Origin of the sequence: Sulfitobacter sp. CW3 (assembly GCF_019392245.1) — a bacterium.
Lineage (GTDB): Bacteria > Pseudomonadota > Alphaproteobacteria > Rhodobacterales > Rhodobacteraceae > Sulfitobacter.
On sequence record NZ_JAHXRL010000011.1, the window covers coordinates 1 to 115343 of the forward strand.

A 115343-nucleotide genomic window follows, 5' to 3' on the forward strand; every position below is an offset into this window, starting at 1 on the left:
ATTGCTGCGATCGGATCATCCACCCGCGGTACCGGCAATGCGGCCAGCGTTGCCACATCCTATGACGGCACCCGCGCAAGACTGAAGATGGGTGCGAACTACACCATGGAAAACGGGGCCCGACTGAGCGTGGATACGTTTTATGATGGCATCGGTGTCGCTGACTATGAAAGCTACAGCCTGCAGCTCGGCTTTAACTGGTCGTTTTGATCGGGGCTTGCTATGTTTAACGGGCAGCTCAGCGGGGGCTGAATGGTACCTGTGGAAAACAGGCATTCGATGGCTGGCGCCCGGAAGCGCGGTGCGTGATTTGCATGTGCTGCGACCGCGAGGGTTCCGAGTTTTGTAAAAGCTGCTGCTTGCGGACCTTAGAGCAGCCTGCGGCGAATGACCGGTTTGAGCCCAAAGCAGAAGTGTCAAATCTTCGCTGCATGCGCGCGCAGCAAGTTTAATACTGCAACTGCCAAAATTTCGGTATCGCAACGCGGCGAGAAAACCAGCCATTCGTACATCTTGCGGCGAGTAAGCAGTAGCCAAGGATCAAGTTGCCGGACAAAACGGACTCGCGAAGCTGCAGCTGTTGCTGACGCAGAAACCTTCGCATATGCATCGGACCATATCCACCGTGTTGGGATCAAACCGGATAGCAAATAAGCAGTTAGTATCAATTCTATTCAGGTTTTGTCTTCAAGCACTGGCCTTGAACTTGAACCGTCAATACCCTGCTAAGCCTTCGATATTTTCCAGACATTTGGGGCGGCATGTTTCAGATAAAAGGCGAGACGCTGTGATCTACTAGAGGCAGGCGGTAGATTGCATCAGCAATGCCTCGCCTCACGATTTGGCCCTGATCGGCTGGCAAAAGAACGCATGCATTTTTGACGCCCAAATCTTCCAACTGGAATGGCGTCCCATGACGATATTCCAGATGGCCTCGCCCGATAATGCCGACAACTATTGGAGCATTCGGTTTAAGTGCCACGTCTGCGATCCGGCACGCAAATGCGCGGTCCCATGTCTGTTGCGCGCGCACAAAGCGGTCAAAGTTCGGATCCGCAGCCGACTTGGCTTTGCGATCATCCCGTGCCCCGCCCGTAATTCCGAAAAGGTATTCGCGGTAGGCAGGTGTGGCGGGCAAGGCAGGGGTTAGCCCTTCGCGTTTGTCGACAGGAACACCTTCCCACGTATCCGCGCCGACCTCGCTGACAAGAGGGCGGCGGCAATTCAAGCCGATCATCGTGATCCGGTTTTCTCTGCAGAATCTGAACAGCGGCATGTAGAGTTCTGCCTCGAATCTCCAAACGGAGTTCCACTCCGATTTTTCCAGAAATTCAGTTTCGGTGAGTTCACCTGCCGTCCATTCCGCAAGAACGGGATCAAGGCGGGCCGGAAACATCTCGAAGCCCATCACCATGTCGCGGCGTAGGGCGAAGATTTGTTTGGCTACATGGAGCTGCCACAGGTGGTTGTCAGCTCTGTCGTGCTGTTCACCGAGCAACACCGCAGGCGCTGCGGCGGCATTCGAAATCACCGGCTCCGCATCCAGAAAACCGGTTGTGACGGGATCGATCCATCCGCTTTGGTCTATGTTTTCGTCTTTCATGCGGTTAACACTTTCAGTGTCCGGCTCAGGCGCGCCGACGTTAATGATGCGATAGGGGTGCAATGCGACAGGGGCGTTGTGAGCTACACAGATAATGCCGGCATTTGGCAGTTCTGACCTGATGATCGCCCAAAGTGCTGCTTCTGCGTCTGTGTCCAACGCACTGGTCGCTTCATCTAGCACAATCCAGTCGGGGCGCAGGATCAAAATGCGTGCCAGCGCCAGCCGTTGGCGTTCTCCAATGGAAAGGCCCTCGGTGCCTTCGGTGCCAAGTTTATCAAGCCCGTGCAAACGATGCTCAAGGCCAAGACGTGTCAACACTTTGCGCAGCTCTGCGGGGGCAAAGGCGCTTGGATCGGCAGGATAGCAGGCGGCAGCGGCCATGCCTTCGGCAAATACACGTGGCGTTTGCGGCAGGAAAAGCATGTTGGTTGAAGGCGTCGCGATCTGCCCCTCGCCGTAGGGCCAGAGACCCGAGAGCGCGGAAAGCAGCGTTGTTTTCCCCTGACCAGAGGGACCGGATATCCAGATGCGTTCACCGGGATTGATCGTTGCATCAGGAATGGCGTGTAATCTGCGCCCGTCAGGTGCGCAAAGCTGTAATGCATGCCATTCGATCTGACCCTCTTGTGATGTTGCACGCTCGATCTCGCGAGGGGCATCGGGCATCGGTTCCGGCGCTTCTGTAGCTTTGAACAATCCGTCAAGTCGTTCTGTTACTGCAACAAATTCAGCCAGCTTGGGATAGGAAAAGATGAACCAGCTAAGGGTTTGTGTGACGCGCCCGAATGCCGACCCAAGCTGCATCATACCGCCCAAGGTTACGGCACCAGCGAAGTAAGCGGGCAGTGCGAAGAAGGTTGGAATACGCAGCACAGTTTGAAAATAGGGGCGGGTGAAAAGGCCCAAGATGAACTGACGGCCCAGAAGCCGTTGCCAATTCACCTGTATCGCGGAAAACCTGTCGTCGAGCCTGCGCCGCTCTGCTGCCTCACCACGCGACTGCGCGACTTCGGTTGCCGTTTCGCGCAGTTGGATCAAGGCGTGGCGAAAATCAGCCTCACGGCGCTCTTGTGCGAACACGATGGATTTGAGCGGCTTGCCCAGCATATGCGTGGCAACGCTGGAAATACCTACATAGATAAACGCCAGCCAGAACATGTAATGGGGAATTGAAATATCGCGCCCCATAAAGGTGAACTCCAACGCAAAGCTGGAAAGGGACCATAGGATCGCACAATAGGATATGAGCGCCACACTGCTGGAGATTAGATCAAGTGTTTCCTCAAGCAGATGGTCGACAAATTTGCGACAATCATCCGCCACGCGTTGATCAGGGTTATCAACCGCGTTGGGTGAAAGACCGGGACGCAAGTGCCAATAGGCACCGTTTTTCATCCACGCGTCCAATGCACAGTCGGTCAAGCGGCTGCGCCAGTGCATCATCAACTGTTGGCGCAACCAACGCATAACGAGGTAAGTTCCGGCCGAAAGCGCGGTCAGACCCCCAAAGACGCCGATCTGGACCAAAGCAACGTCAGCCTGCATGTTTTCAATGGCATCATAGAAATCCTTGGACCATGCGATGAAACGTACCGAGATCCATACGCCGACGAATTGCAGAGATAGAACTATAAGATAAAGAACAATACCCTTCCATGCGCCGGGTCCACTTATGGCTCGCCATGCGAGGCCGGTTATTTGATTTAGGACCCGACGCATGGCGACTTAAAACTCCATCTGGTAGGAGACTTGAATGCTCCGACCTGTGCCAGTCTGAAGTTCTATGGGGTTTCCAGCGGCCACGTTATTAGCCACCGTGGCTTCGTAGCCGGCGGCTGATGCATTGAAATAGCGGCGATCAAATACGTTCTGGATACCGACAGTGAACTTGCCAACTCTTGTTGGCGTCCAAGTCGCATATAGGTCTAACACGCCATAACCCGCGGGTTTGAATGCTGTTGGGCTTGCCGTATCTTTGATCCCGGCGGCGAATGTCCCGATGGCCTCAAGCTGCAAGTCGTATTGAGGCATGTCATATGAAAGCCCAACCGTTGCCGTCAGTGGGGAAACATTGTGCGGTGTCTCACCACTTGTTTCGTTAACCTCTTGGGTTCCCTTTTGATACGACGCAGAAATTGTGCCGTTCAACGCATCACTAAGTGCCCACGAACCGGAAGCCTCTATGCCCCAAACCTCAACAGTCGAAATGTTGCGGTATGTGTAAGAAATAGTGCCGGGAGGATTATAGAACGATTCAATAAAGTTGCTGTAGTCAGCCTTGAACGCGTTGACCGAGAAGAACCCGCGATCATATTCGCCACGGAACCCCAGTTCGATGTTTTTGACTTCTTCCGGTTTCAAACCGGGTGCGGGGATCAACTCAAAAAACGACCCGGGTAAGGAGGTGTACAGTTGTTGTGCGGTGGGCATCTTGAAGCCCTCGCCGTATTTTGCCCATACAGAATAAGTATCGTTAAACCGGTATGTCGCGCCAAGGCTTTTCAAAAGCTTTTCGTCTTTGCGCGTAATAGGTTCGCTTCCTAAAACGGCTTGATAATCCGCGTTCGGACGTGGGTCGATTTTGTAAGTGGCAAAGCGCAGGCCCGGTGTCAGTTCAAATTGACCACCACCGAAGGTAATTTTGTCCTGCAAATAAATGTCAGTACGTCGCGTCGTTGCATTGGCGAAGTTGAACCCGCCTGCGCGCCGTTCTGTGTTATCGCCAGTCGTTATATTATGAGTCCGGTCGATCCGCTCGTAATCGCTGTCCGTCACATCAGCGTCAATCCCAACAACAAACTCATGCAGTGCGCTACCGGTCCGGAAGCTGCCATTCGCTTGAATGTCGAATTCCAGAAACTTCTCTGTATAATCCAGGCTATCATATGTAACGATCTCATCCCCTGCCGCTGAGGTGGAATATTCAGTGCCTGTTCGGCTGTAGGAGTTTGGCGTGTAGGCCAAAGTAGTCTTGACGCTATCGAAAATACTGCCGCCGGGGGTCCACTCATGCTCGACCGCATAGCGCTTGCGGCTAAGTTCCAACTCGCGATCATAGCCGCGAATAATCTCGCCCGTGGGCAATCCAGTAAAGCCGGAAACCACAGGGCCTAGCGTTACGCGGTGGTCGACAGTCGTTTCACGATCCAGAATATCCGCCGAGAATTCAAATCGGTGGCTGTCAGTTGGCGTCCAGACAAGTTTGGCCAGACCCCGGGTTGATGTTGTGTCGGTAGGGTCGAGCTCTCCACAGGTGGTCGCACCCCAATCGACATTGCGCGGACATCCCCACGCGCCGCCATCATCGCGGGCATTCGAAAGCTCGGTTTCGTTCGAGGTTTCGCGCGAAAGTCCAATAAGAAGCTCTAAGTTTGGTGTGAACTTTTGACCAAAAGTCAGCTCAACATCCGTGCCGTTATTCACACTATCGTATGACGTGCGAATAGAGCCGCCGCGATCGCGTCCTTGAAGCACGTCTTCAGGGTCCAGCGTTTGAAGTGCTACGACCCCGCCGAGGGCATCAGAGCCCCATAGAACAGAGGCCGGGCCTCTTACGATTTCGACCTGTTTGGTAAAGCTGAAATCAAGATAGTCGCGGGTGCCGTCAATGATCCGTTCCGGTACGCGCGAGCCATCCACCTGCATCTGCACACGGTTGCCGCCAACACCGCGAATTGTGAAGCCGCCGAAGGTGTTGAACGGGTCCGTCGAACTGGTTTGACGTTGTACCGTGATGCCGGGGGTGTAGCGGGTAAGTTCATGCATGTCCGTAATATTGCGGGCTTCGATTTCGCCCTCATCAATAACCGAAACATTGGCAGGGATGTCTCGAACCTGCGCACCTTGTCGGTCGGTGCTCAGAACGATCGTGCCAAGGTGACCTTCTTCAGGCGCGTCGTCTTGTGCCAAAGCGGTTAGGGGGAGCAAGGCGGGGACCGCAACAGTGCTCAATAGGACCGCAGTGCGGCATAGGAAATTCATAGTATACGCTCCCAGCAAGGCCAAAGCGGCCTTTTGGTTGTTTATGGATTTGCTGGCAGGGTGCTGGCAGTTTTCGGGCGATTCCCGAAAGACTCGCGTGTTGTTAGAAATGGCGACTATTTTTGTCAAGTATTCGCGCGCAGATTGTTTAGCGTGGCTTTTGGGCCCTGATTGGTTCTTGACTCCCAGCTGAAGACATCCGCATTTAGGGCCAGTGGAGACCTGTAAGAGACCCGCCAGAAGCCAGCTTGTAGCGAGCCATTCCCATTGAAAACCGGTTGAGGCAACCAGAGACATGCTCTGGAGCAATGCTATTGCGCCTCGATCCATCGAAAGGATTGTCACATGGCTGAACAACAACGCGACGTTATTGAGATTGATGAAATTACAGGGGTGGATGTCGCGACAGTTCTAAAAACGCTACCCGATATGGGGAAGGTAATGGTCATTGCCCGGACAGAACGGGGGGTGACACATGAACGGATCGGTCCAGTTGAAACGGTCGTGGAAGCTGCTGGCGGGATCCGCCTGTCAGGGGTTTGTCACGATAGTGTCGTTGATCCCTGCGCGATTGTAAAAATGCATATTGATCGCAGCTCGGTGATGCGGGACAAAGTTTTCCCGTCGTTGAAATTCTCTGACGCTGCTGGCGAAGTGATGTTCTCAATCGTTGGAATGGAAGGCACCGAGCCGATGGATCAGGCGCTTTCGGGTTTCACGAGCAGGCCGCAGGAGGAAGTCAAAGTCAACCGCGTGGGCCCTGTTATTGACCGTGGAACGGCACCCGAGATCCCCGATACGGACGCGGCGATGGTCCTCTTTAATCAACTGGCCACGCTTGGCGATGAGGCGACGATCACGGCACAAACTCCTAGCTTAACGCAGGTTTGGCGTGGCCAGATTGAATCCGTAAAACCTGCAATGGGCTTTGTTAACGTGATGACCGCTGACTTTCACCTGCATCTAAAAGCGGGCGGCATCGCATCGTGGAAAGAGGAGCCGGGGCAACGAATCGCGCTTGATGCAGAGGGTTTGCCGTGCGGCTTAACCGTGCAAGCGCCAGGGCTTTCCTGATTTTTGCACTGTCGTGCGGGCGCAATAGCTTCACAGCGCGCGATCTTAAAGTGAGGTGAAAGGGCTATTGTGCTCCCACCCCATCGGCATTGTGGCTTGGTTTGAAAATGGGACTCCGCCCGAGGTGAATACTGGACTTATTATAAGCAAGAATTGCAAATCATGCATAGTGCCCCTGTTTGTCTTGGTTGCTGGCACGGCTCCGGCCCTTGGTCACAGACGCGCCGAGCATCAGGTGTTTGATCTCGGAAAGCTCAACGACGTCTTGATCGCAGACATGCACGTCACCGTTTTAGACGCAGTACAAGAAGACTCCGCAACGATATGAGTGGTTGGCCCGTATCAGACTCCTACGCCTTTGATACCGAATACTCCACCTACGAACACGGTCCTGGTGTCTTGATAGAAAAAAGCAGCAATCGCGAAATCGACATTCAATATGGCTATACTTACCAAGGAAACGAAAATGGCGCATCATCAAAGCAATGCAATGCTCGAAGTCCCTTTCATTATTGCAGTTCGGAAGATCAAAAGCTTCGCTGTATCGGCGGGCCTGAATATTGAACGCGAAGAAGGCGGGGTACTTGTGCGTCTGGGCTCTGGTTCGCTCAAGGTTGCCGGAGATCGTAAAACAACCAGTCTGGAGCTGACCGCACAATCGCCTGCAATGTTACAGCAACTGCGGGATGCGGTTGCTCTGCGCATGGAGAAGCTGGAGACTGCTGTGACATGGGAGGCCGTCGTCGCAAGCAGTCGCCATCCCGCTAATCTGAGTATAGCTACAGTTGCGAGTTTGGAGCGTATAAGCCCTTCCTATACGCGTATCGTAATTGACGGTCCCGACCTCGCACGTTTTACGGAAGGATCGTTACACTTCCGTTTGCTGCTGGGGCCAGATGGAGCAGGGTGGCCTGAGATCGATGCGGGTGGTGTCACGACGTGGCCCGGTGGAGGCATGTCCGCTTGGCACCGTCCCGTTTACACCACCCGATCATTCGAGCTTGGCGCCGATGGTGCGGCCCGTTTGGCTTTTGATGTGTTTTTACATGATGGTGGTCGGGTGACAGAATGGACGCGTGATCTTGCTGTTGGCACCGAGATCGCCATCACAGGCGCAGGTGGCGGTGGTCGTGCTACAAACGAAACAAAGTGGCATTGCCTAATTGGTGATGAAACAGCAATGCCTGTCATTGCCAGAATGCTGGAAAGGCTGCCTTTGGACGCTGAAGGCCTTGCAATGGTCATCATTCCAGACGCCAAGGATGCCCAAGACCTGATACACCCTGACGGCGTTTCTTTGAATTGGGTTCTACGAGGTGAAAACACAAACCCTACGAATATCCTTAGCCAAATTGAGTTGCCTGATCAGGATCGTTTTGTCTACGTTGCAGCCGAACGCGATGAGGTTGCTGAAGCACGTAGATATTTGAAAGAACATGGGCTTGCCAAAAACGAAGCTTCGTGCTTCTCGTACTGGAGTGCATCATCCGCTGAGGACGGATTGCAAAAAGTATCAAATCAGTAGCCGGCTAAACCTATTGAAAAAGGGACTTTTTTCCATCGCCCCACTTTGATTTCAAGACGCCAAACCAAATATTTGGGGAATGAAAGAGATATCGCCTCGGCCTTCTGGTTGTCGTGTTCGGAGTGCTTGTTTTTGATTTCTCGGATAGCCTTAATGCCTTGCAAGGTTGCCGCGCTGTTCTAAAGCAGCCATTGGCGCAAACGCTGTGAATAGCAGTTTGTCCCGCGACCATTAGTTGGACCCTCGCGCAGCAAAATGGCGGTGTGGGAATACCCAATTTTGACCCTCTCAATGGCCGCTTTGGTGACGTTCGCTGCACTGCAAAATATGAGTCGTTTCACTTGCGAAGAAATGCTGCGTCAGCAAAAGGCGGCTTTGTCCCGCATCTTTCCAGTTCTTGCTCGACGCAGCGAACGGCGGCTAAACTTTATGTTCCGTTATTGTTCTTCAAGACGCCCAGATATGCAGCTTCGGTCCAGTTGGGCCTGATACGAGAGAGAAAACAACACCTTTGACCAAGGCTTCGGTTTTGAATGGCATTTTCGGATCGCCGCCGTGCAGGGGCAAAGCGGAAATTGGACTATCTTTTCGTCAGCGCCTGTTCAACTGCCGCTTGACAGTGAAGTTCGGTAGTAGAAAATGCGGGCAATGGTGACTGGTCGGGGCTGATGAGCAACGGAATTTCGGTGCAGGCCAATGCCACGCAATCTGCACCTCTCAAACCCAAAGCCCTGATAACATCCTGATATCCGGCACGTGTGATGTCCCGAAAATCATTTTTGACCAGTTCATTGTAGATGCTGTCGTGAATAAACATCCGTTCTGTACCGTCTGGTATCACAGCCTGAATACCGTATTCTTCGAGTATCTTGGAATAGAAGTCGCCCTCCATGGTCTTGCGCACCCCGAGGATCGCTACACTTTTCAAACCCTTTTCCGTGATGGCATTAGCGGTAACCGACGCGATGTGCAGAAACGGAATTTTGAGCATCGGCTCGATCTCGGGAACGAAACGATGAACATCGTTGCAGGTTATCACGATGAAGTCTGCGCCCGCAGCCTCCAAAGCCCGCGCGGAATCCGCGATCTGCTGGCAGGCCGCACCTTCGTCTTCTCTGTCGATGACGGCAGAAACGTAATCTTGTCGATTGACGCTTTCCAGCACGATACGAGCAGATGACACACCGCCTGCAAGAACCTGTGTGATTTCATTCAGTCGCTTGTAGTATTCTGCTGTCGAAACCCAACTCAAACCACCGATTAATCCAATCTTTTGCACTCTAAATCTCCACAGCAACAATTCTTCCACCGAGGTTGTAGTGAGAGGATTCCTGTAACACAAACAGGCCTGAACAGACCTTCAATAGGTTCGCTCCAAAAAGAACCGTTTGTTGAACGGTTCTCAGAACCTGACATTGGCGCAGCCGCAGCGAACTCACACTTTGTCCCACTGAGCCGACGTTGGTTCCGGACGTAGCCAATGACGACTTTCGGCCCATTCTGGCGGAGCTTTGGAAACAGATCGGAAGCGTGGCCGCCTGACGTCCGCACCTACCACGCGTTGCGGCCTTGTCGTCTCGTGACGGGGAAACCAAGATCAGAGAGCCGCATCACCCACCGTAGAGCGCCCAGCCTTCCGGCGGGCTGTGATCAGGACGGCGGCCACCCGTAGCGCGAAAATTTACCAATTGATGGCGCGGGCTTCGGCAACGCGTATGACCTGATGTGCCGTATCGCCGAATTGGCCGACAAGCTCGGGGAACAGATACCCCAGTTCTGCGCGCACCGCTGTTTCAAGACCGCGCAAACCGACGTCGCCGGGGTGGAAACTCTCGGTCGGGCATCCGTTGGAAAAGACGATCTGATGGGCATCGAACATAATGTGGTAATAGGTCACCGGTTGCCCGGATGTATCCTGACGCACTGTCGTCCCGTTCACCATCGATTTTGCAGGAACCAGCACACTATCGGTGCCGAAATTCAACTGCGCGCGCCAGCCTTCCACCAGAATGCGGTGCTGTGGCGAAACAGAAAGAGCACGGCTGTTGCCGATGGAACCAGCCTCAAACCGGATTGGCGCAAGTTCAGGCATGCCCTGCAGTTCCGCGCGCGACAGGTTGCGATGGCCGATCCAGCGCAGCGGCTGCCAGCCGTTATCTCGTGTCCGCAAACGATCGCCTGCCACCAAATCCTCGATCGCGCGCAGGCCATTCTTTGTCTCGATCAAGGTGCCCTGCACGAAACAGGCCAAGTCCGTCCAAGCGTCGTTCTGCCCGTCCGTTGTACCGGTGATACGATATGTCGTGCCCATCTGGGGCAGGGTCACGCCACCAATCCCGACGTTCACATTGTTGATCCGGATATAGTCAAAGGTCAAACCCGAATCGGTCGACACCTTAAACTCAAGCTCGATCGTTGACCCGGCGGGATAAGTTACGCCATTTAAGACCACGCTCGATACCAGTGTCTGGCTACGCGCTCCGCCAGTATAGTCTACATAGCCGTCTTCAAAGTTCGGGTCGTTATCGTTCACAGTGATCGAGACTGGAACAGCTGTGTTTCTAACAACAAAAGAGCCCGATGCACCGTTCGTAGATCCTGTTGTCAGCGGCGAGCCGGACACGGCTCTCAGATCCGCAAACTCGTATATGGCAAACGTATAGTCGGGCATTCCGGGCACTTCCATTTTCTATCGCGTGAAACCCGGCAAAGCCCGGATGTCGCCGTTAACTGGAATCGAACCAAATCCCACAAGGATGAGTTAGCATAGAGCGGGTGACGAATACACAGTGCGTTTTGCATGCACGCATCACGAATATTGAAGAACCCTTGGTTTCCGGGTCGCGCATTGAAGCTTGGGCAAAATTCGGCCTTTCGTCAGTGACCGCTGCGTGGATAGATGCTGGCCCGGAACACGACAAACACGTCGCCCTGAAGCCTTGATCTTGCGATCAGCCCGGGTGTCTATCTGGCGCGGCCAGATATCGGAGGCTGGCGGCCCAAGCATATCCATGTGTCCGTCAGCCGCGGATCATCGCGGCTGATCACCCAGATGTATTTCCCGGACGAGCCGAACAACGCCAGTGATCCGATGGCAATACTGATGGGCGACGCGTTTGAGCGTAACGTCGGCAAACCGCGTGACCCGCAGACGGCGGATGTGAAAGAGGCCTATGACTTTGATATCGTCGTCGGCGGTCGGAATGCGACGTTCTTTGAGTAGGGGGCGGGGTGGGTCGAGGGACGGCTAGCCTGAATCTGTCGTTCGTCGAGTATGTCACTGCTGTGTTAGCTTCGAGGAAAGCAGCCGTTGAGCTAATATGCAGCACCTCTTATATAAAGCCGCGGTTCATCGTACGAAACGGTACTTCGGCTACCATCTTCAAGAGATGCTTGGAAAAAAGCTACATGCTATTTTTCAGAAGAATGGACATAATGCGTTTTTTAATGTAGTAATAACTAAAAACGAGTAGAGTTTTGATCTACTTTCCGCAATTTTTTTATATTTTTTCGATTGTACACTCAATTCATTCAGCTCAAATTTGAAGGTATAAACTGGGGGAACTTTAAAATGATTTTGTATAAGAGTTTTTTATTAGGTATTGGGACCGCAGTACTTGCAAGTTTTTTAGTGACCACGTCTACTTCTGCTCAGCATGTAACGACTGTGATTTCAGACGGTTGTATTGCGACAGCCGGTTACCCGATAGCAAAAGACAAGATGTTTGAGCTCGAAGTAGGAGAGTTGAAAAAGGACAAGCCGGCCAACAGGGAAAATGCGATAGCAAGTGTGTTGGCTACATCTTTGGCGACGACTGTGATTGAAAACCTTTTTGAAAAGGGATCGAACTACATCAAGGCAAAAGCAACGGATTCGACATTCGACTACGATAGCGTATTTCCTTCGTCATTGTATGTAGCCAAACTTAGTAGCGATACCGATGAGGAGCTTAGGTTTGGCATCAAACTCAATCCCCATCTCCGATGCTTTACTGTCGTGTTGAACAGTTCAGCCGTGCCCACCTCAGGACACGAGGTGCAATCGCAAGAAATTTTGAAAGTGTCGAAATGGCAAGCCCTAAATTGGCCAAACTGGGGGCCGACAAAGATCGAGCTTTTAAAGCGGCTAAAGTCCGCAGGTTTGGCAGCTACCGGCCCGAACAATACCATAAATGAACCCATGTTGGTGTTTGAAGCTGTAATGCAATTTTCTGCTGACGGAAAAGCTGTCCAGTTCGTTCCGCGTTATTTTCGCGTTTTTCGATTTGTCGACAAAGGGACGGCTATAAAGAAAAGAAGTGTGGGGATAAACCTTACGATCGACATACCGGGACAAACTGCCGGAACTAACTCATCCCAGCTGATCCAACACAGTTTCAACTTTGTCGATGTTGAAGCAGCCCGATCCAAGGACATGCAGACTGTAGGGGGGATAAAAACAGAATATGGTTTTGGCCCTTTGCTTGTTGGCGCAATTATCAATCAGCAAGAATGGATAAAATTCACGACCCAAACCTATGAGGTGCCGGATTACGTAGCGAAACAGTTTTTGGCTAAAAACTTTGATGAGAAATCCAGGCTACAACTAGAACCACTGAATATTCGATCGACAGTTGAAATAGCGGAGAAGGCCAGCCAAGTAGCCGTATTTTTGGCAAAGTTTGTTGAGGAACATTCTGTTACAACAACGCTTTCAAGCGCTCTTATTCAAGAGCTTGGGTTGATAACTGATGAAGAGAAAAAAACTCAGTTGATAGCCAAAATCACAGCTGAAAAAAATAAATATGAGTACTGGCGAGATCAATATATAGAAAAACTTCCTAACGCGGCGGATCACACTGAAGTCGTGGCTCTTTACAACGAAAAAATTGATGCCCTGACAACAGAGCTTAACAAGCTAGAAAACGGTTGCGACCCTTTGAATAAAGTTCCTGGAGCTTCATGTAACTGAGGAGCTGTCTGACGCCAGCGCTTACCGGCGATCGTGAGATAGCTCCTAGTTTTGACATATCTGGATGTAATCTGAAGGGCCGCAAACTGTATGCCAATGCTCATCGTACTTTGACCATACCGTCAATCAAGTTGCTGGAATTGCCGACCTCAAATGTTGGCTATATTTGGCAATAAGCCAGCCACGGTGCCGCAATTAATGTCCTCTTCCAGAACGATTGATCGCAGCTTTGCATGTGCAGCGAATGTCCTTTATTTGCCCGTGGTGTCTATGCAAAGACATAACAAAACCTCACCCATCCCCCCTATTGTCGTCCCTCCAATTTCCCCCTATCTACACATATTGCCAGCCGTACAGCACATGGGTTTCGTAAGTGTCTGAAAAGAATAAGTATATCCTCAGCCGAAATGCACGCCTCTCCGTGGCACCCATGATGGACTGGACGGATCGCCATTGCCGCTATCTGCACCGGCTGATGTCAAAGCACACGTTGCTTTATACTGAAATGGTGACGTCGCCTGCGTTGGTGCGCGGCGGCGCGTTGCATTTGTTGGATCATAACGCACAAGAGCATCCGGTGGCGCTTCAACTGGGCGGGTCGGACCCGGCAGAGCTGGCCGAGGCCGCGCGGTTGGGCGCGCAGGCGGGGTATGATGAGATTAACCTGAATGTCGGCTGCCCGTCAGACCGCGTGCAATCGGGCTGCTTTGGTGCGGTGTTGATGGAGCAGCCGGCCTTGGTTGCGAAATGCGTGGCGGCGATGCGCAGGGCTGTTGATGTCGATGTGACCGTGAAATGCCGCATCGGGGTGGACGATCAGGACCCTGAGACTGTGCTGCCGGAATTTCTGGCGCATATCGTGGGGGCGGGTTGCGAACGTGTGACCATTCACGCCCGCAAGGCATGGCTCAAGGGGTTAAGCCCCAAGGAAAACCGCGATATTCCGCCCTTGGACTATGATATCGTGCACCGGATGAAGGGGCTGTTCTCGAACCTGCATATCTCGGTGAACGGGGGGATCACATCGCTTGACCAGGCCGAGACGTTTCTGGACGGTGGCTTGGACGGCGTGATGATCGGGCGCAGTGCCTATCACGGCCCGGCAGATATTTTGTGTCAGGCGGACCGGCGTATTTATGGCCAGGGCGAGGATACCACCGCCGAAGCGGCGGTTGCGCAAATGCTGCCCTATATTGATGCGCATATCGCGGGCGGTGGTCGGCTGAACCAGATCACCCGCCATATGATGGGGCTTTTTGCGGGGCGGCCCGGTGCGCGGATCTGGCGGCGCATGCTGTCTGAAAACGCATCCGGTCCGCAGGCGGATCGTCAGGTTCTGATTGATGCGCTGGATGCCATGCAAACGCTGGCAGAGGCGCAAAAAGCCGTGTAGCACCAAGGGCGACCCTAAACGGAGCCCTACGCCATGACTGATACGTCACTTTTAATTCAAATGATTGTCCTAATCCTGTTTATCGGTGCCTTTGCAGGAGTTCTGGCAGGGCTTTTGGGTGTGGGCGGCGGTATCGTCTTGGTGCCGGCGTTTTTCTATGCGTTCCAAACGCTTGGCTATGACGGGCCACAGTTGATGCAGATGTGTCTGGCCACCTCGCTTGCCACGATTATTGTGACGTCGCTGCGGTCGGTGCACAGCCACAATAAAAAGGGCGCAGTTGATTGGGACATCCTGAAAACATGGGCACCGGGCATTGTGATCGGGGCGATCATTGGCATGCTGACCGTGGCCCAACTGCGCACATCGGTGTTGCAGGGGATTTTTGGCGGGCTGGCGTTGGTTGTCGGGCTATATATGGCGTTTGGCCGGTCGGAGTGGCGTTTGGGGCAGGCGATGCCCACAGGCATGCGGCGCGCAGCGCTGTCGCCATCGGTCGGTTTTTTATCGGTGCTGATGGGGATCGGCGGGGGCAGCTTTGGCGTGCCGCTGATGAGCCTGTTTAACGTGCCGATCCACCGCGCCGTTGCCACTGCTGCCGGCTTTGGTGTTCTGATTGCGGTGCCGTCGGTGATCGGCTTTTTGCTGGTCGCGTCCCCCGAAAACAGCCCGCCCTGGACCATTGGCGCGGTAAATCTGCCCACCTTTGCGATTGTGATTGCGATGACCCTCATTACTGCGCCGCTGGGGGTAAAGCTGGCACATGCCATGGACCCGAAACCGCTTAAGCGGGTGTTCGCGGTGTTCCTGATCCTTGTGGCACTGAACATGTTACGCAAATCGCTGGGTTTGTGATCGGTCGTATTTCGGCACGATCATTCATGGTCACGGTGCTCAATTCGAAACAATAACGCTGAATTGGTTCGCAGTTACGTGTAAATACCTCTGTATTGCCGCAATCTTGCCTTAACTCGGCGGTTAGTTAATCAAATCGGAAGGAGAAATTCCGAGACTAACACCACGCGACAGAATCAGCGTGGCATCGAATTGAGAGACAGTGCAATGACAGCGAAAGTTCAAAACCAAGACGCAAATGTGATCGCGTTCAGGCCCAAAACGCCGGCGTGTGGCCATTGGGCAGCGGCGCAACACTTTCATGCGGTAGGGCACACCATGCCTGTAAATGACAACTATGGCCCCTCGGCCTGTGAAGGCGCGCAAACCAGCGATCTGTTGTTGGATTTTCTGTACCGCGTCGCCCGGTAAGGAACTTAATCCTGTTGCCTGGCCAATTTAGCGGCCCGACCGCCGCGCCGTTTTGAATGCGCGCCTGCACGCGACGGCAACTCTGCCATGATCTGACGCCGTGTTTCTGGCGTCATGCGGGACCATGCACCGATCTCGTCAATGGACCTAAGGCACCCTGTACAGAGCCGCGTTTCGGGATGCACAACGCACAGCTTGACGCAGGGGCTTTCGACCTCGTCCCGCTTCCAGACCTCGTCTGTCATGCTGCGCCCCCTTGCATGCGCAACACGCGCAAACGATCCAACACACCTTGCAAGATATACCCTGCCGCCACGTGATCAATGACCTCGGCACGACGTTTACGAGACGTATCCGCCTCGAGAAGGGCGCGTTCGGCGGCAACGGTGCTAAGCCGTTCATCCCAATACCCGATAGGAATATCACCCAGCCTGTCGAAATTGCGCGCAAAGGCGCGGGTCGATTGGCAGCGCGCGCCTTCTGATCCGTCCATATTGCGCGGCAAGCCAAGGATCAGCCCGCCAATGCGCCGGTCAGCGATGATCTCGCTCAGCCGCGCGGCATCAACCCCGAATTTCTTGCGCCGCACGGTTTCCAGCGGGGTCGCAATCGACAGAAAGCTATCGCTGACCGCAACGCCAATGGTTTTTTCACCCAGGTCCAACCCGATCAGCGCCTGCATCGGGGGCAGGGCGGCGGCGAACTCAGTGATATCCTCATAGATCATTTCGCCAAATTCGCCTTTTCGCCTGCACGCGCAATGATATCGGTCGCCGCAGGGTCATCGGCAAAGACTTCAACCGCGTTGTCATAAATCGCTTGGGCACGGTCAGTCTGACCCAATACGCCAAGGCTGGATATCAGACGCGCCCAATCCTCGACCGGGCCACCTTGGGTCGCCAGACGGTCCGACAGCCCTTCGACCATAGACCCGATCATCTCCATCCGCTCGGCGGGCGTCATGTCTTGAGCCGCCTCAATGTCATCCTTCGAGGGGCCGGGCAGGGCACCTTGGCCAATGCCGGGGCCAATGTCAGGAATGGTGTATTCGACCCCCGCCAGATCGGCGACGGGTTCGATTTGCCCCAATATCGGTTCAATCCATGGCGCATCGGCAGGCCCACGGCGCAGCAACCCATCCCAAATCCGAAAGCCCTGATCGGGCCGTCCGGTCTGTATCAGCATCAAGCCCCAGTAATAGCTGGCGGTCCCGTTCTCGGCATCACGGGTCAAAACGGCGCGCAAGACTGCCTCGGCCTCGGGCGAGACATATCCACCTGCCGCCATAATCAGCAGCTCGGCGTAATTCACGACCTCTTCGGTCGATGCGTCGGCCTCTTTCAGCCGCACCACCGCAGATTGCGCATCGGCGGCGGCGGCAAAATTGCCAACCCGCGCCTCGTTCTGCGCCAGCAAGGTCTGGCCTTGTACATCGTCGGGCCGTGTCGCAACCGTTTCGCGCAACCGCGTCAGCAATGCCTCATATTCGGCGCTCAGCTCCACGCCCACCGTTGTCTCTGGCAGGCCGGCAACAGCATCGGCCTGAGTGGGGCGGGTTTCGCGCAGGTTTTTGGCAAAGGCGATACGGTCTTTTAACGACAGATCGCCGTAGCCCGGTGCGCCCAGCGACGCATACATAAACAAGCTGCCGCCGATCAGCGCCACGGCGATCACGGCCATCAGCGGTTTCGACGGCGCGCGTCCGGCCTGCATATCCGCCGTGCGGCTCTTGTCGGCGGCCAGAATACGGCGCGAGATTTCGGTCTTGGCGCGGGCGGCATCCTCGGCTGACAAAACGCCCCGCGCGACCTCGCGTTCGACCTCGGCCAGTTGGTCGCGGTAAACTTGCAGGTCTTGTTCAACTCGTGACGGGGTCTCTGCCGAGGCCCCGCGCCATAAGGCGCGGATCAGCAAAACGGTCACAAGGGTGGCAGCAGCGGCGGCGATGATCCAGAAATTCATGTGGGTCGGGTCCATTCATTCAGTCGGACGCACATCTAAACCGTGTTGCGCCGTGACAAAAGGGGCCATATTGCAGCACCCCGATCTGCGATTTGTGCGATTGCAGGCGATGTCGTAAAACTGATACGGAATGCCGCGCAGGGTATCCTCTTTTTTGCCTGCTCACCCAGAAAGAACCAAAGCACACAGCTGCGTGCGAATCCATGCCGGGGACCGTCCTTTATGAAAAAGTATTCCGCCTTTGCCATCGCCCGTGAAGCACTGCGCCATCATACCGGATGGACACGGGCATGGCGCGACGCGCAGCCCAAGAAACGCTATGACGCGATCATCATCGGGGCAGGCGGGCACGGTCTGGCAACGGCCTATTATCTGGGCAAGAACTTTGGCATCACCAACGTGGCGATCCTTGAAAAGGGCTGGCTTGGCGGCGGTAACACGGGCCGCAACACCACGATCATCCGGTCGAACTACCTGCAAGACCCCTCCGCCGCGATCTATGAAAAGGCCCGCAGCCTCTACGAGACGATGAGCCAGGATTTGAACTATAACGTCATGTTCTCGCCCCGTGGCGTGATCATGCTGGCGCAAACCCATCACGAGGTACGCGGCTATCAACGGACGGCCCACGCCAACGCGCTGCAAGGGGTGAAAACCGAATTCATAAGCCCCGCACGGGTCAAGGAACTGGTCCCGATCATCAACCTTGACGGCCCCCGTTATCCCGTTTTGGGCGGGTTGTGGCAGGCGCGCGGCGGCACGGCGCGCCACGATGCGGTGGCATGGGGCTATGCGCGGGCCTGTTCCGACATGGGCATGGACGTGATCCAGAAATGCGAAGTCACCGGCATCCGCTCCGAGGGCGGCAAGGTCGTAGGCGTGTCCACCAACCGTGGCGATATTGATTGCGACAAGCTGGGAATGGTGGTCGCGGGTCACTCCGGTCATCTGGCCGACATGGCGGGCTTCCGGCTGCCCATCGAATCCGTCTCGCTGCAGGCGCTGGTGTCCGAGCCGATCAAACCCTGTATGGATGTGGTCGTGATGGCCAACACCGTTCACGGCTATATGTCGCAGTCGGACAAAGGCGAAATGGTCATCGGCGGCGGCACTGACGGCTATAACAACTACACCCAACGCGGTTCTTTCCACCATATCGAGGAAACCGTCCGCGCGCTGATCGAAACCTTCCCGATGGTGTCACGCCTCAAGATGCTGCGCCAATGGGGCGGCATTGTGGACGTGACGGGCGACCGCTCTCCGATCCTCAGCAAAACCCCGGTCGATGGCGTATTCATCAACTGCGGCTGGGGCACTGGTGGCTTCAAGGCGATCCCGGGATCGGGCTGGGCCATGGCCGAACTGATGGCCAAAGGACGGTCACCGCTTACGGACGCCTTCGGGCTGAACCGCTTTCAAGAGGGCCGGTTCATTGACGAAAGCGTGGCTGCAGGGGTCGCGCATTGATGTCACCCCGCATTTCGACAAACCCTCACAAAACCCGGAACCATTCCGGCGTTCACGGTGTTGTGTCCTCATACAGAGTTTATGAAGGACGAGTACAATGGCCACTCCAGACTACAACCAAACACCCAACCCCCAAACACCACACACCACGGTTAACAAAACCAGCAACACCGGTACTGGTATCGTCATCGGCGTTCTCGTCGTGCTGGTTCTGGGCTTCGGCTTCTACTACTTCTCGGGCGGCGATCCGATGGATACGTCCAACGACATCAACGTTACCGTTGAAGGTGCGGGCGACGCTGTCAAAGGTGCTGCAGAATCTGTCGAAGACGCGGCTGAATCCGCTACCGGCAACTAAGCCTAAACTACACCATTCTTTCGCGACCAAAGCCGATCCCGCACGCGGGGTCGGCTTTTTTGCGTTTCACGCAACCTGCCAAAGGAGCGTCCCATGCTGATCCTGACCTGTCCCAACTGCGGCATTACCGCCGAAGAAACCGAATTCCACGCAGGAGGAGAGGCGCATCTGACCCGGCATGGCCCCGGTGCCTCGGATGATGACTTTGAGAAATACCTGTTCATGCGTGAAAATCCCAAAGGCGTGCACTTCGAACGCTGGCGGCATGTCTACGGCTGCGGCAAATGGTTTCACGCCGCCCGCGATACCATGACGCTGGAAATCTTTGGCACCTACACCGCCCAAACCAGCACGATCCCCCAAGATATCATCGACAAAATATCCGACCGCCGCCCCGATTGGCAGCCCCCCGAGACCGCATAGATGCCGCTGTTTCATTTTGCCCAAAAAACTCCCGCCGGAGGCATCCGCGCTTTCCGCAAACACCAAGGTTAGACCCATGAGCACCAGAATTGCCACAGGCGGCCGCCTGCTCAACAAATCCAACGCTGTCAGTTTTTCGTTTAACGGCAAACAGTTGCGCGGCTATGAGGGCGACACGTTGGCCTCGGCGCTGTTGGCCAATGACCAGATGCTTGTCGGTCGCTCGTTCAAATATCACCGCCCACGTGGCATTGTCGCCGCGGGCCCCGAAGAACCCAACGCGCTGATGAACCTTGGCCGTGGCGGGCAGTTTGAACCCAACCAGCGCGCCACCACGACCGAACTGTTCGACGGGCTCCAAGCTGCCAGCCAGAACCACTGGCCCAGCCTCGAATTTGACGTGGGGGCGATCAACAAACACCTTAGCCGCTTCCTGCCTGCGGGTTTCTATTACAAGATGTTCATCCATCCGCGTCCGTTCTGGAAACACGTTTATGAGCCGATCATCCGCCATTCCGCCGGACTGGGCAAAGCGCCGAAAGAAAAAGACGCGGACAGCTACGAACATTTCCACGCCTTTTGCGATGTGTTGGTAATTGGTGGCGGCGTCGCGGGGCTCGAGGCCGCGCGCACTGCAGCGCGTGCCGGTGCCAAGGTGATCTTGTTGGAACAGACGGCCCATTGGGGCGGGCGTGCCCCCGTCGATGGTGGCATGGTCGAAGGCGCTTCGGTTGCTTCCCACATTGACGGGCTGGTCCGTGAGCTGTCGGCGATGGAAAACGTCCAGATGCGGACCCGCGTGATGGGGGCAGGGGTCTACGACCACGGCTATGTGCTGGGTTACGAACACCTGACCGATCACGCCCCTGCGGCCCAAGGGCCCCGCCACCGTTTGTGGCGTATCCGCGCTGGCCATATCATCACCGCAACCGGCGCGATTGAACGGCCATTGTCCTTTGCGGGCAATGACATACCGGGCGTAATGTTGGCGGCTGCGGCGCGTGATTATCTGGTTAACTTTGGTGTCTCTGTTGGCGATCGCACCGTTGTGGTCACCAATAACGACGATGCTTATCGCACGGCGATCGCCTTGGTCGAGGCAGGGCTTAACGTGCCCGCGATCCTTGATGCCCGCGTGCTGCCCGAGGATTCGGTTCTGATGGCGCGTGCCAAAGAACTGGGCATTCGCGTCTTGATGGGCCACGCCGTGTCATCGGTCAAAGGCGGCAAACGTGTGACGGCCGTCAATGTGTGCAGCCAAGCCGGCGAAGGCGCGGTTTTGGAGACCATCGAATGTGATGCCGTTGCTATGTCCGGCGGCTGGTCGCCCGTGGTACATCTGTGGTCCCATTGCGGCGGCAAACTGGTGTGGGACGCGGCGCTTGCCACCTTCCGTCCTGATGTAAACCACCCGCCGATTGGTGCCGATGGGCATGGCTTTGTCACAGCCGCTGGCGCTGCGGCGGGGTTCTTTGGGCTGGATGATATCTTGCATGATGCCCACGCAGCGGCGGATGGCGTGGTCACCACCTTGGGCTTCAAGCTGCCAGTCGATGTCGTTTCCCCCAACGCCGCGCGTCAAGAGGAAACACCCTTGGCCCCGGTCTGGATGATGCCCCACGGGGCCAGCGTAAAGCTGCGCGAAAAGACCTGGCTGGACTATCAGAACGACGTCAAGGTGTCCGATGTCCGTCTGGCCGCCCAAGAAGGCTTTGTCAGCGTCGAACATACCAAACGCTATACCACCCTTGGTATGGCCACGGATCAGGGAAAGCTGAGCAATATCAACGGCCTTGCGACCCTTGCGGGCGCGTTGGATGCTGACATTCCGACCGTGGGCACCACAACCTTCCGCCCGCCGTATCACCCGATTTCCATGGGCGCGATTGGCGGCGAGGCACGCGGTGATGTGTTCCAACCGCTGCGTCGCACGCCCATGCATGAGTGGCACGCGGCGAATGGGGCCGAATGGGAACCTGTCGGCCATTGGCGCAGACCCTATTCCTATAACCGCCCCGGCGAGACGACCCATGACGCCGTCATGCGCGAAGTCACCAATACCCGCACCAATATGGGCCTGCTGGATGCGTCGACCTTGGGCAAGATCATTGTCAAAGGGCCGGATGCGGGCAAGTTCCTTGATATGCTCTACACCAATATGATGAGCAGCCTGAAGCCGGGCAAATGCCGTTATGGCCTGATGTGTTCGGAAAACGGGTTCCTGATCGATGATGGCGTGGTTGCGCGCGTCGATGACGACACATTCCTGTGCCATACCACGACAGGCGGCGCAGACCGTATCCACCAGCATATGGAGGAATGGCTGCAAACCGAATGGTGGGATTGGAACGTCTATGTCGCCAATGTCACCGAACAATATGCGCAGATCGCCGTGGTCGGTCCCAATGCCCGCAAGTGCCTTGAAAAACTGGGCGGGATGGATGTCAGCAAAGACGCGCTTGGCTTTATGGAATGGGTCGATGGCGAATTGGGCGGCTTCAAATGCCGTATCTACCGGATCTCGTTCTCGGGCGAGCTGAGCTATGAAATCGCAGTTGATGCAGGCGTGGGTCAGGCATTCTGGGATGCGCTGATGGTCGCGGGCAATGATCTGGGCGTGATGCCTTATGGCACGGAATGTCTGCACATTTTGCGTGCCGAAAAGGGTTTCATCATGATCGGGGACGAAACCGACGGCACCGTGATCCCGCAGGATCTGGGGCTGAACTGGGCGATCTCGAAAAAGAAAGAAGACTACCTTGGCAAGCGCGCCCAAGAGCGCAGCCATATGGTCGATCCGACCCGCTGGAAACTGGTGGGGCTTGAAACGACCGACGGCAGCACCTTGCCTGATGGCGCTTATGCCGTGGGCGAAGGCGTGAACGAGAACAACCAGCGCAACATGATCGGGCGCGTCACGTCGACCTATCATTCGCCAACGCTGGGCAAAGGCATCGCCATGGGGTTGGTGCTGAATGGCCCCGACCGCATGAACGAGGTGCTGGAATTCCCCGGTACCGACGGCAAAACCTATCACGCGAAAATCGTCGATCCGGTGTTTTACGATAAAGAAGGGGAGAAGCAGAATGTCTGAGCCCATCAGCGCCCTGAACGGGGCCGTCTACAATCAAGGCATCGCAGAAGTTACCGCCCTTGACCCGATTGGCATGATCTCGATCCGGGGTGATCTGGCTGCGGGATACCTGAAAAAGCCGCTCAAGAAGATCACTGGCGTTGCCATGCCCGACATGCGCGGCATCAATCTGGACGGCGGCACAGGCGTTGCATGGATGTCACCCGATGAGCTGCTGTTGATCTGCCCCTATGCGGATGTCGCCACCAACCTCGAGACGTTGCACAAGGCCATCGGCACCAATCACGCGCTGGCGGTTAACGTATCCGACGCGCGCGCCGTTTTCCGCGTGACCGGTAAACACACCCGCGAGGTTCTGGCCAAGCTGGCCCCCGTCGATACCAGCCCCGAGGCATTTACCCCCGGCACGATCCGTCGCACGCGGCTTGCTCAGGTGCCAGCGGCGTTCTGGATGGTTGATACCGATACGGCAGAACTGGTCTGTTTCAGGTCCGTCGCGCAATATGTCTTTGATCTGCTGAAAACTGCGGCACAGCCCGGATCACAGGTGAATTACCACCGCGGTTGACCCCTTGTGGCTTAGGCACCCCATAAAACCCGTTGCGATAACGGAACTTAAGGCGCTTTTGATCTGTTGAGGTACCAAGACGTCAGGTGAAACCGCCAGCATGGGCGGGTCTTGGGGGGACGTTCTTTTGCGTCCTGCCCCTTGACCTTAGGCCTTGAGGGGCTTCATGTGACCAAGATGAAATTTATCAACGGAGGCCCATAAAATGGCTTTTTCACTTCCCGATCTTCCCTATGCCCACGACGCCCTTGCTGCGAAAGGCATGTCTGCTGAAACGCTGGAATATCACCACGACAAGCACCACAATGCATATGTTGTGAACGGAAACAAAGCGATTGAAGGCACTGAATGGGCTGGCAAATCCCTCGAAGAGATCATCAAGGGCACCTATGATCCTAAAGCCGTCGCGCAAAACGGTATCTTCAACAACATCAGCCAGCTGTGGAACCACAACCAGTTCTGGGAAATGATGGGGCCAAACGGCAACGCGATGCCCGGCGATCTGGAAAAAGCCATCACCGAAAGCTTTGGTTCCGTTGACAAGTTCAAGGATGATTTCAAAGCGGCTGGCGCAGGCCAGTTCGGTTCCGGGTGGGCATGGCTGGTCAAAGACACAGACGGCGGCCTGAAGGTAACGAAAACCGAAAACGGCGTGAACCCGATCTGTTTCGGCCAGACTGCATTGCTGGGCTGTGATGTGTGGGAACACTCCTATTACATCGATTTCCGCAACGCGCGCCCTGACTATCTGACCAACTTCCTCGACAACTTGGTCGATTGGGAAAACGTCGCTTCGCGCATGTAAGCTGTCAAAGCGTTAAAATATTAAGCCCCGTGAACAATGTTTGCGGGGCTTTTTGTTTGGAACTAGGATGATCCTGAACTGTTTTCTATATGACGCAACTCACAGGACAGGAGCAGACAAATGGCAAAGCTTGAAAACGGAACTTGGGTGTTGATCGCCGATGGTGAAAAAGCACTGTTCATGGTGAACGGGACGGACGCAGAAGACCCGTTCTTGCAGGTGTTCCGCGAGGAAGAGCAGGACAACCCGCCAAACCGCGATCAGGCCGCAAACCGCCAGGGGCGCTTTAACGATGGCCCGTCGGTGCACCGCTCGGCTGTGGATGACACTGACTGGCATCAGCTGTCAAAAGACCGCTTTGCCCACGAGCTGTCGGAAATCTTGTACAAGCAGGTCCACAAAGGGAAATTCGAAAAGATCGTGATCGTTGCACCACCGAAAACCTTGGGCGAATTGCGGGATGAAATGCATCAAGAGGTCGCCGCTAAGGTCGTTGGTGAAATCCCGAAAACGCTGACCAACCACCCCATGGACGAGATCGAGAAAATTGTTAAGGCTGAGCTTGAGAAGGCGTAGGCCCGCATAAAAACTGGTCAGCCGTCGATCAACGCGAGACAATTTTGCAACATCAAAACACCCGGCGGGGCAGGGTCGCCGCGCCGGGGTGAGGTGCCTCTGACAACCGAAAACACCATTTGCGCATGACCCGGTTTTTCGGTTGTCGGACTGTAATCAAGATCGCCCGATAGGGCGCTGAGATGTTTGCCAAAGCTTCTGCAAGCAGGCGCTTCCATCACCCCAGCTTCCCGTCACGCGGGTGGCAGATGCCAACGCATCAGGCCGTTCCGGCCCAGTGGCATATTAGGTCAGCGAAGTGGTCAGCGCCTCAAGCGCGGATGCGGCATCGGGGACGGACACGAAATAGTCCAGCAATGTCTTATCAGCAAACCCACTTGCCACGACGTGATTCAGAAGTTGGATTAAAGGGTCCCAGTAACCGTTTGTATTCAATAGGATTACCGGCTTTTCATGCAGGCCCAACTGCCGCCATGTCAGCACCTCGAACAGCTCGTCCAGTGACCCGGCACCGCCGGGCAGTACCACCACGGCATCGCAATTCATGAACATGACCTTTTTGCGCTCGTGCATTGTCTCGGTCACGATGTATTGGGTCAGATCGGTTTTGCCGACCTCCCATTTGACCAGATGTTCGGGGATCACACCAAAGGTCACGGCACCCGCATCCTGCGCCGCCCGTGCAACCGCGCCCATCAATCCAACATCGCCCGCCCCATAGACCAGCCGCCAATTTTTGTCTGCCAACCCGCGGCCCATGGCCTGTGCGGCCAACATATATTCAGGGTCCGCACCGGGGCGTGATCCGCAATAAACGCAGATGGATTTTTGAAACATGACGGGGGTCCTTGTCAGCAAATGTGAAACTGCGGTGCAGCTCTATTTTGACCCTTGTTAACCTGCTTGCTACAAGTGCTCAATGTGGTGCGTACTAGGGGATGATGGTTATGTCGGTGTTCCAATCGCGAAATGCTCAGGTTTTGGGCGGTGTCATCGTTGGTGTGATTGTCGTTGTGGCGGGGTATTTCCTGTTTGATCCCGGCACGAAGGTTACGCAGACCGCACTGCCTGCACCCCAAACCGCCGTGACCCCCGAAACACCCAACGCGCAAGCGCCCGAACCGGAAACGCCCACCAAAGCGGAAACAATCGTACAAAGTAGTGAACCAAGCCCGCAAAAGCCCAGCTTTGACGAGGTGCGCCGAGATGCCGACGGGGTGACCGTGATTGCCGGCCGCGCCGCGCCGGGTAGTGAGATCAAGGTGGTCAGCAATGGCGCTGAGATCGCGACAACCACCGCCGACAGTGCAGGGAAATTCGCGACCCTTGCCATTCTGCCGCCCGACGGAAAAGGGCAGGTGTTAAGCCTTGAGGCTGCGGTCAAGGATACCGAAGTACAATCGGATGAGGAGGTCATTCTGGCCCCTATGACCCCCGCAAAGGTGGCCGCCAACCCGGACATTCAGGACGCGCCAGAAGCTGTTGAAAACGAACCTGAAACATCAGGTGCTGAACCTCAGATTGCACAGTCTGATCCCGTAGGAGACGCCCCGCAAGCCACTGTGCCTGAAGAAACCCCGCAGCAAATGGCGCTGTTGAAATCGACCGAGGACGGCGTGGAGCTGTTAACCGATGCAGACCGTGACGCGACGCAAAGCATCGCATTGGATACCATCACATATTCCGAGCAGGGAGAGGTGCATCTGGCAGGGCGTGCGCAATCGAAAGGGGCTGCGGTTCAGGTTTATCTGGACAATGCAGCGGTTGGAAAACTGCCTGTAAACGAACAGGGACGCTGGCGTGGTGATATCGATGGGATCGATGCAGGGGTCTATACCCTGCGTGTGGATGAGCTGGATCAGGACGGCGAAGTGATCAGCCGCGTCGAGACCCCCTTTAAACGAGAAAGCGCCGAAACGCTGGCCCGTGCCACTGCCAATTACGACGGCCCGATCAAGGAGGTCACCGTGCAGGAAGGGGCCACGCTTTGGGCCATTGCCCGCGAACGCTATGGCGACCCGACCTTGTATTTGCGCGTGGTCGAGGCAAACCGCGATTCTATCCGCGACCCCGATTTGATCTATCCCGGACAGGTTTTCGACCTTCCTGACTAACGCCAGCAGCGCCAATTAACGCGATGATTTTGCGGGCTGCTCTGGCAACCCCGTGGCTTGCGACCTATGTAGTGCTGCAAGCATTCAGGAAAATTTATGTCAGCCGATACCACCCGCGCCGAACCTGGTGCCAAAAACGCCCCTCGCACCCCCATGACCGAAGAAGAGATGGCCAACGCAGCCGAGCGTCAGTCAAATCTTTTGGTGTTGAAAAAGGTAGCCCCCTATCTGTGGCCCAAGGACATGCCTTGGGTGAAAAAACGTGTTGTCTGGGCGATGCTGTTTTTGGTCGTCTCAAAGCTGATTTCGGTATGTATCCCAATCATTTACAAAGGTGCCGTTGACGGGTTGGCGAACGAGGGCGTGCCGCTTTTGGCGCTTGGCGCGATCGGGTTGACCATTGCCTATGGTGTGGCGCGGGCGATGAACGTCGGCTTTCAACAGCTGCGCGATGCGGTGTTTGCACGGGTGGGGCAGCGTGCACTGCGGATGCTGGCGCTGGAAACCTTTCACCATATTCACCGGCTTTCGATGCGCTATCACATCACACGCAAAACGGGCGGTCTAAGCCGGATTATCGAACGCGGTGTCAAAGGCGTTGATTTCCTGCTGCGCTTTTTGCTGTTCTCAATCGGGCCGCTGATCCTTGAGTTGATATTGATCGGGATCATTCTGACGGTGTTGTTTGATTTTTGGTATCTGCTGGTCGTTGCCGTGACGATCGGGCTTTATGTTTGGTTCACCTTTGCGGTGACCGAATGGCGGGTAAAGCTGCGCCGCCAGATGAATGACCAAGACACGGATGCCAACCAAAAGGCCATCGATAGTTTGTTGAACTACGAGACGGTCAAGTATTTTGGCGCCGAAAACCGCGAGGCGCAGCGCTATGATAGCGCGATGGCGGGCTATGAAGAGGCCGCGATTAAGACCAACTATTCGCTGGCGTTCTTGAACTTTGGCCAGTCCTTGCTGATCACATGTGGTTTGGTTGGCGTGATGATCATGGCGGCAATTGGTGTGCAGGATGGTACGCTGACGGTCGGCGATTTCGTCATGGTTAACGCCTATATGGTGCAGATCACCATCCCCTTGAACTTCCTCGGGACGGTGTATCGCGAAATCCGTCAGGCCTTGGTTGATATGGGGCAGATGTTCACCTTGCTGGATCAACCTGCTGAAATCAAAGACAAACCAGACGCGCGCGATCTTAAGGTCGACGGCGGGCGGATCACTTTGAAGGACGTGCAGTTTGGCTATGACCCGGATCGTCAGATCCTCAAGGGGATATCGCTTGAGGCCGCACCGGGTGAGATGGTCGCGATTGTCGGATCGACGGGGTCGGGTAAATCCACCATCGGGCGGCTGTTGTTCCGGTTCTATGATGTGAACGGCGGGGCGTTGTTGATTGACGGCCAAGACGTGCGCGACGTGACCCAAGACAGCCTGCACAAGGCCATCGGGGTGGTGCCGCAAGACACCGTGCTTTTCAACGATACGATTGGCTATAACATCGGCTATGGCCGCGATAACGCCACCCAAGCCGAGATCGAGGCCGTGGCAAAAGCGGCGCAAATCCACGACTTTATCCAGCGTTTGCCGAATGGATATAATACAGCCGTGGGCGAGCGGGGGCTGAAGCTGTCGGGCGGTGAAAAGCAACGTGTGGGGATCGCCCGCACCTTGCTAAAGGACCCGCCGATTTTGTTGCTGGACGAAGCCACCAGCGCGCTGGACAGCGAGACAGAACACGAGATTCAAGACGCGCTGCGTCAGGCCGGCAAGGGCCGCACGGTGCTGACCATCGCGCATCGTCTGTCCACAGTGGCCGAAGCGGATCGAATTGTGGTGTTGGAACAGGGCGAAATTGTCGAGCAGGGCAGCCATGATGATCTGCTGGCACGCAATGGTCGCTATGCGCAGCTATGGCAGCGTCAACAATCCGAGGATGAAACGTGATCTAACGGTCTGTTGCACTGCTGCTGCTGGCGAAGTGGGCTTGAAACTTGTCGCCAGCGTGATACGTAAAATCGTCTCTTGCTGCATTGCAGCAAGACGGTAGTGACGAGATTTAATATCCAATCCAAAAGGATTCCCCATGCAAACCAGCATGCTGCGCACCGCGCTTATTCTGGGGCTGATCTGTGTGACCGGCCCTTTCGCCATCGACATGTATCTGCCCGCGCTTCCCGCGATCGAGGCCGCCCTTGGGACATCGGTTTCAGGCGCGCAGCTGACGTTGGTCGCGTATTTTCTGGCGTACGGGGTGTCGCAACTGGTCTATGGCCCGCTGTCTGATCAGATCGGCCGTAAAAAGACGTTGCTGATCGGGATGAGCATCTTTGCAGTGGGGTCGGTTATTTGCGCATCCGCACCCACAATCGAGGTTCTGGTGATTGGCCGCCTGATCCAGGGGATGGGCGGTGCAACCGTGATGGTGATCCCACGCGCGATCATTCGCGACATGTACACCGGCGCACAGGCCACACGGTTGATGGCGACGATTATGCTGGTGATCTCGATTTCACCGATGCTGGCCCCCTTGGCGGGCAGTGGCATTGTGGCGGTGGGCAGCTGGCGCGAAATTTTTCTGGTGATGGGAATATTCTCAGGTGTCAGCCTGACCTTGGCCCAAGCCACACTGCCAGAGACCCTCAAGCAAGAGCGTCGGCGCAAGGTGAATATCAAGGAGCTGTCGCGCAGCTGCGGGATATTACTGCGTGATCCGGTTTTTGTGGGCCTGACCTTTATCGCAGGCTTTGGCATGGCCAGCTTTTTCCTTTTCGTGTCCAGCGCGTCCTTTGTCTACACGGGTGAATACGGCCTAACGCCGACCCAGTTTTCATTGGCTTTTGCGTTTAACGCGGTCGGGTTTTTTGTCGCCACCCAGATGGCCGGTCGTTTGGCCGAAAAATGGGGGCTGGCAACATTGATCGGGCGCGGTGTGATCGGATTTGCGACCTGCGCGACCGTGTTGGCGCTGCTTGAGCTGGCGGGTTTCCAAGGTATGTGGCTGCTGCTGATTGGTTTGTTTCTGGCCTATGCCTGCCTTGGCGTGGTGATCCCATCGGCCATGGTTGCTGCACTTGACGCCCACGGGCGGCGCGCGGGGATGGCATCGTCGCTCAGCGGCAGCATGACCATGCTGACCAGCGCCATTTGCATTGGGCTTTCGACGCCGTTTTTTGACGGGACCGCATTGCCCATGGTTGTCAGCATCGCGCTCTGCGGGCTGGCCGCGGTGGCGCTGGTGATCGTGACCATGCCAAAGCTTCGGCAGCAGCAAATGGTACTTGCTACCGCCTAAGGGCTATTCGGCGGCGCGCAGTTTCGCCAGTTCATCGGCCGGATCGGGGCTGTGCGCCGGTTCGGCGTCATCACCCCAGATCAGGATGCCGGTCTTAAGACGCTGCGCGTCCTTTTCCAGCGCCCAGTCCTGTGCTGCCTTACTGGCACGGCCCAGCGACATCTTTGCCAACAACTGCGCGACCCAGCGTGCATAGGTGGTGGCCCACACGCGCAGGGCCAGCAGCGATGGCGTCACCATCAGCGTCAACACCGTGGCCACGCCAAGGCCGAATACAACGGCTGTCGCCAGCTGTTTCCACCACAGGGCAGTGGGGCTGTCGATGGTGTAGCCGCCATTGGCGAAATCAAGGCTAAGCCCGAACATCATCGGGGCAAGCCCCGCCATTGTTGTTATGGTGGTCAACAGAACCGGGCGAATTCGGGCCTGAGCGGTGCGAATAATCGCCTCGATCCGGGGCATGTACTGGCTGAATTCCTGATAGGTATCGATCAGGATGATATTGTTGTTCACCACGATCCCGGCCAAGGCGACAATCCCCGTGCCGGTCATGATGATCGAAAACGTTTGATCCATCACCAGCATCCCGATCAACACGCCCGTGGTTGATAGAACGACGGCGATCAGCACCAACACCGAATTATAGATGCTGTTGAACTGGGCCAGCAGGATGATGAACATCAACCCCAAGGCCGCCGTAAAGGCAGAGCTTAGGAACGCCTGACTTTCGGCCTGATCCTCTTGGTCGCCGGTCCATTCATAGCTGACGCCAGCGGGTAACGGGTTGGTCTCGAGCCATTTGGTGATCTCGGTAATACGTTCGTTGGCATTGATCGGGATCAGGCGCAGCTGTGCCTTGGCCAGCCCGTCTTGCAGGTCGATATCGGTGGCCGCAACCGTGCGGTCGGTGATCTTGTACCCCGTGCCATCCAGTGCTGTGATATCCGCATCCGACGCCGCCGGACGCATGGTGGCCAAGGTGATATCCGTCTCTTCGCCGTCGATCTCATCAGTCTTCACCAGCTTGGCCAGACCCACAGAAACACCGGCCTTGATGTCAAGGTAACGCTTTTGCTCGACGCGGTTGATTTCGGCCAATTTGGGGACGGGCATGCGTGTGATGAAATTCGACAGGGGGACCAAACCATCAATGGTGCGCACCTTGAGCGTATCAAGGGTGCTGAGCACGCGATCGTTTTCGGGCAGCCGGACCCTGATCTCGATCTCTTCGTCCGAGGTATCAACCCGCATGGTGTCCAACAGCAACCCGCGCGTGACAAGCTGCACCATGGCACCGACTGTCAATACATCGGCCCCGTATTGTCCTGCTTTGGCGACATCCACGTCGATTTGCCAATCAATGCCGGGCAGGGGGCGCGTGTCTTCGACCAAGGTCAGGCCGGGGGTTGTGTCGAATTGCGCGCGCGTCAGTTCGGTCGCAACTATCAGATCGTCAAAGTCGTTGGCCTTTAGTCGCAGATGCACGGGCTTGGCCGATGCCGGACCTCGGGCCTGAGCCAGAATTTCGATTTTGATGCCGGGGATTTGGCCCAGCTCTTCGGTCAGTTCCGCAATCACAAGATCGCCGTCCAGTTCGGGCCGCAGGGCGCGGTCTTCCCATGGAATGGTCTCAAGCTGGATCTGGCCGATGCTGTCCTTGGGGGCCTGTGCGCCGCCGGTATTGCTGTCCAGCCCGCCTTCGCCTGCAAAGGCAAATGCCGTCAACACGCCGGGGTGGTCCAGCACGATCTCTTCGGCCTGCTTCATGATCGCGTCTTTTTCTGTCAATGACAGGTTGCCGCGCGCCAAAACGTAAACGATGGCCTGCTCGGGTTCGGATTCAACAAAGAATTCAATGCCTTTTGAGTTGTTGCTAAAGAAGATCATCGTCGTGCCAACAAAGACAAACACCACACCAATCACGACCAGCGGCATCACAGGGTTGCCCGCGATAAATTCGATCACACGCCCGAATGCCGATCTGCGATAGCCTGCCTTGATGACATCGACGGGCTTGCTGAACAGCTTGGACGTGACCCATTGGCCACCGCGCCCCATGCGGGTGAACAGCGCGAAAAAGCTGACAAGCCCCAGCATCGCGCCCGATATGCCAACCGACACGAGGGCAGCCAGCGCCGCAATGCACAGGAAAACAACGGCAAATACCGGAATAACTGAGCCGACAATATCCAGCCCGTCCATGGATGCAAACTGCGCCGACATCACCCCGAACAGGGGCTGCGCCAATGCCATCGGAATGGCCACCATGACAAAAGCCACCGGAAACAGCAGCAAATGCAGGTACAGACGCAGGTTCGCGATGGCTGTCATATTATCGGCCATCCAGCGTTCAAGCCGCCCGGTCACGCCGCCCAGAACGGGCAGATAAACCAAGGCAACCACCAAGGATGCGGACAGAACGAAGATCAAGGTGACCGGCAACATGCCCATGAATTGCCCCGGAACACCGGGCCAGAACAGCATGGGCAAAAACGCACATAGCGTTGTGGCGGTTGATGAAATGATCGGCCAGAACATGCGCTTGGCGGCGGTGACATAGGCCTGCATCGGCCCTTCGCCCTGCTGCTGACGCGCATCGGCATATTCGACCACCACGATGGCCCCATCCACCAGCATGCCCACGGCCAAGATCAGCCCGAACATCACAATGTTCGAGATCGAGATCCCCATGAGCGCCAGAAAGGCGAAACACAATAGAAACGAGGTCGGGATCGCGAAACCGACCAACAGCGCCGCGCGGATACCAAGGGCGGCCAACACCACGATCATCACCAGTGCCACAGCGGTCAGAACCGACCCCAAAAGCTGCTGCACCATGCTGTCGACGACGCGGCTTTGATCGTTCGAGGTGCCAATTTTCACGGCGGCTTTCAGCCCGTCAGGCCAATTCGCGCTTTGTTCGGCCACGACCTCTTTGACGCGTGATGACGTGTCGATCAGGTTGAAACCCTTGCGTTTCACCACCTGCAAGGCCAGCGTCTTCTCGCCGTTAAAGCGCGCGGTGCCTTCGCGGTCCTCGAAGGTCAGGTTGATTGTGGCCAGATCACCCAAAGTCACAACGCGGTCCCCGTTGGTTTTAACGGGCAGGTCATAGACGTCACGTGGTTCGTTAAAGGACGATGGAATCTTGACCGAGAACGTGCCCTGATCCGACTGCACCTCGCCAGCGGCGATCAGCTGGTTGTTGTTCTGAACCGTGTTGATCAATTCACCGGCGGTCACGTCATAGGCCTCAAGGCGCAGCGGGTCGATCAAGACCTCAAGCATTTCGTCGCGGTCACCGGCAAGCCCGGCCTCAAGCACGGCATCCATGCCTTCCAGCTCGTCCTGCAATTCGCGCGCGACGCGGGCCATCGTGCGTTCCGGAACAGGGCCGGTCAGGTTGACGATGATGATCGGGAATTCGGAAAAGTTGATCTCGGTGATCGAATATTTCTCATAGCCTTCGGGGAATTTGCCCTCGGCTGTGCTCATGGCGTCGCGCACGTCGGCCATGATCTTGGTCTTGTCCCAGCCAAATTCGAACTCAAGCGCGACACCGGCATAGTTTTCAGCAGCCGTGCCCGTCATGGTTTTCAGCCCGTCCAGATCGGACAGTTCGGTTTCCATCGGTTTGACCAGCAAGGTTTCACTGTCGATGGCGGAAATGCCGGGGAACTGCACGGATACGAACAGGGCAGGGATTTCGATGTCGGGCTCGCCCTCTTTGGGCAGGGTCGAATAGGCATAACCGCCCACTACAAGGCTTAGCAGAATAAACGCCATAACCATGCGGGCACGGCCAGCAGCCCAATCGACGATACCGCTCATTGGGTGACCTCACGGTAGGTCGGTGCGACGGTGACGCCAGCGATGACGTATTCCTGACCCAACACGATCACATTCGATGTCTGTGGCAATCCGCTGACCCAGACCCCCTGTTTGGTGTCGCGGACCAGTTGCACGGGGACAAAGCCGACGACATTTGCATCGTCGATCACACGCACGCCCAGGATACCCTCGTCATTCAGCGTTAAAGCCGATTGCGGCAGCAAATGCGCGTCCACCCCGGCCGAGGATATGGCGATTTCGGCGGTTTGCCCGTCACGGATGGCCAGATCATCGTTGGTGACGTCAATCTCGATGCGGAAGGTGCGCGTCGTCGGGTCAGAAGCGCGCGAGATGAATGTAACCTGACCGCCGATCTCGCGGTTGTCAGCGGCCAACCGCGCGCGGGCAATAGCCCCCAATGTGACGCGGCTTACCTCGGTTTCGGGAACAAAGCCGACCAGCTTGATCGGGTCCAGCTGGATGATCCGCGCGCATAGGCTGCCCTTTTGCAACAGGCTGCCCAATTCTGCGGTGTCGCTTTCCAGCAATCCGTCAAAGGGGGCGGTCAATGTCAGGCGGTCGATCTCGGCCTTTGCACCGGCCACGGCGGCGGCGGCGGCTTCGATCCCTGCTTTTGCCGCATTCAACCCGGCCTTGGCAGAGCTAAGGCTGGCCCGTGCCCCTGCCGTTGCTGCCTGCGCGGTCGCCAGTTGCGTGGTGGATGAAAACCCGCCTTCGCCTAGCTTTTCGGCTGCATTCAGCTTGATCAATGTTTCGTCCAACCGCGCTTGCGCCTCTTCGACGCGGGCTTGGGCCTCGGGTACACGCGATTCAGCCTCGGCAAGGCGGGCTTCGGCCTCGGTTTTGGCAGCACCACGTGTGCCGATGTCCAATGTGCACATGGTTTCACCAGCGGTGACGGTAGCACCCTTGCGCAGCGGCGGGGACGTCACGATGGCAGAGGTTTCAGCGGCGACATCAACGGTACGTGCGGCAGAGGTCTGGCCCCGCACAATGACGGCTGATGCCAACTGGCGGGCGGTACTGCGTTGCACGACAACCTTGACCAGCTCTTGCCCGGCGATCTGGGACAGGTTTTGGCCGTCATCAGCGGCGCCTTCTTGTGCGGTCTCGGTGCCCTCCGGCTGGTTCCCAGACCGGCCCAGCAGGGCGTCGCGTTCAAAGATTGCCATGTACAGGAGTGCTGAAACGACAATTGCCGCGAGAATGGAAAAAATACGCATAATTTGCCTCTGGCCGGTCAGATTTCGTTGGTCGCATAATATAGACAACGTTTTGTTAGGCCAAATCGGGATGCGTGGCCAGTTCGCATCGCCTTTTTGTGCCAACTGCGCCGCTGTCGTCCCTTGGATGCTGAAAGACGATGCAAGGATGCCCTTGGCAGTGTGGCTGCCGCAGGTTAAGAGGGGCGCTAATTCACGGTGGGACAGGCAAGACATGAGCGATACAGACAGTTTCATTGACGAGGTGAACGAAGAAGTCCGCCGCGACCGTTTCTATTTCATGCTCAAGCGGTATGGCTGGATCGCCATTCTGGCTGTGGTGCTGCTGGTTGGTGGTGCCGCGTGGAATGAATATCAAAAGGCTCAGGCCCGCGCCCAAGCTGAGGCACTCGGCGATGCGATGTTCGCTGCCCTGTCGATCGAAGATTCGGCCAGCCGTGCCGCTGCGCTTGCGGAAATCGAAACAGAGTCGGCGCAATCTGCTGCCGTGATCGGGTTCCTTGCTGCCTCTGAACAGGCCGAGGCGGGCGATACCGCCGCTGCAATCGAAACACTGAATGCGATCGCCATCAACGGCGATGTGCCCGCCATTTACCGCGAGATCGCGCAGTTCAAAGCGGTGACATTGCAAGGCACGGATACCCCCGCCAGCGAACGCCGTCTGGCGCTCGAAGCGCTGGCGCAGCCGGGCAACGTCCTGCGGTTGCTGGCAAGCGAACAATTGGCGCTGATCGACATCGAAGAAAACAACGCACAAGGTGCGATTGACCGCTATCAAGCGATCTTATTGGACGCCGAAGTCACCACAGACTTGCAACAACGTGCCCTTCAGGTGATTGTGGCCCTAGGAGGCGAGCCCGACATGGGCACCGCGATCCCGACTGGGCTATCTGACGCGTCTGACGCAGCAGGTACGGACGGCAACTAACGTCAGCAATGGCGCAAGAATGACATGAGTTAAGAGCAAAGCGAGCAGGGCTATGACCAATCTTCACCGCATCTGTGCAAGATCACCGCGAACCGGGCGGGTCTCGTTGGGGATGGGGGCCGTCGTGGCATCCCTGCTGCTGCTGTCTGCCTGTTCTGAGCCTGAAGTGATTCTGCCCGGCCTGCGCGAAGATGTGCGCGCCGTTCTGCAAAGCGACGATGGTTTCGACGCCCCAACCGATTTGGCCGCGCCCGAAAACACATCGCGTGCGATTTCGCTGCCCGCGATGACAAACAATGCCAACTGGACCCAAGCCGCAGGCACGCCCAGCACCCGCATCAGCCACGCCGCATTGTCTGCCGCGCCGCAATTGGCATGGTCTGCCAACATCGGCAGCGGCGACAGCCGAAAGCAACGGATTAACGCCGTACCCGTCGTTGCGGGCGGGCGGGTTTATACCATCGATTCCAGCGCCTTGGTCACGGCGACGTCGACCTCGGGGGCGACCTTGTGGACGCGCGATCTGACGCCAACCAATGACGGGCAGGGCGATGCCACCGGCGGTGGCTTAGCGGTCGAGGGTGACACGCTTTATGTCTCGCTTGGGTTCGGAACCGTCTCCGCATTGGATACCACATCGGGTGCGACCCGCTGGGAACAAGATATCGAAGCGACCGGATCTGGCGCACCGACGGTTTATGGTGATCTGGTTTACTTCACATCGGGTGATGATCTGGGCTGGGCCTTGAATAAAAACAACGGCCGCGTGGAATGGCAAACCGGATCGAATAACGTTGTGGGCAACGTTTTGGGCGCGCCAGCCCCTGCGATCAGCCCTGAAATCGCCGTCATGGCGTTCGGCTCGGGCGAAGTGCAGGGCCTGTTCCGCCGTGGCGGGTTGAACCGCTGGGATACGTCGGTTCTGGGCAAACGTCCGGGCCGCGCCTTTGCCAATGTGTCTGACATCACAGGGGCACCAGTCATCTCGGGAAATACCGTCTATGTCGGCAATATCTCGGGTCGTCTGGCCGCCGTTACCTTGGCGGGTGGTGAACGTCTGTGGACCGCACGCGAAGGCGTGGTGGGCCCGGTCTGGCCTGCGGGCGATAGCGTGTTCGCGATCACTGATTTGAACGAACTGGTGCGTCTTGACGCCAACACTGGTGGGCGCATCTGGGGCGCGAAACTGCCGAATTTCGTCAAGGATAAGCCGAAACGGCAGTCCGAAGTTTTCGCGCATTATGGCCCGATTCTGGCCGGTGGCCGGATTATCATCGCGTCGAACGATGGCGTGTTGCGCAGCTATAATCCAACCAATGGTGCGTTGATCGGGACAGTCGATATCCCCGGTGGCGCGACCACAGCGCCGGTTGTGGCGGGTGGGACACTTTATGTTGTGTCGTCAAAAGGGCAATTGCACGCTTTCCGTTGACCATGAAATAGTCTAGAGGGCAGGCTTGACCTGACCTTCGGAGCCGTTTCAATGTCTTTCACCCTCGCCATCGTGGGCCGTCCCAATGTGGGAAAATCCACGCTGTTCAACCGTCTTGTCGGTAAAAAACTGGCGTTGGTCGATGACCAACCCGGTGTGACGCGCGATCTGCGCGAGGGCGCTGCACGTCTGGCCGACCTGCGATTCACAGTGATCGACACCGCCGGACTTGAGGAAGTCACCGACGACAGCCTTCAGGGACGCATGCGCCGTTTGACCGAACGCGCGGTTGATATGGCCGATGTCTGCCTGTTCATGATCGATGCCCGCGTCGGCGTGACCCCGTCTGATCTGGTGTTTGCCGATATCCTGCGCAAGAAATCTGCCCATGTGATCTTGGCCGCAAACAAAGGCGAGGGCAAAGCCGCCGACGCCGGTGTGATCGAGGCCTACAGCCTTGGGCTGGGCGAACCGATCCGCATGTCGGCGGAACATGGCGAAGGGTTGAACGACCTTTATACCCACCTAATGCCAATCGCCGACAGCTTTGCCGAACGCGTCGATACAGACACCCCCGAAACCGACGTGGACCTGACCGAGGAAGAGGCCGAACTGGGCGATGACGATGCGCCCATGCCCGTGCCCACCAACGCCAAGCCGCTGCAAGTCGCCGTGGTAGGCCGCCCGAATGCGGGTAAATCCACGCTGATCAACCAGATTATGGGCGAAGACCGCTTGCTGACCGGGCCAGAGGCCGGGATTACCCGCGATGCGATTTCCTTGCGCACCGTTTGGGACGATGTGCCGATGCGTATCTTTGATACGGCGGGCATGCGGAAAAAGGCCAAGATCCAAGAAAAACTCGAAAAGCTAAGCGTTAGCGACGGCCTGCGTGCGGTTAAGTTCGCCGAAGTCGTGGTTGTGCTGCTGGACGCTGAAATCCCCTTTGAACAGCAGGATTTGCGCATCGCCGACTTGGCTGAACGCGAAGGCCGTGCCGTCGTGGTTGCGGTGAACAAGTGGGACCTTGAGACCGACAAGCAAGGCAAGCTGAAAGACCTGCGCGAAAGCTTTGAACGCTTGCTGCCGCAGCTTAAGGGCGCGCCTTTGGTGACGGTATCCGCGAAAACGGGCCGTGGTTTGGACCGCCTGCATCAAGCAATCATGCGCGCCTATGACGTGTGGAACCGCCGTGTCACAACCGCGCAGCTGAACCGCTGGCTGGCTGGCATGATGGAGGCGCATCCGCCCCCCGCGCCACAAGGCAAACGCATCAAACTGCGCTATATGACCCAAGCCAAGACCCGGCCACCGGGCTTTGTTGTCATGTGTAGCCATCCCGACAAGGTGCCGGAAAGCTATAACCGCTATCTGGTGAATGGCTTGCGGATTGACTTTGATATGCCCGGCACACCGATCCGTATCTGGATGCGCGGCCAGTCTGACGCGAACCCCTATAAGGGGCGCAAAAAGGCCAAGCCGTCAAAGCTGCGCAAACATACTGAAGGCCATCGCAAGGACCGCTAGGCGCGTCAGGATTTTTTCGAAAAATTCCGCGCGCCTTTCAGGACTTACGCCATGATTTGAATGTTGGCAGCAGCAGGGCAATAGACCCGCCTGCTGCCAGCGCTGCAACGCTTGGTGTCGTGGCATAGTTATGCACCACCACACCAATCAGCGCCCAAATCACCGCTATGCCATAAGTCGGCGTGCGCATCAGCGTCGATTGCACCGCGGCAGCAATCACGATGGCGACGCTCACAAAAATCAGCCCGGCCGTTTCGGCGCTGACCCAGCCATAGCCCGCGGCCAGCAGGCCCAACGACACGCAGGACGCCGCACTTAGCCAGCCTGCATATAGCCCGACAGGCAGGGCGGCGAACCAGCGGTCGCCTTCGGGGGCTTCGAACAGGGCGATCAGTGCCGCGATCAGCATGGCCCAGATCAGGACCGACGCCCAGACGGGGCTGGCATTGGCCACCGCCAACCAGAAACATCCGATGAACAGCGAAACGGCCAGCGGTACGCGCATATCGTGCCATGCGAAATCCTCGCGGGCTTTCCACAGGCCCCAGCCCATGCCGATGATCAGCCACAGATAGATCACGCCCCAGATTGAAAAGGCATAACCCGCCGGCTGGACAGGCGGCGAAACCTGCGGCACCGGGAACTGGTTGGGGTCAAACCCGGCAAAGCTGGTCACGAAAAACGGTGACGCAGCAAAGCCGATGGCCAGAAGAAATGTCACAAATGCGGTCAGGGGGCGGGCCATGATGCGTCCTTTTGAAGAAATCATTCAAAAGGCAACATAGCACGGTGGCCTTCAGTTCCCAGAGATTATGACAACTTACCATCCGCGCCCAAAACGGTCTTGCCACCCAGATAGGGGGCCAAAACGTCTGGCAGTTTCACCGATCCGTCAGCTTGCTGACCATTCTCGAGCACTGCAATCAGGCAGCGCCCCACGGCCAGTCCGGACCCGTTAAGCGTATGCACGAACTGCGGCTTGCCACCATCCGCGGGCTTGAACCGTGCATTCATGCGCCGCGCCTGAAAGGCGCCAGTGGTCGAGACCGAACTGATCTCGCGATAGGCGTTCTGACCGGGCAACCATGCCTCGATATCATAGGTGCGGCGCGCGCCAAAGCCCATGTCGCCGGTGCACAAAAGCACGGTGCGATAGGGGATGTTCAGGCGTTCCAGCAGATCCTCTGCACAGCGCAGCATGCGCTTTTGTTCGTCGTCCGACGTATCCGGATGCGTGATCGATACCATCTCGACCTTTTCGAACTGGTGCTGGCGCAGCATGCCCGATGTGTCACGACCCGCCGATCCGGCCTCGGACCTGAAGCACAGGGTATGCGCGGTCATGCGGCGGGGCAGGGCGGTTTCCTCCAGCACATCGCCGGACACCGAATAGGTCAGCGTCACTTCGGAGGTCGGGATCAACCACCAGCCGTTTGTCGTCTGATAGCTTTCATCGCCGAATTTCGGCAGCTTGTCGGTGCCATACATCGCCTCGTCGCGCACCAGCACGGGGGTCGCATATTCGGTCAGCCCGTTGTCATCCACATGGGTGTCGACCATGAACTGCGCCAACGCGCGGTGAATACGCGCCACAGCGCCCTTGAGCATCACAAACCGTGCGCCCGACGTTTTTGCAGCCGTTTCAAAATCCATCGACGCGGCAACGCTGGTGATCTCGAAATGCTCTTTCGCGGCGAAATCAAGCGTGGGCACATCGCCCCAGCGGCTGATCTCGACGTTGTCATTTTCGTCGGCACCATGGGGCACATCATCAGCGGGCAGGTTGGGGATGCGCGCCAGCGTGTCGGTCAGCTTGGCGTCCAGTTCCTTGGCCTCGGCCTGCATCTGCGCGACCTCGGCCTTTTTCTCACTGACCAAAGCGCGCAGGCGTTCGAATTCGGCCTCGTCACCCGATGCCTTGGCCGCGCCCACCAGTTTGGAGGCTTTGTTTTGTTCGGCCTGCGCTGTTTCCGCGCTAAGGATCATGCCGCGCCGCGCCTCGTCCAACGCAAGGATATCACCGGACACAGGCGCATCGCCGCGCCGTGCGAGGGCCGCGTCAAACGCATCAGGGTTTTCGCGGATGGCTTTGATGTCATGCATGGGTCTGTCCTTTGATCTTGTATCGCCCGGTTTTGAATCGCTCAGGCACGCTTTGCCCCGCGTTATGCCCGATTGTGGATCGCGGGGCCAGATGTGGTGTGGCGGGTTATGTGGGGTTCATGGGGTCTTGGCCGATGGAGCGCTGGAAGGCGCGCCATTGGGTTTTGAATTCTTCCCAGTCGAGGTTTTCTTTGCTCCAACGCTTGGGCCAGCTTGCGTGATCGGGGCCATGGCCGCCGGGCAGGGTGACGGAAGCATCACCAAACATAATTTTGAGCTGTTCTGTCGATAGGGTAGCATCTGTAAAATTAACATCCTTTACCGCAGCACCTCGAAGAGTAGCGGCGGTAAAGGATGTTGAACTATCAAACTGTGTCCTCTGCAACTCCGCCCCCAAGAGGATCGCCCCCTGCAACTGCGCCTCCCAGAGGCTCGCCCCCTGCAACTGCGCCTTTATGAGGTACGCCCCCTGCAACTGCGCCTTGATGAGGTCCGCCCCCTGCAACTGCGCGCTGAAGAGGTTCGCCCCCTGCAACTGCGCGCTGCTGAGGTTCGCCCCCTGCAATTTCGCACCCTGCATTTTTGCGCGGTCAAAATCCAACTGGCGTAAATCAAACCCCTGTAGGTTAGCCCCGGTCAGATCAATCTCGCCACTGTCCAATGGCAAGCTTGTTGTTTTCTTGAGCCGACCCAACACCTGCACCGCGTTTTGCATGTCAGATCGGGCCGGTGTCAGGGCGCGGGCCCAATCGCGAAGAACTATGGGATCATCTGATGATGGTGCATCCTCCGGCGGATGTTCGCGGGACAGTTCGCGAACATAAACCGCCAGCATTCGCGCGATACGCGGGGCGGCTTTGGGTTCTTCGCCTGCCAACCCTTCAAGCCGGTCAATGGCCCCGTTGCGGCGGGTGACGTCATCTTGCCACCCTGTAGGGCGGTCTGCTTCATCCCACAGGGTGACTTGTCGTTGGGCGTGCAGATCGTTCACGGCGTTGTTAATCTTGTCATTAAACAAGGCTTCTTCTGCCGCTGATGCGGTGCGTTCGTTGATCCAAACGCGGATGATCGAAAAAAAGATTGTCGCGGCTGCGGCCAAAACACCCATCAGGAGCGCGACGGTTGTTCCGAGGTGGCGCAGGTCTTCGGGAGTTTTGCTTGGATCATTTGCGGCTGCGTGCAAACGATCCACCAAGCCTGAAACGCTGATCGCGATTTCGACCAAATAAAAGGTGAGCGCTGAAGCCGTAAGCAACGATGCCGCTAGAAGGACCAGCATCACGTAGTTTTCACGCAGCCACTTTCTTGTTAATTTTGGAGTTATCAGTCTGACAGCGAATACAAAAAAGAATGATCCAATAACAAATGCCCAAAATACTGGATCAGTGATGGTTTTAAAAATGGCAGAAAACATTGTGAACTCATTTCGTATTATTCCCCACCACCATGCCGTGCAAAATCGCGTGTCACAACCGTGCAAACCGCATTCACGGGGGTGAACCCGGCTCTTGCGGGCGTCGTCCATTGCCCATTGGGGGTTGAAATACACGTTAAGCCTCCTTGCAAAGCCCCGCATCTAGACCTAGGTTCCGCCAAACTTCGACGGCAGGCCGGAACGGGCGTGCTCCCTCACTCAAAGGATCAACGCCATGCAAGGTATTCAACAATTCGTCCCTCTCATTCTGATCTTCGCGATCATGTATTTCCTGCTGATCCGCCCTCAGCAGAAGAAGGTGAAAGAACATCAGGCGATGGTTGCGGGTCTGCGCCGTGGTGATCAGGTCGTGACCCAAGGCGGGTTGATCGGCAAGGTTGTTAAGGTCAAAGACGACGGCGAGCTTGAGGTCGAATTGGCCGAAAACGTCAAAGTGCGCGTGATCCAGTCGACCATCGCGACTGTTGTCTCCAAGACCGAACCAGCCAAGTAAACTGCCAAAACGGCAGCGTTAAGAAGGGCTTGCGCCATGCTTCAGATTGATCTGTGGAAACGGGTGTTGATCATCCTTACCTGTGCGGCTGGCCTGTATCTGGCGCTGCCGAACGCGTTTTACGGCCCCGTAGAGCAGCATAATGATGCGATCAAAGCGATGGATGTGGCCGGTGCCACCCCCGAGCTTGAGGCGCAGGCGGCGCTGTGGCCTGACTTTCTGCCCGAACAGTTGGTGAACCTTGGGCTGGATCTGCGCGGCGGTGCGCATCTGCTGGCCGAGGTCAACGTAGCCGAGGTCTATGCCAACCGGATGGAAGCGGCATGGCCCGAGGTGCGCGATGTGTTGCGGTCGATCACGCCGGTACGCCGCGTTGATGCGCCCGAGGGCGAATTGCGCGTGCGGATCAACGACGCTGCAAAGCTGGCAGAGGCGCTTGAGGCGACGCGCACATTGGCGCGGCCTGTGCAAACGATCACCGGGGCCGGGCAAAACGACATCGTCGTCAGCGGTGCCGAGGATATCATTAGCGTGGTATTGTCCGACGCCGAAAAGCTGGCCACGGACGAGCGGACGATGCAGCAATCGCTGGAGATCATCCGCCGCCGCATCGACGAGGTAGGCACACGCGAACCCACGATCCAGCGTCAGGGGTCTGACCGCATCCTTATTCAGGTGCCGGGCATCGGGTCGGCAGCCGAGCTGAAGGCTATTATCGGGACCACGGCGCAGTTGACGTTCAACCCCGTTGTGAACCGCGGCGCGGACGAAAATGCATCCCCCGGTCTGGGCAATTCGCTGTTGCCTGACGCGGAATCCGCTGGTGTGTTCTATATCATCGAAACCGCCCCTGTTGTGACCGGCGAACAGCTGGTCGATGCGCAGCCCAGCTTTGACCAGAACGGTCGGCCTGCGGTCAGCTTCCGGTTTGATACCACGGGTGCCCGCAAATTCGGGACCTACACGGCTGAAAACATCGGCGCGCCTTTTGCGATTGTCTTGGACAACGAAGTCATCAGCGCGCCCACGATCCAAAGCGCCATTCCCGGCGGGTCGGGTATCATCACTGGCAATTTCTCGGTCGAGGAATCGACCAATCTGGCCGTCTTGCTGCGGGCAGGGGCCTTGCCTGCGGGTCTGACCTTTGTGGAGGAACGTACAATCGGGCCGGAACTGGGCCAAGACAGCATCGACGCGGGCAAGATCGCCACGACTGTCGCGTTCATCGCTGTGCTGTTCTTTATGTGGGCCAGCTATGGTTTGTTCGGGTTTTTTGCCAACATCGCGCTGGTCGTGAACGTGTGCATGATCTTTGGCCTGCTCAGCCTGATCGGTGCCACGCTGACATTGCCCGGTATTGCGGGCATCGTTCTGACTGTCGGTATGGCGGTTGATGCGAACGTGCTGATCTTTGAACGTATCCGCGAGGAACTGAAAACCGCCAAAGGCCCTGCGCGTGCCATCAGCCTGGGCTATGAGCGCGCGCTAAGCGCCATTCTGGATGCCAACATCACCACCTTTATCATCGCTGTGATCCTGTTTGTGTTGGGGTCGGGGCCGGTACGCGGCTTTGCCGTGACGCTGGGTATTGGCATTATCACGTCGGTCTTTACCGCATATTTCGTCACCCGTCTGATGGTCGTGTTCTGGTTTGAACGCGCCCGTCCCAAGACGATCACGGTCTAGGAAACTGATATGAAACGCTTGCGACTGATCCCTGACGAAACCAACTTTGACTTTTTCAAACACGCCAAATTCACCTTTGGCGCGTCCTGCGTGGCTGTGGTTCTTGCCTTGGCCGTGTGGTTCACGATGGGTCTGAACTATGGCATCGATTTCCGCGGGGGCACGACATTGCGCACCCAAAGCGAAACTGCCGTTGACGTGGCCGCGTACCGCGCCGCGATGGAGCCGTTGGGGCTGGGTGATATATCGATCTCTGAGGTGTTTGATCCGACCAGCGATGACAGTAAACACGTGGCCATGGTACGCATTCAGGCGCAAGAGGGCGAAGAAGCCGCAACGCCTGAGATGATCGCAGCCGTTGAAGGCGCGCTGAAAACCGTCGCGCCGAATATCATCTTTACCTCGGTTGAATCGGTCGGCCCGAAAGTATCGGGCGAGCTTATCCAGACGGCGTTCCTAGCCGTTGGTGCATCACTGGCTGCGATCCTGATCTATATCTGGTTGCGGTTCGAATGGCAGTTTTCCGTGGGCGCGGTTGCGGCCCTGTTTCACGATGTGATCCTGACCATCGGTATTTTCTCGGCCCTCCAAATCCGGTTCGATTTGCCCGTGATCGCGGCGATCCTGACGATCATCGGCTATTCGATCAACGATACGGTAGTGATCTTTGACCGGCTGCGGGAAAACCTGCGCAAGTACAAAAAACGCCCCCTGCGCGATGTGATGAACATCAGTGTGAACGAAACCCTCAGCCGGACCCTGATGACTTCGGGCACGACCCTGTTGGCGCTGATTGCGCTGTTGGTTCTGGGCGGCGATGTGATCCGTGGCTTTGTTTTTGCGATCACATGGGGCGTTGTCGTCGGGACCTATTCATCGGTCTATGTGGCGAAAAACGTGGTGCTGTTCCTTGGGGTCAAACGGGATTGGACCAAGAAAGACAACAACACAGGCCAATACGCCAACATAGATGCCTGAGATATTAGCGACAGCCGGATCGACCACAGGTCTGATCTGGCTGCTGCTAACCGTAATTATTGCAGGATTGGTGCGCGGATTTGCCGGATTTGGCAGCGCAATGATCATCATGCCCGTGGCGGCATCGATCCTCAGCCCGGTTCAAGCGGTCATATTTCTAACTGCGGCAGAATTGCTGGGCCCGTTGCCCAATTTGCCATCTGCGCTGCGCCAAGGCACCAAACGCGACATTTCATTGCTACTGGCGGGCGTTGTGCTGGCCATGCCGCTGGGATTGCTCTGCTTGTCTTACGTATCGCCCGATCCGTTCGGCTGGATCGTATCCGGTGTTGTCATAACCCTGCTGGCGTTGCTGATCACCGGTTGGCGCTATTCCGGCCCCATGGGCACATCATTGATCATTGGCACGGGCGCTTTGGGTGGTTTTATGACAGGGTTTGCAGGCATCGCCGGGCCGCCTGTGATCATGCTTTATATGGCCAGCAAGCTGCCAATCGCTGTGATCCGTGCGAATTTCCTGCTGTATCTGGTGGGCATTGATCTGCTGCTGTTTGCCATGCTTTGGCTCGGGGATCTGTTGGTCTGGCAGATCGTGGTGCTGGGTTTGTTGATGGGTATTCCCAGTGTCCTGGCCAATATGATCGGGGCGCGGCTATTTGACCCAAGCTCTGAAACGCTTTTCCGTACTGTGGCCTATATTGTCATCGGGCTTTCCGCTATTATCGGTCTGCCGCTGTGGAAAGGATAAGGTCATGCGCCTGAACGAGGTTGTGTTTAACGATGCCAAACCTGTCGAAGGGTACGGCCCCGGGTTTTTCCGTATTGGCGGCACCGTGATCGAGGGGCCGGTGATTACCGGTGCCATGGGCACGCAGACGTGGGGCGGATTTGACGACGTAACCGCGCTGCTGGACCTTGCAGGCAAGATTGACATTCTGTTTCTGGGGATGGGGGCCGAGATCGCCCATGTGCCTGCCGACACGCGCCGCCAACTCGAAGACGCAGGGCTGGGCCTTGAAGTCATGTCATCGCCCGCGGCATCGCGGACCTATAACGTGTTGCTTAGCGAAGGCCGGCGCGTAGCGTTGGCGATGATACCGATCTGATATGACATTGCGGGTAAATGATCTGGCGGTGGCCCGTGGCGGTGTGCCCGTATTGGGCGGCGTGTCGTTCGAGGTGACGCCCGGTACGGCGCTGATCTTGCGCGGGCCAAACGGCGCGGGCAAAACCACGCTGCTGCGCACCATCGCGGGGCTGCAACCACCGCTGTTGGGGCAGATCGACGGGGCGGATGAAACCATCGCCTATGCCGGGCATGCGGATGGCCTCAAGGCGATGTTAAGCGTGGCGGAAAACCTGACCTTCTGGGCGCAGGTTTTTGGCAATAGTGACATTGAACCAGCGCTGGCCGCCTATCAGCTTGACCCGTTGCGCGACCGGCTGGCGGGCACGCTATCGGCGGGGCAGAAACGGCGGTTGGGGTTGGCGCGGTTGATGGTCACAGGGCGACCCGTTTGGGTGCTGGATGAACCCACCGTGTCACTGGACGCTGACGCCGTTGCGATGTTTGCATCCGCAGTCACGGCACATTTGCGGGCAGGGGGCATGGCGCTGATTGCGACCCATATCGACCTTGGCCTGAATGCCGAAACCTTTGATGTCACCCCGTACCGCGCCAAAGCAGACATGCGCAGCGGTGCCAGTGACGAGGCATTTCTATGATCGCGCTGCTGCACCGTGACCTGATGCTGGCGTTCCGTGCGGGCGGTGGCTTTGGCCTTGGGCTTGCGTTCTTTTTGATTGTGACGGTGCTGGTGCCGTTCAGCGTCGGCCCGCAATCCGAATTGCTGTCGACCATCGCGCCGGGGGTGTTGTGGCTGGGGGCGCTGCTCGCTTGCCTGCTGTCGCTGGACCGGTTGTTGGCGCTTGATTTCGAGGATGGCACGCTGGACTTGCTGGCCACCGCGCCCCTGCCGCTTGAGGCTGCGCTGAGCATCAAGGCGCTGTCCCATTGGCTGACGACGGGCCTGCCATTGGTTTTAGCCGCGCCCATCTTGGGGCTGATGCTGAACCTCGAACCTGACGGCTATCTTTGGCTGATCGCATCGCTTGGCCTTGGCACGCCAGCGCTGTCGGTGATCGGTGCGTTTGGCGCGGCGCTGACCGTGGGGATCAAACGCGGGGGGTTGCTGATGTCACTGCTGGTCTTGCCGCTCTATGTGCCCACGTTGATTTTCGGGGCCGAAGCGGCACGTCGTGGCGCGATGGGGCTGGATGGTACAACGCCTTTGATCCTGCTTGCAGGCATCACGCTGGGCACGATTGCGCTGATGCCTTTTGCCTCGGCTGCGGTGCTGCGGATGACATTGCGGTGATACGGATCCCGCCTGAGACGTTTTGCCCATTGAGTGCATCCTAGCGGAAGGGTAAATACCGAACATGTCATTGTGGGAATACGCCAATCCGGTGAAATTTTTGGGCCTGTCCGCCCGTGTGCAACCGTTCCTGTGGGCGGCCGCAGCCATTTGCATGGTCGTTGGGTTGGTCTGGGGGTTTTTCGTGACACCCGATGATTACCGTCAGGGATCAACGGTCAAGATTATCTATCTGCACGTTCCCGCAGCCCTGATGGCGATCAACGCGTGGTTCATGATGCTGGTGGCCTCGCTGATCTGGCTGATCCGCCGACACCATGTCAGCGCCCTGGCCGCCAAGGCTGCTGCGCCCGTGGGGATCACCATGACCCTGATCGCGCTGGTGACCGGTGCCATCTGGGGCCAGCCGATGTGGGGCACGTGGTGGGCGTGGGACCCGCGCCTGACGTCATTCCTGATCCTGTTTCTGTTCTACCTCGGCTATATCGCCCTGTGGGAGGCCGTCGAGGACCCCGATACCGCCGCCGATCTGACCTCGGTGCTGTGCCTCGTGGGCTCCGTGTTTGCTGTATTGTCGCGCTATGCGGTGAAATTCTGGAACCAGGGCCTGCACCAAGGGACGTCCGTGCCGGTGGCGACAGGCGGGCGCACGGTGTCAGATGTGTTCTTTTACCCGCTTGCCCTCAGCATGGTCGGGTTCGGCCTGTTGTTCTTGGCACTGGTCTTGTACCGCACCGGCACTGAAATCCGCCTGCGCCGCGCCCGCGCGCTGCTTGCACGCCGCAAGAAAGATATCTGATGCCCGATCTGGGAAAATACGCCGCCGAAGTGCTGGGGGCCTACGGGCTTTCGCTGATGCTCATTGCAGGGCTGATCGTGCTGAGCTTGCGCAAGGGCCGCCGTGCACGGGCAGACCTGGCGCGGATCGAGGCCGATAAAGATGCCTAAAATCTCGCCCCTGATGATCGCCCCGCCGCTGATCTTTGCGGCGTTCGTCGCGCTTGCAGCCTTTGGCATGTTTCGTCCTGACCCCGAAGGGCTCCCTTCGACATTGGTCGGGCAAACCGCCCCGGCACTGCCCGACAAAGTGCTAGAAGGCTTTGCCGCACCCGCCGCCGACGCCTTTAACAATGGCGATGTCACGCTGGTGAACTTCTGGGCCAGCTGGTGCCCGCCGTGCCGGGCAGAGCATCCGACCTTGTTGAAAATGCAGGCCGACGGGATTGCCATCGTCGGGGTCAACTTCAAAGACACAGCAGGTGCGGCAAAAAGCTATCTGACAGATGATGGCAACCCGTTCCAAGGCGTTGCCTTTGACCCGCAGGGGCGTACCGCGATCGACTGGGGCGTGACCGCGCCGCCTGAAACTTTTATCATTGGTGGTGATGGTACCGTTTTGTTCCGCTTTGCTGGCCCTTTGGTAGGCAGCGATTATGAACAACGGTTTCTACCCGCACTTCGGGATGCGATGAAGCAGTAACCCGTATTTCCAAATGGTTTTAAATCCTCGCCGAAGGCATCTTTTCCTTTGGGCGGTGTCCAAAAGAATTTCGCCTTCGGCGAGGATATTTACGAGCCAGAGAATACGGAAGGCAGGCGCGCCTATCATTTTATGTGACTTGGCGGGACTGTCCTCGTATCACTTGCGCTATGAGAATGATCTTACAACGAGAATTACCGGCAGAGCAGAGTGGCGATGTGCGGTTGCCGGGTGTTGCGCCGTGTGGGGCGGAGGATTGGCTGCGCGTGGATGATGCTTATGGCGCGCAGATGCAGTATCGGGCGGCGTTGATTGCTGAGCGCCCGAATGCGGTCTTGTATGAACCGGAGGAGGCGCGGCAGGCCAGTTGCGAGCTGTTGCGCGAGGCATTGGCGATCTTGCCCAAACTTGGCTTTGCTGTAGGGGACAGCCGCGTTGTTTGCCCTGACGGGCGCGAGGTTTCTTTGGATTGGCGTGCGCCGTTGCGCAGCTTGGGGCATTTGGTGCAGGAAGACATCTGTGTTTTGCAAAAGCGGGGGGACGAGCATGTTCTGGCCGCCGCGGTGTTATGCTTTCCTGCGAATTGGCGGTTGGCCGAGAAAATTGAGCAGCCTTTGACGGCAATCCATGTTCCGGTTGACGAATATGACGCGAATATTGCGCGCCGTGTGCAGCGATTGTTTGACGGGGTGCAGGTTGGGCGGCCGCTGTGGCGGTTCAACAGGTTGACCTATGCCGATGCTGATCTGCACCAGCCGCGCAAGCGTGAGGTTGACGAGGCGATGCCATTTATGCGGTCGGAACGGCAATGTATTTTGCGGTTGCCTGAAACGGATGCTGTGGTGTTTACGATCCATACCACGGTTGTGCGCCGTGATGACACGCCCGCCGGAAAATGATCGGGCGGGCGTGTCAGATGTTAGCGCGGATCCAGCACCAGATGCGGCTGGCCGTCGGAGGTTCTGCGCGGTGAAACACCGTTCGCCCCCACAACAGCGTTCACCTGACGTCGCAGGTTGCTGAACAGGGGCGATGTGACCACATCAACCGCTTCGTCAAAGCGAAGCGTGAGCGACCACATCCCGCTGCCGGACAGTTTGGAGGCTTTCACGGCCCCTTTGAACGGCTGGCCAAGGTAGCGGCCCGAGACGCGGTCGCCTGGTGTCCAGCCTTGGGCCGGGAAACTGGCGCGTGCGCTGAGCGTGTTCCAGTCGCGCGCGCCCCATTGATGGGCGACCATTTCCAATGTGGCAGCGTGGGAAACAGCGTTGCCTTGGGATGCGAGATCAGCGCGAAGTCGTTTTGCCTGAGATTTCAGGATATCGGTCGAAGGTATTTGGGTTGTCATTTTTAACACTCCTGCTCTCGCAAAAGTCGAAGGGGGTCCGCGTTGCCCATCAATCGGCGAGATTGAAGGTGTCGTATTTTCAAGGGCTTCACCGGAATGCGGACGGCAGGGGCCTTTCCCTTGACCTCATATGGCGGGCCTACGCCCGGATTTCAAGGGGAGGTTTGTGGGGGCGGCCCCTGATGCCTTCGGCGAGGATTTTGGACCATTTGGAATGGAAGGGCTGCGCACCGCATCGGGCGCGCAGCTTGTTTCAACGTTAGCCGTCGATGCGCGCGCCCATGATGGCGATGGCTTTTTGATAGACGCCAGCCGCATTCCATTGCTTGATGACTTCGAAATTGCCTTGGCCTTCTTGGTAGCCGACGCCGGGTTGCCAGCCTTTTTGGCGCAGAAAGTTTGCGGTCGATGCCAGGGCGTCTGCCTGATTGTAGAAATCGACGCGCCCGTCGCCGTTTGCGTCAACGCCGTAGCGCAGGGCATTGCCCGGCAGGAATTGGGTGTGGCCAAGTTCGCCGTGTTTCGCGCCCTTGGTTGCGCTGTTGATCGCGCCTGCGTCGACCAGTTTCAGCGCACCGATGGCATGGGGTTCAAAGAATGCAGAGCGGCGGCAATCATAGGTCAAGGTCGTGATTGCCGAGACGACAGAGCTGTCGCCCATAAAATGGCCAAAGGCCGTTTCCATGCCGTGGATCGCGATGATCACGCCAGCCGGCACGCCAAAACGGGATTCGAGCGCGGCGTAAAAGCCGGGATCGCGGGCTTTGCGTTTGCGGCCTTGCGCCACGATTGTATCTGCGCCGCGCACCTGCATGAATTTCGAGAGCGTGTATTTAAAGGATTTTTGATTGCGGTCGGCTGAGATGGTGCCGGAGGCATATTGCGCATTTGCCAAGGCGTTCAGCCCAGGTTGGCCCACGCCTGCTGCGGCGGCTTCTTTGGCAAAGGCCGATTTCCATGCGTTGAAGCCGCCGGCGCTGTTGCCACATTGTGCGGCGTATAGAGGTGACGAAAACCCCGCCGTGAGCAAACAGGCTGCGGCGAAAATCTTGAATGGATGCATGGGGAACCTCAAAGTGACGGAATTTAGGCAACATTAGCCGTTGGTGTTAAATCTGCAAAGTGAAACTAGTGTGAATAGCCAGACAGGCAACATGCAAAAAGGGCGCCCCGTGTGGGACGCCCTTTGGATTTTCTTGTCTACTGTTGATTAGCAGCTGTAGTACATGCCGAATTCAACAGGGTGGGGTGTGTGCTCGTATTTGTGCACTTCTTCCATCTTGAGTTCGATATAGCCTTCGATCTGGTCCTTGGTGAACACGTCACCGGCCAGCAGATAATCCATGTCGCTTTGCAGTTCTTCCAGCGCTTCACGCAGGGAGCCACATACGGTTGGGATATCGGCCAGTTCTTCGGCAGGCAGATCATACAGGTTCTTATCCATGGCTTCGCCCGGATCGATCTTGTTTTTGATGCCGTCAAGGCCAGCCATCAACAGTGCTGCGAAGCACAGGTAGGGGTTGGCTGCTGGATCGGGGAAACGTGCCTCGACGCGCTTGGCTTTGGGGCTTTCTGTCCATGGGATCCGAACACAACCCGAGCGGTTGCGCGCAGAGTAGGCGCGCAGAACGGGGGCTTCGAAACCGGGGATCAGGCGCTTGTAGCTGTTGGTCGCCGGGTTGGTGAAGGCGTTCAACGACTTGGCGTGGGACAGGATGCCGCCGATGAAATACAGTGCTTCTTGGGACAGGTCGGCGTATTTGTCGCCTGCAAACAACGGCTTGCCGTCTTTCCAGATCGACATGTTCACGTGCATGCCGGAACCGTTGTCGCCATAGATAGGCTTGGGCATAAAGGTTGCCGATTTGCCGTACGCATGTGCCACGTTGTGGATCACATATTTGTACTTTTGCAGTTCGTCCGCTTGGTGCGTCAGGGTACCGAAAATCAGGCCCAGCTCGTGCTGACAAGACGCAACCTCGTGGTGGTGCTTGTCGACCTTCATGCCAAGACGTTTCATCGTCGACAGCATTTCGGCACGCAGATCTTGGGATTCGTCGACGGGGTTAACCGGGAAATACCCACCCTTAAGGCCGGGGCGGTGGCCCATGTTGCCCATCTCGTAGTCGGTATCGGTGTTCCAGGACGCGTCGGATGCGTCAACTTCGTAGGATACCTTGTTGATCGAGTTCGAGTATTTAACGTTGTCGAACAGGAAGAATTCGGCTTCCGGACCCATATAGGCTGTGTCGCCAATACCCGAAGATATCAGGTATGCTTCGGCTTTTTGGGCCGTGCCGCGTGGGTCACGGTCATAGGCTTCGCCGGTGTCGGGTTCAACGATCGAGCAGTGCACGCAAAGTGTTTTTTCGGCATAGAACGGGTCAACATAGGCGGTATCGGTGTCGAGCATCAGTTTCATGTCCGATGCTTCGATGCTTTTCCAGCCCGCGATCGAGGAGCCGTCAAACATGAAGCCCTCTTCGATGAAGTCTTCGTCGACCAGATCAGAAACGATTGTGACGTGCTGCAGCTTGCCGCGTGTGTCCGTAAAGCGAACATCTACGTATTCGATGTCCTCGTCCTTGATTTTTTTCAAGAAGTCCTTGGTGCTCATTGGATGATATCCTCTTTCTTAGAACTTTTGTTGGATTACAGCGCGTCTGAACCGGTCTCGCCGGTGCGGATGCGGATTGTTTGTTCGATGGTGCTGACAAAAATTTTGCCATCCCCGATCTTTTCGGTTTTCGCAGCGTTCACGATGGCTTCGACAGCGGCATCGACCTGGTCATCATCCAGAACAATCTCGATTTTAACCTTGGGCAGGAAATCCACGACGTATTCGGCACCACGGTACAATTCGGTGTGGCCCTTTTGACGACCGAAACCTTTGACTTCGATCACGCTCAGACCCTGAACGCCGACGTCCTGAAGCGCCTCTTTTACTTCATCTAACTTGAACGGTTTGATCACAGCTTCGATTTTTTTCATCTGAGGCCTCCCTGCCGATATGCGCAATTAATGTTTTCATCAGCGTCATTTCACGATGCAAGTCGACGGTCTACCAAGCGGCAGGCGGAGTCCACACAGAGCGATGAAATTTCGAGCGCTCAGCACGAAAAATGTGCTATGCGATTAAATTATAGGCAGAAGTGAAATTGTGGGGGCGGGGGTATCCGCATTTTCGCAAGCGGCGGATGGTTTTAGCCATAGGGAAACAGTTTGGCGCAAGATTTCCCGTCGGTCTGATTCCTCGCATAGCGATGCGAACCGTCACCTATTCGGGCGTGTTAGCGACCCGGTTCTGGGTGTGGCGCGGTGTCGAAAGCTGCCCAAACCGATTGGCACCGGCAGCTATCGATGTGGTCGCCTATGCCGCGTCTAACGCCGCACCTCTGGCGCGACTGGCATCGGCTGTTCCCAGCTCAAGCCCGCCAGCATAGATAATATGCGGGCTGTCGCAGAATATCTGGATCACCACCTGCTGTTGTTCGCCTTGATCAATGATGAATTCGCCATCAACCAGCGCGCGCGCCGGCACCAAAGCACGTTCACAGTTGAACAGCGCCCGCGAGCGCCAATCCCGGATCAGGACCATTTGGTCACCGGCCAAAAGCGTGTCGCTTTCAGGGCGCGTATGGCCCAAGGACCCCGCCGCACAAGAGATTGTGCGCACTTTCCGAGTGGTGCGTTGAATATGGGTGACTTTGGAAATCCCGCAGTCGCGCGTGATGAGTTTGTCACCAATGCTGAGAACTTCCACCGGAATTTCCCCATCAAGAGTGAGCAAACGTGTCCCCGATATCAGGCCTGTATCGACACTGACATAGGGCATATATTGGCCCGCTAGCGAAACTTTTTCGCTGACGCGCACGACCGTATTCGGTTTCATGGGCGTATTTTCCTTATTTACCTGCCTCAGGTGACCGTTAGGTTATGGTAAAAAACAGTTGGTGTCTTGTGTTTTTTGTACTCGCCTATCCCTAACTAGTTTGATAGAGACCGCGCAATGCGGGTGTGGCGGAATTGGTAGACGCACCAGATTTAGGTTCTGGCGCCTATGGCGTGGGGGTTCGAGTCCCTTCACCCGCACCACTCTTCCTTCGCTATGTTCGACAACCACCTGAGCCGTTTGGGTTTTTTCTGTGTTTCTGATGGTTTGTGCGTTGATGTGGCCGTTGGCCCGCGGCATCCACGCAGGGATTGTGTGCGCTGGTGAAATTACGCTTCGCGACGCGGTTCTGGCGATCAAAAGCGCGTTACCCGCTATGGTTGATCAGTCTTTGTGAGCGGAAAATCGCGAACTAAGCAGCAATTTCGCGATGGAGACGGCCTTTAACCCGCTTAAAACAGCAATGATATGGCGGTGTCGCGGCTGTTCGTGCTGTCATGCGCGCGGGCGATGATCCCGGTCAGCAAAAGACGCGTGGATTGCGCAGACCCCAGTCAGAGTACAGATCTGCGATAATCGTCCGGAATTGTTGTTCGGTCGCGCTTAGCGCCGTCCGTGCGCCGCCGATTTCGCCAAAGACCGTCGTTTCGTCGCCGATTTGCACGTCGTCCAGGTGGGTGGCGTCCACGACGATGGTGTTCATAGAAACCTTGCCCAAAACCGGTGCTATCTGGGTGCCAATCGCCACGGCGGCGTCGTCTTGCAATTCCCGCCGGAACCCGTTCGCATATCCGATTGAAACGCAAGCAAGCCGCCGCTCCCTGTCCAATCGGCAGGCCCCGTCATAGCCGACAGTGGCCCCCTTGGGGTAATCTCCAAGGCTTACCACACGCGCCTTCAGCTCCATTGTGGTCTGGAACCCCAGCTCGGGCTTTAATATCCCGTAAAGGATCGCCCCGCAGCGGTACATATCGGTTTCTACGGGTACGTCCGCCACCAAGGTCAACGAGCTTCCGGCATGCACAAGAATGTGCGACCGATCGAGGGTGCTGTGTTCAATGATCCAAGCCACCTGTTGCTGAAACAGCTTTGACGCGCTGCGCAGGCTTTCAGGGGTGTTGTCGGGGAAATGGGTGCAGATGCCTACGATGTCATTGCCGAGCATATCCAAGATGGCAAGACAGGTTGCCCGGCCTTGTGTGGTCGAAATCTCAAGGCCATCGCGCGACATCCCCAGTGCGTTCAGCGCCAGATGGGCACGTACGGGGCGGCCCGCGTTTTTCAGGCCCCATAACTTCTCTGCGACCTCAAGCGAGCCTACTTGTTCCTCGACCTGTGCATCCAGCGCGTCCTCGATCTCGGGCGGGGTGGCGGCACGTACCCGGATCAACGTGCCGGTAAAGCCCGCGGTGCGCACGGCGTAGGCTTCGGTGTTTGAGGTGATGCCAATACAGGTAACACCCTGCGCTTGGATCAGGGGCACGACCTGTTGAATGCCGTGGCCATAGGCATCGGCCTTTAGCACCGCACAGAACCTGCGCCCTTTGGGCACCAACCCAAGGGCAAGCGCGAGGTTGTTGGATATCCTATCGCGGTGAATTTCACACCACGAGCCAGGGCATCGTTCCTGTGTCATGGTTTGGGCGGGCCAAGCAGCCGCGCAACGATGCCGCAGAACTGGTCTGTCACAATCGGCAACAGGGCATCGGGGAAATCATAATCAGGGTTGTGCAGTTGGGGTTGGTTTTCGCCAGACCCGATATAAAGCATCGCAGCTTTTGCCCCGTCGTCACCGATGCGGCCGAAATCTTCGGACCAGCGCATGGGGGTGGCCATGTCGTTGACAGCAAACCCCAAATCCACGGCCACATCACGCGCGATTGCCGTTGCCTCGGGGTCGTTGATCACCGACCGGAATACATCGTGCCACCGAACATCTACCTTCAGCTGGCCTTTTTCATGTTCGACATGCGCCAGCGCTTCGGCGATCAGGCTGTCCATACGGTCGTTCGTCATGGTGCGCAGCGTCACGCGCAGTTCGCCATCCGCAGGGGCAATCCCAAAGCTGGGTTCGCCAAGCTTTGCATGGGTCAGGGTCGATAGGGCAAAATCATCCGCATCAATGGTGCCATGGCCAAGCGCGCCAAGCGAGGTCATCAGCCGTGCCATGGGGCCAGCGGGCGATATACCATCCTCGGGGGCTGCAGCGTGCGAGCTTTTCCCCGTCAGCAGGATTTGCATGCCGCGTGACGCGCAGTTTCCCGGCCCCGGACGCAGGCCAATCTCGCCCAAGGGGCGGCCCGGCACATTGTGATAGGCAAAGGCGTAATCGGGCCGGATTTCGGGCCAGCTTTGGTCTTTGATCACCGCTTTTGCACCCGCGCCGGTTTCCTCGGCCGGTTGAAACAGCAAGATAACCCGCCCCGACGCAGGCCGCGTTTCCAGCGCCATGGCGACGCCAAGCATGCAGACCATATGGCCGTCATGCCCGCACAGATGCCCTTTGCCTTCGACTTGCGATTTATACGGTAGATTGGATTGCTCATGAATGGGCAGCCCGTCCAATTCGCAGCGCAACATAACGGTGGGGCCGGGGGCGTGGCCCTTGAATTCCGCCGCAACGCCGTGGCCGCCCAAATTTGTCCAAATCCGGTCGGGGTTCAGCGCCGTAAGCTCGGTGATGATGCGCTTGGCGGTCTCGGCCTCTTCGCCCGACAGCTCTGGCCTGCGGTGCAGTTCATGGCGAAGCTGCGTCAGATAATCGATTTGGGTCGGGGAAAGCGCTTGCATGATGGTCCCTATCGTTCTTCGGTGCCGCACCAATCGGCAATGAACAGTGCCGTCGCTTTGGTGACGCGGCGCATGCTTTCAATCTCGACCCGTTCGTTAAAGCCGTGGATCGCCTCGGCACGGGGGCCGTAAACAAGCGCGGGGGTGTCTGCATACAGCCCAAAGAACCGCGCATCGGTGGTTGCGGTGATTGCCTCGCGCACCAGTGTCTCGCCGGTGACATCGTGGTGTGCTGTTTCCAGTGACGCGATGGCTGAAAGCGCGTTGGCGGAACTGTCTTGCGACAGGGCATACCCCTCGGCGTGAAAGCCGTGATAGACGATTTCGGGTAAGGAGTTGCTGAGAAACGCGTTTTCACGGGCTGCATCGAGGATAACCTGTTCGATCTCGGCCTTGGCGGCGTCAATCGACTGGCCCGGAAAGATTGCCATGCGCACGTCAAAGACGCTCCACGCCGGGACAGAGCTGGTCCAGTCGCCGCCTTCGATCTTGCCGATATTCAGGTTCAGCGCGTGATCCATATGAGCATAATCATCGGGCCGGTGTTCCGCCGCGTTCCAGCGGTGTTCCATCTCGTGCAGGGCGCGGATCAGGGGAAAGGCGGCTTCGATCGCATTGGCCCCTTGGCCTGCATAGGCGACATGTGTGGGCCGACCTTTCAAATGGACCTGAAACCAGATCACCCCAAGCTGCGCGATGGCCAGATGTTCGGAAAACGGTTCGGGGATCAGTGCGGCATCCGCAGTATAGCCGCGCGCAAGACAGGCCAGCGCGCCATTGCCGGTGCATTCCTCTTCGACCACGGACTGATAATAAACGTCTGCGCCGGGGGCGAGGCCGCAGGCAGCAAGCGCATCAAGGGCGAACAGGTTCGAGGCCAGCCCGGCCTTCATATCACCGCCGCCGCGCCCGTAGAGCCAACCGCCTTCGATACGGGGTTCAAACGGCGGGCTGTCCCACATGTCCAGCGGGCCCGCGGGAACCACGTCGATATGCCCGTTTAATATAAGCGACCGACCTTGCTGAGTTTTTGACCGATGGGTGCCGACAACATTCACCGCGTCCTCATAGGGGCCAAGCACAGGAGAGAACCCCGGCAAGTGCTGAATTTCAGCGATATCAATCTGCCAGCGGTCAAGCTCGTAGCCGCGCTGCGTCAGTTCATCTGCCATAAAATTCTGCGCAGATTGTTCGTTTCCGCGCGTCGATGGGTGGGCGGTAAGGTCAGACAAAAAAGCCAGTTGGCGGTCAAACGCTTCGTCGACGGCGGCACAGATGCGGTTATTCAGATCGTCTTGCATAAAGAATGCCTCAGAATGTGGGGAGGGGGGTATCGGGCAGGATCAGCGGTGCATCCGTGGCTTCGGCGACTTCGGCTGCGGTGATGCCTTGGGCGGTTTCAACCAGCACAAAGCCCTGCGCGCTGACGTCGATCACGGCCATGTCTGTGAATATGCGCGACACGCAGCCGTGGGCGGTCAGCGGTAGGGTGCATTTTTGCTTCAGCTTGGGGTTTCCCGCACGGTCCGTGTGGGTGGTCAGGACGATTACGCGCCGCGCCTTTTGCGCCAGTTCGATGCCGCCACCGACACCGGGGCTGAACTTGCCGGGGATTTTCCAATTGGCCAGATCACCATTGGCGCTGACCTCAAACGCGCCAAGCATCGTCAGATCAAGCCGCCCGGACCGCACGATGGCAAAGCTATCGGCGCTGTGCATAAACGCCGAGCCGGGCAGGGTGGAGACATAGGCCCCGCCCGCATCAATCAGGTTTCTGTCAGCATCTTCTGGTGACAGCGACGGCCCAATGCCCGTCAGACCGTTCTCGGTATGCAGGCACACGGGGAAATCGGCGGGCAGATGGTTCACCACCTGTGTGGGCAGACCGATGCCCAGATTCACCACCGTACCGGGGGTAATCTCGCGCGCGGCGCGGGCAACCATGCGTTCCCTAGCGTTGGACAACGGCGTATTCCTTAGACAATTCACCCAAAGGGGTCACGTGATCAACAAAGACCCCTGCGCTGTGCACATCGTCAGGTGCAATCGCACCAAGGGGCACAATGCTTTCGGCTTCGACGACCACGCAGTCTGCTGCCATGGCCATCAGCGGGTTGAAGTTCCGCGCAGTTGCGGCAAAGGCGAGGTTGCCGAATGTATCGGCCCGGTCCGCGTGGATCAGGGCGACATCCGCGCGCAATGCGGGTTCGACCAGATAGGATACCCCTGCCATTTCAACGACCTGTTTACCCTTGGCAAGTTCAGTGCCGATCCCGATGTCACTCAGGATCGCGCCGATCCCGGCCCCGCCTGCGCGAATACGTTCGGCGAGTATGCCCTGTGCGTTAAATTCAACCTCAATCTGACCTGTGTTCATCAGCGCAATGGCGTGGCTGTTCAGCCCCAGATGGGTTGTGATCAGCCGTGCAACCTGACCGCTTTGTAATAGATGATCGATGCCCATGCCCGGTTCGTTTGCGTCATTCTTGATCACCGTCAGATTACCTGCGCCATGTGCGACCAGGGCGTGGATCAGGGTCATGGGGGTGCCGGGCACACCAAAGCCCCCGATCATGACCGTATCGCCGTCCTTGATCCTGCCAATGGCCGTGTCCATGGCGCATGTCTTGTCCGGGAACCTCATGCGGCGTGCTCTATCGGTAGGCCGGTCTCGGCCGCGAAGGCATCCAGCGCGTCGCGCAGGATAACCATCATTTCGCTAATTTGCGCCTTTGTGATGATCAGTGGCGGGGCCAAAAGGAAATGATCCCCCGCCGTTCCGCCCCGCGTGCGGCGCGAATAGATGATCAAACCGCGCGCATAGGCCAGCTCGACCAGCCGGTCATAGGCGTTAAGCGCGGGATCAAGGGGTTCCATGGTGGTGCGGTCCGACACAAATTCAAAGGCGGTCAGCAGCCCCTTGCCGCGCACATCCCCGATAAAGGGATACCGGTCCATCAACGCGCGCAATTCGCCCATCAGGACCTCGCCCATCTTGGCGGCGTTTTCGATCAAGCCCTGATCTTCCATTTCCTCGAGCACAGCGAGCCCGGCAGAGCAGGCCAATGGATTGCCAGCATAGGTGAACCCGTGTTGGAACCCGCCCGCATCCAGAACCGGTTCCACGATGTGTGCCCCAGCGATGATCGCGCCAAGCGGGGCGTAGCCTGCGCCAAACCCCTTGGACATGGCAACAATGTCTGGGGTGATGCCCCAATGTTCGGCCGCAAGGAATTTACCCGTGCGGCCCGCGCCGGTCATGACCTCGTCATAGATCAGCAGCACGCCGTACTCGTCGCAAATCTCGCGGATGCGCCCGTAATAGCTGTCTGGTGCGACCAAGGCACCGGTCGAGGCACCGCCAACCGGTTCCATCACAAAGGCCAGCACGTTTTCGGGCCCTTCCTCCAATATCCTGTCGCGCAGCAATTCGGCGTATTTCAGGCCGCGCTGTTCGTCGGTCAGGTTGTCGCGATCCAGATAGGTGGCAGGCGCGTCGATTTTGGGCATGCCTTCCATCATGGGGGCAAAGGGCGCGCGCAAGGGGTCATACCCCGTAAGATCAAGCGCCCCAAGGGTGCAGCCGTGATAGGATGGAAACCGCGAAATGACCCTGTGCCGGTTGGGCTGCCCCTGAGTGAGGGCATATTGGCGCGCAAGCTTTACCGCGCTTTCAACGGCCTCGGACCCGCCAGAGACAAAGAACACGCGGTCCAGACCATCAGGGGTCATCGCAACAGTCTTGGCGGCCAGATCCTCTGACGGGTGGGTACGGAAATGCAGCCGGTAGCCAAAGGTCGCCTTGTCCATCTGGGCTTTGATCTTGGCCAGAACGCGGGGGTTGGAGTGGCCAATGTTCGACACCATCGCGCCTGACGATCCGTCGATATAACGTTTGCCGTCTTCATCGAAGAGATAGATTCCCTCGCCATAATCCAGAAAGGGGCGGGGATTGCGTGACTGGTAAAACAGATAAGAGGGCGCGTCGGTCATTTCGTTGCCCCAAGATGTTTACCCAAGAATTCACGCGTGCGCGCTTTGGAGGGGTTTTTGAACAGAACCTCGGGCGGGCCTTCTTCGACGACCACACCTTGATCCATAAACAACACACGATCACAGACAGAGGCGGCAAAATCCATTTCATGGGTGACGATGATCATCGTCATGTCCTCTTCGGCCAGCTTTTTCATGACCTGGTTCACCTCGTCCACCAGTTCGGGGTCCAGCGCCGATGTGGCCTCGTCAAACAGCATCAACTTGGGGTGCATCGCCAGCGCGCGGGCAATGGCAACGCGCTGTTTCTGACCACCTGACAACTGCGAAGGATAATAATCGATCCGCTCAAGCATGCCGACCTTATCAAGCTGCTCTTCGGCCAGCTTATCTGCGGCTTCCTTGGACAATCCCTTGAGCATCTTCGGGGCCATGGAGACGTTATCGCGGGCGGTCATATGCGGGAACAGGTTAAAGTGTTGAAACACCATGCCGATCTGCTGGCGCATCTCGTTGATGTGCTTTTCATATTGCCGGTGTGGCAGCTTTTTGTTGACCTGAACGCCGTCCAGCCAAATCTCACCTTTGGTCAATGGATCAAGATCGTTGATGGCCCGCAAAAGCGTGGATTTCCCCGAACCCGACGGCCCGATGATGGCGACGATCTGCCCGCGTTCTACTGTCAGGCTGATGTCTTTGAGAACCTCAAGGTTGCCATATGATTTTTGCGCGTGACGGATGTCTACGAAGTCTTTTTTATCGGTCATAGTTTTGGCCTTGTGGATCAGCGGGAATGCGAAATGCGGCGTTCGATTTTACGCTGCACCCATTCCATGCAAAGGTTGATGACATAGTAGAATGCCGCGGCAAGAATGTAGAATTCGAAGGGGCGGTAGGTTTTGCCGATCACGCGCTGGGCCGACAGCGTCAGCTCGCTTACCCCGATCACCGACACCAAGGCGCTGTCTTTCAGTAGCGCGATCATATTGTTGCCAATCGGGGGGATCACGGCCCGCACGGCCTGCGGGATCACGACTTTGCGCAACGCCTGACCACGGCTTAGACCGACGGTGCGTGCGGCCTCCATCTGGCCCTTGTCGACGGACAAGATGGCGGTCTGGATCAGTTCGGAATTATAGACGGCAAAGTGCAGCCCCAGCCCGATGACCCCGGCCACAAAGGCGGGCAGATCAATGCCGATTTGCACCAACCCGAAATAGATCAGGAAAAGTTGCAGCAGCAGCGGCGTCCCCATGAAAACCCATGCAACCAGGCGAAACGGTTGCCGGATGATCCATGGCGCATAGAGCGCGATCACCGCAAAGACGATGCCACCAAAGAAACTGATGATCGCGGCGACAACGGTGATGCCGATTGTCCAGGCACACCCCAGCAGGATGATGTCCAGGTGCTTGGGAATAATCGAAAAATCTAGGCCCATCTGGTTTTCCTATTCCTATCAGGTGATCTGTACTTTGCGGTCCAGCCAGGTAACGCCCCGGCCGACGACATAGATGATGATCATGTAAAGAACCCCTGCGAGCAGGAACATTTCAAAGGGCTTGTAGGTCGATCCGATATAGCGCTGCGCCGTGTAGGTCAGTTCAATCACCGAGATCGCGGCCACCAGCGCTGTCGCCTTAATCAGCATGTTCAGATTAACCCCAAGCGGGCGGACCATCAGCCTTGCGGCTTGCGGAAGGATGATTTTATACATGGCCTGCCAGTTGCTTAGGCCCAAGGTGCGGGCGGCCTCGCGTTGGCCCTTGTCGATCGAAATGATCGCGCCGCGGATTGTTTCGGTCATATACGCGCCTGCATTGACGCCCAGCCCGATTACCCCAGCCTCAAACGCGTCAAGCTGGATGCCGATTTGTGGCCCGCCAAAGTACAGGATGAAAAGCTGGATCAGCGCCGGCGTACCGCGAAACACGCTGACGTAAGCCGCGCCCAGAAAACGGATAAAGGCAAAGCGGGACAAACGGGCGGCAACGCCCAGTATCCCGCAAAACAGCCCAAGGATGGCCGTCAGGATCGACAGCAATATCGTCAGTCCTGCCGCCTCAAGAAAGAACGGATAGACTTTGAGCATCAGGTCAATATCCATGTCGCCCCTCCTTTTTAGTCTTTTTGGTGTCTAGGCTATTGGGTGGTTATGCATTGCACCGCTTGACCAATCAGGGGCAGTTCTGCCCGCGTCGGTCCGCAACACAAATGTGCCTCTCGCCGCCAGAAACGGGCGAGAGGCGACAGGCTTAGCGGATGTCTGCGCCAATCCATTTTTCAGCCAGTGCAACATAGGTGCCGTCTTCCATCATGGAATCCAACGCCTTTTGCATTTCGGCGGCAAGCTCGGGGCTGCCTTCGCGGATCGCGATGCCGGCACCGAAAGGTTTCGTATCCGGATCGTCGAACATTGCGAATTCTTGCTCTTTCGCTGTCATCGCAAGGATGGCCGCGATTGAATCGTTCACAATTGCATCGACACGGCCATTTTCCAGCTCAAGCAGCAGCTCGGGCAGGCCTTTGTATGTGTTGATGTCATAGCCTTTTTCACGGGCCCAATCTTCGTGGGTTTCCCCCAAGGTCAGACCAACTTTCTTGCCCTCAAGATCGGCAAGGCTTTTGATATCGGAACCGGGCTGCGTAAAAATTGCGCGTTTGTCCGAATAGTAAGGGCCAACAAAATCGACAACCTCGTCGCGCTCGGCGGTGATGGTCATGGAACCGACGATTGCATCGTATTTATTCGCCAGCAATCCGCCGATGATTCCATCCCAAGCGGTGGTGACGATTTCAGCTTCAAGGCCCATACGCTTGGCGATCTCGGTACCGACTGCGGGGTCAAAACCGACGACCTCGTTCTGATCGTTCACAAAGTTAAAGGGAGGATAGGCACCGGACATTGCGATGCGGATAACACCTTTTTCCTTTAAGGTATTCAGTTCTTCGGCCACGGCTGCGTTCAGGCCCGCGACGGCAAAGCCTGCTGCGACTACGGCAGTTTTCAGGATCGTACGACGAGAAGTCATGTTGGTCTCCATGCTGGTTTTAGGTGAATAATTCACCTGTGATACGGTGGCGGTTTGCCCGCTCTGCAAAAAGACTTGCACAGGCGAAATGTATCATGCAAATAAATAATACGCATCATGAATATAGATTTGAACTATGATACTTCCTCATCAAAACAGGTTTCCGTGGAACCTTGATTGGAACCTGCTTCGCACCTTTATGGTGGTTGCGGAGCAGCGCGGTATATCAAAAGCAGCGGCCTATTTGGGGCTGAAACAACCGACGGTGTCAGCGGCGCTAAAGCGGCTGGAACAGGCGTTTGGCAAAACGCTGGTCATCCGCAAACCGAACGAATTCTCGATCACCCGCGCGGGGCAGGTTCTATATGCCGAATGCGCGAGCATTTTTGGCACCGTGTCGCAGCTGCCTGCCATCATGGAGGAAGGAAATGCCGACCTTCGCGGGCATATATCAATCGCGATTACCAGTTCGGTGATCTCGGAGCATTTTGATGAGTTCCTGAACCGGTTTTCCAACGCACATCCGAACGTGACCTATTCCTTTTCAGTCTATGAGAGCGATGAGGTCGAGAAAATGGTGACCTTGAACCGGTCTAGTTTCGGGATCTGTCTGTTGCCGCGAATTCCCAAAAAACTGGACACCATGGTGCTTTATAACGAGTATTTCGGGCTTTTTTGCGGGGCACGGCACCGCTTGTTCGGGGTAAAAGATATCTCGCCGCTGGATTTGGAAGGCGAACCTTTTGTAGCCTTTCAAACAGAAGCCGAAGGGGGCCCGCTTGAGGCCGTATCGATGCTGCGGGCGCGGCTGAATTTGGCGCGGAACTGGCGCGGTGTGTCGTCCAGTCTGAACGAAATCCGGCGCATGATCATGGCGAATGTGGGGATCGGGGCATTGCCGCTTCACGTGGCCAGACAGGACGTTGCGGCTGGGCATATCCGCCAGCTTCCGCCCTATGAGAACCTGCCGCTGGTCAGCATCTATCTGCTGAGCAATCCGGCGCGCAGACACTCCGAAGTGGAAACAACATTCCTAGCAAAGATCGAAGCGGAACTGTCCGCCATCGGCGTATCAGACCGGACCTATGGGAATGAAAAATCCCGATTGTCCTAGTGGTTATGTATGGCATGGCTATGAATGCGGGGCGGCTTTAATCCTGCATTTGGCCACGTGATTTCAGCCAAAGCCGTGGATTGGCGCCAACGACCCTCAAGAACTCGCGGTTGAAATTCGACTTGGTGTTAAATCCGCTGGCGAACATCGCTTCGGTCACGGATGTGCCATCTTGCATCATTGCACAGGCATGCTGCACGCGATGCGCATTGATATACCGCGAGACATTTTCGCCTTTGTATTTGTTGATCGCACTTGAAAGCTGCTTTTCCGGTATCAGCAATTTTCTGGCCAAGCGGGACAGCGACAGATCAGGATCAAGATAGGGTTTGTGCATCGCGATATAGGTTTCGAGCTTTTCGATAATCGCAGTGTCGCGGTCCTTGTCTTGGTCGGTGTCGGGGCTGCGCTCAGATCGGGGGTCGTTTTGGCTTTCTATCGCGTGCGACAGGCCAAGCGCGCCCAGAACCAGCAGTGTGATCGACGACAACAGGCTGGGCAGCCACAGCAACATATCCGAATGGCCCGATGCAAGACGGAGCGCGATAAAAATATCGGTCGCCGCAGATCCGATCAAGGCAAGCGCCAGAATTCGCCAGACCAAAACGATAAGATAGCCGTTTTCCAGCCGACTGTGGGGCAGGCTGTCTTCGCCTTGGCGCAGAATAATCAAGATGGCGAAGCCGTATCCCGCAAAAAGCGAGGGGATCACCACGTCCAGCCAGTTGGGGTTGATGATCAGGCATGCCACGGCAAGGGCAGGCCCGATCATCAGATGCACATACGGTTTTTGATTGCGCAGATGGCCAGCCGATGCCTGTCGAAAGGCCAGCCAGGCGATGGCGGGGATGATGCTTGCCACAAGCCCCTGAACGATCCGCAGGCTTGATATCCCGTAATATTGCACCAGCGCGATGATAGCGCTTTGTAGCGCGCAAACGGCGATCAGGGCCAATAGCGTTACATGTGTTTTGCCGGTCAGAAAGCGATGCAGAACAAGGCCCAGCAGCACCAGAGAGATGATCATCGGAACGGGTAAAACTGGCATCAGGGAACGTTCACTTTTCTAAATCTCAAAGGTCCTAAATCCCGATCTGCACGACCTGAAACCGGATATGGGTCGTCACAAACCATGCGAGCTGCTGAATGGGGGTGTCAACATTCAAACCATATTTTCGAAAGGTTATCAGATGAAACATACACTTCTTGCCGCAGCTTTGGTTTTGCCAATCGGGTTCGAGGCCCTCGCACAGGACGTGGGGCTGGTTGAACGGACCATTTCGGTACCACATCACAGTCAAGACATGGAAATGTCAGTCATGTTTCCGGCCACAGGGCAGGATGCAATCATGTTCGCCGATAACGCGGTGTTCTACGGTACGCCTGTTGTTAAAGACGCGATGCCTTTGGCGGGGCAGCATCCTGTTGTTCTGATGTCTCACGGCTGGGGTGGTAACTATGAGCGGATGGCGTGGCTCAGCGCCGCTTTGGCCGAGAGGGGGGCGATTGTTGTTGCGGTCAATCATCCGAACAGCACGACCTTTGATCTGGATCTGGACGAGGCGTTCAACCACTGGACCCGCGCCGAGGATTTGTCAGCCGCGCTGGACAGCGTTTTAGAGGACCCTACCTTTGCCCCCTTGATTGACGCGACGCGGATATACGCCGCGGGCTTTTCCTATGGGGGCTGGACCGCGCTTTCGCTCGGCGGTGTGCGGGTCAACCGTGACGGCCTGTTTTCCTATTGCGAGGCAGCCGGACCGCAGTCGCAGTTCTGTGCCGAACTGACCAAGTCCGCCCATGATCCGGCATCCATCGACGAGGATAAATACAACGCATCCTACAAGGACGCGCGGGTGAGCCGGGTCGCAGCGATTGACCCCGGTCTAACGTGGGAGCTGACAGCCGAGGATGTGGAAGATCTTGACGCGCCGTTGTTGTTGATCGGGTTGGGCGAGGGCGATGATCGCCTTGCTGCGACAGACACCAGCGCGCAGGGCAGCAATTTTGAGGCGCTCGTGCCGCAAGCCTCGGTTCAGGACATCGCGCCCGCCATGCACTTTACTGCGCTTGGGGTTTGCAAACCCGCTGGCAAAGACATTTTGCTTGAGGAGAAAGACGACCCCGTCTGCACTGACCCCGAGGGGACCGACCGGGCCCAAGTGCTGGCCAAGATCATCGACAGCGTGGCAGACCACTTTGACCTAAACTAAATGCTTATCGGGCACGGCGATCTCTTATGTGTCGTCGTGCCTATGCGGCATTTCGCAGGTTGAAAATCGCAGGGTAAAATCGCGAGGTCAGACGACCATGCCCGCCGCGCAAAACTTGATAAGATGGTCGATCTGCGCGTCCTCGGTCGAACTGCCAGCACCCAATGCGCCAATACGCTCGCGAGAGGTAAGCAGGGCAATCATGGCCGCGACGGAAAATGCAAACCCTTCTGCAACATGTTGTCTTGATGCGAGGGGAAGCAGCTTTTGAAGTTCTGCCAAGAATATGCCGGCCGTCTGATCAAAACATTCCGCCGAAATATCACGCCAGCGGTCATCGGCAGACACAAAGGCGACCAACCGCGCGTAGTCGCGCCATGCGGGGTCTTCGGCCAATAGGTCAAAGAAGGGGCGCATGAAGGCACCGATGACGGCCTCAAGCGGCGGCGTTCCGGCGGTTTTTGCCTGTTCAAGCGCTGCAAGCCTTGCCCGAGACAACGCATCAGCGCGGCGTGCAACGGTTTGATGAAACAAAGCGTTCTTGCCGCCACCATGATGGTGGATCGTGCCCACAGGCTCGTCTGCCTCAGCTGCGATGTCGCGTATCGTTGCGCCGTCATATCCGCTGATGGCGAAAATCTTCTCAGCCGCATCAAAAACACGGGCTTTCGTCTCGAGCGCCCGCTTTGAGGGGGCTCTTTTCCGCTTGGTGCCAAGGGGTTGCGCGTTTGTCATGAAAAGACCTTGCCTTAAATTGAACATTTGTTCAAGCTAAGGATTAACAAGGGAGGACGCGATGGGAGACGCGGTTAAACGGCTTGCTCTGATAGGGGCGGGGCCGATGGGGTTGGCAGCGGCAAAGCTGCTGGTGGAAAATGGCATAGAATTTCAGGGATTCGAGCTGAATTTTGGTGTGGGCGGGCTGTGGGACATCGATGGACCGCTATCGACCATGTACGAGACGGCGCACCTGATCTCGTCCAAGAAAATGACCGAATTTACCGATTTTCCGATGCGCGAGGAGGTTGCCGAATAACCCTCGCACCGCGAGATGAAGCGATATTTCGAGGAATTCGCCGCGCATTTCGACCTGCACAAACATTACCGGTTCGGGGCCAAGGTTTTGGACTGTACCCCGCTTGATGGCCCCGATGGCGGCTGGTGCATCACATGGCGCGACGATATGGGCGAACATGCCGAGGAATTCTCGGGGCTGTTGATTGCCAACGGAACGCTTAGCACGCCGAACATGCCCAGCTTTAAGGGCGAATTCGACGGAGAGCTTATCCATTCGTCGCAATACCGGCATGCCAGCCAGTTTGACGGCAAGAGGGTGCTGATCATCGGCGCGGGCAATTCCGGCTGCGATATCGCCGTTGATGCGATCCATCACGGGGTGTCCTGCGACCTGTCGATGCGGCGCGGGTATTATTTTGTGCCGAAATACGTCTTTGGCAAACCCGCCGATACGATGGGCGGCGCGATCAAGCTGCCCATGGCGCTCAAGCGGATCGTGGACGGCGCGATTTTGAAGTGGTTCGTGGGCGATCCGCAGAAATACGGGTTCCCGAAACCGGATTACAAGCTGTACGAAAGCCACCCGGTGGTCAATTCGCTGGTGCTGTACCATGCAGGCCATGGCGATATTACGATCCGCCCTGATATCGACCATTTTGACGGCAAGACGGTCCATTTCAAAGACGGGTCCAGCGCGGATTATGACATGATCCTCGCTGCCACTGGGTATAAGCTGAATTATCCTTTCGTCGACAATGCGCACCTGAATTGGCAAGGCGACGCACCGCATCTGTACCTCAATTGCATGCATCCCGAACGCGACGATATTTTTGTGCTGGGCATGGTCGAGGCATCGGGCCTGGGATGGCAAGGGCGGCACGAACAAGCCGAGATGGTTGTGCGCTATATCAAGGGGTTGCGCGACGGAGCGCCCAACGCACGTGACCTGAAAGAGACCAAAGCGCGTGGGTTCAAGCGGGCCACAGGCGGCATGAGCTATATCGATCTGCCGCGGATGGCCTATTACGTGGACAAGGCAACCTACCGGAAATCTGTGGGGCAGTGGATCGCCAAGCTGTCGGGAGGCCGGAGATGATTGACGAAGCAGTGCTCGCGTTTTCTGCTGGGTCGTTGATGGTGTTGAACGCCATTCTGGCGGTGGTCATGTTCTCAATCGCGATTGACTTAAAGCCGCGTGATTTCAAGGTTTTGGCAAAGGCACCTAAACCATTAATCGTCGGCCTGATGTCGCAATTCTTGCTGTTGCCTGCGCTGACATATCTGCTGGTTTTGGTGACGCAGCCACAGGCATCGGTTGCCCTTGGGTTGATCTTGGTCGCGGCCTGTCCGGGGGGCAATATATCGAATTTTATCACCCATCGTGCAGGGGGAAACGCCGCTTTGTCGGTGTCGATGACCGCCTTTGCCACCATTGCCGCGATTGTTCTGACCCCGCTGAATATCGCCTTTTGGGGCAGCCTTTATGCCCCCTCGGCCGAGATTTTGCGCGCGACGATCATTGATCCTGTCAGCATTGCGATCACGGTGGGGTTGATGTTGGTCCTGCCGCTGGTTCTCGGGCTGGTGCTGAATGCCAAACGGCCGGATATCACCAGCAAACTGCGCACGCCTTTGCAATGGCTGTCGATGGGGATTTTCCTTGGCTTTATTGTCATCGCACTTGCCGCCAATTGGGATCTGTTCCTTGGCTTTGCCGGTGGCATCGCGGGGCTTGTGATCGTGCATAACGCCCTTGGTCTTGGGGGCGGCTATGCGCTGGCGACCCTTGCGGGGCTGTCGCCGTTTGATCGCAGGGCCGTAACGATTGAAACGGGTATCCAGAATTCGGGCCTAGGGCTGGTGCTGATCTTTGGCTTTTTCGGTGGACTGGGCGGTATGGCGATTGTCGCGGCGTTCTGGGGCGTCTGGCATGCGATTTCCGGCCTTGCCTTGGCCGGTATCATGTCGCGCACGGTGGCCGCGCGATGACCCGTATTCTGATTACGGGCGGGGCAGGGATGGTCGGCCGCGCCTTGGCGCAGGCCCTCCCGTCCGATGGCCTTGTGGTGACCGACCTTGCCGACACTGGTTTGCCCGGCCATTTGCGGTTCCGGCGGATGGATGTGACAGGCACAGACCCCGATAGGGTGATCGGGGATGAACGCCCCGATGTGGTTGTGCATCTTGCGTCTATCGTGACCCCGCCGCCGGGCATGACCCGTGAACAGGCGTTTGCCGTGGATGTGACAGGCACGCGCAATGTCTTGGCGGCGTGCGTGGCGCATGGCGTCAAACGGTTGGTGGTGACCAGTTCCGGTGCCGCCTATGGCTATCACGCTGACAATCCCGTGCCCCTGACTGAGGATGCGCCCTGCCGCGGCAACCCTGAATTCGCCTATGCCGACCACAAGCGGCAAGTCGAAGAAATGCTGGCAACCGCACGCAAAACCACCCCCGCGCTTGAGCAGGTCATCTTGCGTGTCGGGACGGTTCTTGGCGCTGGTGTCGACAATCAGATCACGGCGCTGTTTCGCCGCAAACGCCTGTTGTCGATCCGTGGCAGTGACAGCCCGTTCGTGTTTATCTGGACGCAAGACCTTGCGCGGATCGTTCAACATGCGGCTACCGATGCGCCGGCGGGGATTTTCAATGTGGCGGGTGATGGCTGGTTGTCTGTCGACGATCTGGCGCGGGCCATGGGCAAACCGGTGTTGCGGCTGCCTGCATGGGGGGTAAAGGCCGCGTTGGCTGTGCTGCACCCGCTGGGCCTGTCACAATACGGGCCGGAACAGGTGCGGTTCTTGCAATACCGTCCGGTGCTCGCGAATGACCGTCTGAAACACGTGTTCGGCTATACGCCCGAACTTACCTCTGCCGAGGTTTTTGATCTATGGAAACGAGAGGCGGGGCTATGAAGACGGCGGTTATTTCTGGCGGGAATGGGGGTTTGGGCCGCGCGCTGGCCCATCAGCTTGAGGTCGCGGGCTGGCATTGTGTGTTGATGGATATCAACATTGCGGGGCTACAGGCGTCAGATGCCAGAACCCCGGTGGCGGTTGATCTGACGGATGGTGCTGGTTTGGCGGATGCGGCATCGCGGATCATCGCGGCGCGTCCCTCAATCGATATGGTGATCTACAACGCGGGCGTGTCGCAAATAGGCCCGTTCGCGCAGTCTGATGCGGCAAGCCATAGGCGGGTGTTCGAGATCAATTATTTCGCCGCCATTGAAATGGCGCGGGCGTTTTTGGTGCCGATCCGTGAAAGCGGCGGCATACATCTGGCGATATCTTCGGTCGCGGGGTTTGCGCCTCTGCATAACCGCACCGCCTATGCCGCGTCTAAACACGCGATGCAGGGTTTTTTCACATCGCTGAGGTCCGAGGAAGCCCCCTTTGGTGTGCGTTGCCTGATCGCGGCACCCAGTTTTGTCGCGACCAACCCCGGCAACCCTGAACGGTCTGACGACGGGATCGTGCGCCCCGGTTCTGCCGCTGATGGGCTTGATCACCTGACCGCCGAAGCCGCCGCCGATATTATTTTGCACGGGGTGGAAAAGTCGTGTGAATTCATACCGGTCGGTCGCGTGTCACGGCTTGCATCCTTGATGATGCGCGCGTCGCCCCGTCTGTACCAATTCGCCATGCGCCGCAAAATCCACGGCGGCACGGCCGAGGGATAGCAAAGCTAGACCGCCCGATTGAACAGTTTGTTATACTTGGACAAAAACAGATCTTTGCCCTTCATCAGACGGGTCACAAGATCGCCCGCTGTGAACAGAATAAGAAACGAATTGCCCTTTTTGGGGCCGAGCGGGACCAAAATAGGGGCTTTGGCCCAAGGCGTGTAAGGCTTCATATCTTCGGTCTTTGCCCCGTTTACGAGGGATAGCAGCGTCTTTTTCAGCCATGGCAGCTGGCGGGAGGTTGCGACGATGGTCATGGCATCGCCCGTATCCGCCACATCCCCAGCCGCAAATACATTGGGCAAGGTCGAAGGGCGTAGCCATGCGTCGGTCTTGATGCGGTCTGCACTGGTTTTGGCGGCACCGGGCAGGGCCGCTAGAATGTCAGAGGTCGCGCGCGACCCGATGACCGGAAAAATCAGATCGGCCGTGACGCTTTGACCATTGCTGAGCTGCAAGGTGCCTGAAAACGGCTCTGTCGGGCTTTCGAGGGTTTCCGCCCGTGCGCCTAAAATGATGGTGACGCCTGCGTTTTTTAGCTTGGCCAGCAAGCCGGTCCCAAGCGGTTTTGGCATCGTCGGGAACAAGGTTGCTTCACTTGAGATCAAGGTCACGTTCTTGTCGGGCATGAAATGCGCAATCTCGCCGGCCAGTTCAATACCAACGGCACCCGCGCCGACAATGGCAATGCTTTGCGCGTCGCAAAGCATTTCATGGACCCGCGCATTATCGGCGCGCAAGATTTCGATGTCGCGTCCGTTTGCCTTGAACGGTGTGGCGTTGGCCGACCCCGTGGCGACGACGATATAATCCGCATTAATCCTTTCCCCGCCCTCAAGGGTTACGCCTTGGGCATCAACGCCAATCGCCCGCGCGCAGCACAGTTTGCCGTGCTGCAGCAGGCTGTCATAGGGGATCAACGCGCGATCCAGCAGCTGCGGGTTCACGACGGCGCGGATCATCGCGGGCGCATGCACGAAATGGCTTTGCGGTTCGATCAGCGTCACGTCGGCCTTGCCTTCAAGCGACTTGGCCAGTTCCGCGCCGATATAGCCGCCTCCGACGATTGCGATACGTTTGGTCATGGGTTCGGTCCTTGCTGTGGCGGGCGTTCCTGTTTTCACACAGTACCCTCATTGCGGCGAATAAGTAAGCAAGCGCTATCAGCCGTGATCCTGCAGCACCGTCGCGGCATCGCAGGCACGGCTGTCGAAAGATCGGCACGTAACGTCACTTGCGGGAAAAGCCGAGAATTGCCCACGTTGTGCAAGGGCAGATCGGGCATTTCAGCAGAGTTCCTGTGAGCGAGATCACTAATAAAATAAGATGTTTAGGTGTCAAAATACACGCACGGCGCGCATGATTTACCCCGCCCGATGCCTTCAAATCTTGCGAAACAATGTTCCGCTTTGCGGTATTGCCGCAGGGGAAATATGCTCCTAGTCTTTTGAGTGAATCGGTTGTGCATCCTTGGGAGACGGATGCAGAACGCGAGATTTGTCGTGATCATTCCAAGATGTCTCATCTTGGTCTGACACGTGTAGCCGGCAAGGGGAGGTGCCGGGTTTGTTCTGAAAATCAGGGTATTGACCGATATTCAGATATCGGAAAACCACATGCTTTTCGGGCCGTTGACGGACATCTGCACGTGCAGAACCAACGCCCGAAAGCCGTCGAAAATGCAAAAAACCGGGAGGATTAAAGATGAAGAAATCGAATAATACTGTGAAGCTGGGCTTGGGCGCGCTTGCCGTGACGCTTGGCCTTTCAGGCGCCGCCATTGCGCAAGATTACGACTGGCCGCGTTTGCTGGTGATCGGCACGCCGGGGACGTCGACGGGCAGCTTTGCATCGACAAACGGCTGGGGCCCTGCCTTGCAAAAAGAAACGGGCACCACCGTGCGTATCGTGCCCGAAGACAGCGAACCCATGCGCTATAAGCGTCTGACCGATCGCGAAGATATCGCGATTTCGTCGGTGTCCGCTTCCGAGATGGCATCCCAGACCGAGGGTGTTGGCGGCTATGCAGCCGTGAAACCGATGCCGCAACGTATTCTGTGGCACCATAACGACACGCCATGGGGTTTTGTCGTGGCAGGGGATTCCGATCTTCAGGACATCGGCGACATTGCCAAGGGCGGTGTACGCGTCACATCGGGGGTCTTTTCCCCCGCGATTGTCCGTGCAGTGACACAGGCGCTGCCTGCGTTTGTCGGCCTGACGCCGGAAGAAGCGGCTGAGAAAATCACCTTTGTTCCCGCGTCCAGCTACGGCGAAAACTGCCGTTCGGTGGTCGAAGGCAAATCGGATGTGGCATATTGTTCGCCGATTTCATCCGTACTGTCCGAAATGGAAGGTGCGCCCGGCAGCATTCGTTGGCTGGCGATGGACCCTGCAAACAAGGGCGGCTGGAACGGCTATTTGAACCACCGCCCCATGACGATCCCGACAAAGGTGTCGTTGGGGGTCAAGACGGCGCAGGGTGTCGATTCAATGACGTCCAACTTTGTCTACGCGGTCCCAGCGACGGCGGATGTGGATTTTGCCTATAACATGGCGAAATGGTTGCATCAGTCACATGATGCCTACAAAGGGTCGCATGCATTGGCGGCGCGTATGTCGGTCGATCTGTTCCGCGGCTATCTGAACAGCAACCCGATCCCCATCCATGAAGGCACGGTAAAATATCTGCGTGAAATCGGCCAATGGACCGATGCGGATGATGCGTGGAACAACGCGGCCATTGAACAGATGGATCAGTGGATGACAGCGCGCCAAGCGGGCATGAAAGATGCCATGGAACAAGGTGTCGAGATCAATTTCGAGAACGAAGCATTCTTGGAAATCATGGCCAAACACACCGAAGGCCTGAAGGTTTTCCGCTCGCGTCTGTAAGCGGTACTTTGAACCTGAAACAGACGGAGCGGTCACCCGCTCCGTCATCCTCATCTTTACAGTTTCATTCACCTCATTCTTTGGGATCGACATATGTCAGACACTCAGCCCCATGCAGCACCGGATATTGATGCCGAACCCAGCTCGGAAACGACGCGTTTGGGGGGGCTTTTTTCTTGGACCAGCATCGCCTTTGTCGCCCTTTGCACCTGTGGCTTGGGCATGGGGCTTGCCTATGCATTTGGCGTGCCGATTGGCGGCAAACGTCTGATTGAGGGGCAATATTACTGGTTCTTCATCGGTATTTTTCTGGCGGCAGCATTCATCGCGTTGCCCGCCATTAAAGGTCAACGCAGCGTGCCGATCTATGACGTGATCGCGGCTATCATCGGCTTTGGCATCTGCATGTGGTTTTCGACCCATGCGTGGGACATCGTACAGGCCGGCTGGACGAATTACCCCGCTGGCGTAGTGTTATGGCTGCTGATGCTAGAGCTCGCGCGCAGAGCGGGCGGTATCCCGTTCTTGCTGGTGGTGTTCCTGCTGGGGCTTTACCCGCTGGTCGCTGACTTTTTCCCGGGGCTGCTGATGGGTATCCCCTATACGTTTGAACGCATGATCGAGGCGCATGTTTTCCGCACCGAGGGGTTGATGGGAATCACGACCAAGATCGTTGCAGAGATCGTCCTTGGTTTCCTTGTGTTTGCGGGGGTTCTGATTGCGACGGGGGCTGGGCAGTTCTTTATCGATCTGGCCAATGCGGGTTTCGGGAAATACCGTGGCGGTCCGGCCAAGGTATCCATCGTGGCCAGCGCGTTTTTCGGGTCGTTGTCGGGTTCGATCTTCTCGAATATTGCGGGCACCGGGTCGATCACCATTCCGACCATGAAAAAGGTCGGGTACCCGCCGCATTACGCCGCCGCGATCGAGGCCTGCGCATCCACTGGCGGGGTGGTGATGCCGCCCGTCATGGGGGCGATTGCATTCGTGATGGCGATTACCATTGGCGTGGATTACGCGACCATCATGGTGGCCGCGATCCTGCCGTCCTTGCTGTTTTATTTCGGCCTGCTGTTGCAGGTTGATGCCTATGCGGCGCGCAAGGGGTTGGTCGGGATGACCCAAGACAAACTGCCATCGGCCCGCGAGGTGATGAAACGCGGCTGGCCGTTCCTGTCGGTTATGGTGTTTCTGGTCTGGGGCCTGCTCTACATGCGGTGGGAATATTATGCCCCGTGGTATGCCAGTGCGATGATGATCGCCCTCAGCTTTCTGCAGCGTGACACGATGATGACGCCGACGCGCCTGTTTGCGACCCTTCGGCAGGTGGGCGTGCTGGTGACACAGACCGCCGCGATCATCTTGCCGATTGCCTTTGTTGTCAGCGCCTTAACCATTACCGGTGTGACCGGGTCCATGACTTCGGGGCTTGTCGCTTTGGGCGGGGATAATGTGTATCTGATCATCGCCCTTGGGGTGCTGGCCTGTTTCATCATGGGCATGGCGGGGCTGGCGATTGTTGCCTATATTTTCCTCGCGGTGACATTGGCCCCGGCGATCGTTGAAATCGGCGGGTTGAACATCGTCGCGGTGCATTTCTTTATCGTCTACTACGCCATGCTGTCGGTGATCACGCCGCCTGTCGGGGCTGCTGCCTTTCTTGCGGCGACAATTGCGGGGGCGAAACCGATGCAGACGTCCTTTACGGCGATGCGTCTTGGGGTTGTGATCTATTTCGTGCCGCTGTTTTTCCTGTTCCAGCCCGCGCTAGTGCTACAAGGTGATCTGACCCCGCTGGTTTATGTTCTGCCGTCGATCATCATTGGGATTATGCTGCTGTCCGGCGGTCTTGAGGGGTATCTTCTGGGCTTTGGTCTGGTGCGGGCCTGGATGCGCTTGCCGCTTGCTGTCGCGGGTTTTGCGTTCAGCTTTCCGGGGTTGATGACGACCCTGATTGGCGGGCTTGCGTCGGCGGCGATGGTCGCCCTGATCTGGTGGGATAATAAAAACACCGCGCAGGTGGCCGCATAGATTTCAATGGCCGTGCCTGCGCTGGCACGGTCTAATACCGCAAAAAAGGAACCACATATGTCACTCGTTCACGTTATCGCAATTATCACCACCAAACCGGGCCAGCGCGGCACCGTGTTGGACCTGTTCAACGCCAATGTGCCGGCGGTGTTGGCCGAAGACGGCTGTATCGCCTACGAGGCCACAATCGACACGGAAAACGCAGGCCCGATGCAAAGCGCCTTTGGCGATGACACGTTCGTGGTGGTGGAAAAATGGGCCAGTATGGACGCGCTAGGCGCACATGCCAGATCGGCCCATATGAAGGAATATGGCGCGCAGACCAAAGACATGCTGGCAGATCGCAAAATACACATTCTGTCGCCTGCGGCCTGATCACGCGGCCCTAGGGTGGCCCCGCCCCGAATATCCGGGGCGAGGCCAACTGGCTGTCAGGGATCAGAAATCCCAGTCTTCGTCTTCTGTCGCGACGGCCTTGCCGATCACATAGGTCGATCCGCTGCCCGAGAAAAAGTCGTGGTTCTCGCCGTCTGTTGACAGGGCGGCTAGGATCGCGGGGTTCACCTCGCAGGCTTGTGCGGGGAACAGCGCCTCGTAGCCCAGATTTTGCAGGGCTTTGTTGGCGTTGTAATGCAGGAACGCTTTGACGTCTTCGGTCAGGCCCAGATCATCATACAGTTCGGCGGTGTAATGCGACTCGATCTCGTAAAGGTCGAACATCAACGAGAACGCAAAATCCTTTAGCTCATCGCGCTTTTCGGCTGGCAACTGTTCGGTCGCACGTTGAAATTTATAGCCGATGTAATAGCCGTGGATCGCCTCGTCGCGGATGATCAGGCGGATCAGATCGGCGGTGTTGGTCAGCTTGGCGCGGCTGGACCAATACATCGGCAGATAAAAGCCCGAATAGAACAGGAAGCTTTCCAGAAACACCGATGCGATCTTGCGTTTATAGGGATCGGCGGTGGCGTTGTATTCCTGAAGGATCAGACGTGATTTCGCCTGAAGATGCGGGTTTTCTTCGGACCAGCGAAATGCCTCGTCTACGTCTTTGGTCGAGCAAAGCGTTGAAAATATAGACGAATAAGACCGCGCATGCACCGCCTCCATAAAGGCGATGTTGCTCAGCACGGCCTCTTCGTGGGGCGTTTGGGCGTCTGGCATCAAGGCCGGCGCGCCCAGCGTGTTCTGGATCGTATCCAGCAGGGTCAGACCGGTCAGAACGCGGATCGTCAGCGTGCGCTCTTGCGGGGTCAAGGTTGCCCAGCTTTGCACATCATTCGACAACGGCACCTTTTCGGGCAGCCAGAAATTGACAGTCAGACGGTTCCAGACCTCAAGGTCTTTGTCGTCTTGGACGCGGTTCCAGTTGATAGCGCGGGGCACGGCGGGGGTATGGTCAAGGTCTTTCATGTCGGGTCTCACAATGTGCACGAAACGCAGCCGTCGACTTCCGTACCCTCAAGGGCGGTCTGGCGCAGGCGGACGTAATAAATGGTTTTGATGCCTTTTTTCCACGCATAGATTTGCGCGCGGTTGATGTCGCGGGTGGATGCGTCAGCGGGAAAGAACAGCGTCAGCGACAGGCCCTGATCCACATGCGTGGTCGCGGCGGCATAGGTGTCAATGATCGCCTCTGGCCCGATCTCATACGCGTCGCGGTAGAATTCAAGATTGTCGTTGTTCATGAACGGGGCAGGGTAATAGACGCGCCCGATCTTGCCCTCTTTGCGGATCTCGATCTTGCTGACGATCGGGTGGATCGACGACGTCGAGTTGTTGATATAGCTGATCGACCCCGTGGGCGGTACGGCCTGCAAGTTGCGGTTATACAGCCCGTGTTTCATGACCAACTCGCGCAGCTTGGCCCAATCCTCGCGGGTGGGCAGGTCTTTGCCGTCAAACAGCGCCTTTACGGCATCGCTTTCCGGCAGCCAGTCGCGGGTGGTGTATGTGTCAAAGAACGTTCCGCTGGCATAGGTGCTGTCGGCAAAGCCCTTAAAGCTGTGGCCCTTTTCCTGCGCCAAAAGGTTCGATGCCCGAATGGCGTGATAGGCGACGGCGGCGAAATACACGGACGTAAATTCGATCCCGTCGTCACTGCCATAATGGATGCGTTCGCGCGCCAGATAGCCATGCAGGTTCATTTGACCCAAGCCGATCGCGTGGCTTTCATCATTGCCGCGACGGACCGAAGGCACGGAGTTGATTGCGGACATTTCAGACACGGCCGTTAGCACGCGGATCGATGTTTCGACCGTCGCGCCAAAGTCGGGGCCATCCATGGTTTTAGCAATGTTCAGCGACCCCAGATTGCAGGAAATATCGGTGCCCAGATGCTCATAGCTTAGATCGTCGTGGAACGTGCTGGCCTCGTTCACTTGCAGGATTTCAGAACACAGGTTCGACATGGTGATGCGCCCGGCAATGGGGTTGGCGCGGTTCACTGTGTCCTCGAACATGATATAGGGATAGCCGCTTTCGAACTGGATTTCCGCCAACGTCTGAAAGAACTCGCGCGCGTTGATCTTTTTCTTGCGGATGCGTTTGTTGTCGACCATTTCGGCGTATTTCTCGGTGACCGAGATATCCGAGAACGGCACGCCGTACACCCGTTCAACATCGTGGGGCGAGAACAGATACATGTCCTCGTTTTTCTTGGCCAACTCAAAGGTGATGTCGGGGATGACCACCCCAAGGCTGAGCGTTTTGATGCGGATTTTCTCGTCCGCATTTTCGCGCTTGGTATCCAAAAACTGAAAGATATCAGGGTGGTGCGCGTTCAGATACACGGCACCCGCACCTTGGCGTGCGCCAAGCTGGTTGGCATAGGAGAATGAATCCTCAAGCAGTTTCATCACCGGGATCACACCCGAGGATTGGTTTTCGATCCCCTTGATCGGCGCCCCATGTTCGCGCACGTTGGTCAGCATCAGGGCCACGCCACCGCCGCGTTTGCTAAGCTGCAGGGCCGAATTGATACCGCGCCCGATGCTTTCCATGTTGTCCTCAAGACGCAGCAGGAAGCACGAAATCAGTTCTCCGCGGCTTTGTTTGCCGGCGTTCAGAAATGTCGGCGTGGCGGGCTGGAAACGGCCCGACAGAATTTCATGCATGAACGCCATCGCTTGGGTCTGATCGCCCCGCGCCAGGGTCAACGCGGTCATCACAACGCGGTCCTCGTAGCGTTCCAGAAACCGCTTTCCGTCACGGGTTTTCAGCGTGTAGGAGGTGTAATATTTGAACGCGCCCAGAAAGGTCGGAAAGCGAAATTTTTGCTTGAATGCCGTGTCCCAAATTTCGCGCAGGAATTCGGCTGGATATGCCTCCAGCACCGCGGCCTCGTAATAGCCCTCGTCGACCAGATAGCCCAGTTTTTCCTCAAGCGAGTGGAAGAACACGGTGTTCTGGTTCACATGCTGCAGAAAATATTCGCGCGCGGCTTTTCGGTCTGCATCAAAGCGGATGTGGCCCGCTTCGTCGTAAAGGTTCAGCATCGCGTTCAGCGCGTGATAGTCCAGCCCAGCGGTCATACCGTCATCAAGCATTGTGTACTCCAAAATTTGTCCAGCCCGTCGCGAATGCGGGCGATGTCTAAGTCCGTGCCCGCCAGCTCAAACCTTGTGAGCACGGGCACGTTGCATTTCTTGGCGATCACGTCGCCCGCCAGCGCGAAGGTCGCGCCAAAGTTGCGGTTTCCCGCGCCAATCACACCGCGCAGCAAGGCGCGACGTGACGGTTCATTCAAAAAGCCGATCACCTGTTTGGGGACCGCCCCGCGCCCCGCGCCATCGGCGAATGTCGGGCAAATCAGGACAAAGGGGCGGGCAGGGGTCGGCATCGGATCAGACGGGCGAATGGGGATGCGCATGGCATCAATCCCAAGGGCCGCAACCAGCCGCGCGGTATTGCCGCTTGCCGACGAATAATAGACCAGCCCGCCCATCGCGGCTTAGGCCAGCTGACCAATCATATCGGGCCGGAAACCCGCCCAATGCGCGTCACCCGCGACGACGACAGGCACCTGACGGTAGCCCATTTCGGTCACGCTTTGCATCGCCTCGGCATCTTGTGTCAGGTCGATCACACGGTATTCCAAGCCGCGCAGATCCAGCGCACGGGTGGTGGCGGTGCATTGCACGCAAGCGGGTTTCGAATAAACTGTGATGGTCATGCCCATATCCCTATCTGTTTTGGTGCAAAGAGAAGCGGGCGCGCAGGGCATAGGCCGACAAGACCACAACCATAAACACGTCCTCAAGCCCTCCGCTCGCGGTGGTTCGTATCACGCTAAGGCAGGTCTCCTGGCTCACGGCTCGGATGTGGGGGCCTCCTTCCCGATGCGGGTGCATCAGTGGGTCATAGGCCAACACTTGCCGCTTACAGTTGCGGGGGCAGCGCCGGTTTCTCACCGGTTTCCCTCTTAGCCTGCGACTCGCGCCGCAGGAACCAAAGCAACTACATATTGGGGTGGATTGCTGTTTGGTGTCAATATGCTGTTGTTGTCATCGGGTGAATTTTTCTGTGAACACATCGCATCGGCGGGGGATTACCCCTTGGCCTGACACAAGGCCCCGCCGATATGCATCACTCCTCTGGTGGGCGCAAGGCGATGATGCGCATGCCGGGTGCCCCTTTGAAGTCTTCGTTCTTGCGGATAAAGCGGATGGCGCCGCTTGACGTAATCCGCGCCAAAAGTTTCGCGTCCGGCGTATCGTTGCGCCAATCGGCCAGCGTGAATTCTTCGGACAGTTTTGTGATCCGGAAGGTCCAGCCCGCGGCCATCATTTTCTCAAGCTCGGCATGGGTTGATTCAAGTCCCAGCGGGCGGCCACCCAATGTGCGGGGCAGTTGGTGGCGGCTGCTGTCGGCGCGTTCGCGCATGACCTGAAACACGTTTTCACGTCCGAATTCCGGGGCAAGGTCGGTCGTCACCAAGGTGTTATAGGCGTCATTGTCTGTTGCAGCGATCAAGGTGGCATAGCTGACCAGTTCGACCCGCTGTTCAGCAGCTTCTGACAGAATATCACCCGAGAACGTATCGATGCCCGCAGCGCGGGCTTTACGTAGTCGGATAAAGTTCGGATCGGTCATCAAAACCGGCACTTCGGCCTTGCGCAGAACCTCGGCCAGGGCTGTTGTCCAATCTGCACCGCCGATGATGACGACGCCAGGGACATCTGCACCGGCTAACCCCAACAGCCGCGCAAAGGGGGCCAAGGTAAATCCGTTCAGCACGACCGTGACCGCCACAAGGGCAAAGGCCAGCGGCGCAATCAATGCAGCGTCTTCAAAGCCAAGGCTCAGCAAGCGTTCGCCAAACAACCCTGCCACAGCGACCAGAACCACACCGCGTGGTCCGGTCAGGGCGACCAGCAGCTTTTCGCGAAACGGGATGCCAGACCCGATAAGGGATATGAACACCGTCAGCGGGCGCGCGACCAGCACGACAACAGCCACAAATGCCGCCGCCCGCCAATCAAGATTGCCAAGCGCATCAACATCAAGGCCCGCCGCCAGCAGAATAAACACGCCAGAAACCAACAGGACCGTGGCATGTTCCTTGAACCGCCGCAGCTCTTCGTAGCTGGGCAGTTTCGAGTTCGCGATCACAATCCCCATGATTGTCACCGCCAACAGGCCGCTTTCGTGCAATACCGCGTCAGAGCCGGCGAAAACCCCCAGCAGCAAGGCGAAAAGCACCGGTACTTTCATGTATTCCGGCACCCAGCCGCGCTTGAACGCGCGCGACAGGCCAACGCCAGCTGCCACACCGGCGGCGGTTGCCACGGCGGCACCCAGCAGCAATTCGATCATCGCCTCTGATGCGGTGGTGGCCGTGTTCAGCGCCAGTACAACCTCGAACGCCAGAACGGCAGCCAAGGCCCCGATGGGATCGTTAATGATGGCTTCCCATTGCAGCAGGGTCGCAGGGCGGCGCGACAGCCGTGCAGTGCGCAGCAACGGCGCAATCACCGTGGGGCCGGTCACAATCAAGATACCACCAAAGACCGCAGAGCTGGACCAGCTTAGCCCCGCCACATAATGCAGCGACAGCGCAGCCATCAACCAGCCCAAGGGCGCGCCGATGTAGACCAACCGCCTGACCCCGCCAACCGCGTCCTGAAGCGTGTGGAAGTTCAACGAAAGACCGCCCTCGAACAGGATAATCGCGACTGCGATAGAGATCATCGGGGCCATCAGCGGCCCGATATCGCGGGCAGGGTCAAAGACGCCGAACACCGGACCGATCAAAATACCGGCGACCAGCATCAGCACAATTGCAGGCATCCGCAGACGCCACGCGACCCATTGTGATCCAACGCCAATGGCACCGACCAATGCGATTGCTGTTACGGGGTTCAGCGCGCCAAGCGTTTCTACTGCCACAATGGTATCCATCTATTACTGGTGGGTTGAAATAACACGTGGGGGGCGCAAGACAATGAATATTCCTGTTGTCACGCGTCTGCGGCACGACACGAAAACGCGGGCACCAACCGATGCCCGCGTCGTGTAACCGCAAGGGGAGGCAGCAAGGTTCCTTGCGACCACATATTCAGATCAGGCGGATTGCATATTCAGCGCCATGCCGTCATAGCGCCCGCTGATCGCGGCATCGGCCAATACATCCGCAACATCGCGGCGCGAGGCCTTGGCCGTTTTGTCCACATCATCGCCCAGGATAACGTCGTCGCCGCGCGCGTCGTCGGTCAGGGCAACCGGGCGCAGGATGGCATAGGTCAGGCCCGATGATTTCAGGTGCTCGTCGGCGGCGTGTTTCGCCTTGAGGTAATGTGCCAGATCGCCTGACGGATTTTCCTGATCCGCCCCGACAGAGCTAAGCATAACAAAGCGTTTCACACTTGCCGCTGCGGCCAGATCGGTCAGGCGTTTCGCGCCGTCACGGTCAACTTTGTCGGTCATCTCGGTGCCTGTCGACCCGCCTGATCCGGCGGCAAACACCACGACGTCGATCCCTTGGCAGACGTCATCCGACAAATCTGTCAGATCACCGTTTCGCACATGCGCAGCGGGTGGGAGATCGCTGGTGTCAGAGCTTTCGCGCACCAGTGCCGTTGCCGTATGCCCTTGATCAATAATGTTTTTTACCAGATGCGAACCGGTTTTACCCGTGGCACCTGCGACTAGTATATTCATGCTCATTTTAAATTCCTTCAACGTGTAAGACTGGGTGATACGGGGCGGGTTGCCCGTATGCTCAGGGCAGAAAGATCGCTTTTACGTTCACGAATTCCTTCATGCCAAAGCCGCCATGTTCGCGCCCATAACCGGAATTCTTGACCCCGCCGAAGGGCATATTGGGGTCAGCCGCACCAAATGAATTGATGCGCACCATTCCGGTATCAAAATGATCACGGGCCAGTTTCAGCGCGCGTTCTTCGTCGCGCGAGAATATCCCCCCGCCAAGGCCATATCGGCTGTCATTGGCGATACGCATGGCGTCTGCGTCATCCTTGGCGCGGATCACGGCCGCGACGGGCCCAAAGATTTCATCGTCATAGGCGGGCATTCCGGGCGTGACATCTGCAAGCACGGTCGCGGGGTAATAGGCCCCTTTGCGGTCAGGCGCTGTGCCACCGCATAGAACCTTGGCCCCCTTGGCGACGCTTTTGTCCACCTGATCTTTGACGGTATCGAACTGTTCCTGGCTGGACAGCGGGCCAAGCTGGCTTGCCGGATCTGTCGGATCGCCCATCGTAATACCGCGCATTTGTGCGACGAAAGCGTCGACAAAGGCATCATATACCTTATCCGTCACGACAAACCGCTTGGCCGAAACACAGGTCTCACCGTTGTTATAGAGCCGCCCCATCACGGAATACTTGACCGCGACATCAATATCCGCGTCCTCAAGCACCAGATAGGCGTCGTTGGACCCCAATTCGAGGACCGTCTTTTTCAGCGCTTTAGCAGCGACGGAACCGATGTGGCGACCTGCGCCATCGCTGCCCGTCATGGTCACGCCACGCACCTTGGGGTGTTCGATCAGTTTGTCGCTGGTGTCATGGTCGATCAGGATCACCTGAAACAGATCCTCGGGCAGGCCGGCCTCGATACATAATTCGCGCAGGCGCAGGCCCGATCCGGTGCAAATGCTGGCGTGTTTCAACACACAGCCGTTGCCCGCCATCAGGTTCGCCGCCAACACGCGGACAGGTTGATACAGCGGAAAGTTCCACGGCTGGATCGAATAGATCACGCCAACGGGCTGATAGGTGACGACGCCGCGCTTGCCATCTGCGCCGTGGGTGCGCTCTTCGTCGGCAAGGGCATCGGGGCCGTTCTTGGCCGTGTATTCGAAAATCGCGGCACAGATTTCGACCTCGCGCTGGCCGTCTTTCAGCAACTTGCCGGTTTCCTGGGTCATCAGGGCCGCAAGGTCGTCGGCATTGTCGCGCAGCTTGGCGGCGATCTTGGTCAGATAGGGCGCGCGCTCAGCATGGGTCAGCTCACGCCATTCCAGAAATGCGGCGTGACTGGCGTCAAGGCGCTGCGTGGCTTCGTCCTCTGACATCATGTCATAGGTTTGGATTTCTTCTTCGGTGGCGGGGTTGATCGTGGTGATCTTGGACATGCTCGCTCCTTTTTTGATTTCAAAAGGGCAACACGTGCATCGGGTAATGGTTCCTGACCGAAGGCCCGACAGGAGGGGCGATACGGTAGGTTTCCGTCAGAGCGGATAAGGTGTTAAGGTATTGATATTGTTGAAATATGCGTGGAGATCCGCCCGGTTTCAGCTAGCGCCGTTTCCCACGGGTTTGTGAAGACGCTGTTGTATTGTCGCGGTTTTCGTCTTGTAATTTGCGCCAGCGTTCCAGCCGGGCCGGGTCCAAATCCCCCGCCGTGACGGCGGCTTGGACGGCGCATCCGGGCTCGTGAGAATGGGTGCAATCCCTGAACCGGCAGTGCGGGGCCAATTCGGTAATTTCAGCAAACAGCACATCAAGGCCCACAGACACATCGGCAACATGCAGCGTGCGCATGCCGGGTGTATCAATCAGCCAGCCGCCGCCCTTGATGGCGTGCAGGGATCGTGAGGTCGTGGTGTGCCGCCCCTTTGCGTCGTCCTCTCGAATGCCGCCGGTCAGTTGGGCGTCTTCCGGCCCTTTGTCGGCAAGGGTGTTCAGCAGCGTGGATTTTCCGACTCCGGACGACCCGACCAAGGCGACGGTCTGGCCATTGCCACACCACGGGGCCAAAACCGATGCCGCATCGGGCGTCTTGGCATTCACCGCGACAACATCAAGGTCGCGTTGCAGTGCCAGCGCCTGATCCTTGTAATGGGCGATATTGTCAATCTTGTCCGCTTTGGTCAGAACGATCACGGGTTTGGTGCCTGCCTCGTTGGCAAGGGCAAGATAGCGTTCTAGGCGCGCGGGGTTAAAATCATCGTTGCACGAGGTCACGATGAACAATGTATCGACGTTCGCCGCGATCAACTGTGGCACACGCCCGCCTTTGGCCTGCCGGTTCAGCAATGATCGCCGATCCAGCCGGCGCACCAGCATATCGTCGTCAGCTTGCAACAAGACCCAGTCACCAACCGCAAAATCGGTTGTGTTGGTCTTGGGCGGCAGCAGCAATCTTGCCGGACCATCGAGCGTTTCCGCAGACATGCGCGACCGGTGGACCGTGGCAATGCGGGCAGGGCGCAGGGCGGCGTCGCCTTCCTCAAGTTGATCTTGGAAAAAGGCGGACCAGCCAAGATCGGCCAGTGACATGGTTGAGGCGGTTTTATTATTCACGTCTACGGCAGTAGCGCGCTGGCGCGATGATGCAAAGGGTCATTCTTGCACGGCGTCCGGTGGGAAAGCCGTGGACGCATCGCCCGGCACCCAAGCGGGGTATTTGACCATCATCTGCCCGAACGCGTCCGAGGCCAGGAACCGGGCCAACCAGCCTTGCAGCTTTGGCCAGGGCTGTGCGTCAAACCACGGCTTATCGATAAAGGCGAATTGGCGGACAAAAGGCGCAATGGCGAGATCAGCCAAGTTGGGACGGTCAAACAGGGACACGTCGATTCGATCGTTAACATCAGACAAAAACCGGCAAGCCTCGGCGCGGTGATGCGCAGGGTCTTGGTCGGGATAGCGGGTTGTGTATTTGGTGCGGTCCAGCGCGTGTTTGAACGGCCCGTCGCAGCGCGCAATCAGATCCCGACCCGCGTCAGGCATGTTCAGCAAACCTTGGGGGTCAGACTGCGAAAGCGCCCAGATCATAATATCAAGGCTTTCGTCGATCACTTGGTCGTCGAGCTTTAAGCATGGCACCGTCCCACTGGGTGACGTATCTAAAAACGCCTGTGGTTTGTCGCGCAGCACGATCTCTCGCAGGTCGACTGGCACTGCGGCGGCCAAAATCGCCAGCCTGGCGCGCATCGCATAGGGGCAGCGGCGAAAGGAATAGAGCACCGGTGTCATGGTAAGATCGAGAGCCACATCCACGCGGTCAGCACCGACGCAACTGTGGCGATCAATACCGAACTGGCGGCGACGCGCCGGGCGCGGCCATACATATTGGCAAAGATATAGGCGTTGAACCCCGGTGCCATTGCCGCCGTTAGCACGCCGGACCGGAACAAATCCTGCGGCAGGCCAAAGCGGGACCCCATCAGCCAGACAATCGCCGGATGCACCAGCAAGGCGATGATGCAGACCATTGCAATGGCTTTGAGATCGCCCTCGGGTTTGTATTGGATCAACACACCACCAAGGGCGAAAAGGGCGGTGGGCAGCGCCGCGCGGACCACCAGAGACAGCGCATCATCGACCACCGCGGGGATCGCGATACCGCTGAAATTAACGATAAAGCCCGCGATGATGCCAATCACGAGGGGGTTGTGGAACATGGCGTTGCCGACATTGCGGGCAAGCGCGAAGCCCGACTGCCCGCGATTGCGGACAAATTCCATCACGGTAATGCCCAAGCCATAGCAAAACGGCGAATGCATCGCGATGATCGCGATATTGCCCGTCAGCGCATCAGCGCCATAGGCCCGTTCGGTGATCGGCAGCCCCAGCAGGACCGAGTTCGAGAACAGACAGCAAAACCCGATGGCAACGCAGTCTTCCCAGTCGCGTTTGAACAGCAGCCGCGCGCCATACATACCAATTGCGAAACACAGCGCAGCACCAGTGTAAAAGCTGATCAAAAGCCGTGGGTCGAAAGAAGCCGACAGGTCGAGTTTCGCGATGGATTGAAAGAGCAGGCAGGGGATCGCAAAGCTTTGGGCGAAGCGCATGATCCCGTCGATGCCAGCGGTCGGAAAGACGCCGCGCCAAACCGACACATAGCCGAAACCGATAACCAGAAACACGGGGAGAATGACATCGAGGAGTGTCTGCACGAAAGAAGCCTTGGGGTTTTTCGCGGATCGCTGGGGGTTTCACACCCCCAGACCCCCGTGGAGTTTATTTGGCAAAATGAAATCAGGCGGGAAAGGTCAGTGTCATGCCGTCATAGGCAGGTTGGATATGATCAGGGGTTTCGGCGGCGAGGGTTTCATAGTCGAGATCATTGTGCATGTTGGTCAGCACGGCGGTTTTGGGGGCCATTTTTTCGATCCAGCCCAGAGTTTGTTCAAGATGGCTGTGGGTCGGGTGCGGGTCGCGGCGCAGGGCGTCGACGATCCAGCAGGTGAGGTTTTCCAGATGCGGCCATACGGCGTCGGGGATGCGTGCCACATCGGGTAGATATGCGACATCGTTTATGCGGAAGCCAAGCGCATCGATGCCGCCGTGGTTGACCAGAAACGGTGTGAAGTTCAGGGGGCCGCCGGGGCCGTCGATTGTCACGTCGCCGTCGATCAGGTTCATGTCGAGGATCGGCGGGTAGGACGACCCTTCGGGTTGGATGAACACATAGCCGAACCGGTCAAGCAGCGCCTCGCGGGTGGGGATGTCGGCCCAGACGGGCAGGCGTTTACGCATATTGATCACGATCATACGCAGGTCATCGACGCCGTGCACATGGTCGGCGTGCGAATGGGTATAGATCACCGCATCAAGCCGCCCGACATTGGCGTCCAGCAACTGGCTGCGCATGTCGGGTGAGGTGTCGATCAGCACGGATGTGGTGCCTGCATCGGTGATGCGTTCCACGAGGATGGAACAGCGACGTCGTGCGTTTTTGGGATTGGTCGGATCGCAGGCCCCCCATTGCCCGCCAAGCCGCGGCACCCCGCCAGAAGACCCGCACCCCAGAATGGTGATCTTCATCGTTGCCATTATGCGGCCTCGGAGAAGGCCGCGACCTTGGTAAAGAGCCGGTCAAAGTTCGCTTGGGTTTGGGCCGCGAATGTTGCGTAGTCGATGCCAAAGGTTTCAGCACCGCGCCGGGCTGTGTGGGCGGTAAAGGCCGGTTCATTCCGTTTGCCACGGTGGGGCGGCGGGGCCAGATAGGGGCTGTCGGTCTCGACCAAGATCCGGTCGAGGGGTGCTGCCGCGAAGATGTCGCGCAAATCGCTGCTTTTGGGAAAGGCGGTGATTCCGGACATCGACAGATAGAACCCCAGATCAAGGGCGGCGCGGCCGAGTTCGGCGGTGCTGGAGAAACAATGCATCACGCAAGGATATGCGCCATTGCTGTATTCCTCGCGCAGGATGCGGGCCATGTCATCATCGGCGTCGCGCGAATGGATGATCAAGGGCAAGCCGGTGTCACGTGCGACGGCAATATGCGTGCGCAGAGAGGTTTGCTGAATCTCGGCGGAGTCAGCGGTATAGTGGTAATCAAGGCCGGTTTCGCCGATGCCCACCATCTTTGGGTGCTGCGTCAGTGCCATCAGGTCGTCATAGCTGGCCATAGGCTCAGAAGCCACGCTCATCGGGTGGGTGCCCGCGGCGTAGAAAACCGGCGCGTAGGTTTCAGCGATGGCGCGCACGGCGGGTTCGTTTTTCAGCTTGGTGCAGATGGTGACCATGCGCGTGACGCCTGCCTGCACGGCGCGGTCGATCACATCTGGCAATTCGTCCTGAAAATCGGGGAAATCAAGGTGACAATGGCTGTCGGTGATGGGGTAAATGTCGCTCATGCCGGTCCCGTTTGTTGATCATCTGGGTGCGGTTTGACCCATCTTGAACAGGGTATCTAGGACCAGTGCAGCAGGGTCAAGGTTGACGGCCATCCCATGACGCGCGCGGGTGCTGATCTCGTGGGCGGCTTCGGCCCATGCACGGCCTTGGTCGGGGGTCGCGGACAGACGTGCGAGCACGGCCCGCTCGTTCGGGGCGGCTTCGGTTTCTGGGGGTTGGCCGGTGGCACCCGTGCGAGCAAGGCGCAGCATCAACAGATCAACCAGCGTAAACAACAGCGTCAGTTTTTCTTCGGCACCGCGGGTGGCGGCGGCTTCGGCCAGGGCCAGCGCGCGGGAACGGTCCATCTGGGGCAGGGTGCCCAGAATGCCGACCAGTTCGGCATACATTTTGAGGCCACCCATCAATGAAAGGCCAAGTGCGCCACCGACAGACCCGCCCGAAAGCGCCGCAAGGGCCGCCGGATCGCCTGTGATCTCTACTTCGGACTGGGCCAGTGCCAGCGCCATGTCTTCGGGCGATAATGTCCCAAGCCGCAAGGTGCGGCAGCGCGATTTGATGGTGGGCAGCAACCCCGAGGGGCGGTGACTGATCAGCAGGATAATCGCGCGGGCCGGGGGTTCCTCGAGCATTTTGAGCAGGGCGTTGGCCGCGTTGGGGTTCATCAGATCGGCGTCATCGACGATCACGACGCGCCGGCCGCCATCCGCCGCTGACATCTGGAAAAACCCGTTCAGTTTGCGGATATCATCGACAACAATCTGTTTGCGCAGACGTTTGGTTTTCTCGTCCACCGACCGGGTCACAGACTTGAGCGCCCCTTCGCCGCCCGCAGCGATGCGGTGCGCCACGGGGTGATCGGGGTCGATATCCAGGCTGGTCGGGGTTTCGGGGGCAAACATGCCGCCATCATCAGGATCAGGCGTCGCCAGTAGAAATCTGGCGATGCGCCAGGCCAGCGTCGCCTTGCCCACGCCGCGTGGTCCGGTCAGCAGCCAGCCATGATGGAGTTTGCCGGAATTGAACGCGTCCAGAAACGCGGCTTCGGCGCCTTCTTGGCCAAACAGGCGGGGCGTGTCGCGCGGGTGGCATGTGCCGTCAATGCGGTCTGGTTGGGGGGCGTCATCGCTCATGAACTGCGTTTACCATGGAATGGGGCGGTTGGAAGAGGGCGCGCATAATATCCAGCATCGGGGCCCGTTGGCGGCTGTCCGGTGGGGGGCACTTACCCGATCCGTTTTTCGGTTGCAGCCAGAATATCCTGAGCCACGGTGAGGATCGGTTGCGCGCCATCGATCACGACAAAACGGTCGCTGAATTCCTGCGCCAAGGCTAGAAATCCTTCGCGCATTGCTGCTTGTAGGCTTTCGCCAAAATCCTCGAACCGTTCTTCGACGGTGTTGCGCGACAAGGCCCGAGACAAGCCTTCGGCGGGGTCCATGTCGATCAACAGGGTCAGATCGGGTTCAACGCCGATCATCAAATCATGCAATTGGTCAACTGTGGCGCGCAGATCGCCACGGCTCAGGCCCTGATACATCCGGGTGCTATCGGCAAACCGGTCGCAGATCACGACCTTGCCCGCGTCAAGCGCAGGCTGGATGGTGCGTTCCAGATGATCGCGGCGCGCGGCGGTAAACAGCAAGATTTCCGTCTGCGCAGACCAGCGGTCAGGATCGCCTTGCAACACCAAGGCGCGAATTTCTTCGGCACCGGGGGAACCGCCTGGTTCGCGGGTCAGGATCACGTCATGGCCTGACGCCTCAAGCGCCTGTTTCAGCAGCTTGGTTTGCGTGGATTTACCCGACCCATCAATGCCTTCAAAGCTGATAAAGAAACCTTTCGCGCTCACGAAGCTTCCTCGGGACCTTCGTTCAGGCGGGTCAAAAGATACTGCGCCGCTGCGGTGATTTTCACGAAGAAACCACCCGGGGCCACAGCATCAGACGCGACAAGAGGCGCGCGGACTTCGGGCAGATCGCCCCGCGTCAGGACCAGCTCGCCCACGGGATCACCTTTGGCGATCGGCGCGCGCAGGGGGCCTGTGTAAACTACCTCGGCGATGACGTCGCTGTCGCCCGAAACGGGGACCAAGACCGATAGGTCATCGGCCAATTCCATACCGACCGTGCTTGCCGATCCGATTGCCACCGGGGCCTGCGCGATTTGCGTGCCCGCAGCCCCCATGGATCGTTGCGAAAACTGGCGGAAGGCCCAGTTCACAATCGCTTCGGATTCCTGTGCCCGTGCAGCGGTTGATTCAAGCCCCGAGATGACGAAAATCACCCGGCGATCCCCCTGCTTGGCAGAGCCGACCAAGCCATATCCGGCCTCTTCTGTGTGGCCGGTTTTTAGACCATCCGCGCCAATACCAAGGCCCAACAGCGGGTTGCGGTTGGACTTATTTTGCGGCGCGCGACCGTCAAACACAAACTCACGTTGCGCAAACATCGGGTAATATTGCGGGTAATCCGTGATAAGGTGCATGGCGAGCAGGCCCAGATCGCGCATCGACATACGTTGCCCTGCGGCAGGCCAGCCATTGGCATTGGCAAATGTCGAACTGGTCATGCCCAGTTGCTGGGCACGGCGTGTCATCAGCCGGGCGAAACCGGGTTCCGTACCATCCGGGCTTAGCGCCTCGGCGATCACAGCGCAGGCGTCATTGCCAGATAAAACAATGATCCCGCGCAGCAAATCTTCGACGGTGACGCGGTCGGTCGTATCCAAAAACATCGTCGACCCGCCATAAGACATCGCATGCTGCGACACGGGTAGTTTTTCGGTCAGGTCAAGCCCGCCATTGCTTTTGCCGCGCTCGATTGCCTCGAACGCCATGTATAGCGTCATCAACTTGGACATCGACGCAGGCGGCAAAGGTTCGTCAGCGTTCTTGGCCAACAAAACCGTGCCGGTCGTCTGATCGATCACGTAGGCGGCTGTCGCGCTGGTTTCAAAGGCCTGCGCAGGTAGCGACAAAAAGACCAAAGCAAACGTGGCGGCGAAAATGCGGATCATGTTAAAGCTCCTTTGGCTTGTGGTCAGTTCGACACCGCGTAGGCGTCGGAAAACCCTTCAGCTTTGATCGATTTCATCAAAGCGGTCAGCTCGGTTTTGGTCGAAGCAGGGCCGACAACGACCCGCCAGAATGCTTTACCGTTGATTTCGCTGCGTTTTACGGTGGGCAACATGCCAGCGCTGCGCATCTGATTGGCCGACCGGTTGGCATTCGTCTCAACGCTGAAAATCCCGATCTGGACATAGGGTTTGGACAGGCTTGATGCTTTTGCGGGCGCAGGGGCAGGCGGTGCGGTTGGCGGCGTCTCAGGTGCAGCACTGGTCGCAGCCTCAACGGGGGCAAGCGCCGTTTCGGTCACCGCCGCTGGTGCTTCGACCGTTGTGTCAGGCGCTGAATCCTCGGCGGGCGTGTCCACTTCTTCGCGGCGCAGGGCGGTCACATTTAAAGGGGCAGGGGCACCGGCCAGCACATCGAGGGCCGCGGCCGCATCAGATGACATTTGCAGATTTGGGCCCGGCAGATCGCGTTCGCGGCGGAACAATGCACCGATCACAAACTTGCCGTTGGCCTCGTTGCGGATGATGACGCGTTCGGGATCGCTGACATCAGGATGCGCAACCCACACACCGCCCAAGCTGGGCCGGCCATCCCAAAGGCCTTGATCTGTAACGGAAAAAACATCGGGCGCTTCGACGTCACGCTCAACAAGTTTAGTCGAGGTAGAGGCGGTCGCAGATGCTTCTTTCTGCCCGAACCCCAATCCATCAACGGCATCACAGCCCGAAAGCGTGGCCAAAACGACGAACGCCGTTGTTGCCATCAAAAGGGGCCGCGCCTGAGAAAAGAAAGAAACCTTATGCCTGTCCATTTTCGCCGTCCTTGCCTGCTGACCCGGCGTTTTCGCCGTTGTCCATTCGAGCCGTGAAAACGGCATGTTTCATGCCCCATTGCCGGGGTCTTTGTCGCACAGTAACCTTTGAAAGTCGCGCTGAAAAGGCTGAGCCTGCACCATCGGCAAAATTCCCCACAGATTGTCGCGCAGATATGTGCATTTCGAGGTTTGCAGAATCGCCGGTACCCCTCTATGCGGTCTGTGCTGCGGAGGAGTGGCAGAGTGGTCGAATGCACTGGTCTTGAAAACCAGCGTGCGTGAGAGCGTACCGTGGGTTCGAATCCCACCTCCTCCGCCATTATACCTTTTTGTTGAGTTTGAGCGGGCCGCTTTAAGCGGACTTTTTCTGTATTTTACATCAGTTTATAGCCGCTCATCGTTTGTCTTGAGTTTCTTTCGCTTGTGCTTATATTCGTTCCTTGAGTGGTACGGAATGTGGTATTTTTGGAATGGCCCTGTCTGGCAAATTGACGAAAAAGCTGGTCGAGAATCTTGGCGCTGGGCGGCATGGCGACGGCAATGGGCTCTATCTGGTGGTTGATCCATCGGGCGCGCGGCGTTGGATCGTGCGGGTTGTGGTCAAAGGCCAGAGGAACAAGAAAGGCGCGCCCCTGCGCACCGACTTTGGACTCGGTGGCGCGGAGATCGTCACGATCAACCAAGCACGTGAGCGGGCGCTCGAATATCGCCGTATGGCTAAGCAAGGGTTGAACCCGCGTTTTAACGCCCGCCAAAAGGTGCCAACCTTTGAAGAGGTGGCTCAGCAGGTTCACATTGACCGGATGCCCACTTGGAAAAATGCCAAACACGGCCAGCAATGGATCAATACGTTGCGTGACTATGCCTTCCCCAAGATCGGGCGCATGCCGATCGACAGCGTTGACCAGCCCGAGGTAATGATGTGCCTTGCGCCGATTTGGACCGAGAAACACGAAACGGCAAAGCGCTTGGCGCAAAGGATCAAGACCGTGTTGGACGTCGCGCGCTCAAAAGGGTTTCGCGCAGGCGAGAACCCCGTCACCGCGATAAAGGATGCCGGAGCATTGCCAAGGGTCAAAGCCAAGGTGAAGCATCACAAGGCGATGGGGTGGCAGGACGTTCCAAAATTCTATGCGGGTTTGCAAACACGCAAAGCGATGGCCGCGAAGGCTTTGATGTTCACCTGTCTGACGGGATCGAGAACGGGAGAAGTGCTGGGGCTACGGTGGGAGGAGATCGATTTTGAGGCGCAGCTCTGGACGTGTCCGGCAGATCGCATGAAGGCCGGCGAAGCCCACCGTGTGCCGCTGACGGATGAGATGCTCTCGATCATTGAACCCCTAAAAGAACTAAGGTCGGGTTTTGTGTTCGAAGGTCAAAAGCGCCACAAGCCACTGTCAAATATGTCGATGCTCATGCTGTTGCGCCGGATGGATGTGGAAGGGGTCACCGTTCACGGCTTTCGATCCACGTTCCGCGATTGGGCATCCGAGGTCGCAAATGTGCCGCGTGAGGTTGCTGAGAAGAGTTTGGCGCATTCTGTCGGGTCGGATGTTGAGCGTGCTTACGCCCGTTCCGATCTGCTTGAAAAGCGCCGCGTGCTTATGCGCGAATGGTCGCAATATGTGGCTTCAGGTGGCGTGAAGGAGCTTAAATAGTGCTCACATTCTCGATCAACGAGGTGGAAGGCTTCTATCTGGAGCTGTTCCGAATAGCATTGAGCGCCGAGGCCCGTGAGGCCAAGGCTACGGCTCTGCATTATGTTAAGCAGGTGGTGATAGCAGAGAGACTGAAGGTCCTCTCGGAGAGCGAAGGCTCTGCCTGGGCTAGTGAACCTGACAACCAGTCGCTCGTGATTTGGACAGCTCAAACCGCAGCAGCCCGCGAAGAGGCCATTTATGAGTTTTCTCGTGTTTCCAGGACCTACGAAGATAGAAACGAGCGCCGCCTCAACATCGCGGAGCACGCCGGTAAATTGGTTTATCTTTCTATCCTGGAGGGCAAGCGACAGGGCGTACAGACGAAAACCGGAATTCGTTACCAGCTCACACTAGCTGGAAGGGATCACGGGATTAGAGGTGCGAAGGACAAGGATGTGGTTCGCAAAAGTTGGGGCACCTACCGCGGTATAGTTCATCTCGGGATGGCGATGGATTTTTGTGAAGATCGGGCAGTTTCGGCTGGAGAGTTGCTCTCTGTCGCGGAAAAGATTCGCCGGGTGCTTTCAGATTGTTGCCCGAAAGGTACCTCTGAGCCCTATGTACCGCGAGAGGAGCAGATTTCTTTTGTTTACAAATCAGACATTTGGGGACCCCGATTTAGAAATCGGGGACTGCCGTACTGCGTAGAAGATTGAGCACCTTCCGCTGTAATTCAACACAGCGAAAGGTATCCAATGTTATCCCAACTCTTCGAAAACGACCGCATTTATGTCCTAGGCGATCCAGAACTCGACATTATCGGGGATCGCGAAAAGCTGGCGCAATGGCGTCACAAGATGAAAGGCCCGGCGTTCTACCGACTGGGTCGTAAGATCATCTACCGAGGATCCGACCTGAACGCATGGGTGGCGGTAAATCGCGTCGACCCATCTCAGAACGCGTGAGGTGTAGAAATGTCGAAAAAGACAAGCGAACCGTGCGAAGGCCTCGACCTTTTTTCCATTGCCGGACTACCTGAGCAAACGTACCGTCGGAACGGCAATCTGAAGTCTGCGCCTCCGAAAGCAAAGCCCAGTCGCAAGAATCAGAAGAATTCCACTTCTCCAACCTCCGTAGATGAAGCGCCAAGTGAGCGTTATTTGCGGGACTCGGAGGTAGCGCACCGCTACGGCGTATGTCGCCAGACAGTGTGGCGCTGGGCGGCGCAGGGGGCACTGCCGGAGCCGATCAAGCTCTCGGTGGGTGTCACTCGCTGGCGACTGTCGGATCTAGTCGCCTACGAAAATTCTTTGCCGAAGGGGGCCAAAGGGAAAGTGGTCCGCCCGAACCGTTTGAAGACCCCCAATGCGGGAGGTCAGCAATGAGCCGATCTTACCGCAAAATTCGTCCACAGCACGCTATGGTTTATTCGGTTGACGAAGTTCAAGCGCTGTTCGGCGTACATCGCAATACGGTTTCGAACTGGGTGGGCTCCGGCCTGGAGCCGTCGGATGGGTCGCTGCCTCAGCTTTTCCGTGGGGCTGAGCTCAAACGCTTTCATACTGAACGAGTAGAGCGCACTCGTCGTAATCTGCGGCTGGGAGAATTCAAGTGTGTTGCGTGCGGCAATGCGGTTTTTCCGGAGCTCAGCACTGTCTCGCTTCAACGCAAGGAAGGCCGCGCTAGCCTCGCTCATGCGACGTGCTGCGACTGCGGGGCGACTATGCTCAAATTACTGGGTGCGACGGAGTGCGACAAAGTCGAAGAATGCCTTAATACAAACACGCCGCTGGCGCTCATAGACGAAAGCAAAGTGAACTCTTCGGCTGGTATTGGGAAGAAAGCGGGGTCTCGGGGAGCGCAATGGTTCACTATCAACGACCGGGTGGTTCACGAATGGCAAGCGTTCGCAGGCAAATATGACCCGAAAACAGTGAAAGCGCATCTGGTCAGCATCCGCGATTTTGAAGCGTTCCTAGAAGGCGTCCAATTCAGCAAAGTGAAACCGAAGCATGCCGGACAATATCGTGATCATCTGGTCCGCCTGCTGGCCCAGTCGAAGGAGAAAGGCGGTCTCAGCAATTCCACTGTTCGTCACCGGGCTTCCCACCTCAAAGCATTTTTCGAATGGCTTCACGGGCAGGAGGGCTACCGCCGCTTGAGTGTTAGCATCCCGGACTATTTTGCTCTCCCTCGCAGCGCTTCAGCTCCGCAGTCAAAAGAGCAGCGCAAAGAGTATCCGACGCTCGATGAAGCGTGGCGCATGGTTGAGTTGATGCCGGAAAAAAGCGTCATCCAACGCCGTGATCGCGCAATGGTTGCTTTTGCCTTCGTCTCGGGCTTCAGGGCAGCTGCTCTCTCCGCGCTTCGGATGAAGCACGTTGACTTTGACAGCCGATCGGTCTTGCAGGATGCAAGGGAGGTTCCAGGGAAGAACGGCAAGACCTACCGTGCAAAGTGGTTTCCACGAACGGAAGCGTTTCAAGAGATATTTTTGTCGTGGGTGTGGGGATTGCAAGACCTTGGATTTCAACCCCAAGACGCCTTGTTTCCAGATGGCAAAAAAATTGTAGCGCGGGTGGCGAGCGCTACTCCGGTAGAGCCTTTGGCTTCGAGTAAGCCCTTGCAAGATGCCTTTGCAAAGGCGTCAGAGCAAGTGGGCAAAGCTTACACGCCGCATTCCGCACGACACACCCTAAAAGCCTTGGGCGCTCAGATGTGCCGTTCATATGAGCAACGCAAAGCTTGGTCGATGAATCTCGGTCATTCGGACGAGCAGATCACAGAAAAGCACTACGCCAAGATGTCCCAATCTCGCAGCAGCGAGCTAATGGAGGATTTGTGCTCTGACTTGGTCTTCACAGAAGAGGAAAACGAATTGATCATCGACTACTACCAGCACCGCTTCCTTCGTGGCACACCAGAATATTCTGCGGCAAAAAGCCTCGCGGAAAAGCGCGATAAGGCACGAGGGGATTGCGATGTACTCGAATAGTCCGTCGACGAGTTGCGACCTGCAACCCTTGTCGGTGCTCAATCGTGCTTCTGATAAAGCTGCGCCCGCAGCGAACGTCCTGTCTGATGCATCGCACCACAGTATTGTCGAGGATTAACTAACGTTCGGTTTGGGGCGTTCGCGTTGAATGATACCAAGGGCGGATAGCCGAATTTCGCCGCGGTTGTGAATTTGCTGCCACTGATCGTTAAAAACAGGTTTTCAAACTGACATTTGGGTACATTATTCGAAACAGTTTTCAGCGAAATCTTCCATGAGGTTAGCTCCCACAAACTCCTCTTTTAAGTAGGAAGAGGCATTGCCAACACAACTTAAAGAAAGCAGGTTGGTTTCGATCGCCTTAGCGTTATTATGAAGCAGTCGATTTTCAATAGGGAGCGAAATCATTAATTCAGTGAGATCAATTGACCTACGTCTTGTCGATGACCTCGTGGATTTCGTCCGAGGGCCCGGTTTCGTGTTAGATTTTTCTGATACCGGTTTCGCCGACTTTTTTTCGACTGAACTCAAGATTAATATCGATGAAGCTAAATACGCTGTGAGAGGAACTTCCAAAGGGAAACGACTCCGCTACTTTTTGCAGAATTGCGACGATGCTACGGCTATCCAAACTCTCTCGGCGCTGTGGGAGTATCGCACTGACTATTTGGCAAGAAGCGGTGAAGACGACCCGGTGAAAAACGTAGAGGCCCGGTATCGAAGCCTATTAGACCGCCTTTCAGCCACTGGTGCCAAAAAATCTAAGGACAACGAAATCGATCCGGCTCCAGAGATAGATCGCATCAAGATCGCAAAAATCAAAACAGACCTGATGCAAGTCACTTCACTCAGCCCCCAAGCGCGTGGGTTTGCTTTTGAAAAGTTTCTTAAGAACTTGTTCGATATATACGGACTAATGGCGCATGCGTCGTTCCGGCTTCAAGGCGAACAGATTGACGGAAGTTTCCAATTGGGGAATGAAACCTATCTTCTAGAAGCAAAGTGGCAAGGGAAACCCACTGGGGTCGCTGATCTGCATGTGTTTCATGGCAAGATCGAGCAAAAGGCAGCTTGGGCTCGTGGTTTGTTTATTAGCACGAATGGCTTCACTGAGGATGGGCTTATCGCATTTGGTAAAGGCAAGCGCGTTATCTGTATGGACGGCTTGGATCTATTTGAGATACTCGACCAAGAGATTTCGCTCTCCCAGGTGCTTGAACGCAAGGTTCGCAGAGCCGCCGAAACAGGGTGTCCGTTCATTCGTGTTCGCGACCTCTTTTCTTACTGAATGGGAGGAGGAGCATGGCGCAATTCAACGATTGGTGTGAGGCTTCTGACGAACAGGTCGGGACTCACTATTTACGTGTTATAACTGGGCAACAGGAACGCATCGACGCGGGGGTAGGCGCGACAGCCTCGATTGTTCCTGGACACTACGCTTCGGAGGAACATGTAGCGCGTGCGCTCCGAAGATTGGGAAAACCCGCAGCAGCCGCTTTGATCGAAGAGAAACTCCCAACAACTAAAAATATAAGGTCGGGCGATCTAGGAGAGATATTTGCGACCGAGTGGATTGATGCTTTCAGCGGAGGTTATCACGCGCCAATTAAACGGCTGCGTTGGAAAGACCATCGAAACATGGCAATGCGCGGGGAGGACGTCATAGGAATGCTTCTCGACCCACAAACGCAGCGATTGCACTTTCTGAAAACGGAGGCCAAGAGTCGAGTGGCACTTACTGCACAGGTGCTTACGGAAGCACGCGCTGGCCTCGACAAAGAAGAGGGGCTACCGTCCGCTCATGCCCTATCGTTCATATCGGCTCGCCTTCTCGAACTTAATAATTTGCCCCTTGCAGATGCCATTGATGATGCGTTGCTAAAGCATGGAATTCCTTTGCAGAACGTTAAGCATCTGCTTTTTATTTTCTCTGGAAACGCGCCGGACGCGCTAATACGAGCTTCTCTTCAAGCCTATCCGGGCCAGGTTCAACAGTGGGGAGTCGGCTTGCGTGTCGAAGGCCATGCCGCCTTCGTCGGCGCAGTCTATGATCGGGTGATTGCTGATGCCAACAACGCCTGAAGCTATCGCAGCAGATATCGAAGAGGCGGCGACCGCTGGCTTTCGCGGACAATTAATCGCACGCGGTCAAGCACGCGCTATCATCTGGCGAGATGGAGTACTTCCACCCGACCCGCCAAATTTTTCACCACAGCTTAGCCAAGATCTGCATTCCTACGGTTACTCCCTTCTCGGGCTTGGCATGCGTTTGCGTGAACTTGGTGGGGATCCGGCACGGGCACGAGTTGCCTTTGAGCGATCCGCCACCGCTCTCGAGGCAGTTATTGCCAAAGGCAGTCCTGAAGAGCTCGACCGTGATTTCCATTTTGTCATGGCAGCAGCGAGTTATCACCTGGCGCATCTTTCCGCTCGGGCGTACTCGCTTCTGACAGCTATAGAAACTAACGAGAATTTTTCGCCCATTGAGCGCGTTTTGGTGCAACTGATGAAGCGGAATTTCAGGGCTCTTCGTGCCAACATCCTAGATTATCGGGCATCCGGCGAAGCCAACGATGATCGAATTGCCGAAAGTATCCAGGCTTCTATTGAACAGATTGAAGAGCTTCCTGAGGGTGAAGGTCACGACTTCCTCTTCGACGGATTAAACATAGCGCTGACTGACGGTTTTTTTTCTGCAGTGGCATCATTTCTCTTGGCTCTTGAGCGTGGGGAGCGACCTCTGCTTGATCAGGCGTTGGAACGCTTGCAAGTAGGCCTCTCTGTATGCAGCGAGTTAAACATGCTGCCACAGTGGTGGGCTCACCGAGTTGCGATCCACCTATTGACCGATTGGTGGTCGTGTACATTCCACGAGAGAATACCCCTACAGCCAATCGGTGGCGAAGCAGCCGATTGGAGCAAGCTCCGCCAATTGTTCATTTCCCTTTTGCAATCACGTCCGAGGGCTGAAGTCGACCTCTGGCCATCACAGATTGAGGCAGCCTCTCGCGCCGTTGACCAATCTGATGATCTGGTGGTTTCGTTACCGACAAGTTCAGGAAAGACGCGCATTGCAGAGCTTTGCATCTTGCGCTGTTTGGCTGGTGGTAAAGGTGTCGTCTTTATCACTCCCTTGCGCGCGCTCTCGGCGCAGACGGAAAACACGTTACAAAAGACTTTTGGGCCGCTTGGTAAGACAATTTCATCTCTTTATGGAAGCATTGGGGTCAGTGGCTTTGACGAGGATGCCATCCGAGACAGCGATATTGTGGTCGCTACACCAGAGAAGCTCGACTTCGCACTCCGGAACGATCCCTCGCTTTTGGACGACGTGGGTTTGCTAGTATTTGATGAAGGGCACATGATCGGCCCTGATGAACGTGAAGTGCGCTACGAAGTTCAAATTCAAAGGCTACTTCGTCGGCCAGATGCGGATGAAAGGCGGATTGTGTGCCTTTCGGCGGTGCTGCCTGATGGCGACCAGCTCGATGATTTTGCCGCTTGGTTGCGTCGGGATAATGCCGGTGGTGTCATCAAAGCTGATTGGCGTCCGACGCGACTCCGTTTTGGAGAGGTGGTGTGGACATCGGCATCTGCGCGGCTGAATCTACGGATTGACGATGAACGTCCTTGGGTCCGGAATTTTCTTGTAGGCGTCGCTCCTCCGAATAGGGTTCCGCCAAAGCGTCAGCGAACACGCCTTTTCCCCGACGATCAAAGGGAGCTTTGTTTGGCGACGGCTTGGAGACTAGTAGATGATGGGCAAACGGTCTTAATCTACTGCCCGGAACGGCGCAGTGTAGAGCCATTCGCCGACGTGATTATCGATCTGTATCAACGAGGCGCTCTACCTTCTTTGCTAGACGTTGATCCCGAAGTGCTCAATACCGCAATTGCGCTTGGGGAAGAATGGCTTGGCCCAAACAGTAGCATCCTCAAGTGCCTCCGCCTTGGTATCGGATTGCATCACGGAGCGCTACCGTCTGCTTACAGGAAGGAAATAGAGCGACTCTTGCGTGATAATGTCTTAAAGGTCACGATCTCCTCCCCGACGCTCGCCCAAGGTCTCAACCTATCCGCAACCGCGCTCGTCTTTCATTCGCTGCACCGGTTCGGCGAACGGATCAAGGTTTCTGAATTCAAAAACATAATCGGACGTGCTGGGCGTGCATATGTTGATGTCGAAGGTTTGGTTCTTTTCCCAATGTTCAAGGATGCTCAAAAAAAGCGCTGGCATTGGGAAGCTTTGATTGATGATCTTGGGGCACGCGAAATGGAGAGCGGGCTCGTGCAACTTGTTGGGCTTCTGCTGGTGCGAATGTGGGAACGCGTCGGTGGAGAACTGGATCAACTAATCGAATACGTTGTCAATAACGCTGAAGCATGGACATTTCCGGAGGTCGCCAATGAGGAACCTGATGTTCGCGAGCGTGCGCTCGTGAATTGGGAGCAGCATGTTGCGACATTAGACACGGCGATCCTCGGTTTGATTGGCGAGAACGAGGTCCCTGACGAGGGCATCGAGATCGCTCTGGATGATATACTTCAGTCGTCCCTCTGGCACCGCAGATTGGCGAGACAGGGCGAAAATGAACAACGAGCCTTAACGGCAGGCCTCGTCTCACGTAGCAAGCTCATTTGGAGCCAGTCTACTGCGGTAAGGCGTCGCGGGTATTTCCTCGCAGGCGTCGGCTTGAAGACTGGTCACGCACTCGACGCTATTGCAGCCGATGCCAACCAGCTACTTGTTCAAGCAAACGGCAGTATCCTCGCTGCCGATGCTGAAGCCTCAATTGCAGCAATTACGAGCATCGCTGAACTCGTCTTTTCCTTTTATCCTTTCAAGCCCGATCCACTGCCTGCAAATTGGCGTGATATCTTGCGCGCTTGGTTGCTCGGGCTGCCTATCGCAGCCGTCGCTACAGGGCAGGAGACAGAAACACTGCGGTTTGTGGAAGGCGGATTAGTCTATCGATTGCCCTGGGCTATGGAAGCCATTCGTGTGAGGGCGATCGCCAATGATGACACAATTGGTGATTTCCCAATTGATGACAATGAGCTTGGTTTTGCGGTCACGGCGGTTGAAACGGGTACATTAAATCGGCCAGCTTCCATCCTCATTCAAGCAGGTTTCCACTCGCGGCTCGCGGCTATCAAGGCGGTTAACGATACCGGCGCGACGTTCCAAGCGGGTCAGGAGCTGCGTCAATGGCTTAATTCTGAAGCAATACTAGGGTGGAGCGCGCTGCCAAATTGGCCAACCTTGGAAACAAGAGCTATGTGGATAGAGTTTGTACGCAGTTTTTCTCCTAATGAGAAGTTGGTTTGGGCAGATCGCCGGTACTCGGCGGGGGTGGAATGGTTCGGCCCGCCGCCTGCGTCTGGCACGCCAGTCCAAATCTATGAATGGACCGGAAATCCACATGTCTTTTCCACTGATGGCGTGCCACTCGGTCTTGTTAAGGCGGCACTCAACCCCGGAAGAGCGGGACTCCTGCATGCCGCAGTGTGTTCTGACGGCGATCGTATCGACATCAAATACATTGGTCCTAATGATCTGGCTACAGGCTGACTTATTAGGCTCCTCGTAAGATAGGCTGGCTTTCATAGGACGACAATTGGCGGGTTCGCTCGTTGCCCGTTGATAGAGCCACAAGAATGCCGCGTTGTGCACGAATGTCCAGTTTTGGGAAGCTGCACGGCAGCGATTGACCAAGTAGCTAGTGTCCGGTTTGGGCCGTTCGTTTAAGATACTATGACTTCAACCCCATAGGCTTTGAGCTTTAATTGAGCGGCTAGCACGGCTTCTGCGGAAAATCTGTAGGCATATTCGACCACGACGTATTCCCCTGTAAATTTAGCTGCGTTGGCAGCCACCAAGGCCTCGAAGCCAGGAGTTACTTTTGGATCTAGCGCCCACTCAGTCAAGGTCTGTAGTGCTCCCTTGGACGCGATTTTTCGGCGGGTGTAGCTGGCTTGTTGTTTGCGACCATGCTTCTCTCTGAGAGTTTCCTCATAAGCGGTAACCGCCTGCCACAATCGGCGCTCGATAGGGTCCTCATAGTTGCAGCCAGACAACTCATAGATGCGAATTCTACACGCGTTTACGATATCCTCTCGCTTTAAGCGAACTGCGTTCGTCAGTAGCCTACGAACGGCTTCGACATCCCACATTTTCTTTGGATCAGGGTCTGCAGCCACAGGGTAGTCTCCTTTGTTTCTTTTGCACGATAAACCATTTCGACCTAAATGAAATTCAGGGTCGGCTCTGGGCCGACGGTACCCGTCATGGGCGGAGGTTTGACTGAGCCAATTGAACCTCATTATTGCGGCGCAGCAGGACCACCCAATTCCACTTTGCCGTAAGCAAGCAGGTTTGCATTAATCAACAGTAGTGGTTCCGTGATTGTAGCTTCTGACTAGCGCAGCTAACACTGACGGCATTGGAAACAGGGTAGCGCGCGGAATAATGATTTTAAACTTCCCCCCACCGTCAAACTGGCAAGATTTCGAGCTCCTTTCTCTTCGGCGCGTCGAACAGATATGTGATCCTGCAACCGTCCGCGTGTATGGTCGCCTAGGTCAACGTCAAAATGGCGTTGATGTGTACGGAGAAACTTTTGATGGACGTCATATTGGTGTACAGTGCAAGAAGATGCAGGCGAGAGAAAGCCTCACCTTGAAATTGATTGGTGCCGAAGCAGACAAAGCTAAGCTATTTTTACCCGCTCTAAACATGTTTGTGATTGCGACAACACTGCCTGAAGATACGGCGCTCCACAATGCCGTGATCAAATTAAACAACTCAAATAAGTATCCATTCCAGATTAGCTACTGGAGCTGGTCACACTTCAACGACAATCTCAATCGTTCAAGCAGATTAGTAGAAGAAAGCTACAGAGGCTATGCGATGACGTTTGGCGCAGGTGTCGAACTGCTAGAGGTTAATGCACTCCGCGAGGCCTTTGATCGCCCAGCCTTTCTTGACAACTTCCACTACGAACTCAATATTTCCGATTTCCTGTCAGCTCTTGGTGATACGATCCTCTTCCTGCAGACGGGGTATCTGAGAGATCGAGTTTCCCAGCAACTTCTTCGCGGGTCATTCCCGCTTGAACTATTGCCTGCCGGATCGGCTAAGAAGCTGCGGACCGATTTGTTAAGAGGCTTAAAAGAGCTTCGCGCAAATGCAATCAAGGACAAGAAGAATAGTACTTTGAATGGTTCAAGAGCAATTGAGTACAATGCTCGTAGAAATGTTCTAATTTGCAGGATCAATAGGGACCTGGAGGCTCAGAATCTCCCCCTTATTATGCCGGGTTACTGAAGATAGTAGGTTGCTGGCAAAAAAAACGTGACCGTCAGTGCTGAATATGAAGCGGTGTCAGACCCAAATGGGCTGCGTTGTCGAAACACGGTGCGCTCTGCTCGAAGCTTAAGGCAAAGGTAAAGACTTCCCGCGTCACGACTGTGCTTGCCCGAGCTTTGTTGCGGCGCTAACCGAACGACGGCTGTGGAGAACGCGACGATGCAGTTTCCGTACGGACGAACGACAGCAAAGGGCCGCGAGCTGCCTTCGGGCTGGAGGCCAAAGGTAAGCATCACCTAGCAAGACAGTGTTCCACTCGTTAAACAAAGCCGGAATTTGCGAATTTAAGAGCTCAAAGACTTGTAGACCGTGGCGCGCCCGATCCCAAGCTCCTTGGCAATCGCAGTCGCACCCATACCTGACTGGCGCAATTCTTTGACTTTGGCGTCATCAACAACTTTCGGACGCCCCATATACAGTCCCTTTTCTTTTGCTTTTGCGATACCCTCGGCCTGGCGTTTACGAATAATGTTCCTCTCAAATTCAGCAAAAGCCCCCATCATCTTTAGTTGGAGCGTAGCAAAGGCGTCGTCTGACTTAGCAGAAAACGTTAAACCTTCGGTTTTAAAGGTTATCGAGACGCCTTTATCATTTAGCCGCTGAATTATCGACTGCAGATCGCGGAGATCTCTGGCCAATCGGTCGATGCTATGGACGACAACAATGTCACCTTCCCGAACCCATTCCAGCATTGCGTTGAGCGCTGGGCGGTCTTTGGCATTTTTGCCAGATAGCTTTTCTTCAAAGAGCTTATCAACGGCCCCCAAGTCCTGCCGGTCGAAATTTTGCTCTACGGTACTTACACGGCGATAACCTACAATCGACATGGGTGTCTCCTATGATAATAGACCTTTTCAGAGTATCGTCTATTAAGTCTAAAGCAAGTCTAAATATACATCTTCTGCTGTGATTTAAGCTGTCTCCGTAGGGTAGACCTTTGTGGACGCCAGTTCGTTGGCGTTGTGTAAGACTTCTGATGAGGGGTATTTGCAAAATGAACTGAATCAGTCCTGAGATGGTATGTTTGTCTGCGCAAAGCTATCAAAGGTCTGGCTGCCGTTGGCCTAAAATCCTCCACTTCCCACCCATCCGATTTCAGTTCTGAGTGGCATCACAAAGGCGTTTGGGGACTCTATGAGCTATAACTAATGGATTTCGTTAAGAATTGTACTTCCCACTCGCGGCACCAACTTCTAGGGTGCGTTCAGTAAGGTTCTGCAAGCAAAGCGAGTATATGGTGGCGGATGTGAAAAACAGCGATCTTGGATTCGAGGCTGATCTATTTAAGGCTGCCGATAGATTGCGCGGCAATCTTGAACCATCCGAATACAAACACGTCGCGCTTGGCCTCGTGTTCCTGAAATACATCTCCGAAGCCTTCGAACTGCAACGCAAGAAACTATCCGAAGACGAATACGCAGACCTTGAAGACCCTGAAGAATACCTCGCTGACAACGTCTTCTGGGTGCCGCAAGAGGCTCGCTGGTCCCATCTGCGCGACAAGGCCCGTGATCCGAATATTGGCAAGATCATCGACGACGCGATGGACGCGATCGAACGGATACCATCCAATGAAAAGCTGCGGGGCGTCCTGCCTAAGAACTATGCGCGCCCCACGCTCAACAAAGAAATGCTGGGCGACTTGGTCGACCTTTTTTCCCGCATCGACATGAGCAAACAAGCTGAGGGTGCGCGCGATCTGCTGGGCCGCGTCTACGAATATTTTCTGTCGGGTTTCGCTTCGTCCGAGGGCAAACGCGGGGGTGAGTTCTTTACGCCTCGCTCCGTGGTGCGCACCTTGGTTTCAATGTTGGAGCCGAGACAAGGCCGCGTCTATGACCCCTGCTGCGGCTCGGGCGGCATGTTTATCCAATCCGAAAACTTCATCGAAGACCACGGCGGCCGCCGGGATGACATCTCGGTGTACGGGCAAGAGATCAACCACACCACATGGCGGCTGGCGATGATGAACCTCGCCGTTCAGGGCATCGACGCTGAGATCAAGTGGAACAACGAAGGCACGTTTGTCCGCGACGAACTGCCGGATCTGCGTGCCGACTACATCCTCGCTAATCCGCCTTTCAACATCTCGGACTGGGGCGGGGAGCGGTTGGCCGAGGATGCCCGCTGGAAATTCGGCAAGCCGCCCAACGGAAATGCCAACTATGCTTGGCTACAACACATCCTGCACCACCTTGCCCCGCGCGGCACGGCGGGCGTGGTGCTGGCCAATGGATCAATGTCATCTCAGCAATCGGGCGAAGGCGACATCCGCAAAGCGATGATCGAGGCTGATAAGATCGATTGCATGGTCGCCCTGCCAGGGCAGCTGTTTTATTCCACACAGATTCCCGCCTGCCTGTGGATTCTGGCCAATGACAAATCCGCCAATGGCCACCGCGACCGGAAGGGCGAGATACTGTTCATCGACGCCCGCAACATGGGTCATATGGTGGATCGTGTGCGCCGCGACTTTGACGATAAGGAAGTTGCCAAAATCGCCGAGACCTACCATCGTTGGCGGTCGAAAGCGCCGGATGTCGAATATACAGACGAGCCCGGCTTTTGTGCCAGAGCCGATTTGGAGACGATCCGCAAGCACGACTATGTCCTGACGCCGGGTCGCTATGTAGCGGCGGCAGATGAGGTGGATGACGGAATACCATTTGAGGAGAAGTTTGCGGCATTGAACAGCGCCCTCACGGGCCAGTTTGCTAAATCAACCGAGCTTTCCGCCTCCATACTTGAGCAGTTCTCGACGATTGAACCCACATGAAAGCAGATGACACAACTCTAGCCTCTCTGCTGACTTTCACTCGAGACGGAGAATGGGGAAAAGGCGAGCCGACGGAAGGGTATTCACTGGCCCAGGTTATTCGCGGGACCGATTTCGAAAGGATCAGGTTGGGTGACCTAAGCACGCTTCCTCTTCGTTACATTCGATCTGACATTTTGGGACGAAAAGAGATTTTTTCCGGCGACACTCTAATCGAAACCGCTGGTGGCACGAAAGATCAACCTACGGGGCGGTCTGTCTTCATCACGCAAACTATCATCGACAGAGCCGAATACCCTTTAGTCTGCGCGAGTTTTGCACGCTTTTTAAGGCCAAATAAAAACGAAGTGATCCCAGAGTTTCTGTTCTGGAAACTTCAGGATGAGTACAATTCAAGAAGGATGATGCCTTACCACATTCAACATACGGGCGTCGCTCGATTCCAATACACTCAGTTCGCGGCGACCTATGAGTTGCCGCTGCCTTCTAAGGACATACAGATCAAGGTTGCAAACCTTCTTGGCGCGATTGACGACAAAATCGAGCTGAACCGGCGGATGAATGAGACGTTGGAGGTGATGGCACGGGCGGTTTTCCAGGATTGGTTCGTCGATTTCGGCCCCACCCGCCGCAAAGCCGCTGGCGAAACCGACCCCGTCGCCATCCTCGGTGGCCTTCTCCCCGATCCCACCGAAGCCGCCAAACTTGCCGCTCTCTTTCCTGACAGTTTCGGAGGCAAAGGCTTGCCCGAGGGGTGGGGGGGGACTTCTCTTGGAGAAGTTGGTCTGGACTTGGAGTCAGGGAGGCGACCAAAGGGTGGCATCGACAAAGGGCTTGCAAGCGGGGTCCCAAGCGTCGGTGCTGAGAGCATCTACGGCGTCGGGCGGTTCGACTATTCAAAAGTAAAATTTGTGAACGAGGAATTTGCTCGCTCCATCTCGTCGGGTTGGGTCCAGCCATACGATGTCGCCATTTACAAAGATGGGGCGAACGTGGGCGATCCTAGCAGAGTCGCGTTGTTCGGCTCGAAATTCCCTTTCGAAAAATTTATGGTCAATGAACATGTGTTCCTTCTGCGAAGTAAGGAACTTGGCCAGGCTTTCCTGTACCTCCTCATGCAATCTTATCAGGTTTCAGATCGACTGGAAAAACTGGGTAAGGCAAAAGCCGCGCAGCCAGGACTCAATCAAGGTGAGGTCAAGTCTTGTCGCTTCACATTCCCCGGTCCTGCGTTGTGCGAGGCCTTCGGCAATCTGGTGATGCCGTGGATGGACCTCGGCTTGCATAATGGCACGGAGAACCAAACCCTCGCCGCCACCCGAAACCTCCTCCTCCCTAAACTCATGTCCGGCGAAATCTGCCTGAAGGACGCGGAGGGCGCAGTATGAGAGTACTTCCGAACTACTGCCGCTCTTTCCGAGAATTGGCTCGTCAGGTCTGGCATGACATGTCCGAGGCCGAAGGCTTCAAACTGCCGCGCAACGAAGATACGACGACGGAAGAACTACTCCTTAGCCTCGCCCGTAAGCACAAGGGACGCGGGCTGGACATCAAGGCCTACACCAAGAAAGAAGAGAGTGGGAACGGCGCAGATTGGGCTTTTTGGTTCACCGATAGCACATGGAAGGGCATTGGCGCGCGCATTCAGGCCAAGCGGCTTTTTGCGGATGAAGGGCGATACAAATCACTCTTCCATCAGAGCGGTAAGCAAAAGAAGGTTAGCGAGGCCACTGGGCAACTCACACCTAACCAATGCGAAACGCTGCTGAGTTATGGCGACCCATCCGATCCGCTTAACAATCTCATACCAGTTTACGTCTTCTACAATTCCGACGAGCTGAAACAGAACACCGCCTTTTCTGCACATACGCAGATTGCATGGTGGAGCCTTTGTGGACATCCGTTCACCTCACCGGACTGGGGGATCAGCACTGCCAGTGCCCTTGCAATCAAGAATGCGAATTGGGGTAAGAATGATCGCCCTGGCGACTTCCCTATGATCCCTTGGCATTGTCTTGTCTGCGCCTGTTGCTGGGATGATCGCCCCGCTGATCCGTCACTCCCATCGTTGGTGGGTCATGGCCTACGCCAACTCTACGGTGACAGTGAGGATGATGTGCCTGCTATCGCTGATTTGGGCTTTTCGTTCGAGCCAACTGACAATGCCCCTAAATGGGTCGGGTTGCTAAGGGAAGGCCGCGAATCGGAAGAATCTCTGGACGAGGAAATGGATCGCCTGAACCTGAAAGGTGTCGCCATTATTGAGGAAACGGAGGCGCGCGATGGGTAGAAACCGCCGCTGCGAAAACCGAATTTGCACCACCAGAGATCAGGTCCTGTCCAAACTTATGTCTGGCGAAATCCGCTTGGATGATGCGGAGGGCGTCGTGTGAGGGGCTATTTTGAAAATCGCTACAAAGACGCCTTGGATGCCAACGGGCCGGTTGTTTTGGGTGGCAACGAATATGACAGTTCGGAAGTGTTCAAGGTTTATGCCCCACACGACTACGACGCAAATTTCACTGAGTGGTTGGCCGATCACAAGACGATCGTCCGGCTAAGGGTTGCAGAGGAACTCGCGAGGAACGGTTGCCAACCGCGCTTTAATCGATTGGCAGAGCGGCAGCGTAGCCAACAGATCCTACCCTTTGTCGGGGCGGGCCTGTCCCGGCCAAGTGGGTTTGTCATGTGGCGGCAATTCATTGAGGAAGTCGCACAAATCGATCCGGCGCTTTTGCTCACCGTGCAACAGCGTATGGACGCAGGCGACTATGAGGGAGCGGCGCAATGCATTTGTGATGCCCAGAATGAGAACAGACTTGCGGAGCAGATAGAGAATTACTTCGACCGCCAGTTTTTCGAAGTCCGAGGTCCCGTCAAATTGCTTCCCCTGCTGTTTAGCCTAGGGTGCGTCACGACGAATTTTGATGCTGTGCTTGAGAAATCTTACGAGGAGCACGGATTGGAGTTTGTAACATCCTATGCGGGGCAACAGGTTCTTGAAGCCCCTAGGAACTCGGCCAATACCCAGCATGCGCTGTTCAAACTGCACGGACATGCGAACTCTGCCAATGGTAGAATCCTAACCGCACGCGAATACGATCATGCCTACGGGAATGATCGCGCCCTTCCTGGGATGATCGCGTATTTGGCGGCCAACCGCAGCTTTCTGTTTCTTGGTAGCAGCCTGAGTGTTGATCGTACGATCCGTGCTCTGCAACAGATCAAAGCCAATGCACCGCTAAATTTCTCGCGGCACTATGCCTTTTTGCAGGACCCAGGCGAAGGTTATCGAGAGGCACGAGCGGCTGAACTGGAGCAAGCCGAGATCTATCCGATCTGGTACCCGGTCGATGACCATGACGTGGATCATGACAGGTGGATAGAAGATTACCTCGTGGCGCTAGAGGGTGGCCCTCTATGATTGGACTTGTCGCAAATGATTAACGAAGACCTTGTCGAGCAGGCCGCGTTGGCCATTTTGCAGGAACAGGGCGTGCCCTTTCTCGGCGCGGATGTGATCGCACCTGATGGCACCGCGCCGGAGCGCGCGTCCTATGGAGAGGTTCTCCTGATCCGGAGACTTGAAGAGGCTGTGACGCGTCTTAACCCGTCAATCTCCGAAGATGCCCGCCGCGATGCGTTGCGCCAGATTACTGGCTCTGAGACGCCTAGCCTGACTGAGGAAAACCGACGCATTCACAAGCTGCTGGTCAATGGCATTGATGTGGAGTTCAAGGCCAACGATGGTTCGATTCGTGGTGACAAAGTCTGGCTGGTGGACTTCGATTCACCCGATGCCAACGACTGGCTGGTCACAAATCAGTTCACGGTCATCGAAGGCAAACATAACCGTCGCCCCGATGTGGTGGTATTCCTGAATGGTCTACCCGTGGCCGTGATCGAGCTTAAGAACGCCGCCAGCGAGGCCGCGACTATTGATGATGCCTTTGCCCAGCTTCAGACTTACAAACTTCAAATACCTTCGTTGTTTCGCACGAATGCGGTGCTCATTACTTCAGACGGTTTGTTGGCCAGGATTGGCTCGCTGACTGCGAATGAAGAGCGGTTTATGCCTTGGCGCTCTGTAATCGGCGCAGTGGGCGATTTCACTCCTGAAGGGCCTCAGGAGATGGCGACGCTTCTGCATGGCGTATTCAACAAGGCGCGGTTTTTGGAGCTTCTGCGCGACTTTACGGTTTTCGGCGATATGGGCGACGGCCCGTTCAAGATCATCGCGGGCTATCACCAGTTTTTCGGGGCGAGAAAGGCATTGGCCAGCGCTATCGACGCTTCATCGCCCCAGGGTGACCGCCGCATCGGCGTGATCTGGCACACCCAAGGGTCGGGTAAATCATTGTTGATGGCCTTCTTGGCAGGACTTCTTGTGCGTAGTCCCGCACTGCAAAACCCCACGCTGATCATACTAACTGACCGAAACGATCTCGACGACCAGTTGTTCCAGACCTTTGCAATGACCAAGGATCTGATCCGGCAAACCCCCGAGCATGCTGAAAGCCGCGAAGAGCTGCGTGAACTGCTAGCACGTCAGTCCGGTGGCGTGATCTTTACCACTATGCAAAAATTCAGCCCTGATGAGGGCCAGGAACGGTTTCCAACGCTTACTGATCGGCGCAACGTCATCGTCATGGCGGACGAGGCGCACCGGAGCCAATACGGGCTTGATGCCAAGGTGAGCATCAAGACTGGCGAGCGAAAATATGGCTATGCCCACTATGTCCGCCAAGCGTTGCCGAATGCCTCGTTCGTTGGCTTCACTGGTACCCCGATTGAAACCGCCGATGTGAATACGCCCGCCGTCTTTGGTGACTATGTCGACATCTATGACATCACGCGCGCGGTTGAAGACAAGGCGACTGTACCGATCTATTATGAAAGCAGGCTGGCCCGTATCGAACTGGATGATGACGAAAAGCCGATGGTCGACGAGGAGATTGCGGCAATCCTCGAAGATGAGACGCTCTCTGAACAAGAGAAGACAAAGGCCAAGTGGAGCACAGTCGAGGCATTGGTCGGGGCTGAGAAGCGGCTCAAACAGGTTGCGGCAGATCTGGTGGATCACCTTGAAGCACGGACCGGGGCACTTGGCGGCAAGGCCATGGCCGTTTGTATGAGTCGACGCATCTGCGTAGCTCTCTACAACCAGATTATCGCGCTGCGCCCTGACTGGCATTCGGACGACGATGCCGGTGGTGCAATTAAAATCGTGATGACGGGTTCCGCCTCTGACCCGCTGGAATGGCAGGCCCATATCGGCAACAAGAGGCGACGTGACAATCTCGCTAAGCGGGCGCGCGATCCCGAAGATGATCTAAAGTTCGTGATCGTACGGGACATGTGGCTGACTGGTTTCGATGCTCCCTGCATGCACACCATGTATATCGACAAGCCCATGCGTGGGCACGGGCTAATGCAGGCCATTGCGCGGGTGAATCGCGTTTTCCGGGACAAGCCAGGGGGATTGGTTGTCGATTACATAGGGGTGGCCCAGAACCTCAAGAATGCACTTTCACAGTATTCCGACGCTGACCGCGAGCGTACGGGTATCGACGAGGAACAGGCAGTCGCCTTGCTCGCTGAAAAACTTGATGTCGTGCGCAAC

General features: G+C 56.7%; 103 protein-coding genes, 2 tRNA genes, 1 pseudogene and 1 riboswitch (1 of these 107 running past the window's edge). Of the genes and pseudogenes, 57 read left to right on the plus strand and 49 right to left on the minus strand.

Translation table 11 applies throughout. From position 1 onward, the window contains the following. Positions 1-210: autotransporter outer membrane beta-barrel domain-containing protein (locus tag KZZ06_RS18350; protein WP_219581466.1), on the plus strand; the 210-nt coding region annotated here is incomplete at its 5' end. 556 nt (positions 211-766) lie between these two features. Here KZZ06_RS18350 and KZZ06_RS18355 read toward each other — a convergent pair. Together KZZ06_RS18355 and KZZ06_RS18360 are read right to left on the minus strand one after the other, a co-directional pair. Then, positions 767-3325, minus strand: coding sequence for a ChaN family lipoprotein (locus KZZ06_RS18355; RefSeq protein WP_219581467.1), 2559 nt, complete (start codon positions 3323-3325; stop codon positions 767-769). Between the two features lie 6 nt (positions 3326-3331). Then, positions 3332-5884, minus strand: a complete 2553-nt coding sequence (locus KZZ06_RS18360) for a TonB-dependent hemoglobin/transferrin/lactoferrin family receptor (RefSeq protein ID WP_219581468.1) — start codon at positions 5882-5884, stop codon at positions 3332-3334. A 48-nt stretch (positions 5885-5932) separates the two neighbouring features. Here KZZ06_RS18360 and KZZ06_RS18365 point away from each other — a divergent pair, with 48 nt between their 5' ends. Then, the gene (locus tag KZZ06_RS18365) at positions 5933-6661 is read left to right on the plus strand and encodes a ChuX/HutX family heme-like substrate-binding protein (RefSeq protein WP_219581469.1); all 729 of its coding nucleotides are present in this window, start codon (positions 5933-5935) and stop codon (positions 6659-6661) included. 439 nt (positions 6662-7100) lie between these two features. Beyond that, the gene (locus KZZ06_RS18370) at positions 7101-8186 is read left to right on the plus strand and encodes a siderophore-interacting protein (protein WP_219581470.1); all 1086 of its coding nucleotides are present in this window, start codon (positions 7101-7103) and stop codon (positions 8184-8186) included. Between the two features lie 580 nt (positions 8187-8766). Here the strand turns inward: KZZ06_RS18370 and KZZ06_RS18375 are convergent. Both KZZ06_RS18375 and KZZ06_RS18380 read right to left on the minus strand, forming a co-directional pair. Next, positions 8767-9465 (minus strand): aspartate/glutamate racemase family protein, encoded by a 699-nt coding sequence (locus KZZ06_RS18375; RefSeq protein WP_219581471.1) that lies wholly within the window; start codon positions 9463-9465, stop codon positions 8767-8769. Positions 9466-9867: 402 nt separating this feature from the next. Continuing rightward, the gene (locus tag KZZ06_RS18380; RefSeq protein ID WP_219581472.1) at positions 9868-10857 is read right to left on the minus strand and encodes a Hint domain-containing protein; all 990 of its coding nucleotides are present in this window, start codon (positions 10855-10857) and stop codon (positions 9868-9870) included. A 312-nt stretch (positions 10858-11169) separates the two neighbouring features. Between KZZ06_RS18380 and KZZ06_RS18385 the strand changes: the two genes are divergently transcribed. From KZZ06_RS18385 to KZZ06_RS18405, 5 genes are all read left to right on the plus strand, one after another. Beyond that, positions 11170-11409 carry a hypothetical protein gene (locus KZZ06_RS18385; RefSeq protein WP_308340041.1) on the plus strand — a complete coding sequence of 80 codons (240 nt, stop codon included), beginning with the start codon at positions 11170-11172 and terminating at the stop codon, positions 11407-11409. A 348-nt stretch (positions 11410-11757) separates the two neighbouring features. Further along, positions 11758-13137 carry a hypothetical protein gene (locus KZZ06_RS18390; protein WP_219581474.1) on the plus strand — a complete coding sequence of 460 codons (1380 nt, stop codon included), beginning with the start codon at positions 11758-11760 and terminating at the stop codon, positions 13135-13137. A gap of 373 nt (positions 13138-13510) precedes the next feature. Beyond that, positions 13511-14530, plus strand: a complete 1020-nt coding sequence (gene dusA, locus KZZ06_RS18395; RefSeq protein ID WP_219581475.1) for a tRNA dihydrouridine(20/20a) synthase DusA — start codon at positions 13511-13513, stop codon at positions 14528-14530. A 33-nt stretch (positions 14531-14563) separates the two neighbouring features. Then, positions 14564-15385 (plus strand): sulfite exporter TauE/SafE family protein, encoded by an 822-nt coding sequence (locus KZZ06_RS18400; RefSeq protein WP_219581476.1) that lies wholly within the window; start codon positions 14564-14566, stop codon positions 15383-15385. 207 nt (positions 15386-15592) lie between these two features. After that, positions 15593-15796 (plus strand): hypothetical protein, encoded by a 204-nt coding sequence (locus KZZ06_RS18405; protein WP_219581567.1) that lies wholly within the window; start codon positions 15593-15595, stop codon positions 15794-15796. Between the two features lie 5 nt (positions 15797-15801). Here the strand turns inward: KZZ06_RS18405 and KZZ06_RS18410 are convergent, their stop codons facing one another. Genes KZZ06_RS18410 through ccmI form a run of 3 tightly spaced genes read right to left on the minus strand, consistent with a single transcriptional unit; the run spans position 15802 to position 17758 of the window. After that, positions 15802-16041, minus strand: coding sequence for a DUF1289 domain-containing protein (locus KZZ06_RS18410; RefSeq protein ID WP_219581477.1), 240 nt, complete (start codon positions 16039-16041; stop codon positions 15802-15804). After that, positions 16038-16523: a Holliday junction resolvase RuvX gene (gene ruvX, locus KZZ06_RS18415; protein WP_219581478.1), complete on the minus strand. Its 486-nt coding sequence runs from the start codon at positions 16521-16523 to the stop codon at positions 16038-16040. The genes KZZ06_RS18410 and ruvX overlap by 4 nt, the downstream gene beginning before the upstream one ends. Continuing rightward, positions 16520-17758 carry a c-type cytochrome biogenesis protein CcmI gene (gene ccmI / locus KZZ06_RS18420; protein WP_219581479.1) on the minus strand — a complete coding sequence of 413 codons (1239 nt, stop codon included), beginning with the start codon at positions 17756-17758 and terminating at the stop codon, positions 16520-16522. Before ccmI ends, ruvX begins: the two co-directional genes overlap by 4 nt. Positions 17759-17980: 222 nt before the next feature. Between ccmI and KZZ06_RS18425 the strand changes: the two genes are divergently transcribed. From KZZ06_RS18425 to KZZ06_RS18455, 7 genes are all read left to right on the plus strand, one after another. Next, positions 17981-19225, plus strand: a complete 1245-nt coding sequence (locus KZZ06_RS18425) for a sarcosine oxidase subunit beta family protein (protein WP_219581480.1) — start codon at positions 17981-17983, stop codon at positions 19223-19225. A gap of 97 nt (positions 19226-19322) precedes the next feature. Next, positions 19323-19583: a hypothetical protein gene (locus tag KZZ06_RS18430; protein WP_219581481.1), complete on the plus strand. Its 261-nt coding sequence runs from the start codon at positions 19323-19325 to the stop codon at positions 19581-19583. Positions 19584-19676: 93 nt separating this feature from the next. Continuing rightward, positions 19677-20006, plus strand: coding sequence for a sarcosine oxidase subunit delta (locus KZZ06_RS18435; protein ID WP_219581482.1), 330 nt, complete (start codon positions 19677-19679; stop codon positions 20004-20006). 76 nt (positions 20007-20082) lie between these two features. Beyond that, positions 20083-23100, plus strand: coding sequence for a sarcosine oxidase subunit alpha family protein (locus KZZ06_RS18440; RefSeq protein WP_219581483.1), 3018 nt, complete (start codon positions 20083-20085; stop codon positions 23098-23100). Next, the gene (locus KZZ06_RS18445; RefSeq protein WP_219581484.1) at positions 23093-23668 is read left to right on the plus strand and encodes a sarcosine oxidase subunit gamma; all 576 of its coding nucleotides are present in this window, start codon (positions 23093-23095) and stop codon (positions 23666-23668) included. Before KZZ06_RS18440 ends, KZZ06_RS18445 begins: the two co-directional genes overlap by 8 nt. Before the next feature lie 205 nt (positions 23669-23873). Continuing rightward, positions 23874-24473, plus strand: a complete 600-nt coding sequence (locus KZZ06_RS18450; RefSeq protein WP_219581485.1) for a superoxide dismutase — start codon at positions 23874-23876, stop codon at positions 24471-24473. Positions 24474-24593: 120 nt separating this feature from the next. Next, positions 24594-25049 (plus strand): host attachment family protein, encoded by a 456-nt coding sequence (locus tag KZZ06_RS18455; protein ID WP_219581486.1) that lies wholly within the window; start codon positions 24594-24596, stop codon positions 25047-25049. 285 nt (positions 25050-25334) lie between these two features. Here the strand turns inward: KZZ06_RS18455 and KZZ06_RS18460 are convergent, their stop codons facing one another. Then, on the minus strand, positions 25335-25886 hold the full coding sequence (locus KZZ06_RS18460) for a TIGR00730 family Rossman fold protein (protein WP_219581487.1): 552 nt from the start codon (positions 25884-25886) through the stop codon (positions 25335-25337). A gap of 110 nt (positions 25887-25996) precedes the next feature. On the opposite strand from KZZ06_RS18460, the gene KZZ06_RS18465 reads away from it, so the two are divergent. From KZZ06_RS18465 to KZZ06_RS18475, 3 genes are all read left to right on the plus strand, one after another. After that, complete coding sequence (locus KZZ06_RS18465) at positions 25997-27163, plus strand: Ig-like domain-containing protein (protein ID WP_219581488.1); 1167 nt, start codon at positions 25997-25999, stop codon at positions 27161-27163. Between the two features lie 153 nt (positions 27164-27316). Continuing rightward, positions 27317-29119 (plus strand): ABC transporter ATP-binding protein/permease, encoded by a 1803-nt coding sequence (locus KZZ06_RS18470; protein ID WP_219581559.1) that lies wholly within the window; start codon positions 27317-27319, stop codon positions 29117-29119. Between the two features lie 139 nt (positions 29120-29258). Next, entirely contained in the window at positions 29259-30467 is a 1209-nt protein-coding gene (locus KZZ06_RS18475) for a multidrug effflux MFS transporter (RefSeq protein ID WP_257884470.1), read from the plus strand. A gap of 3 nt (positions 30468-30470) precedes the next feature. On the opposite strand, the gene KZZ06_RS18480 is transcribed toward KZZ06_RS18475, so the two are convergent. Together KZZ06_RS18480 and KZZ06_RS18485 are read right to left on the minus strand one after the other, a co-directional pair. Next, positions 30471-34298, minus strand: a complete 3828-nt coding sequence (locus tag KZZ06_RS18480; RefSeq protein ID WP_219581489.1) for an efflux RND transporter permease subunit — start codon at positions 34296-34298, stop codon at positions 30471-30473. Then, on the minus strand, positions 34295-35542 hold the full coding sequence (locus KZZ06_RS18485) for an efflux RND transporter periplasmic adaptor subunit (protein ID WP_219581490.1): 1248 nt from the start codon (positions 35540-35542) through the stop codon (positions 34295-34297). The genes KZZ06_RS18480 and KZZ06_RS18485 overlap by 4 nt, the downstream gene beginning before the upstream one ends. Positions 35543-35756: 214 nt before the next feature. Between KZZ06_RS18485 and KZZ06_RS18490 the strand changes: the two genes are divergently transcribed. From KZZ06_RS18490 to der, 3 genes are read left to right on the plus strand one after another with little or no spacing between them, the layout of a single operon-like run. Then, positions 35757-36470, plus strand: a complete 714-nt coding sequence (locus tag KZZ06_RS18490; RefSeq protein ID WP_219581491.1) for a tetratricopeptide repeat protein — start codon at positions 35757-35759, stop codon at positions 36468-36470. A gap of 52 nt (positions 36471-36522) precedes the next feature. Further along, the gene (locus KZZ06_RS18495) at positions 36523-37902 is read left to right on the plus strand and encodes a PQQ-like beta-propeller repeat protein (protein ID WP_257884471.1); all 1380 of its coding nucleotides are present in this window, start codon (positions 36523-36525) and stop codon (positions 37900-37902) included. 51 nt (positions 37903-37953) lie between these two features. Next, a complete protein-coding gene (gene der / locus KZZ06_RS18500) occupies positions 37954-39429 on the plus strand; it encodes a ribosome biogenesis GTPase Der (RefSeq protein ID WP_219581492.1) in 1476 nt (491 codons plus the stop codon). 37 nt (positions 39430-39466) lie between these two features. On the opposite strand, the gene KZZ06_RS18505 is transcribed toward der, so the two are convergent. The 3 genes from KZZ06_RS18505 to KZZ06_RS18515 form a co-directional block, all read right to left on the minus strand. Then, a complete protein-coding gene (locus KZZ06_RS18505) occupies positions 39467-40174 on the minus strand; it encodes a tryptophan-rich sensory protein (protein WP_219581493.1) in 708 nt (235 codons plus the stop codon). Positions 40175-40239: 65 nt separating this feature from the next. Further along, on the minus strand, positions 40240-41532 hold the full coding sequence (gene serS, locus KZZ06_RS18510) for a serine--tRNA ligase (RefSeq protein ID WP_219581494.1): 1293 nt from the start codon (positions 41530-41532) through the stop codon (positions 40240-40242). A gap of 106 nt (positions 41533-41638) precedes the next feature. Then, positions 41639-42811 (minus strand): pentapeptide repeat-containing protein, encoded by a 1173-nt coding sequence (locus KZZ06_RS18515; RefSeq protein WP_219581495.1) that lies wholly within the window; start codon positions 42809-42811, stop codon positions 41639-41641. 370 nt (positions 42812-43181) lie between these two features. Between KZZ06_RS18515 and yajC the strand changes: the two genes are divergently transcribed. From yajC to KZZ06_RS18570, 11 genes are all read left to right on the plus strand, one after another. After that, the gene (yajC, locus tag KZZ06_RS18520; protein WP_219581496.1) at positions 43182-43460 is read left to right on the plus strand and encodes a preprotein translocase subunit YajC; all 279 of its coding nucleotides are present in this window, start codon (positions 43182-43184) and stop codon (positions 43458-43460) included. 36 nt (positions 43461-43496) lie between these two features. Continuing rightward, positions 43497-45146 (plus strand): protein translocase subunit SecD, encoded by a 1650-nt coding sequence (secD, locus tag KZZ06_RS18525; protein ID WP_219581497.1) that lies wholly within the window; start codon positions 43497-43499, stop codon positions 45144-45146. A 9-nt stretch (positions 45147-45155) separates the two neighbouring features. Next, positions 45156-46124 (plus strand): protein translocase subunit SecF, encoded by a 969-nt coding sequence (gene secF, locus KZZ06_RS18530; protein ID WP_219581498.1) that lies wholly within the window; start codon positions 45156-45158, stop codon positions 46122-46124. Further along, a complete protein-coding gene (locus KZZ06_RS18535) occupies positions 46117-46872 on the plus strand; it encodes a sulfite exporter TauE/SafE family protein (protein ID WP_219581499.1) in 756 nt (251 codons plus the stop codon). The genes secF and KZZ06_RS18535 overlap by 8 nt, the downstream gene beginning before the upstream one ends. Before the next feature lie 4 nt (positions 46873-46876). Beyond that, positions 46877-47230 carry an Mth938-like domain-containing protein gene (locus KZZ06_RS18540; protein ID WP_219581500.1) on the plus strand — a complete coding sequence of 118 codons (354 nt, stop codon included), beginning with the start codon at positions 46877-46879 and terminating at the stop codon, positions 47228-47230. A gap of 1 nt (position 47231) precedes the next feature. Further along, positions 47232-47849: a heme ABC exporter ATP-binding protein CcmA gene (ccmA, locus tag KZZ06_RS18545; protein WP_219581501.1), complete on the plus strand. Its 618-nt coding sequence runs from the start codon at positions 47232-47234 to the stop codon at positions 47847-47849. After that, a complete protein-coding gene (gene ccmB, locus KZZ06_RS18550; protein ID WP_219581502.1) occupies positions 47846-48502 on the plus strand; it encodes a heme exporter protein CcmB in 657 nt (218 codons plus the stop codon). Before ccmA ends, ccmB begins: the two co-directional genes overlap by 4 nt. Before the next feature lie 64 nt (positions 48503-48566). Then, a complete protein-coding gene (locus KZZ06_RS18555) occupies positions 48567-49301 on the plus strand; it encodes a heme ABC transporter permease (RefSeq protein ID WP_219581503.1) in 735 nt (244 codons plus the stop codon). After that, positions 49301-49450, plus strand: a complete 150-nt coding sequence (gene ccmD, locus KZZ06_RS18560; RefSeq protein ID WP_219581504.1) for a heme exporter protein CcmD — start codon at positions 49301-49303, stop codon at positions 49448-49450. Before KZZ06_RS18555 ends, ccmD begins: the two co-directional genes overlap by 1 nt. Then, on the plus strand, positions 49443-49982 hold the full coding sequence (locus KZZ06_RS18565) for a DsbE family thiol:disulfide interchange protein (protein ID WP_219581505.1): 540 nt from the start codon (positions 49443-49445) through the stop codon (positions 49980-49982). The genes ccmD and KZZ06_RS18565 overlap by 8 nt, the downstream gene beginning before the upstream one ends. 176 nt (positions 49983-50158) lie before the next feature. Further along, positions 50159-50881, plus strand: a complete 723-nt coding sequence (locus KZZ06_RS18570; protein ID WP_306664510.1) for a DUF3445 domain-containing protein — start codon at positions 50159-50161, stop codon at positions 50879-50881. 20 nt (positions 50882-50901) lie between these two features. On the opposite strand, the gene KZZ06_RS18575 is transcribed toward KZZ06_RS18570, so the two are convergent. The 5 genes from KZZ06_RS18575 to KZZ06_RS18595 form a co-directional block, all read right to left on the minus strand. Further along, positions 50902-51330 (minus strand): glyoxalase superfamily protein, encoded by a 429-nt coding sequence (locus KZZ06_RS18575; protein WP_219581507.1) that lies wholly within the window; start codon positions 51328-51330, stop codon positions 50902-50904. A gap of 259 nt (positions 51331-51589) precedes the next feature. Then, positions 51590-52393 carry a lytic transglycosylase domain-containing protein gene (locus KZZ06_RS18580; protein WP_219581508.1) on the minus strand — a complete coding sequence of 268 codons (804 nt, stop codon included), beginning with the start codon at positions 52391-52393 and terminating at the stop codon, positions 51590-51592. Positions 52394-52540: 147 nt separating this feature from the next. Continuing rightward, complete coding sequence (glnA, locus tag KZZ06_RS18585; RefSeq protein WP_219581509.1) at positions 52541-53947, minus strand: type I glutamate--ammonia ligase; 1407 nt, start codon at positions 53945-53947, stop codon at positions 52541-52543. Positions 53948-53982: 35 nt separating this feature from the next. Beyond that, the gene (locus tag KZZ06_RS18590; RefSeq protein WP_219581510.1) at positions 53983-54321 is read right to left on the minus strand and encodes a P-II family nitrogen regulator; all 339 of its coding nucleotides are present in this window, start codon (positions 54319-54321) and stop codon (positions 53983-53985) included. Positions 54322-54700: 379 nt separating this feature from the next. Then, positions 54701-55222 (minus strand): Hint domain-containing protein, encoded by a 522-nt coding sequence (locus KZZ06_RS18595; RefSeq protein WP_219581511.1) that lies wholly within the window; start codon positions 55220-55222, stop codon positions 54701-54703. A gap of 119 nt (positions 55223-55341) precedes the next feature. On the opposite strand from KZZ06_RS18595, the gene KZZ06_RS18600 reads away from it, so the two are divergent. Further along, positions 55342-55425 (plus strand) — tRNA-Leu (locus KZZ06_RS18600). 317 nt (positions 55426-55742) lie between these two features. Here KZZ06_RS18600 and KZZ06_RS18605 read toward each other — a convergent pair. The 10 genes from KZZ06_RS18605 to KZZ06_RS18650 all read right to left on the minus strand — a co-directional run bounded on the left by KZZ06_RS18605 (position 55743) and on the right by KZZ06_RS18650 (position 65037). Continuing rightward, complete coding sequence (locus tag KZZ06_RS18605) at positions 55743-56858, minus strand: alanine racemase (RefSeq protein ID WP_219581512.1); 1116 nt, start codon at positions 56856-56858, stop codon at positions 55743-55745. Continuing rightward, positions 56855-58012, minus strand: coding sequence for an amidohydrolase (locus KZZ06_RS18610; protein WP_219581513.1), 1158 nt, complete (start codon positions 58010-58012; stop codon positions 56855-56857). The genes KZZ06_RS18605 and KZZ06_RS18610 overlap by 4 nt, the downstream gene beginning before the upstream one ends. 8 nt (positions 58013-58020) lie before the next feature. Continuing rightward, positions 58021-59313 (minus strand): ArgE/DapE family deacylase, encoded by a 1293-nt coding sequence (locus KZZ06_RS18615; RefSeq protein WP_219581514.1) that lies wholly within the window; start codon positions 59311-59313, stop codon positions 58021-58023. A gap of 10 nt (positions 59314-59323) precedes the next feature. Continuing rightward, on the minus strand, positions 59324-59977 hold the full coding sequence (locus tag KZZ06_RS18620) for a CoA-transferase subunit beta (protein WP_257884472.1): 654 nt from the start codon (positions 59975-59977) through the stop codon (positions 59324-59326). Then, positions 59964-60629, minus strand: coding sequence for a CoA transferase subunit A (locus tag KZZ06_RS18625; protein ID WP_257884473.1), 666 nt, complete (start codon positions 60627-60629; stop codon positions 59964-59966). The genes KZZ06_RS18620 and KZZ06_RS18625 overlap by 14 nt, the downstream gene beginning before the upstream one ends. Positions 60630-60652: 23 nt before the next feature. Next, positions 60653-62005, minus strand: coding sequence for an aspartate aminotransferase family protein (locus tag KZZ06_RS18630; RefSeq protein WP_219581516.1), 1353 nt, complete (start codon positions 62003-62005; stop codon positions 60653-60655). Continuing rightward, complete coding sequence (locus KZZ06_RS18635; protein WP_219581517.1) at positions 62002-62772, minus strand: amino acid ABC transporter ATP-binding protein; 771 nt, start codon at positions 62770-62772, stop codon at positions 62002-62004. Before KZZ06_RS18635 ends, KZZ06_RS18630 begins: the two co-directional genes overlap by 4 nt. Positions 62773-62789: 17 nt before the next feature. Further along, positions 62790-63446 (minus strand): amino acid ABC transporter permease, encoded by a 657-nt coding sequence (locus KZZ06_RS18640; protein WP_219581518.1) that lies wholly within the window; start codon positions 63444-63446, stop codon positions 62790-62792. An 18-nt stretch (positions 63447-63464) separates the two neighbouring features. Continuing rightward, a complete protein-coding gene (locus KZZ06_RS18645) occupies positions 63465-64112 on the minus strand; it encodes an amino acid ABC transporter permease (protein WP_219581519.1) in 648 nt (215 codons plus the stop codon). Positions 64113-64260: 148 nt separating this feature from the next. After that, complete coding sequence (locus KZZ06_RS18650) at positions 64261-65037, minus strand: transporter substrate-binding domain-containing protein (protein WP_219581520.1); 777 nt, start codon at positions 65035-65037, stop codon at positions 64261-64263. Between the two features lie 136 nt (positions 65038-65173). Between KZZ06_RS18650 and KZZ06_RS18655 the strand changes: the two genes are divergently transcribed. Beyond that, a complete protein-coding gene (locus KZZ06_RS18655; RefSeq protein WP_219581521.1) occupies positions 65174-66151 on the plus strand; it encodes a LysR family transcriptional regulator in 978 nt (325 codons plus the stop codon). A 37-nt stretch (positions 66152-66188) separates the two neighbouring features. On the opposite strand, the gene KZZ06_RS18660 is transcribed toward KZZ06_RS18655, so the two are convergent. After that, complete coding sequence (locus KZZ06_RS18660; RefSeq protein ID WP_219581522.1) at positions 66189-67199, minus strand: AraC family transcriptional regulator; 1011 nt, start codon at positions 67197-67199, stop codon at positions 66189-66191. A 142-nt stretch (positions 67200-67341) separates the two neighbouring features. Here KZZ06_RS18660 and KZZ06_RS18665 point away from each other — a divergent pair, with 142 nt between their 5' ends. Next, positions 67342-68364, plus strand: a complete 1023-nt coding sequence (locus KZZ06_RS18665; protein WP_219581523.1) for a hypothetical protein — start codon at positions 67342-67344, stop codon at positions 68362-68364. Positions 68365-68451: 87 nt separating this feature from the next. Here the strand turns inward: KZZ06_RS18665 and KZZ06_RS18670 are convergent, their stop codons facing one another. Continuing rightward, the gene (locus tag KZZ06_RS18670) at positions 68452-69099 is read right to left on the minus strand and encodes a TetR/AcrR family transcriptional regulator (protein WP_219581524.1); all 648 of its coding nucleotides are present in this window, start codon (positions 69097-69099) and stop codon (positions 68452-68454) included. Positions 69100-69160: 61 nt separating this feature from the next. Between KZZ06_RS18670 and KZZ06_RS18675 the strand changes: the two are divergent. The 4 genes and pseudogenes from KZZ06_RS18675 (at position 69161) to KZZ06_RS18690 (ending at position 73063) form a co-directional block, all read left to right on the plus strand. After that, positions 69161-70477: pseudogene (locus KZZ06_RS18675) on the plus strand (flavin-containing monooxygenase). Beyond that, positions 70474-71370 (plus strand): bile acid:sodium symporter family protein, encoded by an 897-nt coding sequence (locus KZZ06_RS18680; protein ID WP_219581525.1) that lies wholly within the window; start codon positions 70474-70476, stop codon positions 71368-71370. Before KZZ06_RS18675 ends, KZZ06_RS18680 begins: the two are co-directional and overlap by 4 nt. Continuing rightward, complete coding sequence (locus tag KZZ06_RS18685; RefSeq protein WP_219581526.1) at positions 71367-72296, plus strand: SDR family oxidoreductase; 930 nt, start codon at positions 71367-71369, stop codon at positions 72294-72296. Before KZZ06_RS18680 ends, KZZ06_RS18685 begins: the two co-directional genes overlap by 4 nt. Further along, the gene (locus KZZ06_RS18690; RefSeq protein WP_219581527.1) at positions 72293-73063 is read left to right on the plus strand and encodes an SDR family oxidoreductase; all 771 of its coding nucleotides are present in this window, start codon (positions 72293-72295) and stop codon (positions 73061-73063) included. The genes KZZ06_RS18685 and KZZ06_RS18690 overlap by 4 nt, the downstream gene beginning before the upstream one ends. 5 nt (positions 73064-73068) lie before the next feature. Here the strand turns inward: KZZ06_RS18690 and KZZ06_RS18695 are convergent, their stop codons facing one another. Then, the gene (locus KZZ06_RS18695) at positions 73069-74151 is read right to left on the minus strand and encodes an NAD(P)/FAD-dependent oxidoreductase (RefSeq protein ID WP_219581528.1); all 1083 of its coding nucleotides are present in this window, start codon (positions 74149-74151) and stop codon (positions 73069-73071) included. Between the two features lie 619 nt (positions 74152-74770). Between KZZ06_RS18695 and KZZ06_RS18700 the strand changes: the two genes are divergently transcribed. From KZZ06_RS18700 to KZZ06_RS18710, 3 genes are all read left to right on the plus strand, one after another. Beyond that, positions 74771-75961, plus strand: coding sequence for a TAXI family TRAP transporter solute-binding subunit (locus KZZ06_RS18700; RefSeq protein ID WP_219581529.1), 1191 nt, complete (start codon positions 74771-74773; stop codon positions 75959-75961). 93 nt (positions 75962-76054) lie between these two features. After that, on the plus strand, positions 76055-77992 hold the full coding sequence (locus KZZ06_RS18705; RefSeq protein WP_257884475.1) for a TRAP transporter fused permease subunit: 1938 nt from the start codon (positions 76055-76057) through the stop codon (positions 77990-77992). A 57-nt stretch (positions 77993-78049) separates the two neighbouring features. Beyond that, entirely contained in the window at positions 78050-78367 is a 318-nt protein-coding gene (locus KZZ06_RS18710; protein WP_219581530.1) for a putative quinol monooxygenase, read from the plus strand. Between the two features lie 63 nt (positions 78368-78430). Here KZZ06_RS18710 and nrdF read toward each other — a convergent pair whose 3' ends face one another. The 16 genes from nrdF to KZZ06_RS18790 all read right to left on the minus strand — a co-directional run bounded on the left by nrdF (position 78431) and on the right by KZZ06_RS18790 (position 94937). Further along, positions 78431-79405: a class 1b ribonucleoside-diphosphate reductase subunit beta gene (nrdF, locus tag KZZ06_RS18715; protein ID WP_093914664.1), complete on the minus strand. Its 975-nt coding sequence runs from the start codon at positions 79403-79405 to the stop codon at positions 78431-78433. A gap of 8 nt (positions 79406-79413) precedes the next feature. Next, entirely contained in the window at positions 79414-81540 is a 2127-nt protein-coding gene (gene nrdE, locus KZZ06_RS18720) for a class 1b ribonucleoside-diphosphate reductase subunit alpha (protein WP_219581531.1), read from the minus strand. After that, on the minus strand, positions 81522-81938 hold the full coding sequence (gene nrdI, locus KZZ06_RS18725) for a class Ib ribonucleoside-diphosphate reductase assembly flavoprotein NrdI (RefSeq protein WP_219581532.1): 417 nt from the start codon (positions 81936-81938) through the stop codon (positions 81522-81524). The genes nrdE and nrdI overlap by 19 nt, the downstream gene beginning before the upstream one ends. A 6-nt stretch (positions 81939-81944) precedes the next feature. Beyond that, on the minus strand, positions 81945-82166 hold the full coding sequence (gene nrdH, locus KZZ06_RS18730) for a glutaredoxin-like protein NrdH (protein ID WP_219581533.1): 222 nt from the start codon (positions 82164-82166) through the stop codon (positions 81945-81947). Positions 82167-82268: 102 nt separating this feature from the next. Continuing rightward, a riboswitch (cobalamin riboswitch) is annotated at positions 82269-82461 on the minus strand. Positions 82462-82579: 118 nt separating this feature from the next. Continuing rightward, positions 82580-84394: a sodium:proton antiporter gene (locus KZZ06_RS18735; protein WP_219581534.1), complete on the minus strand. Its 1815-nt coding sequence runs from the start codon at positions 84392-84394 to the stop codon at positions 82580-82582. Positions 84395-84556: 162 nt separating this feature from the next. Beyond that, positions 84557-85153 carry an SDR family oxidoreductase gene (locus KZZ06_RS18740; RefSeq protein ID WP_219581564.1) on the minus strand — a complete coding sequence of 199 codons (597 nt, stop codon included), beginning with the start codon at positions 85151-85153 and terminating at the stop codon, positions 84557-84559. Positions 85154-85214: 61 nt separating this feature from the next. Further along, a complete protein-coding gene (locus tag KZZ06_RS18745) occupies positions 85215-86591 on the minus strand; it encodes an NAD-dependent succinate-semialdehyde dehydrogenase (RefSeq protein WP_219581535.1) in 1377 nt (458 codons plus the stop codon). A gap of 163 nt (positions 86592-86754) precedes the next feature. Then, positions 86755-87738: a ribosome small subunit-dependent GTPase A gene (gene rsgA / locus KZZ06_RS18750; protein ID WP_219581565.1), complete on the minus strand. Its 984-nt coding sequence runs from the start codon at positions 87736-87738 to the stop codon at positions 86755-86757. 63 nt (positions 87739-87801) lie between these two features. Next, positions 87802-88437 carry a glutathione S-transferase gene (locus KZZ06_RS18755; protein WP_219581536.1) on the minus strand — a complete coding sequence of 212 codons (636 nt, stop codon included), beginning with the start codon at positions 88435-88437 and terminating at the stop codon, positions 87802-87804. Then, positions 88434-89363, minus strand: a complete 930-nt coding sequence (locus KZZ06_RS18760) for an AEC family transporter (RefSeq protein ID WP_219581537.1) — start codon at positions 89361-89363, stop codon at positions 88434-88436. The genes KZZ06_RS18755 and KZZ06_RS18760 overlap by 4 nt, the downstream gene beginning before the upstream one ends. Before the next feature lie 82 nt (positions 89364-89445). Then, positions 89446-90243 (minus strand): MBL fold metallo-hydrolase, encoded by a 798-nt coding sequence (locus KZZ06_RS18765; protein WP_219581538.1) that lies wholly within the window; start codon positions 90241-90243, stop codon positions 89446-89448. Next, entirely contained in the window at positions 90243-91049 is an 807-nt protein-coding gene (locus KZZ06_RS18770; protein ID WP_219581539.1) for a TatD family hydrolase, read from the minus strand. Before KZZ06_RS18770 ends, KZZ06_RS18765 begins: the two co-directional genes overlap by 1 nt. Before the next feature lie 18 nt (positions 91050-91067). Continuing rightward, the gene (locus KZZ06_RS18775; protein ID WP_219581540.1) at positions 91068-92183 is read right to left on the minus strand and encodes a DNA polymerase III subunit delta'; all 1116 of its coding nucleotides are present in this window, start codon (positions 92181-92183) and stop codon (positions 91068-91070) included. 92 nt (positions 92184-92275) lie between these two features. Next, complete coding sequence (gene tmk, locus KZZ06_RS18780) at positions 92276-92902, minus strand: dTMP kinase (RefSeq protein WP_219581541.1); 627 nt, start codon at positions 92900-92902, stop codon at positions 92276-92278. Beyond that, positions 92899-94068, minus strand: a complete 1170-nt coding sequence (locus KZZ06_RS18785; RefSeq protein WP_219581542.1) for a D-alanyl-D-alanine carboxypeptidase family protein — start codon at positions 94066-94068, stop codon at positions 92899-92901. The genes tmk and KZZ06_RS18785 overlap by 4 nt, the downstream gene beginning before the upstream one ends. Positions 94069-94091: 23 nt before the next feature. Beyond that, positions 94092-94937, minus strand: a complete 846-nt coding sequence (locus KZZ06_RS18790) for an SPOR domain-containing protein (RefSeq protein WP_219581543.1) — start codon at positions 94935-94937, stop codon at positions 94092-94094. A gap of 232 nt (positions 94938-95169) precedes the next feature. On the opposite strand from KZZ06_RS18790, the gene KZZ06_RS18795 reads away from it, so the two are divergent. The 9 genes from KZZ06_RS18795 to KZZ06_RS18835 all read left to right on the plus strand — a co-directional run bounded on the left by KZZ06_RS18795 (position 95170) and on the right by KZZ06_RS18835 (position 105147). Next, positions 95170-95259, plus strand: a tRNA-Ser gene (locus KZZ06_RS18795). A gap of 151 nt (positions 95260-95410) precedes the next feature. Then, complete coding sequence (locus KZZ06_RS18800) at positions 95411-96598, plus strand: site-specific integrase (RefSeq protein WP_219581544.1); 1188 nt, start codon at positions 95411-95413, stop codon at positions 96596-96598. Further along, a complete protein-coding gene (locus KZZ06_RS18805; RefSeq protein WP_219581545.1) occupies positions 96598-97296 on the plus strand; it encodes a hypothetical protein in 699 nt (232 codons plus the stop codon). Before KZZ06_RS18800 ends, KZZ06_RS18805 begins: the two co-directional genes overlap by 1 nt. 39 nt (positions 97297-97335) lie before the next feature. Continuing rightward, positions 97336-97545: a MerR family transcriptional regulator gene (locus tag KZZ06_RS18810; protein WP_219581546.1), complete on the plus strand. Its 210-nt coding sequence runs from the start codon at positions 97336-97338 to the stop codon at positions 97543-97545. A 9-nt stretch (positions 97546-97554) separates the two neighbouring features. Further along, a complete protein-coding gene (locus KZZ06_RS18815; protein ID WP_219581547.1) occupies positions 97555-97965 on the plus strand; it encodes an AlpA family transcriptional regulator in 411 nt (136 codons plus the stop codon). After that, positions 97962-99575 (plus strand): tyrosine-type recombinase/integrase, encoded by a 1614-nt coding sequence (locus tag KZZ06_RS18820; protein WP_219581548.1) that lies wholly within the window; start codon positions 97962-97964, stop codon positions 99573-99575. The genes KZZ06_RS18815 and KZZ06_RS18820 overlap by 4 nt, the downstream gene beginning before the upstream one ends. A 478-nt stretch (positions 99576-100053) precedes the next feature. After that, positions 100054-100863, plus strand: a complete 810-nt coding sequence (locus tag KZZ06_RS22715; RefSeq protein ID WP_219581549.1) for a restriction endonuclease — start codon at positions 100054-100056, stop codon at positions 100861-100863. 14 nt (positions 100864-100877) lie between these two features. Then, positions 100878-101657 carry a Hachiman antiphage defense system protein HamA gene (locus KZZ06_RS18830; RefSeq protein ID WP_219581550.1) on the plus strand — a complete coding sequence of 260 codons (780 nt, stop codon included), beginning with the start codon at positions 100878-100880 and terminating at the stop codon, positions 101655-101657. Continuing rightward, positions 101641-105147: a DEAD/DEAH box helicase gene (locus KZZ06_RS18835; protein WP_257884476.1), complete on the plus strand. Its 3507-nt coding sequence runs from the start codon at positions 101641-101643 to the stop codon at positions 105145-105147. Before KZZ06_RS18830 ends, KZZ06_RS18835 begins: the two co-directional genes overlap by 17 nt. 173 nt (positions 105148-105320) lie before the next feature. On the opposite strand, the gene KZZ06_RS18840 is transcribed toward KZZ06_RS18835, so the two are convergent. Beyond that, a complete protein-coding gene (locus tag KZZ06_RS18840) occupies positions 105321-105776 on the minus strand; it encodes a hypothetical protein (RefSeq protein WP_219581551.1) in 456 nt (151 codons plus the stop codon). 268 nt (positions 105777-106044) lie between these two features. Here KZZ06_RS18840 and KZZ06_RS18845 point away from each other — a divergent pair, with 268 nt between their 5' ends. After that, positions 106045-106902, plus strand: coding sequence for a hypothetical protein (locus KZZ06_RS18845; protein ID WP_219581552.1), 858 nt, complete (start codon positions 106045-106047; stop codon positions 106900-106902). Positions 106903-107228: 326 nt separating this feature from the next. Here KZZ06_RS18845 and KZZ06_RS18850 read toward each other — a convergent pair whose 3' ends face one another. Continuing rightward, positions 107229-107771 (minus strand): recombinase family protein, encoded by a 543-nt coding sequence (locus KZZ06_RS18850; protein WP_219581553.1) that lies wholly within the window; start codon positions 107769-107771, stop codon positions 107229-107231. 419 nt (positions 107772-108190) lie between these two features. Here KZZ06_RS18850 and KZZ06_RS18855 point away from each other — a divergent pair, with 419 nt between their 5' ends. The 5 genes from KZZ06_RS18855 to KZZ06_RS18875 form a co-directional block, all read left to right on the plus strand. After that, positions 108191-109720 (plus strand): class I SAM-dependent DNA methyltransferase, encoded by a 1530-nt coding sequence (locus KZZ06_RS18855; RefSeq protein WP_308340040.1) that lies wholly within the window; start codon positions 108191-108193, stop codon positions 109718-109720. Then, positions 109717-111108, plus strand: a complete 1392-nt coding sequence (locus tag KZZ06_RS18860; protein ID WP_219581555.1) for a restriction endonuclease subunit S — start codon at positions 109717-109719, stop codon at positions 111106-111108. The genes KZZ06_RS18855 and KZZ06_RS18860 overlap by 4 nt, the downstream gene beginning before the upstream one ends. 59 nt (positions 111109-111167) lie before the next feature. Continuing rightward, positions 111168-112010 carry a DUF6615 family protein gene (locus tag KZZ06_RS18865; protein ID WP_219581556.1) on the plus strand — a complete coding sequence of 281 codons (843 nt, stop codon included), beginning with the start codon at positions 111168-111170 and terminating at the stop codon, positions 112008-112010. Between the two features lie 135 nt (positions 112011-112145). Next, positions 112146-113144 (plus strand): SIR2 family protein, encoded by a 999-nt coding sequence (locus tag KZZ06_RS18870; RefSeq protein WP_219581557.1) that lies wholly within the window; start codon positions 112146-112148, stop codon positions 113142-113144. 15 nt (positions 113145-113159) lie between these two features. Next, positions 113160-115343 carry the 5' portion of a type I restriction endonuclease subunit R gene (locus KZZ06_RS18875; protein ID WP_219581558.1) on the plus strand. It continues 954 nt past the right edge of the window, so 2184 of the gene's 3138 nt are visible here — the first part of the coding sequence; its start codon is at positions 113160-113162; its stop codon lies off the right edge, out of view.

What these genes read in the sequence shown, in the direction of transcription:
- KZZ06_RS18355 (WP_219581467.1), bottom strand. Translation starts at nt 3,325, where the DNA reads ATGCGTCGGGTCCTAAATCAAATAACCGGCCTCGCATGGCGAGCCATA.
- KZZ06_RS18360 (WP_219581468.1), bottom strand. Translation starts at nt 5,884, where the DNA reads ATGTCTCTGGTTGCCTCAACCGGTTTTCAATGGGAATGGCTCGCTACA.
- KZZ06_RS18365 (WP_219581469.1), top strand. Translation starts at nt 5,933, where the DNA reads ATGGCTGAACAACAACGCGACGTTATTGAGATTGATGAAATTACAGGG.
- KZZ06_RS18370 (WP_219581470.1), top strand. Translation starts at nt 7,101, where the DNA reads ATGGCTATACTTACCAAGGAAACGAAAATGGCGCATCATCAAAGCAAT.
- KZZ06_RS18380 (WP_219581472.1), bottom strand. Translation starts at nt 10,857, where the DNA reads ATGCCCGACTATACGTTTGCCATATACGAGTTTGCGGATCTGAGAGCC.
- KZZ06_RS18390 (WP_219581474.1), top strand. Translation starts at nt 11,758, where the DNA reads ATGATTTTGTATAAGAGTTTTTTATTAGGTATTGGGACCGCAGTACTT.
- KZZ06_RS18400 (WP_219581476.1), top strand. Translation starts at nt 14,564, where the DNA reads ATGACTGATACGTCACTTTTAATTCAAATGATTGTCCTAATCCTGTTT.
- KZZ06_RS18405 (WP_219581567.1), top strand. Translation starts at nt 15,593, where the DNA reads ATGACAGCGAAAGTTCAAAACCAAGACGCAAATGTGATCGCGTTCAGG.
- KZZ06_RS18410 (WP_219581477.1), bottom strand. Translation starts at nt 16,041, where the DNA reads ATGACAGACGAGGTCTGGAAGCGGGACGAGGTCGAAAGCCCCTGCGTC.
- ruvX (WP_219581478.1), bottom strand. Translation starts at nt 16,523, where the DNA reads ATGATCTATGAGGATATCACTGAGTTCGCCGCCGCCCTGCCCCCGATG.
- ccmI (WP_219581479.1), bottom strand. Translation starts at nt 17,758, where the DNA reads ATGAATTTCTGGATCATCGCCGCCGCTGCTGCCACCCTTGTGACCGTT.
- KZZ06_RS18425 (WP_219581480.1), top strand. Translation starts at nt 17,981, where the DNA reads ATGAAAAAGTATTCCGCCTTTGCCATCGCCCGTGAAGCACTGCGCCAT.
- KZZ06_RS18430 (WP_219581481.1), top strand. Translation starts at nt 19,323, where the DNA reads ATGGCCACTCCAGACTACAACCAAACACCCAACCCCCAAACACCACAC.
- KZZ06_RS18435 (WP_219581482.1), top strand. Translation starts at nt 19,677, where the DNA reads ATGCTGATCCTGACCTGTCCCAACTGCGGCATTACCGCCGAAGAAACC.
- KZZ06_RS18440 (WP_219581483.1), top strand. Translation starts at nt 20,083, where the DNA reads ATGAGCACCAGAATTGCCACAGGCGGCCGCCTGCTCAACAAATCCAAC.
- KZZ06_RS18445 (WP_219581484.1), top strand. Translation starts at nt 23,093, where the DNA reads ATGTCTGAGCCCATCAGCGCCCTGAACGGGGCCGTCTACAATCAAGGC.
- KZZ06_RS18450 (WP_219581485.1), top strand. Translation starts at nt 23,874, where the DNA reads ATGGCTTTTTCACTTCCCGATCTTCCCTATGCCCACGACGCCCTTGCT.
- KZZ06_RS18455 (WP_219581486.1), top strand. Translation starts at nt 24,594, where the DNA reads ATGGCAAAGCTTGAAAACGGAACTTGGGTGTTGATCGCCGATGGTGAA.
- KZZ06_RS18460 (WP_219581487.1), bottom strand. Translation starts at nt 25,886, where the DNA reads ATGTTTCAAAAATCCATCTGCGTTTATTGCGGATCACGCCCCGGTGCG.
- KZZ06_RS18465 (WP_219581488.1), top strand. Translation starts at nt 25,997, where the DNA reads ATGTCGGTGTTCCAATCGCGAAATGCTCAGGTTTTGGGCGGTGTCATC.
- KZZ06_RS18470 (WP_219581559.1), top strand. Translation starts at nt 27,317, where the DNA reads ATGACCGAAGAAGAGATGGCCAACGCAGCCGAGCGTCAGTCAAATCTT.
- KZZ06_RS18475 (WP_257884470.1), top strand. Translation starts at nt 29,259, where the DNA reads ATGCAAACCAGCATGCTGCGCACCGCGCTTATTCTGGGGCTGATCTGT.
- KZZ06_RS18480 (WP_219581489.1), bottom strand. Translation starts at nt 34,298, where the DNA reads ATGAGCGGTATCGTCGATTGGGCTGCTGGCCGTGCCCGCATGGTTATG.
- KZZ06_RS18485 (WP_219581490.1), bottom strand. Translation starts at nt 35,542, where the DNA reads ATGCGTATTTTTTCCATTCTCGCGGCAATTGTCGTTTCAGCACTCCTG.
- KZZ06_RS18490 (WP_219581491.1), top strand. Translation starts at nt 35,757, where the DNA reads ATGAGCGATACAGACAGTTTCATTGACGAGGTGAACGAAGAAGTCCGC.
- KZZ06_RS18495 (WP_257884471.1), top strand. Translation starts at nt 36,523, where the DNA reads ATGACCAATCTTCACCGCATCTGTGCAAGATCACCGCGAACCGGGCGG.
- der (WP_219581492.1), top strand. Translation starts at nt 37,954, where the DNA reads ATGTCTTTCACCCTCGCCATCGTGGGCCGTCCCAATGTGGGAAAATCC.
- KZZ06_RS18505 (WP_219581493.1), bottom strand. Translation starts at nt 40,174, where the DNA reads ATGGCCCGCCCCCTGACCGCATTTGTGACATTTCTTCTGGCCATCGGC.
- serS (WP_219581494.1), bottom strand. Translation starts at nt 41,532, where the DNA reads ATGCATGACATCAAAGCCATCCGCGAAAACCCTGATGCGTTTGACGCG.
- KZZ06_RS18515 (WP_219581495.1), bottom strand. Translation starts at nt 42,811, where the DNA reads ATGCTGGTCCTTCTAGCGGCATCGTTGCTTACGGCTTCAGCGCTCACC.
- yajC (WP_219581496.1), top strand. Translation starts at nt 43,182, where the DNA reads ATGCAAGGTATTCAACAATTCGTCCCTCTCATTCTGATCTTCGCGATC.
- secD (WP_219581497.1), top strand. Translation starts at nt 43,497, where the DNA reads ATGCTTCAGATTGATCTGTGGAAACGGGTGTTGATCATCCTTACCTGT.
- secF (WP_219581498.1), top strand. Translation starts at nt 45,156, where the DNA reads ATGAAACGCTTGCGACTGATCCCTGACGAAACCAACTTTGACTTTTTC.
- KZZ06_RS18535 (WP_219581499.1), top strand. Translation starts at nt 46,117, where the DNA reads ATGCCTGAGATATTAGCGACAGCCGGATCGACCACAGGTCTGATCTGG.
- KZZ06_RS18540 (WP_219581500.1), top strand. Translation starts at nt 46,877, where the DNA reads ATGCGCCTGAACGAGGTTGTGTTTAACGATGCCAAACCTGTCGAAGGG.
- ccmA (WP_219581501.1), top strand. Translation starts at nt 47,232, where the DNA reads ATGACATTGCGGGTAAATGATCTGGCGGTGGCCCGTGGCGGTGTGCCC.
- ccmB (WP_219581502.1), top strand. Translation starts at nt 47,846, where the DNA reads ATGATCGCGCTGCTGCACCGTGACCTGATGCTGGCGTTCCGTGCGGGC.
- KZZ06_RS18555 (WP_219581503.1), top strand. Translation starts at nt 48,567, where the DNA reads ATGTCATTGTGGGAATACGCCAATCCGGTGAAATTTTTGGGCCTGTCC.
- ccmD (WP_219581504.1), top strand. Translation starts at nt 49,301, where the DNA reads ATGCCCGATCTGGGAAAATACGCCGCCGAAGTGCTGGGGGCCTACGGG.
- KZZ06_RS18565 (WP_219581505.1), top strand. Translation starts at nt 49,443, where the DNA reads ATGCCTAAAATCTCGCCCCTGATGATCGCCCCGCCGCTGATCTTTGCG.
- KZZ06_RS18570 (WP_306664510.1), top strand. Translation starts at nt 50,159, where the DNA reads ATGATCTTACAACGAGAATTACCGGCAGAGCAGAGTGGCGATGTGCGG.
- KZZ06_RS18575 (WP_219581507.1), bottom strand. Translation starts at nt 51,330, where the DNA reads ATGACAACCCAAATACCTTCGACCGATATCCTGAAATCTCAGGCAAAA.
- KZZ06_RS18580 (WP_219581508.1), bottom strand. Translation starts at nt 52,393, where the DNA reads ATGCATCCATTCAAGATTTTCGCCGCAGCCTGTTTGCTCACGGCGGGG.
- glnA (WP_219581509.1), bottom strand. Translation starts at nt 53,947, where the DNA reads ATGAGCACCAAGGACTTCTTGAAAAAAATCAAGGACGAGGACATCGAA.
- KZZ06_RS18590 (WP_219581510.1), bottom strand. Translation starts at nt 54,321, where the DNA reads ATGAAAAAAATCGAAGCTGTGATCAAACCGTTCAAGTTAGATGAAGTA.
- KZZ06_RS18595 (WP_219581511.1), bottom strand. Translation starts at nt 55,222, where the DNA reads ATGAAACCGAATACGGTCGTGCGCGTCAGCGAAAAAGTTTCGCTAGCG.
- KZZ06_RS18605 (WP_219581512.1), bottom strand. Translation starts at nt 56,858, where the DNA reads ATGACACAGGAACGATGCCCTGGCTCGTGGTGTGAAATTCACCGCGAT.
- KZZ06_RS18610 (WP_219581513.1), bottom strand. Translation starts at nt 58,012, where the DNA reads ATGCAAGCGCTTTCCCCGACCCAAATCGATTATCTGACGCAGCTTCGC.
- KZZ06_RS18615 (WP_219581514.1), bottom strand. Translation starts at nt 59,313, where the DNA reads ATGCAAGACGATCTGAATAACCGCATCTGTGCCGCCGTCGACGAAGCG.
- KZZ06_RS18625 (WP_257884473.1), bottom strand. Translation starts at nt 60,629, where the DNA reads ATGGACACGGCCATTGGCAGGATCAAGGACGGCGATACGGTCATGATC.
- KZZ06_RS18630 (WP_219581516.1), bottom strand. Translation starts at nt 62,005, where the DNA reads ATGACCGACGCGCCCTCTTATCTGTTTTACCAGTCACGCAATCCCCGC.
- KZZ06_RS18635 (WP_219581517.1), bottom strand. Translation starts at nt 62,772, where the DNA reads ATGACCGATAAAAAAGACTTCGTAGACATCCGTCACGCGCAAAAATCA.
- KZZ06_RS18640 (WP_219581518.1), bottom strand. Translation starts at nt 63,446, where the DNA reads ATGGGCCTAGATTTTTCGATTATTCCCAAGCACCTGGACATCATCCTG.
- KZZ06_RS18645 (WP_219581519.1), bottom strand. Translation starts at nt 64,112, where the DNA reads ATGGATATTGACCTGATGCTCAAAGTCTATCCGTTCTTTCTTGAGGCG.
- KZZ06_RS18650 (WP_219581520.1), bottom strand. Translation starts at nt 65,037, where the DNA reads ATGACTTCTCGTCGTACGATCCTGAAAACTGCCGTAGTCGCAGCAGGC.
- KZZ06_RS18655 (WP_219581521.1), top strand. Translation starts at nt 65,174, where the DNA reads ATGATACTTCCTCATCAAAACAGGTTTCCGTGGAACCTTGATTGGAAC.
- KZZ06_RS18660 (WP_219581522.1), bottom strand. Translation starts at nt 67,199, where the DNA reads ATGCCAGTTTTACCCGTTCCGATGATCATCTCTCTGGTGCTGCTGGGC.
- KZZ06_RS18665 (WP_219581523.1), top strand. Translation starts at nt 67,342, where the DNA reads ATGAAACATACACTTCTTGCCGCAGCTTTGGTTTTGCCAATCGGGTTC.
- KZZ06_RS18670 (WP_219581524.1), bottom strand. Translation starts at nt 69,099, where the DNA reads ATGACAAACGCGCAACCCCTTGGCACCAAGCGGAAAAGAGCCCCCTCA.
- KZZ06_RS18680 (WP_219581525.1), top strand. Translation starts at nt 70,474, where the DNA reads ATGATTGACGAAGCAGTGCTCGCGTTTTCTGCTGGGTCGTTGATGGTG.
- KZZ06_RS18685 (WP_219581526.1), top strand. Translation starts at nt 71,367, where the DNA reads ATGACCCGTATTCTGATTACGGGCGGGGCAGGGATGGTCGGCCGCGCC.
- KZZ06_RS18690 (WP_219581527.1), top strand. Translation starts at nt 72,293, where the DNA reads ATGAAGACGGCGGTTATTTCTGGCGGGAATGGGGGTTTGGGCCGCGCG.
- KZZ06_RS18695 (WP_219581528.1), bottom strand. Translation starts at nt 74,151, where the DNA reads ATGACCAAACGTATCGCAATCGTCGGAGGCGGCTATATCGGCGCGGAA.
- KZZ06_RS18700 (WP_219581529.1), top strand. Translation starts at nt 74,771, where the DNA reads ATGAAGAAATCGAATAATACTGTGAAGCTGGGCTTGGGCGCGCTTGCC.
- KZZ06_RS18705 (WP_257884475.1), top strand. Translation starts at nt 76,055, where the DNA reads ATGTCAGACACTCAGCCCCATGCAGCACCGGATATTGATGCCGAACCC.
- KZZ06_RS18710 (WP_219581530.1), top strand. Translation starts at nt 78,050, where the DNA reads ATGTCACTCGTTCACGTTATCGCAATTATCACCACCAAACCGGGCCAG.
- nrdF (WP_093914664.1), bottom strand. Translation starts at nt 79,405, where the DNA reads ATGAAAGACCTTGACCATACCCCCGCCGTGCCCCGCGCTATCAACTGG.
- nrdE (WP_219581531.1), bottom strand. Translation starts at nt 81,540, where the DNA reads ATGCTTGATGACGGTATGACCGCTGGGCTGGACTATCACGCGCTGAAC.
- nrdI (WP_219581532.1), bottom strand. Translation starts at nt 81,938, where the DNA reads ATGGGCGGGCTGGTCTATTATTCGTCGGCAAGCGGCAATACCGCGCGG.
- nrdH (WP_219581533.1), bottom strand. Translation starts at nt 82,166, where the DNA reads ATGACCATCACAGTTTATTCGAAACCCGCTTGCGTGCAATGCACCGCC.
- KZZ06_RS18735 (WP_219581534.1), bottom strand. Translation starts at nt 84,394, where the DNA reads ATGGATACCATTGTGGCAGTAGAAACGCTTGGCGCGCTGAACCCCGTA.
- KZZ06_RS18740 (WP_219581564.1), bottom strand. Translation starts at nt 85,153, where the DNA reads ATGAATATACTAGTCGCAGGTGCCACGGGTAAAACCGGTTCGCATCTG.
- KZZ06_RS18745 (WP_219581535.1), bottom strand. Translation starts at nt 86,591, where the DNA reads ATGTCCAAGATCACCACGATCAACCCCGCCACCGAAGAAGAAATCCAA.
- rsgA (WP_219581565.1), bottom strand. Translation starts at nt 87,738, where the DNA reads ATGTCACTGGCCGATCTTGGCTGGTCCGCCTTTTTCCAAGATCAACTT.
- KZZ06_RS18755 (WP_219581536.1), bottom strand. Translation starts at nt 88,437, where the DNA reads ATGACACCGGTGCTCTATTCCTTTCGCCGCTGCCCCTATGCGATGCGC.
- KZZ06_RS18765 (WP_219581538.1), bottom strand. Translation starts at nt 90,243, where the DNA reads ATGGCAACGATGAAGATCACCATTCTGGGGTGCGGGTCTTCTGGCGGG.
- KZZ06_RS18770 (WP_219581539.1), bottom strand. Translation starts at nt 91,049, where the DNA reads ATGAGCGACATTTACCCCATCACCGACAGCCATTGTCACCTTGATTTC.
- KZZ06_RS18775 (WP_219581540.1), bottom strand. Translation starts at nt 92,183, where the DNA reads ATGAGCGATGACGCCCCCCAACCAGACCGCATTGACGGCACATGCCAC.
- KZZ06_RS18785 (WP_219581542.1), bottom strand. Translation starts at nt 94,068, where the DNA reads ATGATCCGCATTTTCGCCGCCACGTTTGCTTTGGTCTTTTTGTCGCTA.
- KZZ06_RS18790 (WP_219581543.1), bottom strand. Translation starts at nt 94,937, where the DNA reads ATGGACAGGCATAAGGTTTCTTTCTTTTCTCAGGCGCGGCCCCTTTTG.
- KZZ06_RS18800 (WP_219581544.1), top strand. Translation starts at nt 95,411, where the DNA reads ATGGCCCTGTCTGGCAAATTGACGAAAAAGCTGGTCGAGAATCTTGGC.
- KZZ06_RS18810 (WP_219581546.1), top strand. Translation starts at nt 97,336, where the DNA reads ATGTTATCCCAACTCTTCGAAAACGACCGCATTTATGTCCTAGGCGAT.
- KZZ06_RS18815 (WP_219581547.1), top strand. Translation starts at nt 97,555, where the DNA reads ATGTCGAAAAAGACAAGCGAACCGTGCGAAGGCCTCGACCTTTTTTCC.
- KZZ06_RS18820 (WP_219581548.1), top strand. Translation starts at nt 97,962, where the DNA reads ATGAGCCGATCTTACCGCAAAATTCGTCCACAGCACGCTATGGTTTAT.
- KZZ06_RS18830 (WP_219581550.1), top strand. Translation starts at nt 100,878, where the DNA reads ATGGCGCAATTCAACGATTGGTGTGAGGCTTCTGACGAACAGGTCGGG.
- KZZ06_RS18835 (WP_257884476.1), top strand. Translation starts at nt 101,641, where the DNA reads ATGCCAACAACGCCTGAAGCTATCGCAGCAGATATCGAAGAGGCGGCG.
- KZZ06_RS18845 (WP_219581552.1), top strand. Translation starts at nt 106,045, where the DNA reads ATGATTTTAAACTTCCCCCCACCGTCAAACTGGCAAGATTTCGAGCTC.
- KZZ06_RS18850 (WP_219581553.1), bottom strand. Translation starts at nt 107,771, where the DNA reads ATGTCGATTGTAGGTTATCGCCGTGTAAGTACCGTAGAGCAAAATTTC.
- KZZ06_RS18860 (WP_219581555.1), top strand. Translation starts at nt 109,717, where the DNA reads ATGAAAGCAGATGACACAACTCTAGCCTCTCTGCTGACTTTCACTCGA.
- KZZ06_RS18865 (WP_219581556.1), top strand. Translation starts at nt 111,168, where the DNA reads ATGTCCGAGGCCGAAGGCTTCAAACTGCCGCGCAACGAAGATACGACG.